Genomic DNA, 111,830 nt, shown 5'->3' with positions numbered 1-111,830 from the left:
AACCGCCGCGACGAGGCCGTCTTCGACGTGTACGTACAGGACCGCGACGCCACCGGTGACGACGCCGAACTGGTGTACGAAGGCGACGGGTGGTTCACCGTCTCCGGGTGGTCGCCGGACGGCCAGCACCTCGCCATCAGCGAGGCACACTCCAGTTTCGACCAGGACGTGTACGTCCTCGACGTCGAGTCGGGCGACCTGACGCACCTGACGCCACACGAGGGGAGCGTCCGGTACACGAGTGTCTCGTGGGGCCCCGAGGGCGACGCACTGTATCTGGTGACAGACGAGCGGTCGGACACCCTCTCGCTGGCCCGGCTCTCGCTGGAGGGGGACCTCGAAATCGTTCGTGACGACGAACAGTGGAACATCGACGGTGTCGCCATCGACCAGGACACCGGCCGCCTCGCGTACTCCCGGAACGTCGAGGGCTACAACGAGATTACGGTCGGCGAGTTCGACGGCCCGACCGACGTCGAGGCGTTCCCGTCACCGGACCTGCCCGGCGGCCTCGCCGGCGGCGTCGCGTGGGGGCCGGAAGCCGAGGAGTTCGCCGTCAGCGTCACCGGCCGCAGCGTCAACACGAACGTCTTCGTCGTCGACACCGAGCGCGGCGAGAGCGAGCGCTGGACGGACGCGTCGACGGCGGGCATCCCACAGGAGACGTTCGTCGAACCCGAGGTGGTCCGCTTCGAGAGCTTCGACGGCCGCGAGATTCCGGCGCTGTTCTCGCTCCCGCCGGCGGCCGAGAACGACGGCACCACCCCCGTCATCGTCGACATCCACGGCGGCCCGGAGAGCCAGCGCCGGCCCTCCTTCGCCGGCCTCACACAGTACTTCCTCTCGCGGGGGTACGCCGTCCTCGAACCGAACGTCCGCGGGTCGACCGGCTACGGGAAGGCCTACACGCACTTAGACGACGTCGAGAAGCGGCTGGACTCGGTGAAGGACATCCGGGCCGGCGTCGACTGGCTCCACGACCACCCGGCGGTCGACCCGAACCGCATCGTCGCGATGGGCGGGTCCTACGGCGGGTTCATGGTGCTTGCGTCGCTGACGGAGTACCCCGACCTGTGGGCCGCGGGCGTCGACGTCGTCGGCATCGCCAACTTCGTCACCTTCCTACAGAACACCGGCGAGTGGCGCCGCGAACTGCGCGAGGCCGAGTACGGGTCGCTGGCCGAGGACCGCGAGTTCCTCGAATCCGTCTCGCCCATCAACAAGGTAGAGCGCATCACCGCACCGCTGTTCGTCCTCCACGGCGCGAACGACCCGCGGGTGCCCGTCGGCGAGGCCGAGCAGATAGCCGACGAGGTGGCCGACCACGGCGTCCCCGTGGAGAAACTGATATTCGACGACGAGGGCCACGGCATCAGCAAGCGGGAGAACCGCATCGAGGCGTACACCCGCGTCGTCGAGTTCCTCGACGAGCACGTCTGACCGGGCGCGTTTAGACCGGCCTCGCGAGCGACCGCCGGACGGCGGCCGGGTGGAGTCGACAGCCCCATCGCTCTCTGTCGGTTCTCCAGCGTATCCGCACCGAGAGCGATTGAGTGGGTTTATACGCGGTCCGTCCCAGCCACGCGGCATGGACGTTTCCGACCGCTCTCGGGCCCGCGTCGAAGAGCGACTGAGCCGGCTCGACGCGGAGTTCGGCTCGCCGGCGGTCACGCAGACGACGTTCGAGGTGGACGAAGAGAGCTACGAGCGAGCGGTCGAGCGGTCCCGCGACGGCCAACTCGACGTCCACGCCATCGTCCGCGACGAGGACGGCGCCGTGATGCTACGAGAGGGCGACGGAGAGTGGATGCTCCCGCGTGGACAGACCCGCCCGGACGAAGACCTAGAGACGGCGGCAAAGCGCATCGTCCGAGACGCCGCCGGCGTCGACTGTACCGTGACGGACGCGGTCAGAGCGACCATCTCCGGCGTGCGAAACGGTGACGACGAGTCGGCCGAGACGGTGTATCGACTGAGCGTCGTGTTCACTGCAGAACTGACCGAAGGAGAAGGCCAGCGGGGCGACGAGGCGGTCCGGTGGGACGCGAACCCCGACGCGGTCGGCGAACTCGTCTAGACGACGCCCGTGACCGTCGCGGCCTCGATGGCGGCTTCTTCGCTCATCCCGTCGCCCAGAATCGTGTACCGGTCGCGAATCTCGTGGGCCGTGGTCAACGCCTCGATGACCGTCTCGTGGTCGATGCCGAGGTCGTCGGCCGTCGTCGGGGCGCCGAGCGCGCCGAGCGCGTCCCGGACGTCGCGCCAGCGCCCCTTCGGCCCGCTGTGGAGGTACTCGGTCATGATGGCGCCGACGCCGACCTGATGGCCGTGGAGCGCGGCGTCGGGCGCGATGCGGTCGAGTTGGTGCGAAAAGAGGTGTTCGGCGCCGCTAGCCGGGCGAGAGGAGTCCGCGATGGACATCGCGACGCCGGAGGAGACGAGCGCTTTGACGACGATCCACGAGGACTCTTCGAGTCCCTTCTTGATGGAACCCGCGCTGTCGACGAGCATCTCGGCGGTCATCTGTGAGAGGGCACCGGCGTACTCCGAGTACGGGACGTTCTTCAGTCGATGTGCGAGTTCCCAGTCGCGGACCGCCGTGTAGTTCGAGATGATGTCGGCACACCCGGCGGTGGTCAAGCGCCACGGGGCCTCGGCGAGGATTTCGGTGTCGGCGACCACCGCAAGCGGCGGTTCCGCGGCGACGCTGTGGCGGGTATCGCCTTCCGGGACCGAGCCTCGCCCGGAGACGATGCCGTCGTGGCTGGCCGCCGTCGGGACGGAGACGAACCCGAGGCCGAGGTCGTCGGCCGCCATCTTCGTGATGTCGATGGCCTTCCCGCCGCCGACGCCGATGGCGAATCCGGCCTCGACCTCCTCGGCGTGGGCGATGACGCGCTGGACGGCGTCGAAACTCGCCTCTTCGATGACGATCTCGGCCGGGTCGTACCCCGCCGCCGCGAACTGCTCGACGACCCGTTCGCCCGCGACAGCGTGTGGCGTCGGGCTGGAGACGACCAGCGGCCGACCCGAGAGGTGGAGTTCCTCCACGGCGGCGAGCGTCTGGTCGAGCACGCCGTGCCCGATGACGACGTTCCGCGGGAGGCGTATCCATGTAGATTTCTCGAACATACCCCAACTCCTCCCCGTGATGGGAAAATTGTTTGTCCTCACACGGTACTGCAGGAGTTTATTCCGAGAGCATGTTTCAGATACAAATGCTTTGACAGTCGTCTCACCAGTAATTACCAGAAACAATTATTAACGTCCGCGGGTGGCTGCGGACGGGATGACACGAAACCCAGACACGGCTGACGACACCGGCGCGGAGACGTCCCGGCGGACGTTCATGAAGGCGACCGGAGCGGCGACGGCAGCGGCGGCGGTAGGCACCGGCGCCAACGGCGCTGTGGCACAGACCGACGGCGACGTAGACGCGATTCTGAACGACCTGACGCTCGAACAGAAGGCGGGACAGATGACGCAGGTGACGATCAGTTCCTTCGAACCCGATCCCGGGGAGTCGAACGTCCCCGACAGTTTCGGCGTCGACACCGTCGGCGAGTACTTCAGCGAACTCGGCGTCGGGTCCGTCCTCTCCGGCGGGGCAGCCCCGCCAAGTTTCGACGGAAGCGAGGTTGTCTCGGGCATCAACGCCTTGCAGGAGTACAACCTCCGGAACGCCGACCACGGCGTCCCGTTCCTCTACGGCGTCGACGCGACGCACGGCAACGGCCTGTTAGCGGGTGCGACCGTCTTTCCCCAGCGACTGAACATGGGGTCGACGCGCGACGTCACACTCGTCGAACGGGCCGAGCGTCACACCAGCGACGCCACGGCGTCGATGGGCGCTCACTGGACGTTCGCGCCGACGACGGACCTCCAGCGTGACCCCCGGTGGGGTCGATTCTTCGAGGGCATCAGCGAGGACCCGAAACTCACAGGCGACATGTCTCGGGCACGCACCCGCGGATTAGAGGACGACGACCGACTCACCGCGTGTGTCAAGCACTTCGGCGCGTACTCCATCCCGAACAACGGCAACGACCGCGCGCCCGCGTCCACCTCGCTCCGAGACCTCCGCACGAACGTCCTCCCGCCGTACCGCGAGGCGTTGCAGGCCGAACCCGGCACGGTGATGGTCAACAGCGGCGCGGTCAACGGCAAACCGGCCCACGCCTCCCACTGGCTACTGACGCGGATGCTCCGGGAGAACTACGGGTTCGAGGGGATGGTCGTCTCGGACTGGGACGACCTCGACCGGATGCTGACGAACCACGATTACGCACCGACCTTCCGGCAGGCGACGAAAGAGGCCATCAACGCCGGCGTCGACATGTACATGATAGGCAACGGCGGGAACGCCCCCGGTCCCGTCGAGTACATCGACACCGTCGTCTCGCTGGTCGAGGACGGCGAGATACCGATGGCACGCATCGACGAAGCGGTACGGCGGATTCTCGAACGCAAAGCCGACCTCGGCCTGTTCGCGGAACCGACCGTCGACGAGTCCCGCATCGACGGCATCGTCGGCGGCGCACAGGAGACGTCCGAGCAGTTGGCACGGGAGTCGCTGGTCCTCTTAGAGAACGACGACGACACGCTCCCGCTCTCGGGCGACGAGAACGTCCTGCTGACCGGCCCCGGCGTCGACGGCGACGGGAACAACACGCGGGCGCTGATGCAACACGGTGGCTGGACGCTCGGGTGGCAGGGGCCGAGTGCCGGCGGCCCGTTCCCGCGACAGCGTCTCCTGACCGAGGAACTCCGCTCCCGGGTCAGCAGTCTCACCCACGTGCCGACGACGTACGAAAACACCACGTGGTGGGCCGGACAGGGCGACGGCGAGAACCAGCAGAGCGACGAGAACGGGGAGTTCGAGTTCACCGACGAGCAGGAGTCGGCCGTCCGGTCGGCCGCACCCGACGCCGACGCCGTCGTCGTCGTCCTCGGCGAAGGGAGTCACAACGAGGGCTTCGGCGACAGAGACGAACTCGTCCTCGACGAGTCACAGCAACGACTCGTCCGGGTCGTCTGCGAGACGACGGACGACTCGACGCCCGTCGTAGGCGTCCTGCTGGCCGGCAGTCCCCGCGGTGGCCCCGAGACGTTCGCGCACCTCGACGCCCTGCTGTTCGCCGGGCAACCCGGGAGCGACGGCGGCGCGGCCATCGCCGACGCCCTCGTGGGCAACTACAACCCGTCGGGCAAGCTCGCGTTCAGTTGGCCGGGCAACGCCGGGACGCCGGTGGGGACGACGCCGGTACAGTACAACCGCTACCCGCCGACGTCGACGGGCGGGACCGACAACGCTCCGCTGTTCGAGTTCGGACACGGGCAGAGCTACACCACCTTCGAGTACGGGACCGTCTCGCTGTCCCGGACCACCGTCGGGAATCCGGCGAACCAGTCCGAGGTGACTGTCAGCGTCGACGTCACCAACACCGGTGAGATGGCGGGCGACCACGTCGTCGAGGTGTTCAACACCGAGTCGTACGGGTCGGTCCTCCAGCCGATGCGTCGACTGCTGGGCTACGAGCGCGTCTCGCTCGACGTCGGCGAGACGAAGACGGTCGACGTGACGGCCGACCTCACCGCGCTGGAAGTCGTTCCCGGCGATATCCTCGGCGTCCAACCGAAAGTCGTCGAGGCCGGCGACTACGAACTCACGGTCGGTCGGGACGGCCCGACGACGACGCTGACGGTACAGAACACGCGGAGCATCACCGACTCCGAGCCCGTCCCCGGACGCTACGACATCGACAACGACGGTGACGCCGACATGGCGGACGTGAAAGCGCTGATGCAGGGCATCAGGACCCGCGACGACGACTGACGAGCGGGGCGGCTCACCCAACAGCGAACTCGCGTCGTCGTACACGGGTCGACCAAAGACTAAAGTACTGGAGAGAGGACGGGACTACCGGTGCAGTGCCCCGCTGGCACCCAGTACGACGGACCACACGATGCCGAACAAACCAGACATAGATGCGGCGACCATACGCGGGAAACTCCAGCAGTACGGCTTCTCGGAGACGGCAGCGGAGACGTACCTCGCCGTCGTAGAGCGCGGATCGGCGACGGCCAGTACCGTCGCAGAGGCCGCCGGGGTCTCGACCAGTTACGTCTACGACGTCTGTGACGACCTCGCGGCCGACGGCTTCGTCACCGTCGAGGACCACCGGACGCCGACGGAGATACGAGCGGTCGACCCCGCCGACGCGTTCGGGCGTCTCAAGAGCGACCTCGACACGCTGGAGTCGGCCGTCACCGCTCGGTACCAACAACACACTGGCGAGGAGGACACGTTCGAAGTCGTCAAGTCTCGGCCGACGATGGACAAGCGACTGGTGAGCCACATCGACGCGGCCGACTCGGAGGTGGTCCTCCAGTTACCGGCCCAGCGGCTCCCGACCGTCGCGGACGCACTCAAGCGGGCGCGGGACCGAGGCGTTCTGGTCCTCCTCTCGCTGAACGGCGACCCGAACCACGGTCCGACAGGTACCCTGAAGACGTCCTCGGAGGGGGACGCCGACGGCATCGCCAGCGTCGTCCGGTCCGGCCTCGCCGGCGGGCCGTCGCTGCTCGCGGCCGACCAACGACGCGGGTTCGTATCGCCGGCGACGCTGTTGAGTTGGGACCACGACGAGACCCGCGCAATCGCGTTCCGGCAACACGACGTCGCCTCCGTGCTGGTCGGGTCCTATCTGGGGAACTACTGGCCCATCGGCGAGGAACTACTCGTGGCCAGACCGCCGTCGCTCCCGGTGACGTACCGGATGTTCCGCCCTCTCGTCTTCGCCGTGACGTTGCAGTTGCGGGCCGGCAACGACGTCGCCGTCGACCTGTACGCCCGACGGGTCGGTACCGACGACTCCTTCGAGACGATCAGCGGCACCGTCGTCGACGTCCGGCAGAACCTCGTCTCGCCGGCCAACAGCGACTTCGGGTTCGAGAACTCGCTGATAGTCGACATCGGGTCCGAACGCATCAGCGTCGGCGGGGTCGACGCCTTCCTCGAAGACTACGAGTGCAAACAGGCGACCGTCAGGCCGACCTAACGCCAGATTACTCCGACACACTGTCCACGGCCACGTCGACCCGCTCCCTGTCCGGTCGTCTGTCACAGATGCGGTAACTGGTGCCAAACTATACTGTCAAGTAGCGATATCTTTCCAGTCGAGGCGGACGTCTGGGTCGCCAGCACCGCCGACGCACCTCAGCAATGATAGCGATACACGTCGAATCGAGCGGTCAGGTACCGACAACGGGTCCGACGAGGCGAGGCGTCCCTGTGACGACGTGGCTGTTCCCGAATGAACACGTGCGGAGCCACCCATGCTAGGGACGCTGTTACAGGTCCCGGTTCTGGGCATCGAGTTCTCGACGCTCGTCATCCTCTTTATCGCCGCGTTCGCCGGGGGCGCCTTCGGTGCGGCACTCGGGGCGCTCCCGGCGTTCTGTTTCACCGGCTTCATGGTCATCGCGGGCGAGGCCGCCGGGTTCGCACAGGCCGAGATGGCTGGGAACGTCACCGGACTAGTCGCGTTCGGCCCAGTGTTTGGCCCCCACATCTCCTTTGCCGGCGGAGCGGCCGCCGCGGCCTACGCCGCCAGAGAGAACGAGATGGGTGCCGGCTTCGACTACCACAACGCGAAAGCGATCACCTTCGCGCTCGGCACCGAACCGAGCCACCTCGTCGTCGGTGGCCTGTTCGGCATCGCGGGGATGCTCATCACGCAGTTCTCCGCGGCGCTGGCGCTCCCGTGGGACCCAATCGCTATGGGCGTCACCCTCAGCGCCCTGCTCCACCGCGTCGTGCTGGGCTACTCCATCATCGGCGTCGTCGCCGGTGACGGCCTCTTCGACATGACGCCGTTCGAGCGCGGCGAGAAACGGGCGGCGGGCGCGGTCGGCGGCGACGCGGACAAACCCGGCAAGGAACGGTTCGCCGTCGAACCGTGGCTCCCCCACCAGTACAAGTGGAGCGGCGTCGCCCTCATCGGACTCGTCACCGGCATCCTCGGCGGCTACATCTGGTTACGGACCGGGAGCTACTTCCTCGGGTTCGGCATCAGCGCGGCCTCGCTGACGTTCCTCAACCTCGGCGTCGAGAAGATCCCCGTCACGCACCACATGACCTTGCCGGCGTCGACGGGCGGCGCCGCCGTCGTCGCCAGCGACCCCACCGCCAGCGGCGTACTGGTCGTGGTCGTCGCCGCGGTGTTTGGCATCTACGGCGCGCTGCTGGGCGAGGTGTGGCAACGGATATTCTACGCCCACGGCGACACGCACTGGGACCCGCCCGCGGCGGCTATCACGCTCGCGACGTTCACTATCGCGGTGCTGTCCATCGTCGGCGTCTTCCCCGGGTCGGCGTGGGTGCCGGCCCTCGGGATCTGACTCGTCGGGTCCCGTCTCGGCTTCCGTCGCGCCTCACTCGGTGAGGTCGTCGAGTAGCGCGATCTCCGTCTCTCGGTCCGGGCCGAACTGACGGCCGGTTCGCTCGTTCTCCCGGTGTTCCGCGACCGTTCGCTGGAGCGCGAGTCGCTGCGGGGTCGACGACCAGCCCAGCGCCCTGAGTTTCGCCGTCTCCAGTACGTGTGGCGAACTCCGGTACATGGGGAAATCCTGTGGTTCGAGGCCGTTGCGCGCCAGGTCGCGCGCGGTGGCCCCGACAGTCTCGACGCCCGCCTCACAGGTCTCTGCCAGCAGGTCTATCCACTGCCCCAGCATGGGTGCGTGTTCGTCACCGACGTTGTAGGCCTCGCCGGCCGCACCGTTCTCGGCGACGATACGGAGCGCACTCGCGACGTCCTCGACGTAGGCCATCTGCCAGAGGCTCAGACCGTCGCCCGGGACGGCGATGCGGTCCGCTACGTCCACCCGGTCCACCCAGTAGGCGAACCGTTCGGTGTAATCGTGGGGGCCGTAGACGACGGTCGGCCGGACGCTCATCGCGCGGACACCCGCCTCGGCGGCCGCGAACACCGCCCTGTCGCCCTCGGCTTTCCGCGGCCCGTAGGTCTCGGCGCTGTCGGTCGTGGCCTGCTCCTCGGAACACGGTTCGAGCGCCGTATCGTCCTCGCGTTTCGGGACTCGCTCCTCGCCGTAAGCCGCTCCGCTGGAGACGTAGACGTACGCGTCGGCGTCGGCGAAGATGTCCGTCGCGGCCCGGACGTCTGCCGGGAAGTAGGCCACGCAGTCGACGACCACGTCTGGGTCCACGGCGTCGGAGGCCGCTTCGAGCGTCGCCCTGTCGCGGCGGTTGCCCTCGAAGTGAGTCACGGACTCGTCGTCGGCGAAGGGGTTCTCCCGCGTCCCCCGGTTGAACATCGTCACGTCGTAGTCGGCGTCGCGGAACTCCGCGACGGTGTGGCGACCGATGAAGCGCGTCCCGCCGATGACGAGTACGTCGTCCATACCGGCGTATGGAGCGGCGGCGTCAAAACGAGTTGGGTGACAGTCGGACGTCCCGCTGCCCCGAACCGAGCGCGACCGCCGTCGGCGACCGACGCGACGAGTCGTGCACATTTTGCTCACCCGTTCACGCGATATGCACGATATCGCTCACGCCCCTCAGCAGTCGCCGCCGAGGTGCCTCGTCACACAAATTGCCAATATATGCGTTTCTGACCCGAATTACGGCATCTTGGGGAGTTTTTGATACGCGTTACGTAATACCTCGTAGTGATTATGTGTGAATAATAACCCACATAATTTATTAACCATGCCCAAATGGTGTTCATTTGCATGCAGCGACAATCCAAGCGAACTCGACGACGGTTCATCAAAGGAGCAGGCGCTATCGGCACGGTCGCACTCGCGGGGTGTGGCGGGAACGGTAGTTCGGACGGCGAGAGCGGGTCCGACGGGTCCGGCGAGACCACGGGGACCGGCACGGAGTCAATGGCCGACAGTATCGTCTTCTACAACGCCGGGAGCCTCAAGTACGACCCCGGGACGGAGGCGAACATCGAGCGATTCGAGGACGAGACGGGCATCTCCGTCGAAGTCAACGAGGTGCCGTGGAACAACCTAAAGACCAGCCTCACCACCATCTGGCGGAACAAGGACGCGACGGTCGACGCCTTCAACGGCCCGACGTGGTGGCTGGCGGACTTCGTCGCCTCCGACTGGCTCGAACCGCTCGAACTGGGCGACAGCCACATGTCGAACTTCCCGAAGAACCTCCAGAACCTCGTCACGCTGGACGGGAAGACGTACATGGCCCCCGAGTTCGGCAAGTGGGGGACGTACCTCTACGACCAGACGCACTTCGAGGAGCAGGGCGTCAGTGAGGCTCCGCAGACGTGGGACGAAGTCGTCTCGAAGGGCCAGCAGTTGAAGACCGAGAACACGTCGCCCTTCGCGTTTACCTGGTCGAACAAGAGCGTGTTCACGTTCAAGCAATTCCTCTACCAGGCGGGTGGCCAGCTGTTCAACGATAGCAACGAGCCCGTCTTCGTCGACGGGGGGATGGACGTCATGGATTTCTTCACGAAACTCCGCACGCAGGACCTGATTCCCGATGGCATCTCCAGTATGGGCGAGGGTGGCGCTGGCGACACGTTCATCGCCGGCCAGCTAGCCTCCGTGGAGTCGTGGACGCCGCTGGGCGCACGTGCACTCGACGCCGACGGGTGGGGCAAGGACCGTCTCGCCAGTGCGAAACCCCCGAAAGGTCCCGACTCCCGTGCGACGTTCCAGGACACGAACGGTATCAGCGTCTCGGCGTTCTCCGAGAAAAAACGGGCTGCCAAGAAGTTCGCTCAGTTCATGACGACGACGAAGTCGTCGAAGACGAACATGAAGGTGGAGGGCAACCCCGCGGTCATCCCGTCGGTGTACGACTCCGAGGAGATCCAGAGCCAGTACCCGTCGTGGCTGCTCGAGGACATGAAGTTCAACCTCGAACACGCAAAGAGCGAGACGTATCTCGCCCAACCACAGGTCGACGACTACCTCGCCGAACAGATCACGCCCGCGCTTCTGGGCGACAAGGACCCACAGAAGGCTCTCGAGACGGCACAGAGCAACATCGAGCGGCTGTATCAGGACATCGGGTTGCTCTGATCGGGACCCGTCACAGAATCGCCAACTAATCACACAGCGACCCTTACCACATGTCGACAGAAAAACAATCACTGCGACGCAAACTCGACCGGCTGTTCGTCCCCTTGACGGTCGGCCCGACGATGCTCTGGATAGCCGGCATCATCGTCTACCCGACCCTGAAGTTACTCTGGAGCAGCGTCTTCTGGACGAATCCGATAACCAGTCAAAAAGAGTTCGTCGGCCTTCGGAACTTCAAACGACTCATCTTCGCCGAGGGGGGCAGCGGGACGTTCCTCGGCCTCGCACCGGACTTCGTTTCGATTACCTGGCACACGTTCGTCTACGTCGGGCTGAGCGTGAGTATCTCGTTCGCGCTGGGACTGGGCATCGCGCTCCTTCTCGACAAAGACCTCAAGGGACGCGGGTGGTTCAGGACCGCCGTCATCGTCCCGTGGATTCTCCCCTACGTGATGAGCGGGCTGATGTGGCGCTGGATGTTCAATTCGGAGTACGGCGCCATCAACGGGATACTCACCCAATCCGGCCTCCTGTCCAGCAAAATCGCGTTCTTCTCGGACGGGACGCTGTCGATGATGGCGCTCGTCATCGCGGACATCTGGGTGTTCACGCCCTTTATCATCATCATCCTGCTCGCGGGGCTCCAGAACGTCCCAGAGCAGTTGTACGACGCCGCCGAAGTCGACGGCGCCGGGAAGATATCGCGCTTCGTGAACGTCACGTATCCGTTCCTGAAGCCGTCTATCCTCGTTGCCCTGACCATCCGAATCATCTTCGACATCCGCGCGCTCGACCTCGTCTGGGTCATGACCCAGGGCGGCCCGGGGAAGTCGACGGAAGTCTGGGCCTCCTGGCTCTACCGCACCGCACAGGTATTCAACCGCCCCGGAGAGGGTGCAGCACTCGGTGTCGTCCTGCTCGCGGTCACGTTCATGATCGTGGCACTGCTGTACAAAGTCTTCGGTGAGTCACCCTACTAACAATGAGCACGAAACAATCCACTCTCGGCCAACTGATAGCGGCACTGGGACTGGACACCGAAAACGAGTGGTCCCACGTCGTCCGCGAGCGCCTCGTCGCGTACGCACTGCTGGGGCTGTACGTCTTCGTCATCTGGTTCCCCATCTACTTCATCTTCATCACGAGCATCAAACCGACGTCGGCGGTGCTGGACATCCCGATATCCTTCGTCCCGACCCAGCCGACGGTCAGCAACTACGTCGAGATATTCCAGAACCGGCCGTTCGAACTGTACACGCTGAACAGCCTCATCGTCGCGAGCACCACCACCATCATCTGTGTCACGCTCGGGACGGTCACCGGCTACTCGTTCTCCCGGTACGACTTCGTGGGCAACAAGACGCTGTTGCTCTCCATCGTCGGCGCACGCATGATTCCGCCCATCGCGCTCATCGTGCCGTTCTTCAGCATCATGTCGAACCCGCCGCTCGTCGGCGGCCTGACCGGGAGTCTGTACGACACGCGCATCGCGCTGATACTCACGTACACGTTCTTCAACCTCCCGTTCGCCGTCTGGATAATGAAGAACTACTTCGACGGCGTCCCCGAGTCGCTGGACGAACAGGCCCGTATCGACGGCTGTTCGCGCTGGGAAGGGTTCGTCAAGATCATCCTGCCGATGGCGAAACCCGGCATCGCCGCGACGGCGATTCTCGCCTTTATCTTCTCGTGGAACGAGTTCGTCTTCGCACTCGTTCTCACGTCTTCGGAACAAGCACAGACCCTGCCCATCGCCGTCTCGCTGTTCGTCGCGGACGACTTCGTCGACTGGGCACACCTCGCCGCAGGCGGGATGATCGCGGCCCTGCCCGGCATCCTGTTCGGCCTGTTCTTCCAGCAGTACATCGTGAGCGGACTGACCCAAGGAGCTGTCAAGGAGTAACCAACAATGGCACACGTAGAACTCAACGACCTCGTAAAGGAATTCGACGACGTCACCGCAGTCGACGGCATCTCGCTGGACATCCCCGACGAGAGCTTCACCGTCTTCGTCGGCCCCTCCGGCTGTGGGAAGACGACGACGCTGCGCCTCATCGCCGGCCTCGAACGCGCCACGGACGGCGAGATTAGCATCGGCGACGAAGTGGTCAACGACCGGCGCGCGTACGAACGTGACATCGCGATGGTGTTCCAGAACTACGCGCTGTACCCCCACAAGACCGTCCGCGAGAACATGCGCTTCGGGCTGGAACAGCACGACACGCCCGAGGACGTCATCACGGAACGGGTCACCGAAGCCGCAGAGCTCCTGCAGATACAGGACTTGCTCGAACGCAAGCCCTCGGAGCTCTCCGGCGGCCAACAACAGCGCGTCGCGCTCGGCCGAGCCATCGTCCGTGACCCCGCAGTGTTCCTGATGGACGAACCGCTGTCGAACTTGGACGCGAAGCTCCGCGTGCAGATGCGCGCGGAACTGAACAAACTCCACGAGGAGCTATCGACGACGACGGTGTACGTCACCCACGACCAAGTGGAAGCGATGACGCTGGCCGACCAGATAGCCGTCATGGACGACGGGCAGATACAGCAGGTGGGCGCGCCCACGCACGTCTATTCGAACCCGCGCAACATGTTCGTCGCCGGGTTCCTCGGGTCCCCCAGCATGAACTTCATCGAGGGGACGCTCGAACGCGACTCCGCAGAGAAGCTACAACTCGACATCGGGACGGACACCCACGATATCCCCGACGAGTTCGCCGACGAACTGGAGGCGTATCTGGACGATCAGGTCGTGCTGGGTATCCGCCCCGAGAACATCTCGCTCAATCAGGACGGCATCGCCGCGAACGTCCACCCCGCCACCGTACAGGTCGTCGAACCGCAGGGCGAGAAGACGGTCCTCGAACTCGACCTCGACACCGGCCAGACCATCAAGGCCGCCGTCGACCCGGACACGACGGTCCAGATGGGCGACAGCGTCAACCTCAGATTCGACCGCGACTCGCTCCAGTACTTCGACCCCCAGACCGGGGAGTCCCTGACCTACGAGTCGAAGTCCGAGCAGAAACTGACCGCCTGACGATGCGACCAGACACCACCCGTAGCCTGTCACGCGTTACACTGGCTGCGTTCGGCATCGCCGGGATACTGGCAGCTATCGCCGTGTACGACTACGCGACTGGTGTCCACGGCGGCGCTATCGTCAGCAGCCTTGGGACGATCGTCGCGACGCTGTTTGGGGTCCTCACCGAGTAATATGAGGAACGCATATTTATGAATACGACACAGACTGTAAATATAACGGCGTGCGGCGGACGAGGGTGTCCGTCGTAGACGTATGCAAGACCGAATATACCGATTCCGTCGGTGGAGCCTCTCGGTGTCGAGAATGTCGATTATAAACAAGGCTATACGCGTCGCTACTATAGCTACGAACCGACAACCGGCGCGTTCGATACGGAATAACTCGTGACTATGTTGCCCGAGGAACGACGAAAAGAGATAGTTCGAAAAGTAAACAGCAGTGACAGGGTCACAGTCGAGGAACTCACGGAGACGTTCGGTGTCTCGGGGGCGACGATTCGACGCGACCTGGCGTCGCTGGCCGAGGACGGTCTCATCGAGCGGTTCCACGGCGGTGCGCTCCCTGCCACGAACGGACGGGAGGACGTCACGGACACCCGAGTGACGAACAGCGTCGAGAACCCAAACGGGAAACGTGCCATCGCCGAACGGGCGGTCGAAGAGTTGAGCGACGGCGACGCCGTCTTTTTCGACACCGGCCAGACGACGATGGAAGTCGCGAGAGAGCTTCCGGAGTCGGTGTCGCTCCTCGTCGCGACGAACTCCCCGGAGAACGCGTTCGAACTCCGGAAAGCCTGCGGTGAGGTGAAAGTCGTCGGTGACTCGCTCCGACCGACATCGGATGCCCTCGTCGGTCCGAGCGGCGAGTCGTATCTGCGCAAGACGAACTTCGACATCGTCTTTCTCGAAACCGACGCCATCCAACAGGACGGGAGCCTCTCGGTGTCGAACGAGGACGAGGCCCGCATCAAGTCCTTGCTGGTCGACGGCGGCCATCGCGTCATCCTCGTCGCTGACGGGAGCAAACTGGGCCAGCAGAGTTTCCGTGAGTTCGCTACCGTCGACGACATCGACGTGTTCATCACCGACGTCGCGTTGGGCGAGGATATGCGGGCCGTCTTCGACCGGGCCGGCGTCGACGTCGTCGACAATCTGGTCGTCGTGAGCTAACAGCCGGGTTTCGAAGCGGCCGTTAGCCGACCTGCGTTCTCGGCCCGGATAGACGAGCGTGGCGCGTCGTCCGCAGCGTGACGGTACGTAGCCGTCCTCGCAGCGGCCGGGAGAACCGTTCTCGTCTGCTGTTTGTCCTGCGGAGAGCGAGCGAGACGTCTCGAAAACCGAGCGAAGCGACGCCGGTCCTCAGTCGTCAGAGGAGGCCGCGAAGTCGGCCTCGCCGGCCTCGGCCGCGGGCGTCGCGGCGGCCGGCGGTTCGTTGCGCACGTCGTCGCGTTCGCGGTCGGAGATGACCTCCGCGTAGGCGTCGGGCATCACCATGGTGAAGTTGTCGAGTTCGGCGTCCCAGTCCGCTAGCAGTTCGTTCGCGCGGTCCGAGTCGGTGTAGGCCGCGTGGTTCTCGACGAGGCGAGTGATCATCTGGCGGTCTTTCGCCTCCAGCGTCTCGCGGATGGAGACCATGCCGGTGTTGGCCTGTTCGGCGAAGGACCCATCGGGGTCGTAGACGTAGGCGACGCCGCCGGACATCCCGGCCGCGAAGTTCTTGCCCGTCTCCCCGAGGACGACGATGGCGCCACCGGTCATGTACTCACAGCCGTGGTCGCCGACGCCCTCGACGACGCCCTTGATGCCGGAGTTGCGGACGCCGAAGCGCTCGCCGGCCATGCCGTTGATGTACACCTCGCCCTGGGTCGCGCCGTAGAGGGCGACGTTGCCGATGACGATGTTGTCGCTGGCCTCGTAGGGCGCTGCCTCGGGCGTGTTGACGATGAGTTTCCCGCCGGAGAGGCCCTTGCCGACGTAGTCGTTGGCCGTGCCGGTCAGTTCCATCGTCACGCCCTGTGCGAGGAACGCGCCGAAGGACTGGCCCGCCGTGCCGTCGAAGTCGACCCGGATAGTGTCGTCGGGCAGGCCGTCGCCGCCGTGTGCCCGGCAGATGCGGTTCGACAGCGTCGCACCGACCGCGCGGTTGACGTTGTCGATGCTCGTGTCGATGGCGACCGGTTCGCCGTTCTCGATGGCGGGTTCGGCCGCCTCCAGCAGGTCCCAGTCGAGTTGCTCGTCGACCTCGTGGTCCTGTTCGCGCTGTTTGTACCGGCCGTCGTTGTCGGCCGGTTCGGCGATGACCGAGGAGAGGTCGAGTTTCTTCGCCTTCGGTTGCGTGACGTCGTCGCGCTGGTCGAGGACGCCCGCGCGGCCGATCATCTCGTCGATCGTCTCGAAGCCGAGTTCGGCCATTATCTCGCGCAGTTCCTGGGCGACGAACGTCATGTAGTTGATGACGTGCTGTGGTTCGCCGGGGAACCGGCTCCGCAGGTTCTCGTTCTGCGTGGCGATGCCGACCGGACAGGTGTTCTCGTGACACTGCCGGGCCATCACACAGCCAGAGGTGACCATCGAGGCGGTCCCGAAGGTGTACCCCTCGGCACCCAGCAGGGCGGCGACGGCCACGTCGCGGCCCGTCTTCATGCCGCCGTCGGTGGTGATCTTGATGCGCGAGCGAAGCCCCGTCGCGCGGAGCATCTGGTTGGCCTCGGCGACGCCGAGTTCCCACGGCAGACCCGCGTTCTTGATGGACGTCTTCGGCGACGCCCCGGTACCGCCGTCGTGTCCCGAGATGTGGACCACGTCGGCGTTGGCCTTCGCGACGCCGGCCGCGATGGTGCCGATGCCGTCCTCGGCGACCAGCTTGACGTTGATGTCGGCCTCGGGGTTCGAAGCCTTCAGGTCGTGGATGAGTTGCTTCAGGTCCTCGATGGAGTAGATGTCGTGCAGCGGCGGCGGCGAGATGAGGCCGACGCCCGGCGTCGCGTAGCGGACGTGGGCGATCATCTCGTTGACCTTCTTGCCGGGGAGGTGGCCGCCTTCACCGGGTTTGGAGCCCTGTGCCATCTTGATCTGGAGTTCGTCGGCCGCAGCGAGGTACTCCGAGGTGACGCCGAAGCGACCGGAGGCGACCTGCTTGGTCGTACACTCCTTCTCGGTGTGGAACCGCTCGGGCGGTTCGCCGCCCTCGCCGGTGTTGGCGTTGGCACCCAGACGGTTCATCGCGATGGCGTTGTTCTCGTGCATCTCCGGCGAGAGCGACCCGAGCGACATCGCCGCCGTCTCGAAGCGCGTGACGATGTCCTCGACGGGTTCGACGTCCTCGATGGGGACGGACTCGCGGTCCGAATCGAGTTCGAGGAGGCCCCGGAGCGTCTGGAGCTGCTCGTTCTGGTCGTTGACGAGTTCGGCGAACTCCTTGTAGGTATCGTAGTCGCCCATCCGCACCGCCTGCTGAATCTTGCCGACCGTGTTGGGGTTCCACTGGTGGTGGATGCCGTTCGAACGGAACTCGTACTCGCCCTGCCGGGGCATCTCGGGTTCCTCCTCACTCCAGGCAACCTCGTGACGCTGGAGCAGGTCCTCCTCTATCTCCTCGATGCCGATACCCTCCGTGCGACAGGTGGTCCCCTCGAAGTACTCGGCGATGAAATCGGAGGAGAGGCCGACGGCTTCGAAGATCTGGGCGCCCTGATAGGACTCCACCGTGGAGATACCCATCTTCGCCATCGTCTTCAGCAGACCGTCCTCGACGGCCGTGATGTAGGCGTCGATGGCGTCCGAGAGGTCGGCGCCGTCCGGGCCGGCGACGAGGTCCTCGATGGTCTCGTAGGCGAGGTAGGGGTTGACCGCGCCCGCGCCGTAGCCGATGAGCGTCGCGAAGTGGTGGACGGCGCGCGGGTCGCCCGATTCGAGGACGAGGCCGACGTGGTTGCGCAGGCCGTTGCGGACGAGGTGGTGGTGGATACCACCGACCGCCAGCAGCGACGGAATCGGGACGCGGTCCTCGCCGGCCGCTTTGTCCGAGAGGACGATGATGTCGTGGTCCTCGGCCGCGGCGTCGGCCTCGGCGCGTGCGTCTTCGACGGCCTCGCGGAGGTCCGTGCCCTTCTCGTAGGTGATGTCGACGACCTTCGTCGACATGCCGTTCTCGTCGATGTCCTTGATGGCCTTCGTCTCGGCGTCGGTGAGAATCGGCGAATCGAGGACGAGTTGCCGGGCGTGCGCCTGCGTCTCGTCGAGCAGGTTGCGCTGGAAGCCCAGACGGGACTCGAGCGAGGTGACCAGTTCCTCGCGGATGTAGTCGAGCGGCGGGTTCGTGACCTGTGCGAAGAGCTGTTTGAAGTAGGTAAAGAGCGGGCGGTTGAACTGCGAGAGGACCGACAGCGGCGTGTCGTCGCCCATCGAGCCGACGGGGTCTTTCCCCTTCTCGGCCATCGGTTCGATGAGGTGGTCGACCTCGTCGTAGGTGTAGCCGTACATCGCCTGATGGCTCCGCAAACCGTCGACTTCGTGGCGCGGCGTGTTGTCAGCGCGGTCGGCGACGTCGTCGATGTCGACCTGCTCTTGTGCGACCCACTCGCCGTACTTCTCGTCGGCGATGTCGTCGAAGACTTCCTCGTCGGGGATGACGCGGCCTTCCTCGGGGTCGGCGAGGAAACACTGTCCGGGCTGGAGCCGGCCGCGTTCTTCGATGTCGCTGGCGTCGTGGTCGAGCGCGCCGGCCTCGGAGGACATGACGAGGGTGTTGTCCGAGAGGATGTCGTAGCGACACGGGCGCAGGCCGTTGCGGTCGAGGACCGCACCGATGCGGTCGCCATCCGTCGCCGCGACGAGTGCGGGTCCGTCCCACGGTTCGACGAGGGAGGCGTGGTAGTCATAGAAGTCACGCCGGTCGCCGGAGACGTTGTTCATCTCGCCGCGCCACGCCTCGGGGATGAGCATCCGGAGCGCGTGCGGGAGGTCACGGCCGCCCTGCAAGAGCAGTTCGAGCGCGTTGTCGACGCTCGCGGTGTCGGACTGGTTCGGGTCGTCGATGATTGGTTTGATGGTCTCGACGTCGTCGCCGAAGCGCTCGCTCTGGATGTCCGTCTCGCGAGCGCGCATCCAGTTGATGTTGCCCTGAATCGTGTTGAACTCGCCGTTGTGGATGATGCGGCGGTACGGGTGGGCGAGGTGCCACGCGCCGAGCGTGTTCGTCGAGAAGCGGGCGTGGACCATCGCGAACGTCGACTCGAAGCGCTCATCGGAGAGGTCCGGGTAGTACTCCGGTAGCTGTTCGGCCTTCAGCAGGCCCTTGTAGACGACGACGTCGGTAGCCAGCGAGACGACGTAGAAGCGTTCGTGGCCCGGCGGCTGTTCGGATTCGACGGTGTTCTCCAGCACGCGGCGGGCGACGTAGAGCTGGTTGTCGAGTTCCTCGCCGGTCTTCCCGTCCGTCGAGGTGACGACGAACTGGACGACGGCCGGTTCGGATTCGAGCGCCGTCGCGCCGATGTCACCGTTGTCGGTGGGGACGGTCCGCCACTCGAGGACGTCCAGCCCTGCACCGGCGAGTTCCGTCTCGACGAGGTCTTTCAGACCCCCGGTGGCCTCGTCGTCGTCCTTCGGCAAAAAGAGCGTCCCGACGGCGTACTCGCCCGGTGCAGGCAGGTCCGCGTCCAGTTCCTCGGCGAAGAACTCGTGTGGAATCTGGAGCATGATGCCCGCGCCGTCGCCGGTGTTTTGCTCGGCACCGGTGGTCCCTCGGTGTTCGAGGTTTTCGAGCAAGTCGAGCCCGTCCGATACCGTCCCGTGGTCGCTGCCGCCGTCGAGGTCCATGACGACCCCGACGCCGCAGTTCGACCGTGCGTCTGTCGGGTCCGCGAGCCCGGCCCCGCTCGCAGACTGATCGCTGTCGTGTCGCTCAACCATGTGTGCGCGCATCTATCGGGGACTCCCATAAGAGGATGTTCCTGAAGGTATTAGTGTTCTTTAGCCCCACATTAGGACATATATATTTGTAACGATAGTTGGCGCTGTATTGCGATTGACAAAGACGCCCACCGTCGTCGATTCGGAATCGTCGCCGAAGAGCCGGCAATTATTGCGCCGTCTGCCGGCCGATTAGCTCGGCGCGCGTGCCGGCGTCGGGTCCTCGATACCCGAGAGGTACGCAGTCAAATCCGTCGTCGTCAGCATCCCGACGACGCCTTCGGTGTCGTCGACGACGGGGACGTGGTGGATGCCGTGTTCGATCAGGAGGTCAGCGACGCTCTCGATGGACTCGTTGGCCGTCGTCGTCACCACGTCGGTAGTCATGTAGTCAGCGACAGAGAGCGTTCCCGTCGACTCGTCGGCCGCGGCGATAGCCACGAAGTCCGTCGAGGTGAGGATACCCGCGAGTTGGTCGTCGTCGTCCACGACGACCACGGAACTGATTCCCTCTTCGAGCATCAGTTCGGCAGCCGTCTCGGCGGGCGTCTCGGCAGAGACGGTCGTTACAGGTGAGGACATCAACCGTCCAACAAAGATGTCGTCCATGCCCATGTTTCACACACACGCAGGGATAAGGGTGTTGTTACCGACAGAGTAAGCCGCGTATACAGCGACACCGCCGCATCGGCCCCGATAGTCGTCGCCGAACCTGTTACCTTTCGGGAGAGTCCAGTCGCTGTCTGCCGTTTGTATGACCCGAGTCTGACGCCGATTTATATATGCCCGTGTAACAGTCCTCTGTGGGGGCACGGAGAAAGTCACACGCTCCCTGAGCCCCATCCTTTCCTGAACGGCCGCGTCGATACTACTGCTGGGTCACTTGTCGTACTCGTCCTTGTGCTGTCCCCGGATATTCACAAGTGCGAGGACGGACTCGCTAATCATCGCGAGCACTGCCGGGACGAACACCGCGATCAGTGCGTGGTGGAGTTCGACGCCGGTGATGAGCGAGGGGTTGATAGCCGCCGACTGGTTCGGACTGACGATGGCGACGGCAAACAGGAAGACCCCCGCGTGGAACGTCGATACCGTGAACGCGTATCCGAAACTCTGGACCCGTTTGCGACCGCCCTCTTGGAGGCGTCCGAACGTTGCCAGACTGGCGAACCGAATGACGAGGTTCAACACGACCGCAGTGAGATATATCGAGAGGATGGTTTCGGCGGTGACTTCCACGTCTTGAACGAGGTAGCCGACGGTCACTGCGACCGAGAGAAACAGCGACGCGATGATCGTGTACTTCGTGACGTGCCAGACTTTGATCCAGAAGGACTCCCCGCATTTCTCTATCTGGATGTCCTCGTCCTTCGTAATCCGATAATACACCCTGTGAAACCACCCGCCGGGATCTGCGAGTTCGTGGTACTGCGTACACTTGAAGTAGATGTGATGTGCCCAGCGAATGGCGAGCAGTGAGACGATCGGGAGCAGGAGTAGAAACTCGACGAACTGCCTGTTCATGTCGCCCGTAGCGCTGACCGCGAGACATCCACCATGTTGGCCCCCACCCAGCGAAGTCAGTTGTTGAGGACGTGTTTCTTGTACTCTTCGTCGACCGTCGCCTCGATATTCCCGCCGAGTAACATACTCATCCCACCGAGTCCGCCGACGGCCGGACCGAGAATGATACCGCCCGCACCGCCGAAGTAGGTCAGCACGAAGGCCATCAGCGTCAGGAATCCGCCGATCTGTAGGCCGAGTGCGATTTTCGCAGTGAGGAGATTGTTAGCGACGATAGAGTAGAGCGTCGGAATCAGCGCCATGGGTAGCTGTGTCGAGTGTCGTATCCCTTTGATAAGAAAGTTGTGTAATCGGCACACGCGTTGCCGGAGCGCGCGGCCTCGACCTCCCTGACGGGCACTCTCTCCGCATCCCGAGGGGTCCATCGGAAGACATATCGGCCGGGTTACACCGAGCCATCGGCCGTCGAAGGCCGGACCCGCTCGAAAGACCGTACGGCCAACAGCGCGTTGAGACGTACGCCGTCCGACCGTTTTCGTCGCTGGGTGCCTCGTTGCACTCGCCACCACTCCTCGAAAAACGTCGATGAAAAACGCTGCCCCTCGCTCCGGTCGGGTCAGTACAGACTCAGTAGCTCTTCGCGAAGTACGCCGTCTCCTCGGCGTCCTCACCGCAGATGGCACACTCGTCGTGGACCGGTTCCTCGTCGCGGTCCAGCGGGACCATCACGATTTCGGCGGCGATGGCCTCCTTGATAGGGTCCTCACAGTCCTCGTCACCACACCAGCCACACTTGACGTAGCCGCCGTGCTGGCCGATGGTGCCGAGAATCTTCTCGCGGGACTCGGCCTTACGAATCTCGCCCTCCAGCGTCTCCTCGGCGCTGGCGTACAGTTTGGCGTGGACGGTGTCGAGGTGGTCCGCGACGGTATCGTCGATGTCTTCGCGGTCGACCGTCTCGCTCTCGCCGTCGGGGCGATGGACCAGCGTCGCCTCCTCGTCGTCGACCTCGTGGGGGCCGACTTCGATTCGGAGCGGGACGCCGTTGAGTTCGTGTTCGTTGTACTTGAAGCCGGGATTGCGGTGGTCCCGGTCGTCGAGTTCGACCCGGATGCCCGCCGCCTCCAGTTCGGCGGCGAGGTCCGCGGAGTACTCCAGCACGTCGTCTTTGGTGTCTTCCTGCCAGATTGGGACGACGACGACCTGCGTGGGGGCGAGCGCGGGCGGGAGCACCAGTCCTTGGTCGTCCGAGTGAGTCATGATGAGCGCGCCCATCGCGCGCCACGAGAGGCCCCACGAGGTGGTGTGAGCCACCTTCTCCTCCTCGCTCTCGTCGGCGTAGGTGATGTCGAACGCTTCGGCGAAGGAGGTGCCCAGATAGTGGGAGGTCGCGGCCTGCACGGACTTTCCGTCGGGCATCAGCGCCTCGACAGTCGTCGTGGTGTGGGCGCCGGGGAACTTGTCGTGTTCGGGCTTGCGGCCCTTCAGTGGCGGCATCGCCATGACCTCCTCGTAGAGTCGCTCGTACTGGTCCAGCCGGGTCATCGTCTCGTCCCACGCGCCCTCCTCGTCGGCGTGGGCCGTGTGGCCCTCCTGCCAGAGGAACTCCTTGGTGCGGAAGAACGGCTTGGTCTCGGTGGCCTCCCACCGGACGACCGAACACCACTGGTTCAGGCGCATCGGGAGGTCGCGGTGCGAGCGGGTCCACTGGGCCATGAACGGCGCGATGATGGACTCGCTCGTTGGTCGGACTGCCAGCCGTTCCTCCAGTTCCTCGTGGCCGCCGTGGGTGACCCACGCGACCTCCGGGTCGAACCCTTCGACGACGTCTTTCTCCCGTTCGAGATAGCTCTCGGGGATGAAAAGCGGGAAGTACGCGTTCTGGACGCCGGTGTCTTTGAACCAACCGTCGAGGTGACTCTGGATGCGTTCCCAGACGGCATAGCCACGCGGGCGCGTGACGATGAACCCGCCCATCGGGGCGTAGTCCGCGAGGCCGGCCTTCTGGACGACCTCGGCGTACCACTCGCCGGGTGAATGCTCTTTGCTCTCCGTGATGCCGAGTTCCTGCTCGCCGCTCATTACCGGAATCGTGGCCCACGCCGCTAATAAACTCCCCGAAGGGTCGGGGCGGTGTGTCACTACGCGCCGAGGGTCGTCAGCGACGCCACCGAGTCGGCGACTCGCCGCCCCATGTCCGTTCCGGCGAACGTCGGGACGGGCGTCGTCCGGAGCGCGTAGAACTCGCCGTCCTCGCCGCGGGTGAAGTCCACGCCGACGGCCCGCGCGCCGAACCGCTCCAGTAGCTCACGGACGCGCGTGGCCAGCATCACGTCGACGTCGGTCTGTGACACCGGTTCGCCCGTACCCGAAAGCGAGGTCCGTATCGCCAGTGCGCGGACGTGCGTCTCCCGTCCGTCGTCGACGGCGTAGTAGCGGTGGTCGACCGGTTCGGTCCGGACCGACTCGACGTAGAACGACGGCCGCTGTCTCCCCGTTGGCCGACGGCGCCACGCGAACGGACTGGCCGCCTCGAACCCCGTTTTCGGGCCGTCAAAGTGGACGTCGGGGACGCGACACCCGATCGCGTCCAGCGCGTCGAGTGCAACGACGCGGGAGGCGAAAGCCGTCGTCGAGAGGAACCCGTTCCACGTCGGGACGTCTCGCTGGTCCGCATAGCGGAGGGCCCCGAACGACTCCGGGTGTAGCACGCCGTTAACGAGGGCTTCGAGGCCGTCGACATCGGCCCGGCAGATCGGGTCGGTCGGCCGGAGGAACTCGATGTCGAACCCCCGCGCGGCCAGTCGTTCGGCGACCGGCCAGAAGGTTGGGTGGTCCGGTTCACACACGAACCCGATACTGACCATACCGTCGACTCTCGCGGACGGCGTAAAAAAGTCAGCCAGAACCGAGGGAGTCAGGTGGCTTCGCCGTCTAGAGGCCACCATGAACTGGCCGGGTCATCTGGGGTTCCATCTGGGCGACGTCCACGTCGGCTTCGGCGCCGTCCTCCTCGTCTCCGGCGTCGCGACGGCGACCCTCTGTGCCCTCGGACTGGCCGCCTACCGTCGGCGCGGGTCGCGGGCGTACCTGCTCGTCGCGCTTGCCCTCAGCGCGCTCGTCGCTCGGCCCCTACTGGCCGGATTATCCATGGTCGGCGTCGTCAGCCCCGACAGCCACCACACGCTCGAACACGCCGCCGACGCACTCCTCGTCGCGCTGGTCTTAGGTGCCGTCTATTATTCCAGACGGATCGAGAAACGACTGGATAACGAGGGATATGAGTAACGAGACGCGGCGGCTGATTCGGGACCGCATCGACCGCGACCCGGGCATCCACTTCCGGGCACTGACCAGAGCGCTGGACCTCGCGACGGGGCAGGTCCAGTACCATCTGCGGCGACTCGACGACGTCACCGCCGAGACGGTCAACGGCCGGACGCACTACTATCCGCCGGAGTACGACGGCTGGGAGCGACGAGTCATCGCCCTGCTCCGCCGCGAGACGGCCCGGGACGTCGTCACGACACTGTTCGAGACGGACGGCGCCCGGCCCGACGCCGTCGCCGACCGCCTCGGCATCGCCCGGAGTACGCTCGAACACCACCTCGACGGTCTGGTCGAACACGACGTCGTCGAGAAGCGCCGCGAGGCCGGCCGCGTCACCCTCGAACTCGTCGACCCTGCGGAGACGGCCAGATTGGTCCGGGAACTGGACCCGAGTCTCCCGGCGCGGCTCACCGACCGGTTCGAGCGGTTGGTCGACAATCTGCTCGAAAGTCCGGAGTGAAGCAGACGGAAGCGGGCCTTCGACGGGTTCGAGCCCGCGAGACGTCGCGTTCGGCTGGTGTACCAGAATCCAGTAATGGGTCGCCACCCTAGGCCGGAGCAATGACAGACCGCGGTATCTCACGACGCGAGTTCGCGAAGAGCGCCGTCGCCATCGGTGGGACGGCCGCGCTCGCCGCCTGTCTCGACCGTGGCACGCCCGACGTACCCGAGGGGACCGACGACATCGCCAGTCTGCCGGCCCGCCAGCACGCGTGGAACGACGCGCTGGCGACCGACGACGCCGGCAACCCGCGGATGGCGCGCCACCACGTCCTCCTGTTGCTCGACTACGAGCGTGACGGGAGGCCGACCGACGGCGACCGGAGGCAGGTGGAAGACGCGCTGTCGACGCTGGAGCAGGCCTACGAGTGGAGCAACGACGGCCTCCTGTTCACGCTCGGCTACGGCCCGACCTACTTCGACCGGTTCGAGGCGAACCCGGCGGGCGTAGACGTACCGGAGCCGAAAGCACTGGCCCCCTTCGAGGACCCCGAACCCGACACGCCCGACGCGCTCCTCCATCTCGCCAGCGACCACGAGAGCGTGGTGCTGGCCGCAGAAGAGGCGCTGAAGGGGACCCGAAAGACGGTCAACGACCACGAGATGTCGACGACGTTCGAGGGCGTGTTGTCCGTGGCCGACCGCCGGACCGGGTTCGTCGGGACCGGCCTGCCCGCCGAGAAGCAGGACGTCGACGGCATCCCCGACTCCGAACCCGTCCCCGAGGAGGCCCCGCTGTTCATGGGGTTCAAGTCCGGGTTCAAGGGGAATCAGGCCACCGAGGACCGCGTGACCGTCGACGCCGGCCCCTTCGCCGGCGGCGCGACCCAGCATCTCTCGTTCATCCGCCTGCACCTCCAGCAGTGGTACGAACAGGACTCCCGCGAGCAACGGGTCTCGAAGATGTTCTGTCCCGCCCACGCGGACGAGGGGAAAGTAGAGGGCGTCGGCGAGAACCTCGGCACCGACAGCGCCATCGAGGAGTGTCCCGAGGACGCCGTCGAGAGCGGCCGCCGAGAGGGCGTCGTCGGCCACTCACAGAAGCTCTCGCGCGCTCGCGAGGACGACAGCCCCACCATCCTCCGCCGGGACTTCGACTCGACGGACGGCGGCGAGGCGGGCCTGCACTTCCTCTCGCTCCAGCAGTCCATCGAGGACTTCGTGGCGACCAGAGAGGCGATGAACGGCACCGACGTGGCCGAGAACTCCGCGGTCGGGCAGCGTACCAACAACGGCATCCTCCAGTACATGACCGTCGAGCGCAGGGGGAACTACCTCCTGCCGCCGCGGAATCTCCGGGCGCTCCCCCCGGCCGACCCTGCCTGATTCGCCCACCGTACCAGAATCGTCTTTGAAAGCAGGCGGCTACCCGACTGTATGAACCGACGACGGTTTCTCGCCAGCACCGGTCTCGCCGGTGCGTCGCTCGTCGCTGGCTGTGGGTCCTTCCAGAGCCAGTCGACACGCTCGCCGCCACTCGTGGAGAATCGCCCCGACGCCACCTACCGCCCGACCCACGTCGAAGGGATGGGGATGGCCGGGATGGCACAAGCGGGCGACTACATGGTCGGCCTCGGCTACTCGTTTCCCCACCGCTTCTGGACCGTCACGGGCACCGACACCGAACGCGTCGACATCCGCGACGCCGACAGCATCCACCTGATGGCGACGGTGTGGGACCCGGAGACGGAGATGGTCCTGCCCATCTCGGCCGGCGTCGCTATCACCATCGAACGGGACGGCGAGACGGTCGACGAGAAATCGCCGTGGCCGATGATCTCCCAGAGTATGGGCTTTCACTACGGCGACAACTACGAACTCGACGGCGACGGTCTCTACACCGTCCGCGTCCGGGTCAACGCCGTCTCGGACCGCCGTCTGGGCGCCTTCGCCGGGCGGTTCGACGACGCCGCCGAGACGAGCGTCGAGTTCGACTTCGCACAGTCGGCGCTCGACGAACTCTCCTACGAGGCGTTCTCGGAGACACAGGGCGAACGCGGTGCCGTCGACCTGATGGAGATGTCGATGCGTCCCGTCTCCCAGACGCCGGTCGCGGACGAACTGCCCGGGACGCTACTCGGGACGAAGAAGGGCAGCGACGGGGTGTACGCCGCGACGTGGCTCTCCGAGGCCGACTTCCTCGCCGACGGCGAGTCGTATCTGGCCGTCTCTGTCCGCACGCCGTACAACCGCGTTCCCCTGCCGATGATGTCCCTCGATGGAACCGTCGAGACGGGCGGCGAGACGGTGTTCGACGACGCGCTTGGCGCGGCGCTCCACCCCGACCTCGGCTACCACTACGGCGCCGTCGTCGAGACGGCCGAGTCGGACCCCTCGGTCGGCGTCGACGTCGTCGCCCCCTCGCAGACCTCCCGTCACGAGGGGTACGAGACGGCCTTCCTAGCGACGCCGTCCTTCTCGTTCTAAGCCGAACGGACTCTCGTCCGCCTGCCACGGCCACCCCGGCAATCGCGTCTGGACGCCCGCGGCCAGCGCCGCGTCGAGGTCGTCCGCCCCAGCGGCGTCGCCCGCGGCCCCGTGGGTCCGCACGTCGGCGACGTGGAACGTGGCCTCCGCGAGCAATCGGAGCGGCTGGTCGCCCGCGAGCATCCCCGCGAGTTCGCGCCCGAGCAGTTCGTCGACGACGAACCCCGGGTAGTCGCCCTCGACGTCGAGGTCCCGGAGCAGACGGACGAGCGCCGCGACGTTGACCGCCCGGTCGCCGTCGGCGAACACCGCCTCGACGGCCTCGCGGTACGCTCGCTCGTCGATGGCGTCGACGTCGACGCCGAACAGGTCCCCGAGGTGGTCCCGGGTGTCGTTGACCAGCGGCACGACCACGTCGGCCCGTTCGAGGGTCCACTCGTACTCCTCGGCGACGACGGCAGGTGTGACGTGCATGAGGGTATCCTCGCGGCCCGACGCCTTCGGTGTGGCGGCGCGGACGACTCGGGCCGGTCCAGTGCCGAGGCCAGCGCGTATCGGGAACACGAGACTTATTCCGTGGGCGTTCGTCGCTCCGCCGACGATGGTCCCTCCAACACGCCGCCGCGTCCTCCACGGAGCCGCAGGCCTCGCGAGTGCGCTCGCAGGGTGCGGTGGGTTGCTCGACGGTACCGGCGAATCGAGTCGAACGTCGCCGACCGCCACCGCCGGCGAAAGCGACTTCGCCGGGTCCGAGTCCGACCCCGAGAACCTCGCCATCCGGGCCGACACCGACCGGCCGCCAGTCTGGCTCGCAGACCCCGACCAGGCGGACGGCGGGCGACCCACCGAGTCGGAACACTCGTACCTCCGGACGAACGCCCTCGTCGACAGCCGCGAACGCGCCGACCGCGTCGCCGTCGCCGACGTCCCCGGTGCGGACCGCGTCGGGGCGTTCCTCGACGCCACCGCGTTCGACAGCGAGACGGTGTACGTCGAGACGCATCAGGTCGGCGAGTGCTTCCGCCTCGAACTCTGCAGTGTCTCGTGGCGGCCGGACGAGGTCCAGACAGACTACGCGCGCGTCACCCGTCCCTACGACGAAGCCTGCCGGGCCGACCGGAAGGTGTTCGCGGTTCGACTCGTCAGGATTCCGGCCGCCCTCGACGCGGATTCGGTGAACGGATTCGGCTCCTCGATCGGGTCCGGAAGCTGTGACCGCGGCCCGATGGCCGACTCGGAGATGGCTGCCGCGAGTAGCGACGACGCAACGGCGACTGAACCCTCCGAGCAGTCGACGGAGACGACGGAGGGGTCACAGTGACGGACCCGGCTGCGGGGCAGACCCGACGGGGGTTCCTCGCCGTCGTCGGCGCGAGCGCACTCGCCGGCTGTGGTGCCGTCGAACGCTTCGCCGACGGCGACGAGCCGACCATTCGGAGTCACGAGCTACCGGACGTCGACACCGGCGACGACGAGCGCCCGCACCACCTGCTGTTTCCGGCCGTCCCGGTCCCTATCGAGGACGCGTATCTCGGGGCCGGACGCGACCGGACCACGGAACTCCTGTCCGGCCTGCCGACGCCGCTGGGCCCCGACGAGATACCCAACGGGCACATCCGCGAACACGTACTCGACGCAGCCGACCACGCGACCGAGGACATCGACGACGCCCGGCGGGCCGAGACGGGGCTGATGGCGTTGCGGGCGATCCGTGAGAGTCGACAGAACGCCCGCTACGCGGCGGAAGGCTGGCGGTTCGTGAGCGAGGGGCGGCGGGCCGCTCCCCTGCGCGAGGAGTACCGGAACGCGGTCGCCGAGGCGCGGTCGTTCGACTCCGAGTACACCTACCTCGGCGACGACCCGGTGCGTGCAGCGCTCGTCCACGCCCGCATCGAGACGGCGCTCCGACGCGCGACCGACGACGAGGGACCCTCGGTCAACCACGACGGATCGGCGCTACTGACCGTCGCGGAGTGGGGCGAGGCCGCCGAGTCCGCCCACGTGTACCTCGACGACGCCCGCCACCTCGACGCGCAGTTCCGGGCCTCGCTCCCGGCCGATGCGGGCACGGTCGAAGCACGGCTACGCGGCGCGGCCGAGGCGCTGTTGGCCGACCTCCGCTCCCGGGCTGTCCCACCGGAACCGACCAGCGGGGACTGGGAGGCCCCCGAGCGTGTACGGTGGGAGGTCAGAGACGAGGCCGTCGACGGGACCACTCGGGTTTCGGAGGCCGCCGGACCAGCGAGCGCGCTGCTGGACGCGACCGGCCGCCTCGCCGGGTTCGGCGCGCTGGAGCGGGTCCGACAGCGAATCGAGGAGGGCGAACAGTTCCGCGTCGAGAGCGCCGCCGACGTTCGTCGGTTCAGGCAGACCGCCGTCGACGCACTGCAGAGCACGCTCGGGACGGGGCCGACACCGGGGCTGGTCCGGACCGTGCTCACGAACGCCGCCGACCGGGTCTGGAGCGCCGACTGGGAACTGAGTCGCGCCCAAGGGGACGTCCGCCCCGCGCAACTGGCCGACCCAGTCTCGGAGTACGTCGTCGCGACCGCACTGGCACGGGCAGCACCGGATGCGGCCGAACGGACCGTCGACGCCCTCGAATCAGCCTGACCACACAGACAGCGTCGGCCTCCGACCGCTCCGGAGTGCGAAGTCTTTAATAATTCGAGCGGGGTACTGACGTGTACAATCGGTTTTCCGGGCAGTTCTCCGCCTGGAGGTCGTTCACCGAACAACGGACAACTGTATGACCGTACCAGACACTCGGTCCAGACCGACCCGCGACGGAGTACACGCCACCAGCAGGCCGCCCGCCCGTTCTACACTATGAGCACGGTAGACAAGCAACTCGAAGACGTACGCGCAACGATCGACGAAGAGGTTCCGAACCACATCTCCATCTCCGACGTCACCTACGAGGGACCGGAACTGGTCATCTACACGCGTGACCCAAAGGAGTTCGCCGCCGACGGTGACCTCGTCCGCCGACTGGCGTCGAAGCTCCGCAAGCGCATCACCGTCCGACCCGATCCGGACGTGCTGACGCGACCGGAGACCGCAGAGGAGCGGATTCGTGAGATCATCCCCGAGGACGCCGGCGTCAGCGGCCTCCAGTTCCTCGCCGACACCGGGGAAGTCCTCATCGAGGCCGAGAAACCGGGCCGGGTCATCGGCCGGCGCGGCGAGACGCTGCGGGAGATAACCAAGGCGGTCGGCTGGACGCCGGACGTGGTTCGCACGCCACCCATCGAGTCGCCCACCGTCTCGAACGTCAGGGACTTCCTCACGCAGGAACGCGACGACCGGCGGGACATCCTCGAACGCGTCGGCCGCCAGATTCACCGCGACCCCATGTCCAGCGAGGAGTGGGTCCGCGTCACGACCCTCGGCGGATGCCGGGAGGTCGGCCGTGCGGCGTACATCATCTCGACGGCCGACACGCGCATTCTCGTCGACTGCGGTGACAAACCCGGCGAGCGAACCGAACAGCCGTATCTCGACGTTCCCGAAGCCATCGGATCCGGTGCGTCCTCGCTGGACGCCGTGGTCCTCACTCACGCCCACCTCGACCACGCGGCGCTGGTTCCCCTCCTGTTCGAACACGGCTACGACGGCCCAATCTACTGTACGGAACCCACGCGGGACCTGCTCGGCCTGATGACGCTCGACTACATCGGCCGCGCCGACGCCGCCGGCCGCAAGCGCCCCTACGAGACCGAGATGGTCCGCGAGGCGGTCAAACACTGCATCCCGCTCGAGTACGGCGACGTCACCGACATCGCGCCGGACGTGAAACTCACGCTCCACAACGCCGGCCACGTACTCGGTAGCTCTGTGGTCCACTTCCACATCGGCGACGGCCTCTACAACGTCGCGTTCTCCGGGGACATCCACTACGACAACACCCGCCTGTTCGACGGCGCCGTAAACGAGTTCCCCCGCGTCGAGACGCTCGTCCTCGAATCGACCTACGGCGGCCGCAACGACTACCAGACCGACCAGGACGACTCCGAGCGAAAGCTCAAGCGACTCGTCTCAGAGGCCGCCGACCGCGAGGGGACCGTGTTCGTCCCCGTCCACGCCGTCGGCCGCGCACAGGAACTGATGGTCGTCTTAGAAGAGGCGATGCGCGAGGGCGACGTCCCCGAGATGCCCGTCTACCTCGACGGGATGATCTGGGAGGCCACGGCGGTCCACACGACCTACCCCGACTACCTCCGCGACGACGTCAAAGACCGCATCCACGACGCCGACCGCAACCCCTTCCTCGCCGACGAGTTCACGCCCGTCGAGGACGGCGACGACCGCGCGGCCATCGCCGAACGCGAGGAGGCCAGCGTCGTCCTCGCGCCGCCGAGCATGCTCACCGACGGCCCCGCCCGGACGTGGCTCGGACACCTCGCACCCGACCCGGACTCGACGCTCGCTTTCGTCGACTATCAGGCCAAGGGGACGCTGGGCAAGCGCATCCAGCGGGGTGCCGACGAGGTACGCATCGACGGCGACAGTCTATCGGTAGAGATGCGCGTCGAGACGATAGACGGGTTCTCCGGCCACGCCGACCGGCAGGGCCTAGAGAACTTCGTGAAGACGATGCATCCCCGCCCGGAGAAGGTGCTCTGTGTCGACGGCGACGAGTCCGCCACGCAGGACCTCTCCTCGGGGCTGTACCACGACTACAACGTCCGTACCTTCACCCCGGAGAACTTAGAGACGTTCCGGTTCGTCTAGGGAACCCACTTTTTACAGTCGTTCGAGAGTGTGACGCTCTGACGGTGAAACCGCTCGCCGACGGCGAGCGGTATGCTCCCCACACCACGCTCGTCACTGCCTGCCCTCCCCCGTTCGCCAGCGACGGAGCGCTGGCGAGGCCATCGCCGACCGGTCCCACTGACCGCACCCGCCACCGCACGTAACGCTTTTTCCGGCGGCGCGCACTCTCACTGTCGTGAACAGCCGGAACGGTGGCACTGGGGTCTCGCTCGACGCTCGGTCGCTCCTCGCGTTCGGAACGCTGGTCGCGCTGGTCGCTACCGCTGGGAGTCTCTATCTCTCGTTGGGGCTCGGGCTGACGCCGTGTCGGCTCTGCTGGTACCAGCGCATCCTCATGTACCCGCAGGTGGTCGTCCTCGGCGTCGCCGCCGTCGAGCGGCGTCCCGCGGTCGCACGGACGGCCCTGCCGCTCGTCGGTCTCGGCGGCGGCCTCGCGGCCTATCACTCGTGGTTGCAGGTGACCCAGACCACCTGTGGCATCGGCGCGATAAGTTGCGCACAGATTCAGTACCGCGTCCTCGGGCTGACGATTCCGAACCTCTCCCTGCTCGCGTTCCTCATCGTGGGTATCGCCGTCGCGGTGGCGTGGCGACGCGGGTGACCCGCTCGGGTTGCCGGGCGCCCCAGCGTTTTTATCGTCGGCCCCGTTGGAGCGGCTATGGAGTACACCAGACTCGGTTCGACAGGCACGACGGTCTCACAGCTCTGTTTCGGGACGTGGCGCTTCGGTCGCGAGACCGGTGGCGTCGTCGAGACAGACCGCGAGGAGGCTCACGAACTGCTCGATGCGGCGTGGGATCGGGGCATCAACTTCATCGACACCGCGAACGTCTACGGGAATCCCAACGGAACCAGCGAGGAGTTCATCGGCGACTGGCTAGCGGACTACGACCGCGAGGACGTCGTGCTGGCCTCGAAGGTGTACTTTCCCTTCGACGGTCGGGGTGAACCCGGCCCGAACGACTCCGGCCTCGGCCGCAAGCACATCCGCGCCCAGATAGAGGGGACCCTCGACCGGCTCGATACGGACTATCTGGACCTCTACTACATCCACCGCTGGGACGAGGACAGCGACATCGAGGAGACGCTACGGACGCTGAACGACCTCGTCCGCGAGGGCAAGGTCCACTACCTCGGCGCGTCGACGATGGCCGCGTGGCAACTGACGAAGGCCCTCTGGAAGTCAGACGTGGCGGGCCTCGAACGGTTCGAGGTGACCCAACCGCTGTTCCACGCGGGCTACCGCGACGACGTGAAAGACTACCTCGACGTCTGTGCGGATCAGGACATGGCCGTGTGTCCGTACTCCCCGCTCGCGGGCGGGTTCCTCACCGGGAAGTACGAGCGCACCGACGACGACGACCCGACGGCCTTCGAGGGACCGGAGGGCGCCCGTGGCTCGCTCGACGACCGGTTCGACGACTACTACCTCTCGGAACGCGGCTGGCACGTCTTGGACGAGATTCGTGCCGTCGCCGACGAACTCGACGCGACGCCGGCACAGGTGGCGCTCCGCTGGAACATCGAACAGCCAGACTTCACCTGCGTCCCCATCGTCGGCGCCCGCACCGTCGACCAATTAGACGAGAACGTCGGCGCGACGGACATCTCGCTGTCGGACGAGCAGTTCAACCGCATCGTCGACGCCCGCTACGCCGAGAGCGGCGAGCGGTGGGGTCACCGGGCCGAGTAGGTCGGCGACCACCGAGGAGTTCCCAGCCCATTCTTTTTCGTGTTGGGCGATAGATAGCCGAGGATGGCAACCGTCGCAGAGTTCACGATGCCGCCGGAGACGTTCCTGCTGGGAGCGGTCTTCGAGTCGTACCCGGACGCCGTCGTCGAGATAGAGCGCGTCGTCCCGACTGGATCGACCGTGATGCCGTACGTCTGGATAGCGGGCGTCGACGGCGAGACGGTTCGTGCGTTCCTCTCGACCGTCGAGGAGTTCGAGACAGTTACGCTGGTCGACAGCGTCTGCGGACGGTCGCTCCTCCGATGTACGTGCGTGGGGACCCACGAGGGACTCCTGGGAGCAATCGTCGACAGCGACGTGACGATGCTGTCGGTGGTCGGCACCGAATCGGGGTGGCGCGTCGACGTGCGTGGCGACGAACAGCGCGCGATTACGGCGTTCGACCGGGCCTGTCGAGACGCCGGTATCGTCCCGACGCTGTCGGAGTTGACCGACGCGAGGTCGGCGGCCATCGAGGGGGCCCCCGAACTGACCGACAGACAGCGCGAGGCGCTGACGCTCGCCCACGAACGCGGGTACTTCAGCGAACCCCGGACCACCACGCTAGAGGAGATGGCGACCGAACTCGGCATCTCTCGACAGGCGCTGTCGAACCGGCTCCGCCGAGGCTACCGGACGCTCGTCGAATCGCACGTCCTCGAGACGTGACTCGCCACGGGCGGTATCAAGAGATTACATAGTCAACCCGCTCTGCTTTACTGCTGTCGGGACTGTTTCGACTCGATGACCGACCGGACGCCATCGACTGTCCGCGGGCAGTCGGGGTACGACGCCGTCGCAGACGGCACGGCGTGTGACTTCACGGACGTATCGACCCACACACAGACACACGAGACCCGTGCGGAGTTCGACGCGACCACGGACCTCGCGAGCCTCGCGGTCCCCGAACTCGTGGGCCGCATCGAGGGAACAGACCCCTGTTCGTTGCCGTCGCTGTACGAGAGCGTCAACCCCGAGGCGCTGGACGAGTTGTTCGCCGACGACCGGGGAGCGAACTGCAACCTCTCGGTGACCTTCGACTACGTCGGGTACAGCGTGACGGTTCGCGACGGCGCGGTGTCCGTGTCACCGGCCGAGTAGTCCGTTACTCCGGCGCTTCGGCGGGGTCTACCACGTCTCCCGTCGCCGGATAGACGCCGACCTGCGCACACTGGTCCGCGAGCGGACAGGCTTCCGGGTCGTCCAGACACGCCGGCTTGCGTGCCGTGCAGTACTCCCGGCCGAACTGTATCATCGCCGTGTGACCGAAGCCGCACTTCTCTGGGGGGACGTCGCGTTCGATGTACTCCCGGACCGTCTCGTGGTCGGCGTCGGCGGGTGCCAGTCCCATCCGCCGGGCGATGCGGTGGACGTGCGTGTCGACGGGGAAGACGCCGCCGCGCCCGCCCGCGAACAGGAGGACGCAGTCGGCCGTCTTCGGCCCGACGCCGTTCATCTCCAGCAGGCGGTCCCGAACCTCGTCCGGGTCCGCCTCGCGGACGAACTCGTCGAAGTCGTCGGCGCCGCCGTACGCCTCGCAGACCAACTGGGCGATGGCGATTATCCGTTCGGATTTCTGGTTGTACAGGCCCGCCGACGAGATGGTCTCGGCCAGCGTCTGCTGGTCGGCCTCGGCGAGCGTCGCCGCGAGGTCACCGTCGTCCGCTCGCGGGTCGGTCCCCTCCCCGGCCGGACTGTCGGAGGCGCTTCGCGCCTCGCTCCCCCCATATCGCTCCATCAACGAGTCGTGTGCGGGTTGGCTGGCCTTGTCCGACGTGTTCTGGCTGAGAATCGTGCGCACCAGACACTCGAAGGCCGGCCGGCCGCCGTAGGTCTTCGTCCAGTACATCTCGCCGAGGCGGTCGACGACGGCTTCGGCCCGCGTCGCTGCCGTCGACGGGTCGAACGTGGCCGCCCGACCGCCGCCCGACTCGCCCCCGCTGATGTTCTCCTCCGGTTCCGGGTCTGCCATGTCTGTCCGGTGGGTCCCGAGCGGCAAAACCCCTTCACCAAACACGGTCGGTGTGTGGATCGATGGTGCGCGAAAACGCAGTCAGACCGGGTCGACGGTCAGCGTCAGCGTCAGGGCCGCGCCGTCGGCGAGCGCCGCGACTACGTCACGGTCGACGTCGCCGGCGGCCGCGTCGGCGCCGACCATCACGGTCCGGTCGTCGACGTAGTCGCTCGTCCGCAGGACGTGGCTCCGGTCGCTCTCGAAGGTGAGGTCGGGGTGGCCCGACCCCTCGACGGTGGCCGTGTGGCCGTCGACCTCGATGGTCGCGGTGATGGTCGCGTCGGCGTCCCGACACGCCTCGACGAACGCGTCGTCGAAGTCAGCCGGGACGGTGTCGGCCTCGATTCCGAGGATGCAGTCGCCCGCTGGCGTGAGGAAATCGTCGCTCGTGACCTCCAGCGTACTCGCGTGCTCACCGCTGACGTGTTCGTGGCCGTGTGCGGTGACGACGGCTTCGAGTGGCATACGCCGCCGTAGCCGACGGGCGTATTTCAACGGGACGACTCGGACCGGGCGACGGTGACCGTCACCGCGCCACAGGCACACTCGTATGCCTCGCGGCGACCCCACGCCGTCTCGAACACCAGCGCCGGCTCCCCCAGCGGTCGGTCGCAGTCACTGGCGTCACACGTCGGGGCCGTGCCATCGCGCAGGTCGTGAATCATACCCTATCGGAGCGGCCGAAGCCACCTTAATCCGATCCGTCCCCGGAGTGAAAGTGAAAGTAATAGCCGGCGTCGGGGTGGGCCGACGGCCCGTCAGACGGGCGTCAGCAACCAGCGCCGCCACCGAGGGGATAAAGGATATGCCCCCAGCGGACGGGTCACAAGGTATGTCGCTGGAGTGGCGCGGCGCGGCGGTAGCGCCGGACGACGAGATGCCGACGCCGGAGACTTGGGACCCGGTGAGCGTGCCGGGCCGGCCGACGGCGTTCGCCGGAGCAGACGCCGTGGCCTACGAGACGACGTTCTCGGACCCGCGGAACGAGGACGAAGCTCACGCGGTGCTGGTCCTCCGGGGGACGTACGCACAGACCCGCGTCTGGTGTAACGACGAACAGGTCGCGACACACGACGCGTACTTCACACCGCTTCGGGTCCGACTGCCCGACGCCGAGGAGTACCGGGTCGTCGTCGAGTGCCGGGTCCCCGAGGACCGTTTCGGTGGCCTCCACGCCACCGAGGCCCTCCCGGACGAGCGGTGTGTCCCTGGCATCTGGTGGGGTGCACGGCTCGAGACCTACCCTGACCCGTACGTGAGCGCCGTACGGGCGCGACCGCGGCTGACCGACGAGGGGGCGGCCGTCGACGTGACGGCCGACGTCGTGGCGAACGAGGCCATCGACGACCGCATCACGTTCTCGATTCGCCCGGAGGGGAACGTCCGCGGCGGCGGGATGATGGACCGCTCGCGGGTCGCAACCGGGTCGGGCCACACGACGGTCCAACACACCATCGACGTGCGCGACCCGTCGCTGTGGTGGCCACACGACCGGGGCGACCAGCCGCGCTACGTCGTCCGGGCGAAACTCGACGACGCCGCGAACGAGATCACGACGGGGCTGCGGACGGTCAGCTACGACGACGAGGAACTCCGGGTGAACGGGGAGCGCGTCCCCGCGCGTGGCGTGACGCTGTTGGACCCGACGCCGGAGGACGTGGCCCGGGCCGCAGACGCGAACGCGAACCTCGTTCGGGTGCGGGCACAGGCGACCCCGCCCGCCGTCGCCGAGGCCTGTGACGAACACGGCCTCCTCCTCTGGCAGGACCTCCCACTGACAGGCCCCGGCGGGTTCGACGTGGACCGCGGGAAGTCGTTGGCCCGCGAGCTAGAACGGGAGTACGGACATCATCCGAGCCTCACAGCTCTCGGCGTCCACGACGACCCCGTCAGCCCCTATGCCGACGGCCTCGGGTCCGGGTTCCTCGACCGCCTGCGCTTTCGCTTTCGGGCGTGGCGGGCCGACTACGACGCTGGCCCGGCCGACACCGTCGCCGACGTCGTCGACGCGGTCCCGGCGTTCCCCGTGATCGGCCCGCCCGGTATCGACCCCGATGCCGTCACGCTGTACCCCGGCTGGCAGTACGGCACCGTCAGTGACCTCTCGTGGCTCTGTGACCACTACGGCGTCGGCGACGTCGTCGGTGGCTTCGGTGCGGGGTCGCTGGGTACCGACGACCCGGCGGACGAGACGGGGTTCGACCGCGCGACCCACGACGCTCGCGTCGACGGCGGCGTCACCGACTCACAGACCTATCAGGCACGCGTCGTCCAGACAGTGACCGAACACCTCCGCCGACAGGCCAGCGAGGTGGCGATTCTCGATAGCCTCCGAGACGTCGGGGACGCCGGGATGGGCGTGCTCGAAGAGGACGGCACGGCGAAACCCGCGTACGCCGTCCTCACCGACGGGTACGAACCGACGCAGGTCGTCCTCTCGGAACCGACGCCGGGCGAGAGCGACGTCGTCGTCTGCCACGACCGGCCCGACACGGCGACGGTGACCGTCGAGTGGGACCACAACGGCGACCGAGAGCAGGAAGAGCACACCGTCGGTCCGTTCGGCCGCGTCACCGTCGGGTCGCTGACGCTCGCCGCGGGCGACGAACTGACGCTCGCCGTCGCCGTCGGCGACGGTGTGGTGACGAACGAGTACGAGATAGGCGGCAGTATATAACCTATTTCGAAACCGTGTGAATGCTTCACTCCTCCGTATTCGGGTGTGTGAGGCGTCGCCACGGTATCGTATGCACCGGAATATTTAAACAATATCCCCCGGTACTAGCAGACACCAGAACGCTCACGCGTTCAGGCAGTATCGCGTCGCGCCCAACATGAGAGGGAACCCTTGTTATTGGTGCCAGCCCCTCAATAGCGGAGCGCCTGTCTGTGCGAGAGCGGTGATGGCATAGAGGTTTCAACAATGGCAGACTCGATAGACGAATCAAAGAACGTTACAGTAACAGAAGAGGATCTCGAAAACAAATCGAAGGGCGAGCTCATCAAACTCGCCGGCCAGCTCCGTGACCGACGGAACGAGCTGAACCAGATGGCCTCCGAGCGGGCCTCTGACCGCGACGACCTGAACGCGAAGACGCGCGAGAAGGTCGACGAGGCCCAGGAACACCGCGAGAAGCGCGACGAGCTCAACGAGCAGGTCCAAGAGCACAAGGACAAGCGCAACGAGCTCAACGCCGAGGCCAACGAGCTGTTCGACAAGGTCGACAACGTCAAGAACGACCTCGAACTCGACGAGGGCAAGTCCGTCGACGAACTCAAAGACGAGATCGAAGACCTCGAGTTCAAACAGCAGACCGAGGTCCTCTCCTCGGAAGACGAGAAAGAGCTCATCGAGAAGATCGAGGACAAGCGCGAGAAGCTCCAGAGCAAGAAGGAGAAGCTCGACCAGAGCGGTGACCTCGAGGGGCTGAAAGAGGAGGCCGAAGAGGTCCGGTCAGAAGCCTCGAAGCACCACCAGAAGGTGACGGAACTCGCCGACGAGGCCCAGAAACATCACAACCAGATGATCGAGGCCTACCGCGAGGCCGACGAGATCCGTGACGAGGCCGACGAGAAGCACGAGGAGTTCGTCGAGGCGCAGGAAGCCGCCGACCAGCACCACGAGGACTTCGTCCGCGTCCAGAAGCGCCTGCGCGAACTGGACAAGAAAGAGGAGAAACAGGAACGGTCCCAGCGCGAGGAGAAGCAGGAGGCCGCTCGCGAAGAGGCCGAGGAGATCTACCAGAAGTTCAAGGAAGGCGAGACCCTCGACACCGAGGACCTGATGAAGCTGCAGAAGGCCGGCAAGCTCTAGACGGTTCGGTATTTTCTCTCTGTTCTCCAGTACTGTAGATGCATCACTGGCTCTCGGCACTGTTGCAGTCGCCCGGCCCGCTCGCACTCCTTCCGACGGCAGTCGGTGGCGTCGTCTTCGGCCTCGCGCTCGCGGCACCGCCGGGGCCGATGAACGCCGTCATCGCCGAGGAGAGCGCGCTGCGTGGCTGGCGGGCCGGACTGCTGGCAGGACTCGGTGCGATGACCGCCGACGCCTGCTTTTTCGTCCTCTCGCTGGTCGGTGCCGCGGCCGTGGTGACCGAGACGCCGGGCCTCCGGGACGCGATGGTCGCCGCCGGTGGGCTCCTCATGCTGTGGTTCGCCTACGGGGCCGTACAGGACGCGAACGCGCTCTCGTCGGTGGAGACCGAGGCGAGCGACGCCGGGGAGAGTCGTGGCTTCCGGAAGGCGCTGGTGCTGGCGCTCACGAACCCGTATCAGGTCGTCTTCTGGCTCACCGTCGGCGTCGGCCTCCTCCAACCCGGGACGCTCGACGTCCTGTCGTATCTCCCCGCTATCGGGGCCGATGCGACGGGGCTACTCGTCGTCCAGACCGGACATCCGGTGTTGCTTGCGGGACTGTTTGGCGGTATCGTCCTCTGGATAACGGGGTTCCCGGCGGCAATCGTCGCCGCCCGCAAGCGCGTCGAACGGCTGGCACCGGTGGTCGCGTGGGTCAGCGCCGCGATTCTCGCGGGGTCTGGCCTCCTCTTTCTCGCACAGGTGGCGGAGCCGGTGCTCAGTCGACTCCAGTCGTCCCTCGTCGACGTGGGCGGGGCGCTCCTGTAGCGCTACGAGTCGCCCATCCCGGTCGCGACGTCGTCGAGTCGATCCTCGGTATCCATCTCGGCGACTTCCGCCTCCAGCCACTCCTGGAACCAGCGCGTGCGCTTGAGTCGCTGGTGGACGATGGACTCCGCCGTGTCGCTCTCGACGCGTTCCTTGGCGTCTTCGCCGCGTTCGATGACGCGGTCGACCATCTCGGCGGCGTCCATGTGGGTCCGAGACTCGTAGCCCATCCGCAGGAGCATGAGTGCCGTCCCGTTGGCACCGATTTTGTCGAGGATGTCCGCCTCGATGAGACACCGGGTCTCGAGCGAGAGGTTCGAGAGGTCACCCTGATAGGAGTGGTCCTCGACGGCGCGACACACCTGTTCGACGAACGACTCGGGGTAGTCACCGTGCGCGGTGAGGTACTCGCGCGCGATGCGGGCACCGGCCTCAGCGTGGACGTCCTGTTCGGCTTCCAGTTTCGCGATGTCGTGAAAGAGGGCCGCCACACGAGTCACATCGACGTTCGCGCCCTCTTTCCGGGCGATATCCGTCGCGATGTCGACCACGTTGAGGATGTGATTGAAGCGGTACTCCGCGGAGTGCCACGGGTACCACCGCATCCGGCCACCTTCGTCCTCGTTCTCGACGCTGGCGGCGAGGTAATCGTGGACGAACTCCTGCATCGCTTCGAACTCCTCGTCCGAGACTGGTGACTCCCTAATCTCGACGCCCACACCACCACCTCCGGCGACAGGTTCCGATATTCATCTTACAGACAAGAAGGTACGTTCGACTCTTTAGCGTTACGACAGGGCGAACGCGGTCTCTCGTCTGGATACGCCAGAGAAATCACGGGATGACGACACAATATCGAGTTTCCGAGGGGAAGTCCCGATGGGTGAGCGAGCGCGGGACGACAGCGCGGGCGAGACGAGTTCCCGTCGAGGCGTCGTGCGCTTGCAGGACATCCTAGCAGCTAGTCGGCACGGACAGTGCGGCCGGCCGATGGTACACATCAGGCAGTTGTTCACCGGAATCACCCCCTATTACCCACTACTGCCCCAACACACGACACAGGAACCCACAAATAGAAGCTTATTCTCGGCGCCCTCCCCGTAGTTCCGAGGCCCAGTAGGGAACGCGAGGTCATCGCGAATGGGCTGTACGTTTATGCCAGTTCCCGACCAGACAGGAGATATGGAGCTTCGACCAGCAGAACCAGCCGACAGGCCGGCAATCAGGGACGTTGCACGCCGGTCGCTGCAGGCGTCCTACTCGCTCGGTCCGCAGGCCATAAACAGCGCCATCGAAGAGTGGTACGACGAGGGGCGACTCGAAGAGACGCTCGAAGACGAGGAACGACTCCTGTTGCTCGCCGAGAAAGAGGGACAGGTCGTCGGGTTCTCCGAGAGCGTCACTGCAGCGGACAACACCGGGACGCTGCTCTGGCTACACGTCGACCCGGCCCACCGCGGCGAAGGCATCGCGTCGTCGCTGTTCGAGGCGACCCGCGACCACTTAGCGGACCTCGGTGCGCCGCATCTACTCGGCCGGGTACTGGCGGACAACGTCGAGGGGAACACCTTCTACGAGGACCGTGGCTTCGAGAAGGTCGGCACCGAACAGGTGGAGATCGACGGGCGCACCTACGTCGAGAACCTCTACAGCGAGACCGAACAGTGGGGCCGAGAACCCGTCGAGACGGCTGAGGGACGGACCGTCTACGTCGACCACGACAACCACGAGCGGGGCTCTATCGCGCCGTTCCACGTCGTCCACGTCGACGAAGACGGCGACGAGCGCTATGGCTACTTCTGTAGCAACTGCAACACGCTCGCCAACGCGATGGACTCGATGGGACGCATCGAGTGTGATTCCTGCGGGAACGTCCGGAAGCCACTCCGCTGGGACGCCGCCTACCTCTAGTTCCCGGTGTCGTTCCGGGGCGGCGAATCGTCCGCTTCCCTGCGAGGCGGGGGCCGCCGTGCCGGCCTGAGTATCAACACGTAGTACAGCACGAACAACACGACAGCGATGCTGACCCCGACGAGGATATCACGGACGACCGACCCAGTCGCGAGGAGTACGAGGCCCATACCACTGCCGAAGAGTGGGTGGAGTGCCGCGACCATATCTGAAATGTCGTTCGGTACTGATAAAACAGCGTACGAGTGTTCTCTCTGCGTGGGAACGGTGTTCGACCCGACCGGCCACACAGGACTCGATACCGCACAAACCGAGTCGACCGCGGCGTTTCCCACGTCACCACCCGACCGTACCGACGTGTAGCACCGTGCTATCGGCCGTTCCTTTGGAGTCGTGTGAGCAAATCCCAGAATACCGAGAACCGCCGATAGAGCGCGAACCGGGGTTCGTCCCGCTCGCCAGTCTCGAACTGGCGACCGACGCCGGCCACGTCGCGGTCGGTGGCCGGGACGCGACGCCGAAGACGTCGCGGCTCACGGCATCGAGATATCCAGCGCGGCGGAAGGAGTCGTCTCGTCACGTCCGTTCCTCGCAGAATAGTCCCGGGCGGATTCGAACCGCGAAGACTCGAATCCTCTCGCCTTCTGGGCCCGAATCCGCTGGACGTATTTGCCGCTCGCGGTATTGCTCGCGGCAAAAGTAGTCCCGGGCGGATTCGAACCGCCGTCAAGGGCTCCAAAGGCCCTTATGATTGGCCACTACACCACGGGACTTCACGTCGTTCGTCCCGTGTACCTCGCAATCTCTCCGAGATTGCTCACCACCACGGGACGTCGCTTCGGTCGTTTCGCTGACCTCACGCGAACGCCGACTGGCCGTTCGCGGAGGGCTGTATCAGAACGAATCGCCGGAACCCACTTGAACGCTTCGAGAGTCAGTCGCTCGAAACCTCGGCCTCGACCTCCAGTAATCCACAGACGTCGTCCTCCGCGTTGAAGCAGTCCGGACACTGCGGTTCCCGGTCGATGATCGTGTCGAGTCGCTCTGCGACCGTCTCGTCGATGACGCCTTCGAGTTGTTTGGCCTCGGTCCGGAAGTCCTCGACTTCGAGCACCTCGACGAGGAAGCGTTCGATGATACAGTAGTTCTGGAGCGCGTCCCGTGCCTGCTGGATACCCTCGTCCGTGAGGTCGACGCCCTTGTACTTCTCGTGGTCGAGCAAACCTCGCTCTTCGAGTTTGCCGATCATCTCGTTGGCGCTGGCGGGACTGACGTCGAGCAATTCGGCGATGTCGCCGGTCGAGGCCGGGCCGTCTACCTGTTCCTGCGTGAGATAGATGGCCTTCAGGTACTGTGCCTGCGTGTTCATTGTCGTTCCTCCATGAGATCGGTCACTTCCTCGACGCCGTCGGCCTCCTCCTCGCGAATCGTCCGGAGGACGTCCAGCAACCGCTCCCGGTCGACGCTGAACGCCGTGTCGGAGGCTTCGATAGACGCGATGAGGTCGTCGTAGAACTTGTAGGCGGTCTCCTCGTTACACAGTTGGTCGTAGAGGACGCCGTCGAAGTCTTCGTCTGCCTCGTACTGTGCCTCGACGAGCATCTGTATCTCTTCGAAGGGGACCGTCTCGGCTTCGAGGTCGTCGACGAGAGTCTCGAGCCGACTTCGGTGGTCGGCGGACTCCGAAGCGGCGTGGTCCAGGAGGTCCCGCAGCGCCGGGTCCAGCGACGCGTCGGTCTCCTCGGCGTGTTTCGCCGCCCGTGCCTCGACGACTTCTTCGAGAACGATGCCGATCTGGAGGAGCCGGGCGAGCTGGTGGTCCGACCCGACGGGCTGTGTCAGGCTCATGCCGACACCCCCAGACGTGGCGAGGGAATCATGCACGAACGTCGGGGAGGGCGTAACTTAAGCCGTTCCCTGTCACAGCGCACCGCCGATAGCTTTAGTCACGTGGGGAGTGCAGATGCCACCTGAGACCAGCCATGACTGACCACCCCGAATGGTACCGCGATGCGGTCGTCTACTCGCTCGACGTCAAAACCTTCGCCGACGGGAACGGGGACGGCATCGGTGACTTCGTGGGCTTGCGCGACCGACTCGACTATCTCGAAGACCTCGGGGTGACCTGCCTGTGGCTGTTGCCGTTCTACCCCAGTCCGTGGCGGGACAACGGCTACGACGTCGCGGACTACTACGGCATCGACGAGCGACTGGGGACGATGGGCGACTTCCAGCGGTTCGTAGCGGACGCTCACGACCGGGGGATGTACGTCCTCGCCGACGTCGTGTTCAACCACACGTCGACCGAACACCAGTGGTTCCAGCGCGCCCGTGAGGGCGACGAGGAGTACCGAGACTACTACCTCTGGACGGACGACCCCGCAGACGCGCCCGAAGAGGAGACCATCTTCCCGGGCGAGGAAGAGGACGTCTGGACCTACGACGAGGCCGCCGACGCCTACTACTACCACCAGTTCTACCACTTCCAGCCGGACCTGAACGTCTCGAACCCCGCGGTACAGGAGGAGATGGAGCGGGTCCTCCAGTTCTGGACCGAGCGGGGCATCGACGGCTTCCGTGTCGACGCCGCGACGCCGATGATAAGCGCGAAAGGCACAGACCCCGTCTCTATCGACGAACCGCACGCCCTGTTCAAGCGGATGAAGGCCGCGGTCAGTGCCGTCGACGAAGACACCGTCTTGCTCGCGGAGGCCGACGACGAACCGAAACGGCTCAAGCAGTACTTCGGGGACGGCGACGAATTCGACCTCCTGCTGTCGTTCGTCGCCAACGCACACCTCGTCTGGGCGCTCGTAGACGAGAACGCAGACCACCTCGCCGAGGCCTTCGACCGGCTCCCGGCCTACGCGGACATCGTCGAGGCCGGGCAGTGGGCGAACTTCCTTCGGAACTTCGACGAGTTGAACCTCGGGCCGCTCCCCTTCGAGGAGTTCCAGCGCGCCTTCGAGGCCATCGGTGCCGATCCCGACACGCGCATCTACGGTCGCGGCGTCCGCCGTCGCCTCGCCCCGATTCTGGAGGGCGACACCGACCGCATCGCCTGTGCGACGAGCCTCTGTTTCGCGCTGCCGGGTACGCCTATCGTCGTCGCCGGCGACGAGATCGGGATGGGCGACGAACTGTCGCTGCCGGGCCGAGACGCCGTTCGCACGCCCATCCAATGGACCGACGAGCCGAGCGGCGGGTTCTCGTCCGCCGACGCCGAGGAGTTCGTCAGACCGCTCGTCGAGGGCGAATACGGCCCCGAGGTCGTCAACGTCGCCGACCAGCGTGCCGACCCCGACTCGCTGCTGGCTCGTGTCCGGGAGCTTATCGCCACCCGCAAGGCCTGCCCAGAACTCTCTCGGGGCGAGCAGTCGGTCGTCGACACCGACGACTCGACCGTCTTCGTCCACCGAAGCGACTGGGACGGAACGACGCTTCTGACTGCCCACAACGTCGGTCCAGACGCCGTGACGGTTCCGCTCGATACGCCGGACGACGTGGCGACGCACCTGCTCGGACCCGGCGGTTACTCACTCGACAGCGACACGCTCACCGTCGAACTCGGCGGTTACGACTACTGCTGGCTTCGGTTCGGCCGGCCGAAGACGCGGTCGACGTAGGCCGGGCGGCCGCCCGAATCAACAGAGGAGAAAGCGGAGCGTCCGGAAGCCGACGACGCCACGCGGCTTCGTGGTGCCGCGCGTCGGGGTCCTCGCGGTAGCGGAGGGTCGACACACCGCAGTCACGGAGGAGTGCCACCATCCGTTCGGCGTCGGCCACGTACGTCCGCGACCGTTTCGGGTCGTCGGGGCGCTCTCCCGCCGAAGTTGTGGACTGTAGACCGGCGTCGATACGCTGACGTCGCCGACGACGGTCCGCGCCGGGTCGTCGCCGTAGGCCTGCCAGTCGACGGAATCGACCATACCGATAGCCCGCTATCGGCCCGCTTACCGCTACGGGTATTCCCGCAAATCGTGTGCCGTCGCTCGACGGCGTCGTGTCCGACCGCAAAGGCGGTGGCGTCGTTCGCGCCGTCCGTCGGCGACAGCAGAGCGAAGCTCCCGCGAGCCCCCGCTCCTGTGAGTCGCGTCGCCGCCGAAAGAACGGGGTCTTTCGAGCCGTCGGTCGTGAAACCGAGGTCGCTGCGCGACCTCGCTACTCCCGAAGCCGCTCGTAGATCAGGGTCTCGAGGTCGTCGCGGAGTTCGTCGACCGCGACCTCTTCGAGGACGGGGACGAAGAAGCCCTCGACGAGCATGTTCTTCGCTCGTTCGGGGTTGACACCGCGGGAGGTCATGTAGAACATGTCCTCCGCGTCGACCTGCCCGACCGTCGCGGAGTGGGAGGCCTCGGTGTCGTGGTTGTTGATGATGAGCTTCGGCGACGCGTCGGCTTCGGACTCGTCGCTGAGCATCAGCGTGTTCTCGCGCTGGTAGGAACTGGTGTCCCACGCCTCTTTGCCGACGTCCTGGACACCCTCGTACACCGAGCGAGCCTCGTCGTCTAAGACGCCGCGGGTGACGAGGTCGGCGACCGTGTGTTCGGCCTCGTGCCAGACGCGGGCCGCGATGTCGAAGTGCTGGTCGTCGTGGCCGAAGAACGCGCCGACGATCTGTGACTCGGAGGAGTCACCGAGCAGGCGCGTCTCGACGTTGCTCTTGGTCAGCCGCGAGCCGATGTTGCCCTCTATCCAGTCGATGGTGCCGTAGGTGTCGGCGTGGCCGCGCTTGACCTGGTAGTTGTAGCTCTCTTCCGAGAGGTTCTGGAGCGTGCCGTACTGGACGTAGGCGTTCTCGCCCGCGACGGCCTCGACGACGCCGGAGTAGTACCGCGACCCCTCGACGTCGTCGCCGGTCGTCTGGCGTTCGAGGATGGTGACCGAGGCGGACTCCTCGGCGACGACGAGCGTGTAGTTGAACAGCGACTGGCTGTTCATCGTCGTCCGAATCTTCACGTCCTCGGCGTCGACGCCCTCGGGGACGTAGACGACCGTTCCGGCCGAGAACAGCGCCGTCGACAGCGCCGTCAGGTAGTCCCGCTGGGGGTCGACGACCGAGCCGAAGTGCTCCTCTATGAGGTCGCCGTGTTCGGCGAGCGCGTCGCTCCAGGAGAGGACGTCGACGCCCTCGGCGTCGATTCGGTCCTTGTCCTGTGCGTAGTCGAGGGGGTCGACCAGCGTCTCGTAGTCGAGCGCGTCGAGGTTGGTCCACTTGCGACCCGGCGTCTGGATGACATCGGGCATCTCGAGGTCGGAAAGCGCCGCGAGCGCCTCTTTCCGGGTTTCGAGGAGCCACTCGGGTTCGTCTAAGTCCTCGGAGATCTGTTCGACCTGGTCTTCGGAGAGTGTGGCGTGTACCTGCGTGCTCATGGTTATCCGAGCGAGCCCTCCATCTCGAGTTCGATGAGGCGGTTGAGTTCGACCGCGTACTCGATGGGCAGCTCTTCCGTGATGGGTTCGATGAACCCGGCGACGATCATCTGCTTTGCGTCGTCGTCGTCCAGTCCGCGCGACTGGAGGTAGAAGACGTCCTCGTCGCCGATCTTACCGACGGTCGCCTCGTGGGCGACGTCGACTTTCGACTCCTGAATCTCCATGTACGGCATCGTGTCCGACGTGGAGTCGTTGTCGAACATCAGCGCGTCACACTCGACGGACGTCGAGGAGTTCTCGGCGCCGTCGGCGATGTGGACGAGGCCGCGGTAGTTCGTGCGGCCGCCGTCTTTCGCGATGGACTTAGACTCGATGGTGGACTTCGTATCGGGCGCGTTGTGGTAGACCTTCGCACCGGTGTCGATGTCTTGGCCCTCGCCGGCCATGGCGATGGTGATGTGGTTGTCCGTCGCGCCGGGGCCCTTGAGGACGGTCGAGGGGTACAGCATCGTGGCTTTCGAGCCCATGCTGCCGGAGACCCACTCCATCGTGCCCTCGGCCTCACAGATAGCGCGCTTGGTGTTTAGGTTGTACGTGTTCTTCGACCAGTTCTGCACCGTGGAGTACTGGACGTGGGCGTTCTCGCCGACGAACACTTCGACGCCGCCGGAGTGGAGGTTAAAGGCCGAGTACTTCGGGGCGGAACAGCCCTCGATGTAGTGGACCTCGGAGTTCTCCTCGGCGATGATGAGCGTGTGCTCGAACTGGCCCATCCCTTCCGAGTTCATGCGGAAGTACGCCTGTACCGGCATCTCGACGGTGGTGTCCTCGGGGATGTAGACGAACGACCCGCCGGACCAGACGGCACCGTGGAGTGCGGCGAACTTGTTGTCGCTCGGGGGGACACACTTCGTCATGAAGTGCTCTTTGACGAGGTCTTCGTGCTCCTGGACAGCCTTGTCCATGTCACAGAAGATGACGCCTTTCTCCTCCCAGCGCTCCTGCATGTTCTGGTAGACGATCTCGGACTCGTACTGGGCGCCGACGCCCGAGAGGGCGTTCTTCTCGGCTTCCGGGATGCCCAGTTTGTCGAACGTGTCCTGGATCTCCTCGGGGAGGTCTTCCCAGGACTCGGCGCCGCCGCGCGTCTCGATGTCGGGGCGGATGTACGGGACGATGTCCTCGATGTCGACTTCCGAGAGGTCGGGCGCGCCCGGCCAGCCCTCGGGCATCGGCATCTGCTGGAACTGCTCCAGTGCGCGCAGACGGCGCTGAAGCATCCACTCGGGTTCGTCCTTGTCTTCCGAGATGACCCGGACGGTCTCCTCGGTGAGGCCCTTCTCGGTCTCGAAGGCGGAGTTCTCCTCCTTCTTGAATTCGAAGCGAGCCTCGGTGTCGGTCTCTTTGAGGTGGTCTTGATCTGAGCTCATTGTTGTGTAGGTGTTGTGACTCTGAAGGGAAGGGTGTTACGCGGCCTCGTAGGCTTCCTCGCGGACCCAGTCGTACCCCTCGTCCTCTAGCTTCTCGGCCAGTTCCGGGCCGCCGCTCTGGGCGATCTGGCCGTCGAGCATCACGTGGACGTGGTCGGGTTCGACGTAGTCGAGGATGCGCTGGTAGTGGGTGATCTGGAGGATACCGGCACCCTGCTCGTCGCGCAGCGCGTTGATGCCGTTGGAGACGTCCTGTAGTCGGTCGATGTCGAGCCCCGAGTCGATCTCGTCCAGCACGGCGATGGAGGGTTCGAGGATGGCGGCCTGCAGGACCTCGTTTTGCTTCTTCTCACCGCCGGAGAACCCGGCGTTGAGATAGCGGGAGGCGAACTTCTCGTCCATGTCCAGTTGCTCCATCTTCTCCTGGAGGATCTGCTGGAACTCGGCGACGCCGACCTCGCCTTCCTCGACGTTGCCCTCCATCGGGGAGGTATCGTAGCCGGCGGCGTCCTCGTTGGTGTCCTCGCCGTCGGCCTCGGCCTCTTCTTCGTCCTCTTCGAAGAGTTCCTCGCGCTCTTCGAGTTTGGCGTTGAGCGCCGTGCGAAGGAAGTTCACCATAGTGACCCCTTCGATTTCGGCGGGGTACTGGAAGCCGAGGAAGATGCCGAGCGCGGCGCGCTCGTTCGGTTCGAGGTCCAGGAGGTTCCAGGTGCGCATGTCCTCCGGAATCTCGAAGTCCGCCCCGAACTCGTCGTCCTCGAGGTGGATGAGGACCTCGCCGTCGGTGACTTCGTAGGCCGGGTGCCCGGCGATGATCTTCGCTGTCGTGGACTTGCCAGACCCGTTGGGACCCATCAGCGCGTGGATCTCACCGGCGTTGACTTCGAGGTCGACACCGCGAAGAATCGTCTCACCGTCCTCTTCTGCGACTTCGGCGTGGAGATTGTTGATTTCGAGTACTGCCATAGTGGTCTCTTAGGTCAACCGAAAAGAGGTACGTTTCACCCATCAAGCTTTCGCATTGCAGCGTACTCGACTTTCGTATATAGAAACAATATTTCTTAGACTCGAAAAGGCGCGGGCCGGCGACTACATGTACTGACCGAGTCCGGTCTGTTCCTGCCCGGATTTGACCTCGTTCCACGAGATGTCCAGCGCCTCCAAGATTCTGGCGATAGGGCCCTTCAGCGTCTTGTCGAGCATCTTGTCCCAGTCTATCTCGAACTCGGGGGGGATCTGATCGGCGTACTCGAAGCAGATGACGTCTGGGTTCCGTCGGAACTCCCCGTACAGGGGGTCCCGCTTGGGGTCCAGACCGAGTTCGTCCTCGACGCGTTCGAAGAAGTCCGCGTGGACTCGGTCGAGATAGAGACGTTTGGGTTTCGACCCGCTCTTGAAGTTCGTGCCGAGGAGGAGGTTCGCGTACTTCGCGCCCCGTACCTGTGCGGTGTCGGTGTCGTAATTGTCCAGTTTCTTCCCGATGCCGCCGGGGATGCCCACGTCGTCGTAGTCGACGTTGCCGGCCTGGTAGTCCTCGATGACCTCGCCGACGTAGTCTTTGATGTTCTCGGCGTCCTCGCCGTGGACGATGCGGTCGATGACGTCCTTCTGGACGCGTTTAGTGATGGGCGCGATGTCCGAGCGCTGGTACTCGAAGCCGGTGATGTCGATGTCGTCGACGTGCTTGCCCTCCTTCCAGACGATGTGGCCGGCGTAGCGTTTCTTCTTGCCCGCCTGGAAGAACCGCCGGTACAGTTTCTCGAACTCGATCTCGAAGCGGTGGAATTGCGCGTTCAGCCGTTCGAGCGCGAAGTCGTCGTAGGAGGCGTTGATGGTCTCTTCGAGTTCGAACCCCTTCTGGATGGTCGCCGCGATCGTCGTGAGTTCGTCGTCGTCCATCTCGGGGTGTTTCGCCCGCATCTCGTCGGTGACTTCGACGGCGCCGTCGACGTCCTCCGGGCCGACGTCGCCGACCTGTAGCATCACCGAGTCCGTATCGCCGTAGACGACCTCGTACCCCTCCTCGGCGACGACTTCGTCGGTGTAGTCGATGACCTCCCGGCCCGTTGCCGTGACGGCGGCGCCCATCTCCTTGTCGTAGAGACGGAAGCGGTCCCACCCGAGAACCCCGTACAGGGACTGGCCGACGAACTGGAACGTGCCGTTGCGCCCGGCCATGAGCGTGTGGTTGTCCGCGACGGTGACACAGTAGACGCCGTCGGTCGCGGTGCTGGTACCGCCCGAGCGGTGCATGCGGAGGGTGTTCTTGCCGTCTTCGGTGACGTAGATGCGGTACGTGCCGCTGTCTTCGGTGTAGCTGGCGGTGAGTCCGAGATGGGCACAGAGCCGCAAGACGTCGTCCCGGAGCCGCTCACTCGCGGTGCTGTAGCGCCAACTGTTGGTCTGCCAGTCCCCGTCGCCGGCGATAAGCGTATCGAGGAAGGCCCGTTTCTGTGCCTGCGTCGTGTCGAACACGAACTCGGGAATCCGCTTCTCGAAGCTGTTGCCGCCACAGAGCCGTTCGAGGAGGTCACCCAGCAGTTTCGAGGTGAACTGGTACCCTTTCTCGTCGACGTACGCGTCGAACCCCATGCTGTCGAGGAGGGTGCCGATCCGCGCGCGGTCGTCACCGGACCCGCCGTCCGGGACCGCGTCCTGTGCGATGTTCACCGCCGTCGAACTGCCCCGGAACTGGTCACCGAACTGCTTGTCCTCGGACGTGTAGACGCTCCCTTCGGTGATGTACCACGCCAACAGTTCGAGGAAGTCGTCGCCGTCGTAAAACCGCGGCACCCACTTGCGACCGCGCTCGGCGTGGACGTAGAACCCCGAACAGTTCCCGTCGAGATACGCACGGTGCTCCCGGAACGATTCGGCGTCGAACACGTAGCCGGTCCCGTCTTCGCCCTGCTTTTGCATCTTATCCGGACGGTACCCCACCTCCGCGGCGAGAGTGTGTCCGTGGTCGTCGTTGTCACACCACACCTCGAACGAACCGTCGAGCATGTCGACGAGGTCCACCTCGTCTAGCCGTTCGCCGTCCGGGCCGTCCCAGTCGTGTGGGAGTTCGTAGTTCGTGGCGTCGTCGAGGTCGCCCGCTTCGACGAACGAATAGCCGTCTTCGGTGATGCCGTTCGTCTCGTTTTTCCGGACGAGCATCCGGTGGTTCGGCGTCACGCGGAAGTCGATTTTGCTCGTCTCGATGTCGACGAGTTCGCCGCGGTACTCCGGGTAGGCCTGCGTTTCGACGACCGGTTTGACCTCCATCTCCAGCGTCTCGGGATCCAGCGAGTACACGTGGTCGCCGACTTCGAGGTCCCGGATGTTTCTGATCCCGTCGGGGGTCAGCACGTCGGTGTCCGGCGTGAAGCAGTTCATGATGACCTTCACCGCGGCCTGCTGACGGTCGTAGCGTTCGTACTCGGGGTCGTCCGGGTCGTGGTTGTTTCGCAGGCCCTTCTTCTCCTCGCGTTCGGTCAGCAGTTCGTCGACCATCTCCCGGATGACGCCGTCGGGTTCCTTCCGGAAGTGGGTCCCGTTGGGCGCGCGGTAGGTGTCGCCGTCGTAGGTCTCGGGGTCGACCTTCGTCTCGGGACTCGCGTTGGTCGTCACCATGCACATCGGGTACAGCGACTTCAGGTCCAGCACCGTGACGTTCTCTCGAACCCCGGTGATGGGGTCGAAGACGGCGCCGCCCTCGTAGTCCTCGCTCTCCTGTTGGCCCTTCGAGGGGAGCGCGAACTCGCCGTACAGTTTGTGCAGGACGTACATGTCGACGGCGTCGCCGGGCGTCGTCGCGTCTTCGAGTTTACACCCGACGAATGTGCGGACCTCGTCCCAGAAGTCGATGATGTCCTGTTCCCTGTCGAGTTCGACGCAGAGTTCCACGTCCCGGAGGTTGTACTCCAGCAAGCGCTCGGGGTCGTCCTCCCAGAGGTCGCCGATGTCGCCGGTGTACCGCTCTTTCCCGACGCCGAGTTCCTGTTCGCCGACGGCGTCCAGACGGTAGGATTCGAGTTCCGTGAACTGCGTGCGCTTGTAGGCGTACAGGAGGTCGAAGACGACTCGGCCCTTGATGTCCGGCCCCTGCCAGTCGCTGCGCCACACCTCGTCGACCCGCGAGAGGCGGTCGACGTTCAGGTCGTAGTCGTGGTCGTAGCGCTGGAGTTCTTCGATGCGGTCCAGCAGATAGGGGGCGTCGAAGTCGTCGAAGTTCCACCCCGTCAACACGTCCGGGTCGGTGTCTTCGATGTAGGAGATGAAGGCGTCGAGCATCGCTTCCTCCTCCTCGAAGACGCGCACGTCGGCCTCGAAGTCGGCGTCCTCGCGGATGGGGTCGTACTCCGCGAGGGCTTCGGGCCCCTCGATGCCGTCCGGGGATTCGTACAGCCAGACGACGTACTCGTCGTCGTAGGAGTCGTGGGAGGTGAGACAGACGATGGTCTGCTCGCCGTCCTCGGGGAACCCGTGGCGGTCGTCGACCTCGATGTCGAAGGTGTTCACACGCGGTTCGGCGCTGGCTTCGACCGGCCGGACCTCCTCGTGGTGGACCTTGTAGCTCCCGTCGTCGAGTTCGCGGGCCGGCACCCGGACCCCGCTGGTGATGTCCTTGTCGATGAGCAGGCGGTTCGGGAAGAGGATGTCCGCCTCGTAGTGGTCGAAGTCGTCCCGCATTTGCCCGACGTCCCGGGGCGTCTGCCCGATAATCTTCAGGAGTCGTTCACCCCGAATCGACTCGAAGGGGTCCCCGTTCTCGTCCTCGTAGCGCCAGTCGACGATACGGTCGTACTGTCGCAGTCGGTCCTCGGTGACGCTGTCCGCCGGCACGTAGAAGTACGGTTCGAACTCGTAGACGCGTGCGTGGACCGGGTCCTCGTCGTCGGTTCGGCCGAAGACGTGGACGACGGGGTACTCGTCGTCGCCCTGTCCCTCCACCGTGTAGTCGACCTGTGTGACCACGAACTCGACAGTCTCGGAAACGTCGGGGAACTGGCGTTCGTCGATGTCGACGACAGTCGTCCCGCTCCCCCCGTTGCCGGCGACGGCCGCTGCCTCCTCGGCCGGCCGAGCGTCACCGCCCCCGTCTACCTCGAAATCCCCGAAGGTGCGCTGGCCTTCGTCACTCATGCTTGCCGACCCTTCGAGACGCCCCATAAAAACGTCGGTGGTCGGCGGTGTTTGACACGGACAGAAGATATATGGTAGGCAATGACATACCATCGCACGACGTCCCCATGTCGCACCACGCATCTCCCGACGGTCAGTCGGACAGGGCGGACGATATTCGGTCGGAACCCGCACTCCCCGACGCAGTGCAGACCACCGAGACCTACGAGACCGACGAGGGGACAGTGTTTTACGACGCCCAGCAGCCGCTGGCGTGGATTCAGACGGACACGACGCTCGAACTGCAGGACGCGGCCTGACTGAGAAGTCCTTTTAGTGGTCGCGGTCCCAACTAGGGTCGTGCTAGACGGTCCCGACGAGACGGACCCCGACAGTAACCCCGGCGTCCTCTCAGAGAAGAGTCCCTTCGAACCGGACGAGTTCGACCCAGAGAGTCTGGGCCCGGACGTCCCGAAAGCGCCCAGTCCTCCCGACGGGAGCGCAAACAGCGAGGTAGCCGGCCTGTTCTGGAAACTCGTCCTCGTGTTCAACGTCGCGTTACTGGGGCTCTCGGTCGGCCCGATGCTCGTCTACTTCGAGGGCCGCGTGGACCTCGGCATTCGGGTGTTCCTCGTCGGCCTCCTCGCCTTTGCCTACGGGACCGCACGCTACGTCAAGTTCGAGCGAGAGCGGACGGCAGACGACGAGGCGGGAGAAGACGAGGTTCGGAGCGAAGACCGACCGGCCGACGACCCGGACGACGCCGACCACAACGGCTAACCACGCGCGCCGGCTACCGCCGATATGCGCACCGTTCGCGACGCGTCGGGGACCCACTACATCCTGCTGAAAGAGTCCAGCGACGCGAGCCTCGTCCGCGACCCGGAGACCGGTGCCGAGCGACACGTCCCCAACGAGGACCTCGAACCCGTCGAGGGGGAGTCACCGCTCGTGACCGCCGCAGACGCGGTGCCGGAAGCCGTTCGGACGGTCGTCTCGGCCGCTCACGACGACCAGTCGCTGGGCCTCCTCGTGGAACTCGACGCCCGCGGCCCCCTCTCGGTCCATCACCTGCTGGACAGCTACGACCTCTGTGAGAGCGACCTGCACGGCCTGCTCGGGGAGTTTCGCGCCGCGGGACTGCTCGAAGAGACCGAGATGATGGGCCAGCGAGGCTACGACGTGACCGAGACGGCCAGCGCGGCCGTCGAAGCGCTCACCGACCGCTAGGCCAGTTCCGCGACCGACTCCTCGATACGCTCGACCCGGTCGACGTGCGAGCGGTTCGAGGTGGCGTCCTTCTCGACCCGCACGAGGTCGTCGGCCGCCCCGACGAGTTCCTCGTCGTGGCTGACGACCAGAATCTGCTCGACGCCGACTTCGTCCCGCATGTACTCGACGAGGTCCAGCAGTTGGGTGACGTGACCCGCATCGAGGAAGACCGTGGGTTCGTCGAGGATGAGCGGGGGCATCGGGGCCGACCCCTCGATGCCCTCCGCGAGCAGTCGGTAGATGGCACAGCGCAGGCTGAGGTTGAACAGCGCGCGCTCACCGCCCGACAACTGCTCGGGTTCCAGCGGTTCGCCGTCCTTCTGGAACACCGTCAACTGGTACTCACCGTCGAGTTCGATGTGGGAGTACGAGTCGTTCTGGTAGATCAGCGAGAACGTCTGGTTGAGCATCCGTTCGAGCGTCTCGACGTTGCGCTGACGCAGTTCGGCCCGGAGCGTGCCGTACATCCCCTGTAGCTGTTCTGCCTCGTCGTAGAGGCCCGCCAGTTTCGAGAGGTCGTCGGCCAGTTCCTCGCGCCGCTCCCGGAGCGAGGCGAGTTCGTCGAGTTCGTTCTCGACGGCACCGATAGCGCTCTGGTACTCGTCTCGCTGCTCGCGCAACTCGTCGAGTTTCGCGTCGGCCTTCTCGATGTAGTTCTCGGCGCGCTGTTTCTCGTTCCGGGCCTCCGCGACGCGCGACTCGTTGACCTTCTCCGCCAGTTCCTGCTTGCGCTCGCGCTTCTCGGCGAGGCGGTCCCGGCGCTGGTCGTTCACCTCTGCCTGCTGGGACCGCTGCTGCCGTAGCTGTTCGATTTCGGTCTCGCACTCCTCGACGTCGTCCAGCAGGTCCGACACGCGCTCCAGTCGCTGGATGGCCTGTTTGACGGTCTGGTGTTCCTGATTGCACTCGCCGATGACCGACCGGCACTCGGCGGCCTGCCGTTCGGCTTCTTCGGCGGCCTCGCGCTTCGCGTCGGCCTCGGCTTCGAGTTCCGCGGCGGCCTCGCGGAGTTCCTCGACGCGCTCTTCGTCGGCTTCGAGACCCGATTCCTTCTCCTCGATGAGTTGCACCACGTTCGAGCGGTTGGCTTCGAGCGTCGACAGTCGGTCGGCGGCCTCGGCCAGCGACTCGGCGCGTTCGCGGTCGGCTTCGAGCGTCTCGACCGTCTCGCGGGCGTCCGCCAGCGTCGACTCCAGTTCTGCCACGCGCTCTCGGTCGTCCTCGATGGACTCGACGTGTGGCGAGTCTTCGACGTCCTGCCCGCACTCGGGACACTTGCCAGCGTCGAGCAGTTCCTCGGCCTCGGCCAGCGCCTCGCGTTCGCTCTGGAGCTTCGTCTCCAGTTCCGTCACGCGCTGGCGGGCCTCGTCGAGTTCCTCGGCGACGACGTCTCGGTGGCTCTCCGCCTCGTCACGGCCCACGTCGGCGTCGTCGAACCGCGCCTCCAACGTCGCGATGTCGTCGTCGATATCGTCGAGTTGCTCGCGCCGGTCGGCGACTGTCTCGCGGGCACTCGCGAGGTCGGCTTCGAGGTCGTCGGCCGCCTCGCGCTTCTCGTCGGCGCGGGACTGGAGGTCGTCGGCCTGCGATTCGAGCGAGTCGGCCTCGCCGCTGTGCTTCTGGGCCTCGACTCGCTGTTCCTCGATGCGCGAGCGGAGGTCGTCCGCCCGGTCTTCTAACTCGCCGAGACGCGACTCGACGGCGTCGGGGTCGGCTTCGTCGACCTCCGTCGACGCGAGCGTCTCCGAGAGGTCCGATTCGAGCGACTCGCGTTCCTCCTTCAGGTCCGCGATGCGCTGTTTGAGGCGCTCGCGTTCGGTCTCGGTCTCGGTGATCTCGGCCTCCAAGTCCCCGATGTCGGCGGTCAGTTCCGAAAGCGTCTCGCGGCGGTCCTCGTACTCGTCGAGGACTGACTGGGCCTGCTCCAGCGTCCCCGCGGCCGTCTCTCGCTGGTCCTCGATGCGCTCGATTTCGTCTTGGGTCTCCGAGAGGTCAGATTCGAGCGCGTTCAACCGCTCGTGGAGGTTTCGGTCCTCCTTGGACTCGATTTGCTCGTCGAGTTGCGAGAGTCGGCTCTGTTTGTCGTCACGCACCCGCTTGACGCCGACGCGGGCGTCGCTTGCCCGCTCGCGGTACTCCTCCAGTTTGCCCAGTTGCAGGAGGTCGTCCAGCATGTCCTGCCGGTCGCCGGGCGAGGCGTTGATGAGTTTGTTCACCTCGCCCTGCCGGACGTAGGCGCAGTTGACGAACGCCTCGCTGTCCATCCGCAGGAGTTCGGTGACGCGGCGGCGGACGGCCCGCGCGCCCTCGAACGTGTCGTCGGGCGTCTCCAGCACGCACTTCGCCGTCGTCGCTCGCTCGCCCGTGTTCCGCACGCGGCGGGTGAGGTGGTAGTCGCCGCCGGCGTGGGAGAACCACAGTTCGACGGTGCAGTCGTCGGCCCCGATGGTGACCACCTCCTCTAAGTTCTCGTCGATGGCCTTCGAGCCATAGAGCGCGAAGAAACACGCCTCCAACAGCGAGGACTTCCCGCTCCCGTTGAGGCCGTGGATGACGGTGACGCCGGGGTCCAGCGTGAGGGCGGCGTCGTCGTAGCACTTGAAGTTCTCCAGACGGACGCGCTGGAACCGCATCAGTAGTCCCCCCTCACAGGAACTCCTCCACGTTGGATTGGCCACCATCGTCGTCCGGCGGTGCGTCCTCGCTGCCGGATTCGGGCGTCGAGTCCGCGGCGTCCGTCTCGCCACCGTCGGGTTCGGCCGCCGCCGCTTCGGGCGCGTCGTCGGCGCCGACTGCCTCGTCGGGACTGCCCGTCAGCGAGTCCGGGTCCTCCGCTACCAGTTCGCGAACGCGGCTCTCGACGGCGTCGGCGACGTTGGCGTCGGCCACTTTCGAGGCCCGGACCGTCTCGTCGATGTCGCGAGCGGCGCCGCTCAGACCTAGTTCCCGGACGCGTTCGGTGACTGCCTCGTCGGGGTCGGCGAAACTCACACTCGTCTCGCGTTCGTCGGCCGCGAGTTCCCGGTGATCGGTGACCCGCGCGACGAGTGCGCCCTCGTCCAGTGCGAACTCCTCGACGCTTGCCGGGGCGATGGGGTCGCCGTCGCCGTCGATACTGACGATGACGACGGCGTCGTCGAGGTCGTGTTGGCCGACGCGACTCCGGACCCGTTCGACGCCCTCCTCGGGCCCCAGTTCCACGTCGACGAAGACGAACTCGCGGGTGTCGAGGCCGCGCCGGGTGATGCGCGTCTCGCCGTCGAAGGTGACGATGTTGTACCCGCGGTCCTCGCGTTCGCTGGCGCTCGCACGCTCGGTCGACCCGCAGTAGGTGACCCACGCGCCCTCGACCTCCCGTTTGCCGGGCTTGTGGTTGTCCCCCAGTAGCAGGGCGTCGAAGTCGACCGAAGATTCGGCGAGTACTTCGGCGGCGTCCCAGTCGCCGTAGTCGAACGGCTGGAACAGGCCGTGGGTCACGAGCGCCGCGTGGTCGGCGTCGTGGGGTTCGAAGTCGTATTCCAGCGCGTCACGCTTCGAGCGCGGCACGAAGTCGAGGCCGTAGAAGGCCGTATCGCCGACGGCGGTCGGCTCGCCGTCCAGCCGCGTCGCAAGCCCCAGCGACGCATAGAGGTCGAGCCACTGCGCGTCTCGCTTCGCCTCGTGGTTGCCCACGACGGCGAGGAACGGGATGTCGGCCTCGGCGAGGTCCTCTAGTACGTCGAGCGTCCCCATGATGTCCGAAAGCGTCGGCCGCCGGTCGTGGAACAGGTCCCCCGCGTGGACGACGGCCGCCACGTCGTCCTCGATGGCGTCGTGGACGACGCGGCGGAAGGCGTCGAGGAAGTCCTGCCGGCGCTCGGGCACGTGGTACTGCTGGTACCCGATGTGTGTGTCGCCGGTGTGTATCACCCGTGTCATCTGTCAGGTCGTATGCCAGCGCCTCCTAAAGAGGTGTCGCGACCGCGGTGAAAGTGGTCACCGACGCGTGAGTGAGGAGCGGTCGGGAGTGTCACTCACCGCGACTGTCACCGTCTGCGGCCGCCCGGAACCGCTCGAAGGCCGCGAGCGCCGTACGCCCCTCCTCGGCGAGCCCACTCACCTCGTGTTCGGCCCGTTCGACGGCGCGTTCGAGCGTGTCGACGCCGACCGTCTCGACGAACGAGGCCGCCGCGTCGACGTCGTCGGTGGCCCGACTTGCTCGCTCGATGACCGTCCGATAGTCCGCTCGGCCCCACCGCTCTGGGGACGTCTCTGTCGGCAGTTCCGGGTCCGCAGACCCGTCGGTCATGCGAGATGCATCGCGAGCCTCACCGTCGGCGAGCGCTGCGAGCGCCGCCTTCACCTGATCGCTCTCGGTCACAGGGCGTCTGGCTTCGCCTTCGGTCAAAAAGGTTCGTCCCGCGAGGCTCCACACGAGAGTTCAAGTACGGTGCCGAGACCACGGCCGGCCATGACCGACGTGGAGACACTCGAAGAGCGGGTTCGGGCCGTCGAGCGTGCAGTCACCGACGGCGATCACGGGTTGCCGGCGGTCGAGGACCGCGCGGAACTAGACGCCCGACTGACGGCGGTCGAGGACCGAGTCGACCGACTGGACGAACGCACTGCGGACCTCGAAGCGGCCACGCAGGCACTCCGGGGATACGTCGGCAACGTCCGGTCGGTCAACGAGGACGTCGAACAGCGTGCCGACACCGCACTGGCCGCGACGGACCGCCTCGAACGCCGTCTCGACGACGCGCTGGACGACCGCCAGCCGTCGTCGCCGGCCACAGAGCAACAGCGAACGGCGACGGATGCTCTCTCTCGCGGGCGGCGGCAGGCGCCCGAGGCGACACCGAACGAGGGAGACAGCGAGCGGCCCCATCCGGCGACCGAGGGCCCGACGACTCCCGTCGCAAACGGGGACGAGACCGACCAGTCGGCGACGCCGGACAGCGGCGTCCTCGAACGGATACGGGCCCTCCTGTGATACTCCGGGTGGTCCTCGGTGCGGCGCTCACCGCGGCGTTGCTCGCGGTGACGGCGCCCGCACTCTCGACGGCACAGGCCGACGCCGCCGACGCCACCGTCGAGCGGCAACTGTCGGCCCTCTCGGAGCGACTGGAGACGATGGTCGCCACCGACGACGCCACGCTTGGCCGAGGTGCGCGCCGAGTCACAGCGATTCGGCTTCCGGAACGAACCCAGACGAGTGCCGGCGTCAGTTCGCTCCGGTTCCACAGTCGCGAGGGCGTAGGGGTCGCCAGCTGGCGGGTCGGCGACGCGAGCGGCCACAGCGAACGCCTCGTCGGCGTGCCGATACGCCCCGCCGGCGGCTCACTCAAGCTCCGCGAATCCGGGGTTCACCGTCTCGCGTTCGGGTTACGGGTTCGAGACGGTCAGACGGTCGTGACGGTTCGGCGGCTGGCTGGCACCGCCGACAGGTCGGGGAGGGACGGATAGATGCGTCGATGGTTCACGGACGACGCCACAGACGACGAGGCCTGTCGATGTCACCCGTCGTTCGACGGCGAGACGCTCAGGGTCGCAGCCGACGAGTGTCCCGAGCGCGGGCGACTGGGCGGCTCGCCGGACTGTCGAGCGACGGTAATCGACGCGCTGGGAGGGACAGACGTCGACGCCGTCGTCACGCGAAGCGACGGGCGAGAGCGAGCCTACCTCGACGGCGCGGCCGCGCTGCTCGTCGCGGCGGGGCGTTTCGCCACGCGGGTCGCACCGCTCGACCAGCGACTGGCCGACCGCGCGCGTCGTGAGCCACTGGCGGCCGCGACGGAGGCCACCGGCCGTGCGGGGCAGGTCGCCGACGTCGCCGCGGCGACTGGGTTCGCGCTGGCCGCCGAGCGAGCGAACGCCGACGCCGCGCTCGAACCGTACGTCGGTCCGGCAGTCAGCGACGCCCGTATCGCCACGAGTCCGCCAGACGACGCGACGCTTCGGGACCGTCGGACCGTCGAGACCGACGCGGTCGTCCGGCGGTACGACACGCCGGCGTCCTCGCTCGACTGCTACCACGTGCGCCCCCGAGAACACGAGTTCGACGCGGCGACGACGGCCACCCTCGCGTCGGCCGTCGAGCGACTGGCGACCGCACCGCTCGACGACCAGCCGACACCGTATCAGGCCGCATCGGCGGTTACCGACGACGGCACCACAGCGGCCGCACTCGGGGCCGTCCTCCGGAAACACACGCGGGGGCTGGGCGTCCTCGAAGACCTGTTTGCCGACCCCCGTGTCTCCGACGTGTTCGCGACGGCACCGGTCGGCGAGACGCGGCTGCGCGTCCGCGTCGACGGCGAGACGATGCGGACGAACGTTCGACTAACCGCTGAGGGCGCACGAACGCTCGCGTCTACGTTCCGCCGTGCGAGCGGACGGGCCTTCTCGCGGGCGAGTCCGACGCTCGACGCGACGACTACTGTCGCGGACCGACAGGTCCGGGTCGCTGGCGTCATGGAACCGATGAGCGACGGCCTCGCCTTTGCCTTTCGGGCCCACGACGAGACACGCTGGCGGCTGGCCGACCTCGTCGCAAACGGGACCGTCTCACCGCGAGTCGCCGGGTTGCTCTCGGTCGCGGTAGAGCGCGGTGCCGCCTGTCTCGTCGCCGGCCCCCGCGGCGCCGGGAAGACCACCACACTGGGCTCGCTTCTCTGGGAACTCCCGCGGTCGGTCCGAACCGTCGTCATCGAGGACACGCCGGAACTCCCCGTCACGGACCTGCAGTCCGACGGCCGGGACGTCCAGCCGTTGCGAACCGCGAGCGGCGACGGGCCGTCGGTCGACGCGAGAGAGGCATTACGGACCGCGCTTCGACTCGGAGAAGGCGCCCTCGTCGTCGGCGAGGTCCGCGGCGAGGAGGCCAGCGTTCTCTACGAGGCGATGCGGGTCGGCGACGGCGACAGCGCAGTGCTGGGCACGATACACGGCTCGGGCGGGGAGAGCGTGCGCGAACGGCTCGTCTCGGACCTCGGCGTCCCGGAGAGCGCGTTCGCGGCGACGGACCTCCTCGTGACGCTCGCCCCACCGACGGCCGAGGCCGGCCGTGGCGTAGCCGCCGTCGAGGAGGTGCGAGACCACGGCGAGGGCGTGGGGTTCGCGTCGCTGTTCGAACGCGACGGCGAGCGTGCGACAGCCACCGGTCGGCTCGGTCGGGGGAACAGTCACCTGCTCGAATCCCTGTCGCACGCCGGCGAGTCCTACGCGAGCGTGCTCGACACGGTCGAGACGCGAAGCGCTAGCTTCACAGAGCAGGCCAGTCAGTCGCCGAGGACGGAACCCGGGACGACCGAGCGATGACCGAGCGACTGGACTCGGGCGAACTCGCCGAACGGCTGACCGACGCCATCAGCGTCCCGGAGCGCTACCGGAGGGCGACCCACGTACTGGGTGTCGGGTATCGCCCGGAGCGGCTACTCGCCGCGAGCTACGCCGTCGCCGTCGCCTGTTGGCTCCTCGGTCTCACGCTCCTCACGGTCGAGTCCGGGACGCCCGCCGTCGTCGGTGGCACCGCGTGCCTCCTCGTCGCAGTCGGGACGGGGCTGGCCGGTCGCTACGGTATCCCGCTGGCCGCACAGGCCCGGCGGATACGCGCACTGGGGGCCGCCCCGTCGCTCGTCGTGACGCTGAGTCTGGGGATGACACTGTGGCCGAGTTCCGAACGAGCGACGGCGTTCGCGGCGGCGGCCGCCGACGGCCTCCTGGCCGACCGACTCGACGCACACAGGCGACAGGCGAGCGGCACACCACGAGACGGCCTCCGGCGGTTCGCCGAGCGGTGGAGCGACGAATTTCCCGCACTGGAAGCGGCGATACACCACGTCCAGCGAGCGGCCGTCGCACCGCCCGGCGAGCGGGCGGCCGTACTCGCGACCGCACGGCGGCGGATTCTCGACGGGACCCGCGACGAGATGGCGACGTTCGCCGCCGACCTGCGCGCTCCCGCGACCGGACTGTACGCCTTTGGCGTCTTGCTCCCGCTTGCGATGGTGTCTCTCCTGCCAGCAGCGGCCGCCGCGGGCGTCCCGGTGACCGCGCCGCTACTCGTCGTCGCCTACGGGATGGTCCTCCCGGCGGCCCTCGTCGTCGCGAGTGCGTGGCTCCTCGCGCAGCGACCGATCGCGTTCCCGCCGGCAGTGGTACCGCGGAGTCACCCCGACGTGCCGTCGACGCCGGTCCCGGCCCTCACCGCTGGCATGGTGGCCGCCGTCACCGGCTGGCTTGTCGGGGCCCTCGTCGTACCCGGATGGGGGCCGCCAATCGCGGCGCTCGGGGCCGGGACCGGCGCAGCGCTGGTGGTCCACTATCGCCCGGTTCGCGAGGTCCGGGACCACGTCACCGACATCGAGGACGGGCTGCCAGACGCGCTGACGGCTATCGGGCGGCGCGTCGACCGCGGGAAGTCGGTCGAGGCGGCACTAGAGGAGGCGGTCGACGTGACGCCGGCGCCGTTCTGTAACCGTCTCGGCGCGACGCTCCACCGCCAGCGGACGCTCGGCGTCGGCATCGAAGCGGCGTTCTGTGGCGAGTACGGCGCGCTCAGAACAGTCCCGAGTCCGCGTCTCCGGCGCGCGGCGGTGCTACTGGACGCTGCCGCCGATATCGGCCCGCCGGCCGGCGAGACCATCACGACGATGGGGGAGCATCTGGCGGACCTCTCGGCGGTCGAACGGGAGACGCGCCGTGACCTCGCACAGGTCACCGGGACGCTCTCGAACACCGCCGCGCTGTTCGGACCGCTCGTCGGCGGCGCCACCGTGGCGCTCGCGGGGACGATGCAGAGCGGCGGCCCCATCGAAGCCGTCTCGGCGGCCACGCTCGGCCCGGTGGTCGGTTGGTACTGTCTCGTCCTCGCAGCGGTGTTGACCGCGCTCTCGACGGGCCTGCACCGCGGGCTGGACCGAGCGCGCGTCGGGTACCGGGTGGGACTGGCGCTCTGTTCGGCGACGGCGACGTACCTCGCGGCCGTCGTGGCGACGGGACTGCTGGTCTGACGCCAGCGTTTAAATCGGAAGGCGGGGGCAGGCCATCCATGTTCGATACGCACGTCGACACGCTGTACGTCTGGGTGGCGCTCGGTACCGTGAGCGTCGCCGTCTTCGGCGTCGTCGTCTCGCTGCCCGCGTCGGCACCGCCGGACGCGACGGCCACCGCCGCGACGGTCGACGAGGTCGCGACCAGTCCAGCGGGGTCGGTCGCCACCCGCGAACTGGACGCTGTGGAGTGGTCCCTGTCGGATCGAGAAATCGGTCTGCGCTCCGATGGAGGCGTCGCTCACGCGACGGTCCTCGAACCGTTCGTCCCCGCGCTCGACGGGCGCCTCGCCGCCGTACTCGAGGGCGGACGGCCGAGTCGGTACTTCGGGTCGCCCACCGGTCTCCGACGGGCGGCCGAGCGAGCACGCACCGCCGACACCGGGTGGCGTCCGGCACCCGAGAGACTGACCGTCAGGCACGTCGCCTGGGGAGGAGTCGATGTCACGCTCGTCGGATAGGGGCGCGACGGAACCGCTCGCGGCCCTCGTGGCCGTCTTCGCCGTCTCGACCGGACTGGCGCTGTACGCCGGCGTCCTCGACGGCGCGCTGGTGTCCGCGACCGGCGACCGGAACGTCGCGGCGCCGACCGCCGATTCCGTGGAGCAGCGACTGAGTACCGCCGGTGTTGTCGCGCCCGACCGGGTGGCCGACGCTCTCGCTGTGATTCCGACTGGCTACGAGGGAAACGTGACGGTCCGTGCCGGACAGCGCTGGAGCGTGGGACCGTCGCCACCGGTGGACACGGCACGGGCCCGACGGACGGTCAGCGTCCGAGTCGCCCCGGCAGCGGTCCGGCGTGGGACACTACGGGTGAGCGTGTGGTGACGGGTCGTGCCACCAGTACCGTCGTCGACGTGACGGTGTTCCTGTTGCTGGTCGGCGCCGCCGCGACGGCCGTCGTCGGCGCCGTCACCGTGGACCCGCCGGAGGCGGCGAACCCAGCCGCCGACTCGGCCGAACTGCTCGCGACGAGTACCGCGAGTGTCGAGTACGCGCTCGATTCGCCGGGTCGGCCGCCCGAGTGGACGGCCAACGCCACCGCCCGCCACCGGCGGACGGCCCACGGGACTATCGCCGAACTGCTCGCAGAATCGGCGATGAGCGGCGTCACCGTACACGGCGAGCGACTGTCGACGGCGGGCAGGGGGTTCGAACGAGCGGTCGCGAACACGACGCGGGAGCGACTGTCAGAATCGGGTCGGCAGACCTCGGTTCGCGTTCGCTGGGAACCGTACCCCGGCGCGCCGGTCCGTGCGACGACCCGAGTCGGTGAACAGCCGCCTCCCTCGGCCGACGTGCGGACGGCGACGGTCAGCGTCGCGAGTCCGATGGCGAACGCGACCAGCCGAGCGCGACGGGGGGCGCACGAGGCCGGTTACCTCGGCGTCGCGGTCGTGGTCGCGTCGACTGTCGTCGAGGGGCTTTTTCCCCCGTCACAAGCCCGCTTGGCCCTCCGCGGGGATTATCCCGGCGACCGGCTGATGGCGGCGCGATACCGGCAGATGGCACGCCTCACCGACGCGGACGGCTTGCCACTCGACTCGGAGTCGGCGGCGGACCTGAACGCTCGACTGACGGTGCATCTCGCCGGCGATTTGGCGGCCGATATGCGACAGCGCTTCGACACGCCGGCCGCCGCGGCCCGGGCAGTACACACCGAGCGCGTCCGCGTCACAGTCAGGACGTGGTCGGCGTGATTGACGACACGCGCGGCCGGGTGCCGTTCGCGCTGCTGGGCGTCCTGTTGCTGGTGAGTAGCCTGACGCTCGCACCGACGCTTCGGCCGGCGCCCGCACCGCGCGATACGGCCGTCGAGCGCACGCTCGACCGCGCGACGGCGGAGACACAGACGGCGATGCGCGACGCCGTGTCGAGGGCCGGACAGCGGGCGTCGACGGATCCGGTGCTCGAACCGGCGAACACCTCCGTCGGGCGAGCCCTGAACGACTCTCGGCCGTTCCGGGACGCCCTCCGCCTGCGGATCTATCTGCAGGTCCGTGACCGTCTCCGCCGCGTCGGGGCGACGAGCGAAGGCGTCGAGGCGACGGCGAGCGTGCCGGCAGTCGAGACGACCGCGGAGTACCGGGAGGCGATAGAACGCGTCTCCATCGCACGGGCCGGCCCGAACGGCACCGCGCTCAGAGCGACCGTCGAGAACGTGACGCTGACGGTTCGGCGCGGCGACCGAGTGGTCACCCGTCGTACCGTCTCGCCGACCGTCGTCGTCGCGACGCCAGTCCTCACACTCCACGAGCAGGTCCAGACCTACGAGCGGCGCGTGAACAACGGGTTGGACAAGCCGGGGCTGAGCCAGCGGTTGACGGCCAGACTCTACCCCATCGTGTGGGCACGTGGCTACGCCCAGTACGGCGGCGTGCCGATAGAGAACGTTCTCGCGAACAGACACGTCAGTCTCGCGACCAACGGCGCGCTACTGGGCGTTCAGCGGTCGACGTTCGGGCGCAGCGACCCGGACGGCCGACGGTCGCTCACGGAGGCGACGGCGATGGTCGGCGTCGAGGACGTCATCACGGGCAGCAACAACACCGCCCTCGCACAGGAAGTCCTCAAGCGGACGGCGTATCGCCCCGCGAGCGAGGACATCAGTACGGGCGGGGCCTCCGGCGACCATCCGCGTGCGAACGAGACGATGCGTATCGGGGTCAACGAGACGGCCGACGACGCCTTCCACTCGGTCGCAGCACCCGAAGCGCTCGGGCGGACGACGGCCACAGCGTACACCGTCGACGTGCGACTGGTCACGGACAGTCGGCGGGTGAGCGGCGGTCGACCGCCGCGACCACCCTCGCCGGGTGAGAACTGGACGCTCGTCCGCGAACAGACGACCGACAGCACCGACGCGGTCGGCGCGGTCGACCCGCGGCCGAGCGTGCCGGACGGGTGGCACGAACTCGATAGCTTCGGCCGGACCGTGGAGGTGGAGTACACGCGGGTGGCCCTCTGGGAGAACGGAAGCGAGCGGCGGTCGACGGCGTCGAGTCGGACCGAGCGCCGTCGGGTGACCGTCACACTCGTCGGGCGTCACGAGAGCGACTCCGGCGCGCCGGACGAGCGAATCCGGACGGCCCACGACCGCGAGGGAAGCCCGGTGGGTGGGCCGAATCTGGCCGACGTCGAACCGCGGGCCGAGCGGGGACTGGTCGGCCGTGCTGGCGGTCGGGATGCGGTCGCGGAACGCGCCGCGGAGGGTCGTCTTCGGACGCCGACTGTGAGTGTAACGGGGAAGCGACCGGACTCGCTCAGACCGTGGGTGTACCGCGACCTCAGACGGTTGCGAGAGCGCGTCCGGGCGACGAACGTGACCGTCGAGCGCGGGGCCGTCGGCACGTTCGAGACGAACCCGGCTCGCGAACTCCGACGGAAACTCGCCGACCGGCGGGCGGCCCTCGTCGACGCGCCCGACACCTACGACAGCGCCGCACAGAAGGCCCGCGTCGCGGCCCGTATCGCCTACCTCGACGCGGTGGACGACCGACTCGCTGTCCGGGCACAGCGGCGCGGTTCGGCCCGGGAAGGCGTCGACAGACAGTTACGGAACCGGACCGGGGGATCGCTCGTCGACCTCCGGAAGAGCCTGACCGCCCGCGACACACAGATACCGCGCTCGCGCCCGGTGCCGACCGGCCCGGCCGGTCCGCTTCGGACGCGGGTCGACGCGCGGCCACAGTATCTCACGCTGGCCTCGGTGTCGGAGGAGTCCCACCCCGCAATCGAGGGCAGCGAACACCCGCTCGTCGCCCGGAACGTCAACGTGTTCACCGCCCCCTACGGCGACGCGGCCGCCGTGGTGACCGACAGTGCAATGGCGTCGGGGGACAGAACGCGTCTCGCGACGGCGGCGACGACGCTGGCCGCGGCGAACGCGACGGCCAACAGAACGTCGAACGCGACGCTCGACAGCCACCGGCGCCGATTACGGTATCGTGTCGAACAGGCAAACAGTCACGTCGCCGCCGAACTCGCGGGGACAGTCAGCGAGGAGACCGACGCCGACAGCGCGGCGAGTCGGACGATCGTCGAGGCTGCGCTTCGGCGCTGGGACACGCCCGCCGCGCGTGGGCAGGCACTGGCAGACGGGTCGGCAGCGAGGCGCATCGCCACAGTCGCCGCCGACCGACGGGGCCTCTCGGCAGTCGAACGCGACTGGCTCTGGATGCGACTGCGGAGCACCACCGACGACGCCCTCGCTCGACCGATAGCCCGACCGAAGACGCCCGTCGTCAACCAGACGGCCTCGACGGTTCGAACCGTGGCGCGCGACCAGTTGCGCCAGCGAATCGAAAGCGCCGGGCGGCGCCGGGCAGAGCAGCTGGCAAAACGCCGTCTCGGGACGAAGACGCTGCCGGCGGGTCTCCCGCTTGTGCCGCCGTGGCAGTGGGTCGCGACGACGAACATCTGGTGGGTGACCGTCGAGGGCGAGTACGCCCGCTTTGCGGTGACCGCGAGCCACGGCCCGCCGACGACACCGGGGGCAACGACGACGTACGCTCGCGACGGCGAGCGGGTCTATCTCGACGTGGACGAAGACGGGGACGCGGAACTGCTCGGGCAGAGTACGCGGCTCTCCTTTCGAGCGCATACGGGCGTCGTAATCGTCGTCCCGCCACGGCCGCGCGGTGTCGGGGACAAGGACGGCGTCGCCGTCGAGGAATCGGCGGGGTGGCCCACCGCCGGGGCGTCCGGAGAGTGACAGCGACTAATACCCCCCGTGCGTACCGGTGTCCATGCTCAGAGCGGAGTTCCCCGACGCAGGAACGCAGTCACCCGAGTCGCTGTTGGCCGCCTACGAGTCGGTCCTGGCCGAGACGGTCGAGACAGTCGGCGTCGACGCCGTCGTCGAGGCGACCGGCCTCGACCGAGAGACGGTCGAAGCGGTGGCGGCCGGCGAGGCGGCCGACCTCACGCTCTCGGACGCGGCGGCCGTCCTCGCGACGGACCCGGATCGGCCCGACGCCGACGCGATTCAGGCGGAGGCACAGGACATCCTCCTGATGGGGATGACGACGGCCGTGATGGACGTCGAGGCGCTGGCTTCGGGCATCGGCGACGAGATGGAGCCAAAGGAGATACAGCAGAAAATAGAGGGGCGCTATCCGATGACGATGGCCGAGTACGCCGTCCTCCACAGCTACATCGAGAGTCAGCAGCGATGACCGCACGCGTCGCGATACTCGGGTGTGGCTACGTCGGCCTCGAACTCGGGCGACAGCTACGGGCCGACCACGACGTCGTGGGCGTCCGTCGCTCCGATCCGGGCGTGGCGGCCATCGAAGACGCGGGATTCGAGGCCGTACAGGCCGACGTTACCGACGCCGACGCGCTCTCGGCCGTCCCGGACGTCGACTGGGTCGTGTTCGCGGCCAGTTCCGGCGGCCGCGGAGCCGAGGCGGCCCGCGAGGTGTACGTCGACGGTCTTCGGACGGCCATCGACCACTTCTGGGACCGCGGCGACGCGCCGGAGCGGTTGGTTTACACGTCGAGCACCGGCGTCTACGGCGACCACGACGGCGGCTGGGTGGACGAGACGACGACGTTGGACCCGCAGACGGAGAAGACGAGAGTGCTGGCCGAAGCCGAGCACATCGCCCGCGAGCGGCCGGTCGAGTACGGCGGCCACGGCACCGTCGCTCGCTTTGCCGGCCTCTATGGCCCGGACCGTTATCGGCTCGAACGGTATCTAGAGGGCCCGGTAACGGCGGGCTACCTCAACATGGTCCACCGCGACGACGCGGCGGGGGCCGTTCGGTTCCTGCTTGAGGAGGACCACCGCGAGGACGTCGTCCTCGTCGTCGACGACGAACCAGTCGAGAAGTGGGCGTTCGCTGATTGGCTGGCCGAACAGTGCGACGTCCCGTTCCCGCCAAAACAGACCAAGGCCGAGCGATTGGCGGACTCCGACCTCTCGTCGACGGCGACGCGACGCATCCAGACGAGCAAGCGGTGTTCGAACGACCTGCTTCGGTCGCTGGGGTACGAGTTCGTGTATCCGACGTTTCGGGAGGGGTATCGGGACGCTATACGGGAGTTTACGGCACCTTAATCGCGGGGGGAACCTTCTTATCGTATCCGGCAGCATCTACGCCTATGTCACAGGTGGCTGCCGGGGACCTCGCGACACAGGCCGAACGGGTCACCGCCTACGCCATCGAGAACCCGACGATAGTCGTCGCGGCTCTGCTCGCCCTGCTCGTCGTCTCGGGCCTCGCCGTCGCCGTCTACCGCTATCTCACGCGGACGCCGGCCGACCGACTCATGTCGGTGCTCGGCCGGTACGACGAGGTCGCGGTGCTGATGCATCCGAACCCCGACCCCGACGCGATGTCCTCGGCGCTCGCCGTCTCCCAACTGGCGTCGGCGGTGGACACCGAGACGACGCTCTGTTATCCGGGTGAGATTCGCCGGCCGGAGAACCGAGCCTTCGAGACGGTGCTCGACCTCGACTTCGAGCGCATCGAGACCGCCGGCGACATCGCCGCCGACCACGTCGTGTTGGTCGATCACAACGAGGCGCGGGGGTTTCCGGGGGCGAGCGATATCGACCCCGTCGCCGTCGTCGACCACCATCCTGGCGGCGGCACGGGGCGGCAGTTCACCGACGTCAGAACCCATACCGGGGCGTGTGCGACCATCTTCGCCGAGTACTTTCAGGCGCGTGACTGGGGGTTCTACGACGTCGACACGGCGCTGACAGACGGCGGCGTCGAGACGGCCGAGGTCCCGGAAGACGCGCTCCCGAGTCACGTCGCGACCGGCCTCATCTACGGCATCCAATCGGACACGCGGTCGCTGACCAACGGGTGTTCCTCGGACGACTTCGCCGCGGCGGCGTACCTCTACGAGGGCATCGACCCCGACCTGCTCAACCGCATCGCCAATCCGCAGATCGACGCCGAGGTACTGGACGTGAAGGCCCGCGCCATCACCGAGCGCGTCGTGGACCCGCCGTTCGCGTACAGCGACGTCGGCGAGGTGTCGAACACGGACGCCATCCCGCAGGCCGCCGACGAACTGGAGACCCTAGAGGGCATCTCGGCCGTCGTCGTCGTGGGCGAGAGCGACGGGACGCTCCGCATCGCCGGTCGGTCCCGCGACGACCGGGTCCACATCGGCCGAGCCATCGAGTCCGTCGTCGAGTCGATTCCGATGGGAGAGGGCGGCGGCCACGCGCGGATGGGCGGTGGGCAGATCCCCGTCGAGTACATGGCCGGCATCGGCCCCAGCGACGGTATCACGCGCGATGACCTGCGAGAGCACGTGTTCGACGCGATGGCCGGCGAGCGCTGAATCTCGGTCCTTTTGTCCGGTCGGGACGAAGCGTGGGTATGGCAACACGGGAGGCGACATGGGCGTACCGGGACGACCACGACGACTTCGCGCGCACCTTCTACCGCCGGTTCGGCGACGGCGTCGTCTCCAGCATCGGCGTCGGTACGTATCTGGGCGACCCGACCGACGAACGCGACGACGCCTACCACGACGCCATCGTCACCGCGCTGGACGGGGGCGTCAACGTCCTCGATACGGCCATCAACTATCGCCACCAGCGCTCCGAACGCGTCGTCGGGCGGGCGCTTGCCGACGCGGACGTCGACCGCGAGGCCGTCGTCGTCGCGACGAAGGGCGGGTTCGTCCCATTCGACGGGGAGCGACCCGAGAACCCGGGTGCGTACGTCCAGTCGGAGTACGTCGACACGGGCATCGTCGACGCCGACGCCCTCGTCAGCGGCCAGCACTGCATCGCGCCGGAGTTCCTCGACGACCAGTTGGACCGGTCGCTCGACAACCTCGGACTGGACACCGTCGACCTCTACTACGTCCACAACCCCGAGACGCAACTGGCCGAGCACAGCCGCGCAGAAGTGTACGACCAACTAGAGGCCGCCTTCGAGCGACTGGAGGAACGAGCGGCGGCCGGCGACCTGAAACACTACGGGGTGGCGACGTGGGAGGCGTTTCGCGTCCCCGAGAGTCACGACAGCTATCTCTCGCTACCGGAAGTCGTCGAGCGGGCACGGTCGGCCGCGAAGTCGGTCGGAAACACGGCGACGCACTTCCGGGCCATCCAGCTACCGTTCAACGTGTTCATGGCCGACGCGTTCAGCGTCGCGGCCCACGACGGCGCGGACGGCCCGCAGTCGGCGCTGTGGTTCGCTCACGAGGCCGGTCTCGACGTGTTCACGAGCGCGTCTATCATGCAGGGACGACTGGCAGAAGAGATGCCCGAGAGCGTCGAGGGGAAACTCGACGGCGAGACCCGCGCCCAGCGAGCGCTCAACTTCGCGCGGAGCGCCCCCGGCGTGACCTGTTCGCTCGTCGGGACGGGGTCCGCAGAACACGCCGAGGAGAACGTCGACGCCGGGCGGTACGAGCCGCTGGGTGCGGAAGCGTTCGACGCAGTGTTCGAGTAAGTGCGAGACGAGTCCGGCCCGGCAGCCCGCCGCTTGGGTGTCAGCCGAGTTCTTTCCACTCTGTCCCACAGTCGGGACAGACCCGAACCTTGCCGACCTGGTCCGGGTCGTTGTCCGTCGACAGTGGCTCGTCACATGCCGTACACGAGAGTCGACCGTAGCCGTCTTTCTCGACGTCACCCGCACGCAGGGCCTTCCTGACCGAGTCCATACGACTAGCTCTGACAGCCGTGGATAAAAAGACCGTGGCGATTCGGAACAATCTTCGGGGCGAGCGACGACTGTCCGGTGTGTCTCGACGGTCAGTGTTCGGCTCGTTGCTCGGGTTGGTCTTTCTCATCAACCTCTCGCGCGTGGTGTTCGCGCCGTTGCTCGAACCCATCCGGGTCGCGACGGGTGCGAGTAGTGCGACGCTGGGGCTACTGGCGACGCTCGTCTGGGCCGGGAGTGCGGTGACGCGGCTCCCGACCGGCTTCCTGTTGACCCGAGTGAGCCGGGCACAGGCCGTCTTCGGCTCCGGCGTCGTCTTGACGGTGGGGGCGGCCTTTACCGCGCTGACCACGGACCCGACGCTGTTACTCGTCGGGGCGTTCACGATGGGACTCGCAAGCGGCGTCTACATCATCGCCGCGAACACGCTCATCAGCGAACTGTACCCCGACGCGCCGGGCCGCGTCCTCGGCCAGCACGGCGTCGCCAGCCAACTCGCCGCCGTCGCCGCACCGGCGCTCGTCTCCGCGGCGCTCGTCGTCGGGAACTGGCGCGTGACGCTACAGGCGATAGCCGTCGCCGCGGCGGTGATGACGGTCGTGTTCACGCTGATCGCCCGCCAGACGGCGTTCCCCGAGGCCGGCAGCGAGGACAGGGACGTGCTGGGGGCGGTACTGGCACAGTGGCCGATCGTCCTCACCGCGGTAGCGACGCTGGGCTTTACGACGATGGTGTGGAACGGACTGTTCAACTTCTACGTCACGTACCTCGACAGTATCGGCCTCACGAAGGCGACTGGACGGACGCTCCTGCAGGTCACGTTCGGTGCGGGCGTGCCGGCGTTCTACGTCAGCGGACGGCTGGCCGACCGGTTGCCGACGCTCCCGTACATCCTCGTCATCGTCGCAGCCTTCACTGGCTGTATCCTCGTCCTTCCGATAGTTCGGGGGTTCTGGCCGCTGGTGGCCTTCAGCGCCGTCACGGGCTACGTCATCCACAGTAGCTTCCCCGCCGTCGATACGTACCTGCTCGGGTCGCTCCCGGACCGCCACCGCGCCAGCGCGTACGCGGCCTACGGCGCGGGCATGATGATGATACAGGCCCCCGGGAGCGTCATCTTCGGGTTCCTGCTGGACGCTGGCGTCGCCTTCCCGACCATCTTCGAGTGGATGGGCGCCGGACTGGTCGTCCTCTTGCTCGCGCTCCTGACGCTGCACTTCAGCGGCCGGTTGCCGAGGACGGCCGCCGCCTGAGCCCGGAAACGCTGAAGCCGCTGGGGGCCGCGCACCCGATATGGACCTGACTGCCGACGACCTCGCTGGCGTCGTCGACCTCTTCGGTGCGCTCACTCGGACGGAACTCGGACGGGCGTGTTCTGAACTCGCGTTCAAAGCGGGCGAGGACGTCGAAGCCGACGCGTTCGCCGGGGACATCGAGGAAGCGCTCACGTCGTACCACCTGCTTTCGGTCGCCGACCACGACGAGCGTCCCGCCGACGAACTCCTCGTCGTCGGTCCCGCGGCGTTCCCGTCGTTGCCAGAAGGGGCCGGGGACCTCCCACACATCATGGACGTCCCCGACCGAACACTCGCCGACGAGACCGTGGCTCGTGCCGCAGAATCGCAGTTCCGCGAGGACGCCGTACAGGCGGTACAGGCCGGTGACGAGGACCGCATCGCGTCCCTGCTGGACGCGAGCTACGACCTCGAAGCGTGGGGGGCGGTCGAACTAGACGCGGCCCGAGACCGACTCGACGACGCCTGACTGGGAGGACCCGACCGAGTTAAGGACGTACACACCTTCGGTTCGGTATGGACTTCGACCGGCTAAGGGCACACGACGCTGTCGTCGTCGACGACGAGGAGCGCGAGGCAGCCGTGGTCGTGCCGGTCGTTACTCGCCCCGAAGGGGAGGGCATCCTGTTCACGAAACGGGCCGATCACCTGCCAGACCACCCCGGGCAGATGTCGTTCCCCGGCGGGGGGTACGAACCCGAAGACGACGACCTGCTCCGGACGGCACTCCGGGAGGCCAACGAGGAAATCGGTCTCGACCCGCAGGCCGCTCACGTGGTCGGGCGTCTCGACGACATCCGGACCGTCTCGCACTACTCCGTGCGCCCGTTCGTGGCGCGCATCCCCGACCGGGAGTACACCCCCAGCGACGAGGAGGTCGCCGAGGTGGTCGTCCTCCCCGTCTCCGAACTCACCGACCTCGACAACTACGAGTCCGAACACCGCGACCATCCATACTACGGCGAGATACGCCTGCACTTCTTTTACGTCGACGGCTACACCGTCTGGGGGGCCACGGCGCGGATGCTCGTCCAGTTGCTCGAACTGGCGACTGACTGGGAGATGCCACCCGAACCCGACCGGTACGCGGGCCCGGACGACGAGTTCCCCGAGTCGGTGCGGGACCAGATTCGCTGAGAACGACAGGGCTTTCCTCACCGAGACGAATCCACTGACGAATGACGACACTCGCGACCGGGACGCTGGCCGACGTTGGCATCGACGCAGTAGCGCTCAAGCCGGCCGAAGTCGACCCGGCGCGGGCCGTCGACCTCGACGTCGAGACCCTCGCCGTCGACTACGAGGGCCGCGAGCACGTCCCCGACTGCGAGACGCTGGCGACGCTGACCGACCACGCCGAGGTCCGACTGACGACGCCGGTGCGGGCCGACGGGTACGACCCGCTGGGCGACGACTCGGCGCTGGATGCCGTCCCCGAGGCCGTCGACCGCGTCCTCGTGGCCGGCCACGGTGCCTACCTCACGGCGACGGAGGCCGAGCGAGCGGTCGCACCGCGGCTCCGGGCGGCTGCGGCCGACGCCACGGACCCATGGGTGGGAACCGAAGGCATCGAACGCCTCGCGATGGCCGTTGGCGGGACGCAGTACGAACTGCTCTCGCGCTCGACCGACAGAGACCTCCGGGCGCTCAGGGCCGCCGGGTTCGACGGCGAGGTGGCGGTGTACGCACCGCTGGTCCTCACCGGCGACGACGACGCGGTACTGGACGCCGTGGGCGACTACGCCGCCCGACGACGACCGGTTCGGGAGGCCCTCCCGGACGACGCGCGAACCGACAGCGCGGCGACTGGCCGGGCCCGCGACGTGCTCCGACAGGCCGTTGGGGACTACGCGCTCGTCGGCCGCCCGGAGACGGTAGCCGACCGGACCGACCAGTTGCGGGACGCTGGCGCCGACACCGTCGTCGGGTACCCGGCCCGCGGTCTCGGCCCGCTCCTCGGATAGATGCGGGTCGCCGTCGTCGGCGGTGGCTGTGTCGGACTCACCGTCGCCGGTGACCTCGCCGACCGTGGCGCGGCGGTGGCGCTCTACGAACGCGACGAACTGGGTAGCGGCGCGACGGGTCGCGCGGCGGGCATCTGCTACGACGCCTTCGCCGGGTCGGTGGACGCCGCCGTCGCCGCCCGGGCACTCGACCGCTACCGCGAGTGGGACCTACTGACCCCGTGTCCGTACGTCTGGGCTGCCCGCGAGGACGGCGACGCGACGGCGATTCGCCAGCAGGTCCGCGAGATGCAGGCCCACGGACGAGACGTGACCGAACTGTCGCCCGAAGCGCTCGCAGAACGGTATCCGCATCTCGATACGTCTACGGTCACCGCCGCCGGCGTCGCGAACGCCGCCGGGACGCTCGACCCCGATGCGGTCGTGACCGAACTGGCGGCACGCGCCCGGTCGGCCGGCGTGACCATCCTGACCGAGACGCCCGCTACCCTCGCCGACCCGAAGACTGTCGAAACGAGCGACGGGCGCGAACGGTTCGACGCCGTGGTCGTCGCCGGCGGGTCAGCGGCAAAACCGCTGGTTGCCGACGTGGGCGTCTCGCTCGCTCTGAAGACTTACCGGGCACAGGCGCTCGTCACGACCCCGGTCGACGCCGGCCTCCCGTCGTTCTACGACGCGACCGAGGAGTTCTACTGGCGCCCGAAGGGCGAGCGAATCATCGTCGGGAACGGCGCCCACGCCGCCGACCCGGACGACTGGACCGCCGACGCCGACCCCGAGTTCGTCGAGTCGGCGCTGGCGAAGTTCGACGAAGCGACCACGCTCTCACCGGCCGTCGCTCGCTCGTGGGCCGGTCTCTGTACGGCGACGCCCGACCGGGACCCACTGGTCGGGCACGTCGCAGACGGCCTCTACGTCGCCGCTGGGTGGCAGGGTCACGGCCTGATGCGAGCGCCGGCGCTGGGCGAGTTCCTCGCCGAACGGGTGCTCGATGCGGACCCGACCCTGTCCGTCCCGCTCGGCCCTCGCGTCGACCCGACGCGGTTCGACGGCGACGAGTCGTTCGACCCGCTGGGCGACCCGACCGCCGACTGGTGACGTATGCGTCGTAAAACGGCGAAAACAGCGCGCGGTGTCGGTTACTCTTCGATCTCGTCGTCGGCCGCTGTCTCCGCGTCGTCGACCGTCTCGGACTTCGGGATGCGGACCTGCAGGGTCCCGTCGTGTTTCAGCGTCGCCGTCGCGGCCTCGGCGTCGACGACGGCGTCCTCGGGGAGCGTCACCGACCCGTCGAGCGCCAGTCCGCGGCCGGGATAGCGCATCTCGAAGCCGTCGTGGAAGTCCCGGAAGCGGTCGATGCGGACCTCGACGCGGTCGTCGACGTACCGGACCTGCACGTCACTCGCGGTTGCACCGGGGGCGTCGAAGACGACCAGATAGGCGTCCTCGGACTCAAGCAAGTCCGCCGGCAGCGGCTTGTTCTCCTGAACCCGACCGGCGGCCCGACCGATGTTCTCGAAGATAGCGTTGCCGATAGACTCCCCGATGCCGCGAATCATAGCTCCACGGCCTCCAGCGTGTCGGCCTCGCCACAGTACGGACAGGTGAAGTCCCCGACGCCGGTGTCGTCGGGCATATCGTAGGTGTAGTGCAGCTCGAACATATCGAGCGTGCAGTCGTCGTCGGTACAGACGACCTCCAGAGTGGCTGGCATGGTCGTTGGTTGGTTCGTGAGGCTCAAACCGCTTTCGGAGGCGGAACCGGCGCTGTACCCGTCCGAACATTGATTATCTCCCGTGGAGAGGGGACAGGCATGGGTTCCGGTGTTCTGGGCGTGGACTTCAGCGGAGCGAGCGCGGCCGGGGACGCGTTGTGGGTGACTGAAGCCACACAGACTGCAGCAGGGATGTGCATCGACGCGTGCTATCGTGCGACAGCCGAGTGGGGGCGTGACCGCGAGAGCGCACACGCCGGCCTCGTCGAACGAATCCGGGACGACGACGTCGGGACGGTCGGACTGGACTTTCCCTTTAGCCTCCCGCAATCCCTGCTCGACGCCCAGTGTGGCGGCCACTGGCGCGGTTTCCTCGAGTGGGTCTGTAGTGACAGTGGGCCGGCGAGTCCCGACGGCTTCTCGGAAGCGTGTCGCCACACCGCCGAGATGACCGCCGGGAAACGCGATATTCGACGGGAGACGGACGCCCGGCGCGCGGCGCTCTGTCCGTACACGAACCGGGTCCGGAGCATGACCTACCACGGCGCCCGGAACGTCCTCGGCCGCCTCGCCGACGACCCCGCCACCGCCGTCGCGCCGATGCAGGGCCACGACGCCGAGACGGTGGTCTGTGAGGTGTACCCCGCGGCTACCTTCGGGTGGCTTGGCTGTTACCGCGAGGGGTACAAGACCACCGACGGGGCCCGGGCCCGACGTGAGACCAACGTCGAGGCCGTCGCGGCCTGTAGCGTCGACCTCGGCGACCACCGGGAGACGTACCACCGGAACCACGACGCGCTCGACTCGCTGGCCGCCGCCGTCTCCGCCGGCCGGGTCGCCGACGGCGCTCGGCCGACGCCGGTCGGCACCGTCGAGGAAGGCACCATCTACGTGTAGCCCAAGGGCCATATTTCTGTGCGGATCCGGTACGCCGTCTATGACCGACGAACACGGGGGGTTCGAGGGGATCCGCGAGAACGTCGACGGGCACCCGACGGTGGGCCTCGTCGCCTACGCGACACCGTACTGGGCCGACGACTGAGTGATATCGGCGAACGACGTATCAGCCCAGCGCCCGAGTCGGGGCTATGGACGGCGAACCGTCGTCGCTGGGTCGGCTTCGGACGCTCGCACACCTGCTCGACGAGAGCGTCCGCGTTCCGGGCGTCGGCGTCCACGTCGGCCTCGACCCGTTGTTGGGCCTGCTTCCGGTGGCGGGCGACGTCGTGACCGGACTCTGCTCGCTGTACATCGTCCTCGAAGCAGGCAGACTCGGCGTCTCCCGACGAGCGCTGGCCCGGATGCTCCTGAACGTCGCGCTGGACGTGGGCATCGGTGCGGTTCCGGTCGTGGGCGACCTCTTCGACGCCATCTGGAAGGCGAACGTCAGGAACGTCGACCTCGCTGTGGCCGACCTCGAACGGCAGGGATAGCGGCCCGAAACCGTCGGCCGACGAGCGTTCGACTACTGGGCCAGCGCCTCGTTGACGGTGTACAGCAACGCGCCGTACTTGTCGCCGTGGAAGTCCCACATCGTCATGCCGCCGAAGTCGTTGTCGAGGACGTACTCGGCTTTCAGCGCCACCGAACGCATGTTGTCGTAGCTGACGAACTCGCGGTCGTTCTCGGAGTAGAGGTACGGCGCGGCCGCGTCGTCGTGCCAGTAGTACTCGTAGTCGTTGTCGGCGTTGACGTTGTACTCGATGTCCCAGAAGTCGTAGGTCCCCTGCTCCTCGGCGGGGAAGGTGCCGTCCGGAACGCCGTCGAAGGGCTGGTCGAACCCGCGGTTCGCGGGGTCGACGCCGGTGTAGCCGCGGCCGAACGTCGCGAAGGTCAGGTTCAGTTTGGCCGGGTCGATAGGGCGGGCCTTCCACGCGTCCATCGCGTTCGCGGTGTAGTACTGGAAGTCCGGCACGCTGTCCGGGAACGGGTTGTACAGCGGCGCTCCGAACCCGGTGTACTCGTCCCACGGCCCGGCGAAATCGTAGCAGACGACGTTGACCCGGTCGACGGCGTCGGCCAACTCCGCGACGACCAGTTCCTCGGCGAAGTTCGGGTTGATGGCGGCCGAGAGGCTGAGTTCGTAGGACTTGCCGTCCTCCTCGCCAGCGGCGTCGAGTTGTCGCCGGACCTCCTGAACGAGCAGGGTGAACTGGCGGATGTCACCGTCGCGGGTGTACTGGTCGGCGTCCTCGCCACTGGGGTAACGCCAGTCGAGGTCGAGACCGTCGAAGTCGTACTCGCGCAGGATCTCGATGGCGGTGCGAGCAAAGCGGGCGCGGCGAGCGCTGTCGACCGTCACCTTCGAGTAGTACTGCGAGGCGAAGAACCCGCCGATGGAGAGGACCAGCTTCGTGTCGGGGTGGTCCTTCTTGCGGGCCTGGAACGCCGCGAGGTTGCGCGTGTCGGCGAACCGGTCGGCGTAGCCCACGCTCCCGTCCTCTTCGACGGCGAGGTAGGCGTACTGGAGATGCGTGATCTGGTCCAGCGGAACCGCACCCGGCATGTAGTCACGTTCGTAGCGGGACCACGCCGGGTAGATGCCGACGACGGACTTCCCTGGCGGTGGCGTGTTCTTGACACCGCGTACCGCGTGAATCGAGCCACTACGTGCGCCGCGTGCGCCCCCGGACAGACCGATGGCGGCCGTCGCACCGAGCGCCCCCAAGAAGCCTCTGCGTGATAACGTGGATTTCATAATCGTACCAATATATACGCAAATCCAATATATATTTGTTGTGACTGGTTATATTCCTGTAATCATATCAACTTTCGCCGACACGACGTGGCCGACCAGACACCGTTTTAGGCGTCGAGCGTCAATCCGCGCCCATGACTGTAGACCCCGAGACGCTCGACGTGACCATCGTCGACGGCTACGTCGACGAACCCGCACACTTCGGGGTGCCGCCCTACATCTCGACGTACCCGCGGTACGCCGCCGGTGCGATGGTCGACGCCGGCGTCCCCCGCGAGCAGATCACCTACCACACCATCGACGAACTCCGCGAGGACCGCCACCTGTGGCGCGACGTCGAGGAGGCCGACCTCATGGTGTACGTCGGCGGGATGACCGTCCCCGGGAAGTACGTCGGCGGGACCCCCGCCGAACCGGACGAGGTGCGGAAACTGGCGTGGACGGCCGACGGTACCTCCGTCATCGGCGGCCCCGTCCGCTTTGGCGTGGGCGAGGCAAACGAAGGCGCCAGCGAAACGGCGCGCGACGACTTAGACTTCGACTTCCTCGCGATGGCCGACGTCGAGGCGGCCGTCTACGACCTCGTCGACTCCGGCCTCGAAGGGTTCGAGAACCGCTACCGCTCCGTCGAGGAGGAGACTCGATGGGCCCGGTCGGGCGCGTTCGTCGTCGAACAGCACCCCAACCACCCGGCGTACCTCATCTGCGAGATGGAGACCTCTCGGGGCTGTCCGTACCGCTGTTCGTTCTGCACGGAACCGATGTACGGCAATCCGGACTTCCGGCCGCCCGAGAGCGTCGTCGACGAGGTGGACGCGCTCTCGGACCGCGGAGTGAAGCACTTCCGTCTCGGTCGGCAGGCCGACATCCTCGCCTACGGCGGCGACGGCGAGGCGCCGAACCCCGACGCGCTCCGTCGCCTCTACGGCGGCATCCGCGAGGTGGCGCCGGACTTAGAGACGCTCCACCTCGACAACATGAACCCCATCACCATCGTCAAGTGGCCCGAGAAGGCACGCGAGGGGATACGCATCATCGCCGAGCACAACACGCCCGGCGACACCGCCGCGTTCGGCCTCGAGTCGGCCGACCCCGCCGTCCAGAGCGACAACAACCTCAACGTCACCGCCGACGAGTGCTTCGAGGCAGTGAAGATAGTCAACGAAGTGGGCGGATTCCGTCCCGGTGGCGACAGGGGCTCCGCGCCGAACTTCGGCGACGACGCCGCGCGACGCCTGCCGAAACTCCTACCGGGCATCAACCTCGTCCACGGCCTGAAAGGCGAAACGCGGGAGACGTTCGAACACAACAAGCGGTTCCTCCAGCGCGTCTACGACGAGGGCCTGCTGCTCCGCCGCGTGAACATCCGGCAGGTGATGGCCTTCGAGGGGACGGACATGGCCGACACCGGCGCAGAGATAGCGAAAGACCACAAACAACTGTTCAAACAGTACAAGCGGGAGGTCCGCGAGGAGATTGACAACCCGATGCTCCAGCGCGTCGCGCCGCCGGGGACGGTGCTGCCGGACGTCCATCTGGAGTACCATCAGGACGGCAAGACGTTCGGCCGGCAACTCGGCACCTACCCGTTGCTGGTCGGACTGCCGGGCGAGCGAGAACTCGGACAGACGATTGACGTCGCCATCACCGACCACGGCTACCGGTCGGTGACCGGCGTCCCCTACCCACTCGACGTCAACAGCGCCTCGATGGACGAACTGTCGACGATCCCGGGCGTCGGGCAGAGTCGTGCCGGGGACATCCTCGTAGGCCGACCTTACGAATCCGAGACGGAGGTCGGTGAGGACCTCTCGCCGTTCGTCACGGCCCAATCCCACGGCGGAGCCGACTGACAGCCCGTCGAACACACATTAGCACCTCTCTAGGGACTTAACACGGTGTTGGTGGGTCAGCGTGCGTTCGAACGAACAGAAGGTACTTTTGGCTCCCTCGCTCAGTGGACACCAATGACCGACGTCGAGGTGAGCGTCGTCCTCCCCGCCTACAACGAGGAGGACACCATCGAGCGGACCGTCTCAGTCACGCTGGAGACGCTCGCCGCCTTTCTCCCCGAAGATGCGTTCGAAGTCATCGTCGCCGAAGACGGCTGTGCGGACCGGACGCCGGAGATAGCGACCCGACTCGCCGACGAAGACGACCGTGTCCGACACATCCACTCCGACAGACGCCTCGGTCGCGGGGGCGCACTGGAGTACGCCTTCGACCGGGCCGATGGCCAGACGCTGGTGTACTTCGACACCGACCTCGCGACGGACATGCGCCACCTCGAAGAACTCGTCGAGAGCGTCCGCTCTGGCGAGTACGACGTGGCCACGGGGTCACGCTGGATGCCCGAGAACCGGGCGGACCGCCCGGCGAAACGTGGCATCCCGAGCATCGGCTACAACACGCTGGTCCGAGGAGTGTTGCGCTCGGACCTCAAGGACCACCAGTGCGGCTTCAAGGCGTTCGACCGACAGGCCTTCGAAGCGCTCGCACCGTCCGTCCAGGACGAACACTGGTTCTGGGACACGGAGATGCTCGTCAAGGCCCAGCGGCGCGGGTTCAGCGTCAAGGAGTTCGCCGTCGACTGGGAACCGAAGGGCGACTCGAAGGTCGACATCGTCCGGGACGTCTTCGGGATGGGGAGCCAGATTCTCCGGACCGGCTGGGAGCTGTCGGTTCGTCCGCGAATCACCCGCCGCGTGTCGCTCGGCGCCGGGACGGCGCTGGTCGTGGTGGCGCTCCTCCTGATGACCCAGTACCTGAACCCCCATACGGTCCTGAACGAGATGGCCGGTGCGGACCCCGCCCTCGTCGGAGCCAGTGCCGTCGTCTACGCGCTCTCGTGGCCGCTGCGTGGCGCACGCTATCGAGACATCCTGCAGTCGATGGGCTTTCGCGAGCGCTGGGACTTCCTCACGGGCGCGGTGTTCATCAGCCAGACCGGGAACCTCGTGTTCCCGGCGCGGGCGGGCGACGCCGTTCGCGCCTACGTCGTGAAGGCCCGGCGCTCTATCCCGTACCCCTCCGGGTTCGCGTCGCTGGCCGTCGAGCGCGTCTTCGACCTGCTGACCATCACGCTACTGGCCGGCGTCGTGCTGATGGGACTCGCGGCGACGGGGTCGGCCGACACGCTGGTCGGCGCGGTCACCGGCGACGTGGCGGGCGGTGACGCCGCCGCGAGCGGACAGACAGCTATCGCCGTCGCCGCGTTCGTCGGTGTGGCTGCTATCGGCTCCGTCGTCGCCATCGTCGCCAGCGCCCACTCCGACCGGAACCTCGTCCGCCGGACGGTCGGCCGCCTGAGCGACGACTCCTACGCCGACTACGTCGCGGGCGTCGTCGAGCGGTTCGTCGGCGACGTACAGACGGTGGCCGGCGACGGCCGCTCGTTCGCCCGCGTCGGCCTCGCGAGTCTCGCCATCTGGGCGCTGGACGTGGTGACGGCACTGCTCGTCTTCGCCGCGTTCGGCTACCCGCTGACTCCCTCGCTGGTCGCCGTCGGCTTCTTCGCCGTCAGCGTCGGGAACCTCGCGAAGGTGCTCCCGCTCACGCCCGGCGGCGTCGGCCTCTACGAAGGCGCGTTCACCGTCATCGTCGTGCCGCTGACACCCGCGGGCATCGGCGTCGCGACGGCGCTCTCGGTCGCCATCGTCGACCACGCCGTGAAGAACGCCGTCACCATCGTCGGCGGCGTCACCTCGATGGCGTGGCTCAACGTCTCGCTGACCAAAGCCGTCGAGGAGTCCCGGACCGCCGCCGACGTCGAACCCGAGGCGACCGACTGACCGCCGACGCGCCGCCGTGACGCTGTTCGACCGCACGTCTCCAATGAAGCGTCGTGACAGTTCGAGTCGTATTTCGTATCAACGTATGTCGAACCGGTGCCGAAACCGTGGAACGAAACGTCGGCGGGTACGACCGCATCGGTCGCCTCCTGTTCGGCCCGGTCTCGCTGGTCGTCGGAGCCGCGATACTCCGGGGCGTCGTCAGTCTCGACGCCGGGCGATTGGCCATCGTTGCGGGATCATCGCCGCCGCTGTCGGGGCCCGTCTTCCTCCCCACAGCGGGACTACGCTGGCGTCCGATAAACGCCCTCGCGGGGTTCGACACCGACGAGGGCCGGAAGACGACTGGCCGCTCGGGCGACGAGTTGGGGACCGAAACCCGGTCGAACTGGTGTCCGGGCGGGTAATGTGAACTATCCAACCTCTTTATCCTCACTGGCGGCGTACTACCGCACGGTGAACACCACTATGGAAAAGAACGTCGGTGGATTCGACCGCACCGCACGGTTCGTCGTTGGACCGATCCTGTTCCTCGTCGGCATCGCAGCGCTGGGCGGCGTGTTGACACTGGCAGCGGGGACGATTGGATTGGTTCTCGGGGGACTCGCACTGCTCGTGGGCCTCGTCCTCACGGTCACTGCGGTCACGCAGAAGTGCCCGTTGAACTCCGTGATCGGACTGGATACTTACCGTGGCGGGTCGTCCCCGGACGCCGGTGACGAGGTAGACCGCGGGACGAGTGGGAACTGAGTTCGGCGTCTGTATCGACGAGGCTGGATCAGCGGCTATCGTACCGGTCGGTCAGGAACAGTCCGAACGCGCCGGCGACGGCGTCGGCCAGCGCGTCCGTCCGCGTGACCCGCCCGTCGGTGTAGACGCCGACGGCGCCCTCCCGTTTGGCGACGGCCTCGCGGCCGAGTCTGTCGTCCAGTACCGGGCCGAGTTCTTCGCCGTCCCGAACGCGACCAGCGACAGCCGCCGGGAGTCGAATGGACGGCCCGTCACCGAACGCCGTCGTCTCGCCGTCGGTGACCGCCGCCCACATGACGAGCCACAGGCCCTCGGGTTCCGTTCGGTCGGCGACGCCGCCCTCGATACCGACACCGAAGTCGGCGTCGGTGTCCGACAGCGCCGCAGTCGCTCGGTTCCGTGCGCCCGTGGCCGTCTCCTCGCGACCCCACGGCTGTTCGGCCACTCCGGAGTCGACGCCGACCGACACTACGGTGGCGTCGGGCAGAATTCGTTCGACAGCGGTCCGCTTGACCGGGTTCTCGCTCCCGACGGCGACGTCCATATCTCCGGAAACTGCTGAATGATTCATGAGTGTTGTTATTTGAATGGTCGTGGGTGTCGTACACAAACGACTGTTTCGTGGCGTGAGTCGCCCGTCCTCGTTCCGATACCACAATTTTTAAATCTCTTTCGGACAGACGCAGTATTACCGATTGCCTCCGGGTTCTACGGCGAGTCCCACCCGGTGAGCACCCGCCTTCGCAACCAATGAGCGAACACACGCGAACACGACAACGAACGGACGAGCAGACAGAGGAATCGAGTTCGACATCGACCGCCTGCCCGGAGTGTAGCGGCTCTCTCGTGATGGACGACGAACACGGCGAAACGGTCTGTGAGGACTGTGGGCTCGTCGTCGAATCCGACGAGATAGACCGCGGGCCGGAGTGGCGCGCGTTCGACTCCAGCGAGAAAGACGAGAAGTCCCGCGTCGGCGCGCCGACGACGAACATGATGCACGACAAGGGCCTGTCGACCAACATCGACTGGCGCGATAAGGACGCCTACGGCAACTCCCTGTCGGGCAAGCAGCGCCAGAAGATGCAGCGCCTCCGCAAGTGGAACGAGCGGTTCCGTACCCGTGACTCCAAAGAGCGCAACCTCAAGCAGGCGCTGGGCGAAATCGACCGGATGGCCTCCGCGCTCGGTCTGCCCGAGAACGTCCGCGAGACGGCTTCTGTCATCTACCGCCGCGCGCTCGACGAGGACCTGCTCCCCGGCCGCTCCATCGAGGGCGTCTCGACGGCCTCGGTGTACGCCGCCGCACGGCAGGCCGGCGTCCCGCGGTCGCTCGACGAAATCACGGACGTCTCCCGCGTCGAGAAGAGCGAAATCGCCCGCACCTACCGCTACGTCGTCCGCGAACTCGGCCTCGAAGTGAAACCCGCCGACCCCGAGAGCTACGTCCCCCGCTTTGCCTCCTCGCTGGAGCTCTCCGACGAAGCCGAACACCGCGCCCGACAACTCCTCCAGAACGCGAAAGAGCAGGGCGTCCACTCCGGGAAGTCTCCGGTAGGCCTCGCCGCCGCTGCCGTCTACGCTGCCGCACTGCTGACCAACGAGAAGACGACGCAGGCCGCCGTCAGCGAAGTCGCCGACATCTCCGAGGTCACCATCCGTAACCGCTATCACGAACTCCTCGAAGCCGAGCAGGACCTCCCCGTCGCCTGAGCGGGTCAACCGTCGGATAGTCTCGGGCGTCGTCCGGTACGGGCGCCGGTGGAGAATCACGGCTGATAACCACGGAGATATGTTTAATCTGCTGGACCGTCGCGGTGGGAACATGGCTTCAGATTCGGGCAACGTTGCCCAGAGTGTGGCCGGGTCCAGCGACCGGGAACTCGGCACCGCTATCGACGAGTTGTTGCGCACCTCAGAGAGCGTCTCCGCCAGTTCGCAGGAGATCAGCGACCTCGCGAACGAGCAGTCCGAGAACATGCGCGAGGTGGCAGGCGAGGTATCGAACCTCTCGGCGACCGTCGAGGAAGTCGCATCGAGCGCGAGTCAGGTCCGGCAAGTGAGCGACCGCGCGCGCGACCTCGCAGACGAAGGGCGTGAGGTGGCCGACGACGCCATCGACGCGATGGAGTCTGTCGACGAGGCCAACGAAAACGTCTCCGACGACGTCGAGAAACTGCGCGACCGTATCGACGAGATAGACGAGATAGTGGAGGTCATCAACGACATCGCCGACCAGACCAATATGCTGGCGCTGAACGCCTCCATCGAGGCGGCCCGGGCCGGCGAGGCCGGCGAAGGGTTCGCCGTCGTCGCCAACGAGGTCAAGAGCCTGGCCGAGGAGTCCCAGGAGAACGCCACCGAGATAGAGCAACTCGTCTCGAACATCAAGGCCGACACGGAGGACACTGTCGAGAGCATCGACGACGCCAACGAACAGGTCGAAGCGGGTATCGAGCAGGTGAGTCGAACCGTCGAGATTCTGCGCGACATCGACGAGGCCGTCGAGGAGGCCGCCCGCGGCGCCGAGGAAGTCGCCTCCGCCACCGACGAACAGGCTGCCTCGACCGAAGAGGTCGCCAGCATGGTCGACCTGACCGCCGAGAACGCCGAGGAGGTCGCCGACGAAATCGAACAGATAGCCGCGGCCAACGAACAGCAGACCGCGAAGATAACCGAGATTCAGAACCTGCTCGACGACCGATAACCGCAAGACACGAGTCCCGTCGACTTCAGAGGTCGCTATGGAGACGAGCCACCGGGTCGTCACGGGCGACGCCCGAGAGTTGCCACTGGCAGACGACAGCGTCGAACTCGTCGTCACCTCGCCGCCGTACCCGATGATAGAGATGTGGGACGACATCTTCGCCGCGTTGGACCCCGACGTCGGGGTGGCACTCGACGAGGGCGACGGCGACAGGGCCTTCGAGTTGATGCACGACGTGCTCGATTCGGTGTGGGCCGAAATCGAGCGCGTCCTCGTGCCGGGCGGCATCGCCTGTATCAACGTCGGCGACGCCACGCGGTCGCTGGACGACGGGTTCCGGTCGTACCCCAACCACGCGGAGATAACCGACCGGTTCACCGACCGTGACATGCGAGCGCTCCCGGACATCCTCTGGCGGAAACCGACCAACAGCGGCGCGAAGTTCATGGGGTCGGGAATGGTCCCGCCCAACGCCTATCCGACGCTGGAACACGAACACATCCTCGTGTTCCGCAACGGGGAGCGACGCCGCCTCGAACCCGGCGCCGACCGACGTTACGAGAGCGCGTACTTCTGGGAGGAGCGCAACGAGTGGTTCTCGGACCTCTGGGAACTGCCCGGCGAAGCACAGGACATCGACGACGGCCTGCGCGACCGGTCGGGGGCGTTCCCGCTCGCGATTCCGTACCGCCTCGTCTCGATGTTCTCCGTCTACGACGACACCGTGCTGGACCCGTTCCTCGGCACCGGCACCACGACGCTGGCGGCGATGGCCGGCGCCCGCAACTCCGTCGGCGTCGAGCGCGACCCCGACCTGGTGCGAGCGCTCGCCGAACGAGTGGAGCGTCTCCCGGACCGTTCGGAACGGTTGGCCCGCGAGCGACTGGCCGACCACCGCGAGTGGGTCGAACAGTACCGGGACGCCGGGAAGGAACCGGGCTACGAGGCCGAACACTACGACTTCGCGGTCAACACCAAACAGGAGCGTCGCATCCGTCTGTACGCCGTCGACGGCGTCGAGCGAACGGACGAGGGGTATCGCGTGACCCACACGCCCGTCGAGTGACCGGATGAGCGGGGGCGGCGTGGAAGACGCCGGTCGTCGGCACGACGAGTATCGCGCTAATTGTTAACACGCCGAGGTGAGAACAGGACAGTGGGGATACCTGCGATGACCCTGACAACCGTACCCAGATACGACCGCGACGCGGTCGACACCGTCGGAGACCACGCGGTAGTCGTCGGTGCGAGCATGGCGGGGTTGCTGGCGGGGCGCGTGCTGGCGGACGGCTTCGAGTCGGTGACGGTCGTCGAGCATGATTCGCTCCCGGACGAACCGACTACTCGCCGCGGCGTGCCGCAAGGCGACCACGTCCACGCGCTCCAGGAGGCCGGCCGGGCCACCCTCGAGGACCTGTTCCCGGGCTACAGCAAGGAACTCCTGTCGGCCGGCGGCCTGCTCGTCGACACCATGAGCGACTTTCAACACTACGAGAAGGGCGGCTTCCTCGCGGACGGAGAGACGCGCATGCCGATGTACTCCGCGACCCGCCCGCTGCTCGAACAGGTGGTCCGTCGACGTCTCGCCGCCGTCGACAGCGTCACGCTCAGGACCGAGTGCCGGCAGGTCGACTACCTGACGAACAGGGACGGCACGGCGGTCACCGGCGTCGAACTGCGAGACGACGGCGGCCGCGACGAGGTGGCGGCCGACCTCGTGGTCGACGCGACCGGCAGGACGAGTCAGACGGCGGCGTGGCTCGGTGACAACGGCTACGAGTCACCCCCCGTCGACGAGGTCCACATCGACATCGCCTACAGCACCATCAGCGCCGAGCGACCGATCGGCGACCACCGGGCCTTCTTCGTGCCGCCGGACCCGCCACGCACCCGCGGGGCCGGCGTCTTCCCGGTCGAGGACGGCCACTGGGTGGCGACGTTCGCGGGCGTCCACGGCGACCACCCGCCGACCGACCCGGCCGAACTGCGTGCGTTCGCCGCCACCCTCCCGGTGCCCGAACTGGCCGAGATAGTCGACGAACAGGAGCTGACCGAGGCCGACGTCGCCCACTACCCGTTCCCCTCTAACCGACGCCGCCGCTTCGAGGCCCTCGACCGGTTCCCGGACGGCCTCGTCGTCACCGGCGACGCGCTGTGCAGTTTCAACCCCATCTACGGGCAGGGGATGTCGGTCGCGGCCCTCGAGGCGCTCGTGCTCCACCACACGCTGGCGTCGGCCGAGGACACCGGGTTCGGACTGCGGTTCTTCGAGGCGGTCGAACCGATCGTCGACGTGCCGTGGTCGATCGCAGTCGGCGGGGACTTCGAGTTCCCGGCGACGACCGGTCCGAAACCCCGCGGCACCGACCTGTTCAACCGATACATCGCGCGCCTGATGCGGCAGGCCCACTCGGACTGGCGCCTGCGCGAGGCGCTGGTGCGCGTGTTCATGATGGAGACGCCGCCGAGCACGCTGCTGCGGCCGACGACGGCGTGGCGCGTCCTCAAGCCGACCCGGTCGGACGTCGAGACGCTCTCGACGCGGCCGTTCGCGAGCGGGCACTGGGGACGCCCGTAGCCGCCTGCGGGACCGCCACGGAGGCGTCGTCTTTTTACTCCGTCTCCGCCGAACACCGGGTATGGACTTCACCTCGTTCACGCTACTGGCGGCCGGGTCGGACCTCTCGATGGAACCGGCGGCCCGCGAAGACGCCGACGGCGTCGAACTCCGCATGGACTTCGCCGAGGACCCGCTGGGCCAGCTCGACGCCTACGACGGCGACCTGCCGGTCCTCGTGACCAACCGCGTCGGGTGGGAGGGCGGCGAAGCGCCCGACGACGCCGCCCGACTCGACGCGCTGGAACGCGCCGTCGAGTACGACTCGGTGACGGCGGTTGACCTCGAACTCGCGGCGCTCGACGGTGCTGGCGACCACGACGCCGGCCGGGTGGCCGACCACGCCCGCGACCACGGCGCGTCCGTCGTCGTCTCGACGCACGACTTCGAGGCGACGCCGGACCGGGCGGCCATCGAAGACCGACTTGCGCGGGCCTGTGAGTACGGGGACGTGGGGAAGATGGCGTCGACAGCCCACTCGCCCGACGACGTCCTCGCGATGCTCGGCGCGACCCGTGCGCTATCGGCTGCCGACGAACGGGTGGCGACGATGTGTATGGGCGAGGCCGGCCGACATTCGCGGGCCGTCGCGCCGCTCTATGGCTCTCTCATCGGCTACGCGCCGGTCGACCCGGACGAAGCGACGGCCCCCGGGCAGTACGACCTCGCGACCCTGCGTTCGCTCGTCGAGCAGTTACAGAGCAAGAAGTGACCGACGTTCGAACGCTGGCGGTGTCGCTCAGTGGACCGGGCCGCTGGTCTCTCGCCGGTCGAAGGCGTCGGCGGTGACTGGAAAGCAGGATGCTACCGGCCGTAGGTCAGCCGCGTCGCCACGTCGTCGAGGCGGCGCTTGACGCCCGACAGCCACGCGGCGGGTGAGACGGCCCGAGCCTCGTCGTCGGACACCTCGATGCGCTCGCTGCCGAACGCACTGGACCCGTCGCCGTCCGAGACGTCTACGACGGTGGTCATGCTACACCGACCGCAGGTCTCTGTCTCTTTGCCCATGATATACCGTGATAATTGCCGGGAGAGACGAATAAAGGTTGCCGCTGTGCGTGGCTCGCGGGGACCCGTCAGCGAGCGGTCGGTGTGTCAACTGCCTCGGTTCGGCCTCGGAACTCGTCTGCGTGGGTAGCGCCGACCACTGCGTTCAGTGGTGACGCCAACCGGTCGTCGTCGGGTTCTGTGCGAACGTCGACACGGCGGGCCGCGTCGTCTCCGGGCAGACGTTTTAGGTGGATCGCCGACGAGTGTGCGGTATGGGGTATCATCACATTATGCCCGGCGACGTGAGCGCCACGCCAGACCGGCCATGCGTCAAGCGGGCCCTAGGCGACGTCGCAGGGCTAGAACAGATGGCTGCGAACGTCTACGAAGTGGCACCCGGCGAGCAGATTCCGCTGGCTTATCACTACCACGACGACCAGGAAGAGGTGTTCTACGTACTCTCGGGCACCCTCCACGTCGAGACGCCGGACGAGACGTTCGAAGTGGGGGCCGACGAGGTGTTCGTCGTCGAACCCGACAGCCCACAGCGAGCGTACAATCCGGACGCCGCCACTGAACCAGCCCGGGCGTTCGTCGTCGGTGCGCCGTCCGTCGACGACGTCCATCCGTACGACCCAGACGGATGAGCGAATCTGACGACACTCACCGGCCGGCGGACGCGCCCGAGACGGTGGCCGAGGCGGAGGCGGAGTTGCCCTCGTGGGACGACGAGTATCTCCAGCGCGTCGCCGACCGCCTGAAGTTCAACTACGACCTCCAGCGGGACTACGCGGCAGGCGGGGAGCGCTTCGAGATGTACGGCCGCCTGTACGTCGAGAGCCAAAAGCAGTTCCTCCACCAGTCCATCAACTGGGCCAACTACGAGACGGTCGAACACCTGTTCGTCCGGCGGGCCGACGGCGTCTCGGAAGCCGACCTCGACGCACTCGTCGAGTTGGGGCACGACCTCGCCGAGGAGTGGATAGAACCGAGTGAGGAGCATCAGGGGACGGACTTCACGTTCGTCCTCGTCGTCCCGGACGTCCCCGAGAACGTGCGGTCGTACGTCGACGGGTTCCGCGACCGGACGCTGCTGAAGTACGGCTACTACGGTGCCTACGAAGTGAACCTCGCCGTCGTCGCCCCCGATCGCGAGGACGCCGTCGGGAGTACGGAGGCTGACGTGACCGCCGCCTTCGAACTCTGGCGTGACCTCGAAGCGGGACCGAGCGGGCTGCTGGGTCGGCTTCGGGCCTGGCTGGGATGACTCGACCGGTCGTCGCCCTCGCTCTCGTCGCCGTCGTCGCACTGGCAGGGTGTTCCGGCGGCCCGTCGCGCGTGGTCGCCGCTGGGTCACCGGCGGCGGTAGACACAAATGCCCTCGACGGCACCGGGTACGAGTACGTCGGGACGACCAACAGGACGCTCAACACGACGGTCCAGTCCGTCATCAGCGGTGACGTGCAACTCGACGCCGAGCGACCGGTGACGGCGACGACGCCCATCGCGACCTACCGGCGCGGGACCGACAGCGGCCCCGCACTCCTCCTCGTCGCCACGGCGCCGGCCGTCCGACCGGTCGAGAACCAGCCCACCGTTCGGAACCCGCTGGACACGCTCTCGACGGCCGACCTCGTGGGCTACCTCCAGTCGACCTACGCCGTCGAGTCGCTGACACGGGGCGAGAACGCGACGGTTCGATTGCTCGGCAACGAGACGGTGGCCCGGACCGACACCGGCGTCGCGACCTACGACGGCAAGTCGACCCGGGTGGTCGTCACGGTCGCGTCGGTGCGCGACGGCGACGAGTTCGTCACCGTCGTCGCCGTCGCCCCGCGCTCGGTGGCCGACCACGAGCGAGTCAAGCGGGTCGTCGCTGGCGTCACGCACTGAAAAAGTACTGCGAGGCGTCGTCTCCGAACGGCGGTCGGCGCGTCGCCGACGCCGCTGGAGCGGGCTTCAGTCGTCTGCCGGGGCGGCACCGGGCCGTTCGCGCACGGTCCGGATGTTCTTGTAGCCGATCCAGACCAGCGAGAGCGCGAGGCCGACCAACACCAGTGCCAGCACGATTTGGACGGCCACCGAGATGCGTGCGAAGATACCCGCACCCTCGGCGAAGCCGCCCTGGATGAACTGGAGGTACAGGTTCTGGTACAGCGAGAGGTACAACAGCGCACAGACGGTGATGACGGTCATCAGCGCCATCGGCACGCCGGTGCTGATGAGCTGTTTGTCGTCGTCCCAGTTGGCCAGCCACACCGTCGCGGTCAGCAGTGCCAGCGCGGCAAGCAACTGGTTCGCGCCGCCGAACAGGGGCCAGAGGCTCGCCCACGACCCGCTGGCGACCAGCGCGTAGGCGACGAGACACTGGATAGCGGCGTTACTGTAGCGGTTGATGCCGACCTCCTGTGCCTGTCGCACGACGGTCGACTCGGCGTCGGGCGTACCGACGATTTCCTCGGCCATGTAGCGCCCGAGTCGGACCGCCGTGTCGGTCGAGGTCAGCAGGAAACTAACGAGCACGAGCGCCATGAACACGGCACCGACCTGCTGTGGAATGCCGAAACTCGTCAGCATGACGGCGCCGCCCGACGCGAAGTTCGGCAGGGCACGGCCGATGCCACCACCAGCCGTGACGCCGGCGACGGCGACGGTGCCGAGTGCGACTGTCGCGAGGAGCCCCTCACCGAGCATGCCGCCGTAGCCGATGGGGCGGGCGTCTGATTCCTTGTTCAGTTGCTTCGCAGTGGTCCCCGAAGAGACCAGCGAGTGGAAGCCGCTGATGGTCCCACACGCGATCGTCACGAACAGCAGCGGGAACAGCGGCAGGCCCGCCGTCCCCATGAAGCCGTAGTACGCTTCGAGTTCGATGACCAGCGGTTCCGCGGACGTCCCGAGCAACGTCCCGACGATGACCGCCAGCAGCGCCCCGCCGACCCCCGCATACAGCAGGAACGACGAGAGGAAGTCACGCGGTTGGAGCAACATCCACACCGGGAGCACCGACGCGATGGCCGCATACAGCAGGATGACCGGAATCCAACCGGCGGTGTTGGCACCGAGCGTGCCCGCCGCGGGCACTATCGACGCCAGTCCCGACCCGAACAGAACAGTCGTTCCAGCCACGTACGAGGAGCCCTCGGCGGCCGGGAACAGTGCGATGGGGAAGTTGAGGCCGACCCACACGCCGCCGAAGACTGCGGCGACGAAGACGGCGGTCCCCGGGATGAACGGGAGGTCTAGCTGGTAGAGGTAGACCCCGAACACCAGCGCCAGCGCGATGTACACGAAACTCGCCGTCGCGGCCTGCGGATAGGCGTTGAACACGATGGCGACGACGAGTGCGAACACCGCCACCACGAGAATGATCGTGAGGAACGCGAACCACAGCAACATCTTCTTGCCCCGTTCGCCGACGTATTCGCCGATGATGTAGCCGATGGACTTCCCCTCGTGTCGGAGACTCCCCGACAGCGAGACGAAGTCGTGAACGCTACCCATCAGCGGGTTGCCGATGGCGATCCACAGCAGCGCCGGGGCCCACCCCCAGACGACGCCGGCCGTGATGGGCCCGACGATGGGCGCACCCCCGGCGATGCTGGAGTAGTGATGTCCCAGCAACACCGGTTTCTTCGAGGGGACGTACTCCTGTCCGTCCTCGTACTTGTGTGCCGGTGTCGTGTTTTCGTCGCTCAGTTCGACGAACTGTGCGAGATACCGCGAATACCCGAGGTATCCTACGCTGAACGTGAGGAGCGTCGCGACGACGAGCCACAGTACTTGTACCATGTTGTCTACCCTCATCCGTATCTGTGGGCAAAAAGTATTTAATAATTGTGGACAATTGGGGTCGGAATCGCCAGAGAGAAACCGAGCAGTGGCTACGCCGGCCCCGTCGGACCGCCCGGAATGGTCATGCCTGTGGCGGGGACGCGGCCGTCTCGATGCCGAGTTCCTCGGTGACCTCCGCGAGGAGGTCGCCCTTGATTTCGGAGACGCGCTGTTCGATGACGGCGACGACCGGTTGGTCGAACTCCGAGTGGATCCGTTCGAGTCGGTCCTGTTCGGTCCGGTGCCGTTCCCGCAGATACGTCGCGCCTTTGCCGGTCTCGTCGTCGTCCGGTGCCGGTGCGACCTTGTTGACGACGAGGCCGCCGACCGTCAGGTTCGCGTCGGTCAAGTCGTCGATGGCACGGCGGGACTCCTCGATAGAGAGTTCGTCCGGGTTCAACACGAGGTAGAACGCCGACTCCTCGCGTAGCGTCTCGCCGGCGAACTCGAACATCTCCTTGCGTTCCGTGAGTCGGCGGATGATGGGGTCCTCTTTCAGTTTCTGTCGGGCCTCCTTGTCCCCGATAGCGGCCTTCTCGAAGAGGTCGACGCTCTCCTTGCGCTTGGCCGTGAGTCGCTCTATCCACGATTCGAGGAACTCCGGGAGTGCGAGCAGTCGGAGCGTCCCGCCGGTCGGCGAGGTGTCGAAGACGACCCTGTCGTACTCGTCGCTGTTTCGCATCACGTCGATGAACCGGTCGAACAGCGCCGCCTCGTAGGCCCCGGGCGTCCGGTGGGCCAACTCTATCTGGCGGTCGATCTCGTTGACGATGGCCGGACTCACCTGATCCGACATCGTCGACTTTATCTCCCGCATGTGGCGCTGGACCTCCTCGTCGGGGTCCAGTTCCATCGCGAAGAGGTCCTCGTGGCCCTCGACGGGTTTCGGGTCGTCGTCGAACTGCTGGTCGAAGACGTCCGAAGTGCTGTGGGCCGGGTCCGTCGAGACCAGCAAGGTCCGAAGACCGTCGCGAGCGCACTTCAGTCCGTAGGCGCTGGAGACGGTCGTCTTGCCGACGCCGCCTTTCCCGCCGAAGAAGACGAACTTGTTCATGTTAGAAGTGATACTGCTGGCCCTTGCGTTCGATGTACGACTGACGGTCCCACATCCGCCGTTCCCACTGGACGAACTCGTCGGTCAGGTACGGGAGGAGTTCGGCCGTGTAGTAGGAGACGGGACTCGGGATACCGAAGGCGTCGGCGAAACAGGCGAACATGAACACGTCCGCCGTGTCCTCGGCTTCCTTCTCTATCTTCTCGAAGGACGGGTGCTCTATCATCCCGTGATAGAGGCCGTGCAACCACTCCTCTACAGTATCGAGGTAGGCCCGAATTCGTTCATCTACGTTCATGGGTATTGGTAGCAGGCGCGTCCCAGATACGTGTTCCGCCGGTCAGCACGCACACCCAGTCGACCCCTGTGACCGCTCGAACCGCATCTCGTCTCCGCAGGTCGGGCAGTTCGGAGTCCCCGCTCCCTCGACGTCGACGTCTCGAATCCGTTCGTTACAGTCGTCACACCAGTAGGCACCCTGCGACATCTCCTCGGTGACGTCGCCGCGGTTCGCCGACTGCGTCGACGCCCGTAGCACCTCCTTGACCGTCGTCAGGATACTCATGGGTCGACGTACCCACGTGATGGACATAAACGTTCGTGTAGGATTGTGGCCCCGACGCACAACCGCCGCGCGGCCGGCCGTCAGGCGACGCTGTCGGCCAGTCCGTCCAGCATCCGGTCGAGTTCGCCGCGCCGCTTCCAGGCGGCGATGCGGTCGGTCAGCGAGGCGAGGGGCAGTCCGAGACCGACCGACGACCGGACCGTCACGTCGCTGCCGTGGTCCCGCGCTACGTACGTCAGCGTCGTCTCCATCGCCTCGAACGGCCCCTGTTCGCCGACCTGTCGGTAGTGGAGTCCGTCAGCGCGGTCCTCGAACTCGAACACCGCCTCCATCCCACCGCCGCGGGCCGTGACTCGCTGTCCCTCGTCGGTGTCCGCTGTCGCCACGACTGTGAAGGTCCCCTCGGCTTCGAGGACGGTCGACGGCGAGAGCACGCGTTCGAGTTCGGCCGGCGTCGCGTCTACGAACCGCGTCTGGACGACCTCGCGCATGGCAGTGCTGTCGCCGCCGCCTGCCATAGTTCCACGGGCTACTGGGCAACGAGGGGCAAGGCGAGCGCCGCGACGGCCAGAAAGCCCCCGACGACGCCGTAGAGGAGTCGCCTGAACCGCGCCTCGGCGGGTATCTCTCCCCTGAGGGACGGCCGCTCTGTCCAGACGTAGCGGTGGTAGGCGACGGCGGACGTCAGGCCGGTCACCGCGGCCGCGACGGCGAGGGCTACCGGGAACGAGGCCCCCAGTTCCATGGCGTAGATGGGGCCAAAGGAGAAACTCACGGCGAACCCGAGCCCGCTCACGACGAGGAACGGGACCGGGTCGACTGGAGTGCCCTCGCGGTTGTGGAGCATCACCGCATCCTTCGGACAGGCGGAATATGAACCCATCTATCTAGACAGATCGTCAACAACTAATCCACACAAATAAGACCGCCCCAGCCCCCACAGAGGGGTATGGCATCCGACGGAGACATCCGTGTGCTGCTGGTGTTGGATCTCCTCCTCTCGCTCGCGTTCAGTACCGTCGTCGTCTGGGGGCTGAGCTTCTTCGACCTCGCGTCGTTCACACTTCGAAGCGTCGCCACGACGGCGCTTGCGCTGGCGGTACTGACGTATCTCCTCGTGCTTCGCTGATACTGGTGGCTGTAAGTTCGTAAAGATATTCGCCACCCCGAGGTGGCGAATTACTTCAGTTTGTTACAGCCACCAGTATGAGTCACGCCAGCCAGTCGGCCAGCGACGAGACACCACGTATCGGCGCGGCGGGTACCCGCTGGTGCGACGGCGCGCTGGCAACACAAACCGATACACTGCTCGCTGACACCTCAGTAGTTCGGAAGATATAGGGGAGTGTGCCACCGACGTTCGGAATATGACTGATACTGGGCGAAAGCGGCCGTGGCTCGCCGCGACGCTCGCCCTGCTCTATCCCGGGTTGGGACACGTCTACCTGCGGGAGTGGCTCCGTGCGGTTCTCTGGTTCGGCCTCGTCGTCAGCACGTCGACGTTGCTCATCGGTGACGAGGTGGTGGCACCGCTTCAGGACGGGTTCACCGTCGACAACGTACTCGCCGTCTCTGAGGCCCTCCCGGTCGAAGTGGCCGTGGCGCTGCTGGCTATCAGGGCGCTCTCGATGGCCGACGCGTACCTGATGGCCACCCGGGAGAACGAGGCCACGGAAATCGTAGCGGGCGCGAAGTGCCCAAACTGCGGGAAGGAACTGGACGAGGACATCGACTTCTGTCACTGGTGTACGACAGAACTCGACCGGCCGCAGGCGGGCGCAGAACAGTAGGACGGGTGCCGTGCCGACGGTGAGCGGTCGGCCGTTTACTTCTCGATGATGCTCTCTTCTATCTTCTCGCCGAAGTGCGTCGCCGTGTCCTCGTAGTGGACGAGAATCTCGTCGCCCGGTTCGAGGTCGGTGACGGCGGTGCGACCGTCGCGGGTGTGGACCTTGATGGTCTCTGCGTTCTGCAGCAACGTTTCGATGCGGTCGCCGTCCTCGGTTTCGGCCTGTATCCGGAACATCGGGCGCTTCTCTATCTTCGCGCGGCCGACGATGGCTTCGCGCGTGTGGCCCTCGGCGTCGACTATCTGGACCTCGTCGCCGGACTGCAGTTCCGAGAGGTACTTCGTCCCGCCGTCGGGCGTGCGGACGTAGGCGTGGACCGCTCCAGCGTTGACTCTAAACGGCCGCGAGGCGACGTACGGCGACTCCGCGGTTTCGGCGTGGACGAAGAAGAGACCGCGCGCCATCGACCCGACGAGCATCCCCTCGTCGTGTTCCATCAGGTTGCCCGTATCGATACAGACCCTGTCGGCAGAGCCGGTCTGTTCGATGGCAGTGACCTCGGCGTACTCCAGTTCGAGCCGTTCGCGACCCACCTCGTCGCGGACCTCGACGGTCTTGCGGATCTCGTCGACGTCGTCGGTGTCGAGTAACACGCCGTCCGCCCCCCGTTCGAGCGTCTCGTAGGCGGTGCGGGCGTCCTCGGCGGAGGTGACCCCGGCGATGAGGTCCGTCTCCTCGCCGACCCGAGCGATGAGGTTCTCGAGTGGAATTATCTGCCAGTTCTCGCTGACGACGATTGTGTAGTCGGCCTCGGTGGCTACCGCTTCGGCGAAGGCCTCGTAGTCCTCGTCGAAGATGCGGACGTATCCGCCCTCGGGACCGGCACCGTTCTGACGGAGCGCCGAGAGGTCGGCAGATCCAGAGAAATCAGAGGGGAGGTCGACGGTCCCGTCGCCTTCGCCGTCCTTGCCGACGATAGTCGCGTCGGCGTCGGAGTCGTCGCCCTCGGCGTCCATGACGTGGACGTCGCCGTTCGAGAAGGCGGCGACGTTGACGGCTCCGAGGTCCTGCACCCGTTCTACGTCGGCTTCGTCTACCAGTACCCAGTCGACGCCGGCTTCGAGGCCGGCGGTGATACGCCGCTTTCGCGTCTCCCAGTCACCGACTTCGTCGTCGGCTTTGAGCCACACGCTTCGTGTCATACCGCCACGTCCGCAACGGTGGGGCTTGAACGTGGCGGAACCTGCAGGCGACGCGCCGGTGACCGCTCGAAGCGACACGACCGGCGTCCGCTACCCGAGGGGCCGGCCGCTACGAATATCGCACGTGACAATGTGACCGATAGAATTATACATCTGATTGATAGATTGTATACGCAACACTATCTCGTTATGTGGTAGCATGATCGACAACCGCGTCTACACGGTCGCTGGGGCAAAGGGTGGAGTGGGGAAAACCACGACGAGCATCAACCTCGGGGCGGCACTGGCCCAGACCGGCTACTCGACAGTCACGGTCGAACTGGACCTCGCGATGGCGAACCTCGTGGACTTTCTCGAGATCGACATCGACGTGAGCGAGGCGACGACGCTCCACGACGTCCTCGCCGGCGAGGCCGACGCGAAAGCAGCCATCTACGAGACAGACACCGACCTCTCAGTGGTTCCGAGCGGGACTGACCTCGCGGGGTACGCCGGAACGGACCTCGACCGACTGCCCGAGGTCGTCGAGACGCTCCGGTGGCACCACGACGTGGTCCTCCTCGACACCCCCGCAGGCCTGAGCGAAGAGACGATGCGACCGATACAGGTGGCCGACGACGTGGTACTCGTCTCGACGCCGCGTGTGGCCTCGATACGCAACGTCAGGAACACGCTGGAGCTGGCAGACCGTGTGGACACCGACGTCCGTGGCCTCGTCTTGACGAAGTCGGGGACGGGCGCCTCACCCGGCGCCGACCGGATCGCCGACTTCCTCGACGTCGAGTTGCTCGGCCACGTCCCCGAAGACGACGCCGTGCCCCACTCCCAGGACAAGGGGTTCCCCGTGATCTCGAACGCCCCGAAAAGCGGCGCAGCCATCGCCTACCGGAAGATAGCGGGGCAACTGGTCGAAGGTCCACCGTCGCCCGACTCGACGGCCAGCAGTGTCGACGCCGCCGGGACAGACTCGGCCCGAGACGCCGGGCAGACCGACGACGCCACCGCCGGGCGGACGGTCGCACCCGAAGCGTACGGTCGGGAGACGACCGTCGGCCCCGCCGAGGCGGGACCGGACGAAGAACCGCGCCGACAGCACACGCCCGCCGACGAGACGAGTACCGACGAAGGCACTCGACCACGGGCATCGGTAACCGAGGAACCGGGGAGAGAAGGGGCGACGACCGATAGCGGCGTGGCCGACGACGACCACGCAGGCGGGCCAGCCCCCGTCGGCGGGACGAGTACCGACGAGGTGACGAAGACGGCGACTGCCGAGTCGGACGAGGCCGGCCGCTCGGCGCGAGCGCAGACGGGGGACGCCCCCGAAAGAGAGAGCGTGATGAACGACGATGACGAGGAGTCGACGGCGAACGAGAGATCGCTCGGCGCCCAGATACGGTCGCTGTTCGGGTTCTAGGCTTCGACGGCGAGGCCGGCCTCACGGAGGGCGTCGTCGGCCTCCGCGTCGTCGTGGACGACGCTGGCGACGGCCCGCGTGATCTTCTCGGGGTCCTCGTGCTGGAAGATAGACCGACCCATCGAGACGCCGGCGGCCCCGGCGTCCACCGCGCCGCGAACCATATCGAGCGTTTCCTTGTCGGTGCCCTTCGCGCCGCCGGCGATGACCACCGGGAGCGACGTGGACTCGACGACGTGCTGGAAGCTCTCGGCGTCGCCGGTGTAGCCCGTCTTCACGACGTCGGACCCGAGTTCCTCCGCGAGGCGGACGGCGTGGCCGACGTACTGGTTGTAGTCGTCGGCCTCGGGGTCGATGTCCGGGCCGCGGGCGTAGGCCATCGCCAGCACCGGCAAGCCGTACTTCGACGCCTCGGTTGTCAGGTCCGAGAGTGCGCTGATCTGCTCGCGCTCGTACTTGCTCCCGACGTTGATGTGGAAGGAGACGGCGTCGGCGCCGGCGCGGATGGCGTCCTCGACGGTCCCGGTCCGGCGCTTGTCGTTCTCGTCCGGACCGATAGTCGTCGACCCGTTGAGGTGGACGATGTAGCCCGCGTCGTTCTTGTTCGGGTGGACGCGGTCGGCGATGCCACGCTGGGTGAGGACGGCGTCGGCCCCGCCGCGCGTGATGGCGTCGATGGTCGATTCGATGTCTTTGAGCCCCGTTACGGCGCCCATGGTGATACCGTGGTCCATCGGGACGACGACGTACTGCCCGTCTGTCCCGATGCGTTCGAGTCGTGCGCGTGTCCCTGCGTTCATGATATGCGAGAGTGTGGCAAGAGCGATTATGTGCGTTCCGGTTGCGGCCGGTTCTGTGCCCCGCGAAGTGCGCCCTGCTTGAGTTCGCGGGCCAACTGTTCCAGTTCGTCGGCTATCTCCCCGGTCGGGTCGCCGCGCTCGTAGCCCTCGGCGACGATGTCGACGAGCGCGGACCCGACGATGACGCCGTCGGCGCCCGAAGCGACGATTTCCTCGGCGTGGTCGCCGGTCTTGATGCCGAACCCGACGGCTTTGGGCACGTCCCAGTCGGAGAGGCGGGCAAGCGAGTCCTCCGTGGCGTCGTCGACGTCGTCGCGCGCGCCGGTGACACCCAGTCGGGCCTGCACGTAGACGTAACCGGAGACCTGTTCCATCATCCGTTCCAGCCGTTCGCCCCGCGTCGTCGGCGCGACGATGAACACGAGGTCCAGTCCGAACTCGTCACAGGCCTCACGGAGCGGGCCGGCCTCCTCGGCGGGCAGGTCCGGGACGACGAACCCCTCGATGCCAACGTCGGCGGCCTTCTCGACGAAGGGACGGGGACCCTCCTCGCTGCCATATTGATAGATGAGGTTGTAGTAGGTCATACAGACCAGCGGCACGTCCACGTCGAGGTCTTCGACGAACTCGAAGAAGCGGTCGGGGGTCATCCCCGACTCCAGCGAGCGGACGATGGCGTCCTGAATCGTCTTCCCCTCGGCGATGGGTTCCGAGAACGGCAGGCCGAGTTCGATGACGTCGGCGCCGCCCTCGGCGAGCGCTTCGACGTACGCCAGCGAGTCCTCGTAGTTCGGGTCACCGGCGGCGAGGTACGGGACGAAGGCGGGTTCGTCCGCGAAGGCGCGTTCCAGCCCCATCAGATCCCACCTCCACCGACGCGGTTCAGGATAGACATGTCCGGCGCAATCGAGAGGTCACGCTTGCTCGTCTCCTCGATGACGGTTTCGAGGTCCTTGTCGCCGCGACCCGAGACGTTGACGACGACGGTGTCGCCCAGTTCGTCGTGGTGCTCGTCTCGCGGCTCCGCCGCTCGACCGTCCGTGGCGGTCCCCGCCACGCGCTCCAGGTAGCCGAAGGCGTGCGCTGTCTCCAACGCCGGGATGACGCCCTCGTCCTGCGAGAGGCGGTGGAAGGCTTCGAGCGCCGCCTCGTCGTCGACGTTGGCCGGCGTCACGCGGCCCTCGTCGACGAGGTGGGCCAGTTCCGGGCCGACGCCGGCGTAGTCCAGTCCCGCGGAGACGGAGTGGGACTCCATAATCTGGCCGTCCGAGTCCTGCAAGAGTTTCGTCCGCGCGCCGTGGAGGACGCCCTCGTCGCCCGTCGAGAGCGTCGCGGAGTTGGGCGCGACGCCCTTCGCTTCGTCGACGGTGAGCGAGGAGCCGCCGGCCTCGACGGCCACGAGGTCGACCGACGAATCGCCGACGAACTCGGCGAACGCGCCCATCGTGTTCGACCCGCCGCCGGCACAGGCGACGACCGAATCGGGGAGGCCGCCGGTCTCCTCGATGGCCTGTTCGCGGGCCTCCTCGGAGATGACCGCTTGAAAGTCCCGGACCATCTTCGGGAACGGGTGCGGGCCGACGATGCTGCCGATGACGTAGTGCGTGTTCTCGACGGTGGTCGCCCAGTCGCGCATCGTCTCCGAGATGGCTTCCTTGAGGGTTCCGCGCCCGACCGTGACGGGGTTGACCTCGGCGCCGTTGATCTTCATGCGGAAGACGTTGGGTCGCTGGCGGGCGATGTCCGTCTCGCCCATGTATATCTCACAGGGCATGTCCAGATGCGCGGCGGCCATCGCCGTCGCGGTGCCGTGCTGTCCGGCGCCCGTCTCGGCGATGATGCGCTCTTTGCCCATGTACTTCGCCAGCAGGACCTGCCCGAGCGCGTTGTTGAGTTTGTGCGCGCCGCCGTGGAGCAGGTCCTCCCGTTTGAGATAGACGTCCGTGTCGTAGCGGGCCGAGAGTTGCTCGGCGTACTGGAGCGGGGTCGGCCGACCGCCGAAGTCCGCCAGTCGCTCCCGGAACTCGTCCATGAAGCCGTCTTCGTTCTCCAGTACGTATCGTCCGTAGGCGTCGGCTAACTCCTCGATAGCCGGCATCAGCGCCTCGGGGACGTACTGTCCGCCGTACTCGCCGAACTTGGGGTCGTGTGCGTCGTCAGTACTCATGTCTGTGTCTCCGCGTCTGTCAGTCGCCGCGTGTTCTCGGCCACGTCCGAATCGCCGCCGTGGTCCATGATGGCCGACCCGACGAGCAGTGCGTCGGCGCCGGCCGCGCGCATCTGTGCGACGTCTTCTGGTGTCCCTATGCCGCTTTCCGCAATGAGGGTGACGCTATCGGGGGCCGCCGTCGCCGCCCGTGGGAACGTCTCGAGGTCGACTTCCAACTTCGCCAGGTCGCGGTTGTTCACGCCGACGACGTCCGCCCCGGCGTCGACGGCCCGTTCGACCTCCTCAGCGGTGTGGGCCTCGACGAGTACCTGAAAGCCCCGTTCGCGGGCCGCCGAGAGGAGGTCTTCGAGGTCGTCGGTCCCGTCCTCGTCCAGAAATCGAACGATGAGCAGGAGGACGTCGGCCTCGACGACGTCCAGTTGTTCCTCGTAGAGGACGAAGTCCTTCCGGAGGACGGGAACGTCGACGGCCTCGCGGACCCGTTCTAACGTCTTCGCGGACCCGCCGAAGTGGTCGGGTTCGGTCAACACCGACAGGGCCGCCGCGCCGCCGGCGACCATCTGCTCGGCCAGTTCGACCGGGTCGTCGGTTCGCTCGCCGTCGGCGGTCGGACTCGTCGGCTTGACCTCCGCGATAATCGGGACGCGCCCGTCCGCCTCGGCCGCCGCGAAAGCGTCGGTGAGCGAGCGCGCGTCGACAGCGACTCGCTCGCCCCCACCGCCTCGCTCGCGTGCCGCCGCGAGTATCGACTCGACTTCCTGTGCCAGTCCCGCATCGGATTCCATTACTGAACATTAACGTACAGAAGTGTACATAAGTGTTGCCGTCGTCGCCGGGTGCCAATCTTGAAGACCCGACCGGCCCTCGACTCGGCCATGGAGACTCCGACGAGTGATGCAGGTATCTACGCCCGAGAATCTGCATATCTCGACCGGTTCGTCCAGTTCGGCGAGGCGGGCGAACGAGTCATCTCGCTCTCGTTTCCGAAGACGCCCGAAGCGGACAGTCAGGACGACCACCCGCTGTTGGACCGCATCGAGGACTACCTCAACGGCGCCGAGGACGACTTCGCGGACGTGACCGTCGGCCTGACGGTCCCGACCGACCAGCGAACGGTGCTCGAAGCCGTACGTGAGATTCCCTACGGCGAGGACGCCACCGTCGAGCAGATCGCCCGGATGACGCCCGGCCTGAGCGCCAGCGAGCAGGAGGACCTGACACAAGTTCGGGAGGCGCTGGCGGCGAATCCCGTTCCCCTCTTGATTCCCGACCACCGCGTGCGTGACGGCCCCAGCGCCGCCCCGCCGCCGGTCGAGCAGAAGTTGCGGGCCGTCGAGGGGCGCTGACGCCGCGAATCGAAGTACTGTAGTCCGGCCCACGAGCAGCGTCGCCCGATGGCCGGTATCACGACCGTCCTTTTCGACCTCGACGAGACGCTGTGTGACCAGCGCCGCCATGGCCGGGCCGTTCTCTCCGAGGCCTTCTCGTGGTGCGGACTCGACCCGTTCTTCACCTGGGACGAGTACGTCTCAGCAGTCCACACTGTCGGCGGGACTGAGAGCGATGTCCGCCGGCGAGAGCAGTGTTTCGAGCGCCTGGCCGAAGCGGACGGCCGCGACCGGGCCGTGGGTCGCCGGCTGGCGTACGTCTACGAGGGGCTCCGGGATTACAGCGACGTGGCGTACATCAACGGCGCGGAAGACGCGCTTGACTCGCTCGCCGACGAGTACCGTCTGGGACTCGTGACCAACGGCGGACCGGACACGCAGTCGCCGAAGATAGACGCACTGGGCCTCCGAACGCTGATGGAGACGGTCGTGCTGGCGGGGTGGGAGACGCCGGCCAAGCCCGACCCGGAGCCGCTCGACGTCGCGATGGCCGACCTCGGAGTCGGCCCCGACGAGACCGTCTACGTCGGAAACTCGGCGCGAAGCGACGTCGCGGCGGCCGAGGCCGCCGGCGTGACGAGCGTGTTGGTGCCCGACGGAGCGCGGCCGGAGGAGTCCGCCGCCGACCACGTTCTCGATTCGATTACGGCGCTGCGGTCGGCGCCGTGGCGGGCCTGACGGTCACTCAGGAAACCGACAGCCGGTCGACGCCCAGCCCCTCGTGGACGACCAGTTCCAGCGCGTTCACGAGGTAGTGGGCGACGACGACCGCGAGCAGGCTGTCCGTGAGGACGAACAGCACCGCCAGCGCCGAGCCGAGGGCGCCCGTGACGACGATGCCCGCGCGTCCCTGTGCGCCGTGGCCGAGGGCGAACGCCACCGACGAGACGAGAACCATGGCCCACGCGGGCGCGCCCAGACCGGCGACGGGGACGCCGATGGCCGCCGCGCGGAAGAGGAGTTCCTCCACGACGGCTATCGTCGGTAAGATCAGTCCGAGCAGGACCACCCACCCGCCGAGCGAATCGGGCGCGAGCAGTTCCCGGAGCGACTCGTCGAAGGCGATACCGAACCCGTCGGCTATCACCGCCGCGAGTTCGTTGCCGACCCAGAACCCGACGCCGGCGGCGACGCCGAGGCCGAGCGCCGGCAGCCCCGTCGAAAGTGCGGCGTCCGTGACGCCGAACGCCGAGAGCGGGATTTGGAAGTAGAACGCCCCGCCCACGAGGAGCGCGCCGAACAGCCCCTGTGTGAGCGCGACGTTGGCAAGCAACGCGCCGGCCGAGACCTCGTCGGGTGAGAGTTGCGTTTCGAGATGCGCGCGTCGGCGTGCGACCTCCGGCGTCTCGAAGCGCGGAATCGTCGGGTCCCGCGGCCCGTCCGACTCGGTGCCGCCGAAGCCGTCGATGCGGGCGGTTGCGCCGTCGTTACCGGGGAGCGCGCGCTGTGAGAGTCGTGCGAGCGCGAGCAGCGCGGTTAAAAGGAGTCCCGTCAGGCCGACGAAGGCGGCCCACTGGGGCATCTACTGCGGGCTGGGACTGCCGCTACCCTGTCGCCCGACGTCGTGTTCGAGCGCCTTGCCCGTGATAGACTTGAGGCGGTCGACCAGCGAGTCCTTCTCGGGTTCGCCGGCGAGGGCGACCTCCAGCACTTCGGAGATGTGCGAGACCGGAACGATCTCGACCATGTCCTCGTACTCCTCTTCGATCATCACGTCCTGCGTGTTGGCCTCGGGGATGATGATCGTCTCCAGACCGGCCTTCGCGGCGGCCTCTATCTTGTGCGTGACGCCGCCGACCGGGAGGACGTCACCGCGTACGGAGAGAGACCCCGTCATGGCGATGTCCTGCTCGACCGGGACGTCCTCTAGCGCGGAGATGACCGCGGTGGCGACGGTGATGGAGGCGGAGTCGCCGTCGACGCCGCCCTCACCGGCCTGCACGAACTGGATGTGGACGTCCTTCTCGGAGATGTCCTCGTCGCTGAACTTCTTGATGATGGCCGAGACGTTTTGCACTGCTTCCTCGGCCATCTCCTGCAGTTGGCCGGTCGCGATGACCTGTCCGGGGCCCTGCGAGGGCGTCACTTCTGCCATCACGGGGAGGACGATACCGCTGTCCTCGCCCATGACCGCGAGGCCGTTGACGCGGCCGACGACGTCGCCCTCGTTGACGGTGAGTTCGTAGTCCTTGCGGCGCTCGATGTAGTTGTCCGCGAGCTGTTGCTCGATGGACCGGGAGCGACGCTTGGCCTGTAAGACGTCCTCGCGCGTGGTGAAGTCCTTGTCCTCGGCGCGGGCGATGTCGCCGGCGACGCGGACGAGGCCACCGAGGTCACGGAACTTCAGGGTGAGATGGCCCTTCCGGCCCGCGCGGCGGCGGGCTTCGAGGATGATCTCTTGGACAGCCTCCTCGGTGAAGTGGGGCAGGCGGCCGTCGTTCTCGACTTCCTGTGCGACGAACCGGGTGTACTTCCGGCGCATCTCCGGGTCGTCCTCGATGGTGTCGTCCATGTACACCTCGTAGCCGTACCCCTTGATACGGGAGCGCAGCGCGGGGTGCATGTTCTCCATCGCGTCGAGGTTCCCCGCGGCGATCATGATGAAGTCACACGGGACCGGTTCGGTCTGGACCATCGCACCGGAGGAGCGCTCGGACTGGCCGGTGATGCCGAACTCGCCCTCCTGGATGGCCGTCATCAGCTTCTGCTGGCTGCGGATGTCCAGCGTGTTGATCTCGTCGACGAACAGCACGCCCTTGTTGGCCTTGTGGATGGCGCCGGGTTCGACGCGGTCGTGGCTCGGCGTCTCCATCCCGCCGGACTGGAACGGGTCGTGCCGGACGTCGCCCAGCAGCGCGCCGGCGTGGGCGCCGGTCGCGTCCTCGAACGGGGCGGTCTTCTGGCTGGCGTTGTTGACCAGCAGGTTCGGAATCATGGCGTCGCTGCCGCGGGAACCGTAGCGGAAGGCGAGATAGATGACCCCGGCCGCGAGGATGCCCAGCAACAACTGCTGGACGATGATCAGCGAGTACCCCATCACGATGGCGATGATGATCCACATCAGGAAGGTCCGCATCTGGTTGCGCTTGCGGGCCTCCTCTTTGTGGGCCTCGACTATCTGTTCACCCTTGCCGCCGGGCACGGTGCGGACTTTCGGCTCGTTGCCGTCGTCTGGATTGTGGTAGACGAGCACGTCCTGCAGTTCCTCGCGCGGGAGTAACTGGCTCATCGCCTTCGCGAGCATCGATTTGCCCGTCCCGGGCGAGCCGATCATCATCACGTGGCGGCGCTGCTTTGCCGCTTTCTTGATGACGTCGCGTGCGTGGTCCTGCCCGATGACCTGGTCTACGAGACGCTCTGGCACCTCTATCTCCGCGGTCGAGTCGATATCGAGACCGCCGAGTAGGTTCTCCTCGTCGTCCTGGAGGCCGGATTCTCCCTCCACCTCGACGTCGCTGCCGAGAGTCGTATCCGACGTTGCTCCGTCCCCGTTCGTGGGCTCGTCGACCGATGGCTCGGACGGCTGCTCGTCGGTCGTCTCGTGACCGTCGCCCGTCGTGGCCTCGTCGGCGTCCTCGCTCTCCCGGTCGGGGTCGGGAGCCGCGTCAGTGTCGGTGTTGTCGCTCATACAAACGTTGCTAACACTCGGTTGGAAGGACTGTCGACTGATATACTTTCTCCCCGCGACCGACCTTGCCACACCCCCATAACCGCCAGAAGGCGTCGGGGTAAGCGGTTCCGAACCCGTGGCCCGTGGACCGTCGTCGGGTTTATCAAACCACCCACCACACACTCGGGTATGCGAGGGTTCTACATCGGTCGCTTCCAGCCGTACCACGACGGCCACCACGCGATGGTCGGTCGCATCGCCGACGAGGTGGACGAACTCGTCTTGGGCATCGGCAGCGCCGACGACTCACACACGACCCACGACCCGTTCACGGCCGGCGAGCGCATCATGATGATAACGAAGGCGGTGAAAGACTTCGATCTCACTACCTACGTCGTCCCGTTGGAGGACATCAACCGCAACGCCGTCTGGGTGAGCCACGTCGAGAGCATGTGCCCGGACTTCGACGTGGCGTACTCGAACAACCCGCTGGTGGTTCGCCTGTTCGAGGAAAGCGGCATCGAGGTGCGCCAATCGCCCATGTTCGACCGGGACCGATTGGAGGGTTCGGAGATACGCGAGCGGATGATAGCCGACGAGTCGTGGCGGGACCGCGTCCCCGACCCCGTCGTCGACACCATCGAGGAGATAAACGGCATCAAACGGCTCCAGCACGTCTCCGATTCGGACTCGCTGGACCGCTATACGGCCGAGGACGAGGCCGTCGACGAACCGGCCATCGGCGACGAGGGATGATCACGCTCAGTTCCGACTTCGGATCGCCCTACCCGGCGGCGATGAAGGGCGTCATCTGCCGGGAGAGCGACGCCCGAATCGAAGACATCGCACACGACTTTCCCCGGCAGAACGTTCGGACGGCGGCGTTCTGGCTGACGCAGACGCTCCCGTACTTCCCGCCGGCCGTCCACTGCGTGGTCGTCGACCCCGGCGTCGGTACGGACCGGGACGCTATCGTCGTCCGCGCGGGCGGGCACGCGCTCGTGGGCCCGGACAACGGCGTCCTCCTCCCGGTGGCCCGCGAACTGGCCGACGAGGAGTTCGAGGCGTTCACGTGGGCCTACGACGACCCGCCGAGCACGACGTTCCACGGCCGTGACGTGTTCGCACCCGCGGCGGCACGGGTCCACGACGCCGGTGTCGACGCGCTCGAAACGCTCGAGGAGACCACGCCGACGAACGAGTACGTGGACCTGCAGTTCCCCGACCCTGCCGTCTCGGACGGCGGCGCGACGGGCGAGGTGCTGGTCGTCGACGACTTCGGGAACGCCATCACGAACGTCCCGGGCGCGGTCCTCGAAGCACAGTTCGGCGGGACCGTCACCGTCGACGGCGCGTCCGTCCCGGTAAGGCGATCCTACGCCGCCGTCGAGGCCGGTACTCGTCTCGTCACGGTCGGAAGCCACGGAAACGTCGAACTCGCGGTCAACCGTGGCCGGGGCGACGACGGCTTCGGTGTGGGGGTCGGCGAGAGCGTCGAACTCGGCTGGTGAGGCGAACTCGTTCGGTCTGTCATGGTTTAGGCTAGCCGAAAAACCGACGGGTTCAAGTGTTTTAGGCCGGCCTAATCAGTCGTATGCCGGAACGACGAGACCTGTTGAAGACTGTAGGGGTGGCCGCGAGCGGTCTGCTCGCCGGGTGTCCCGGAACGAACTCGACGCCGAAACAGCGATCGACGGACGACAAGGAGAGTGGGGGCGGTCAGCAGGCCGCCGTCGGTCCGACGACC

Annotated in this window: 112 protein-coding genes and 1 tRNA gene (2 of these 113 cut by a window edge); 69 read left to right on the top strand and 44 right to left on the bottom strand. The window is 66.7% G+C overall.

Annotation, left to right across the window (positions count from 1 at the left end; genetic code table 11):
• A protein-coding gene (locus IEY28_RS01160) for a S9 family peptidase (protein WP_188993773.1) crosses the window boundary here: on the top strand, positions 1 to 1,440 show its 3' portion. It extends 360 nt beyond the left edge of the window; 1,440 of the gene's 1,800 nt are visible here — the last part of the coding sequence; the start codon falls outside the window, past its left edge; it ends in the stop codon at positions 1,438 to 1,440.
• Positions 1,441 to 1,588: 148 nt separating this feature from the next.
• A complete protein-coding gene (locus tag IEY28_RS01155; protein ID WP_188993771.1) occupies positions 1,589 to 2,077 on the top strand; it encodes an NUDIX hydrolase in 489 nt (162 codons plus the stop codon).
• Here IEY28_RS01155 and IEY28_RS01150 read toward each other — a convergent pair.
• Positions 2,074 to 3,132 (bottom strand): NAD(P)-dependent glycerol-1-phosphate dehydrogenase, encoded by a 1,059-nt coding sequence (locus IEY28_RS01150; protein ID WP_188993769.1) that lies wholly within the window; start codon positions 3,130 to 3,132, stop codon positions 2,074 to 2,076. The two genes, IEY28_RS01155 and IEY28_RS01150, sit on opposite strands and share 4 nt — an antisense overlap.
• Before the next feature lie 157 nt (positions 3,133 to 3,289).
• Between IEY28_RS01150 and IEY28_RS01145 the strand changes: the two genes are divergently transcribed.
• From IEY28_RS01145 to IEY28_RS01135, 3 genes are all read left to right on the top strand, one after another.
• Positions 3,290 to 5,836, top strand: a complete 2,547-nt coding sequence (locus tag IEY28_RS01145) for a glycoside hydrolase family 3 protein (protein WP_188993766.1) — start codon at positions 3,290 to 3,292, stop codon at positions 5,834 to 5,836.
• Between the two features lie 130 nt (positions 5,837 to 5,966).
• Complete coding sequence (locus IEY28_RS01140) at positions 5,967 to 7,061, top strand: TrmB family transcriptional regulator (protein WP_188993764.1); 1,095 nt, start codon at positions 5,967 to 5,969, stop codon at positions 7,059 to 7,061.
• Between the two features lie 277 nt (positions 7,062 to 7,338).
• Complete coding sequence (locus IEY28_RS01135; RefSeq protein ID WP_188993762.1) at positions 7,339 to 8,403, top strand: DUF7973 family transport facilitator; 1,065 nt, start codon at positions 7,339 to 7,341, stop codon at positions 8,401 to 8,403.
• A 33-nt stretch (positions 8,404 to 8,436) separates the two neighbouring features.
• Here IEY28_RS01135 and IEY28_RS01130 read toward each other — a convergent pair whose 3' ends face one another.
• Entirely contained in the window at positions 8,437 to 9,423 is a 987-nt protein-coding gene (locus IEY28_RS01130) for an NAD-dependent epimerase/dehydratase family protein (protein ID WP_188993760.1), read from the bottom strand.
• Positions 9,424 to 9,753: 330 nt separating this feature from the next.
• On the opposite strand from IEY28_RS01130, the gene IEY28_RS01125 reads away from it, so the two are divergent.
• The 6 genes from IEY28_RS01125 (at position 9,754) to glpR (ending at position 15,291) form a co-directional block, all read left to right on the top strand.
• Entirely contained in the window at positions 9,754 to 11,076 is a 1,323-nt protein-coding gene (locus IEY28_RS01125) for a sugar ABC transporter substrate-binding protein (protein ID WP_188993757.1), read from the top strand.
• A gap of 50 nt (positions 11,077 to 11,126) precedes the next feature.
• Complete coding sequence (locus tag IEY28_RS01120) at positions 11,127 to 12,056, top strand: carbohydrate ABC transporter permease (RefSeq protein WP_188993755.1); 930 nt, start codon at positions 11,127 to 11,129, stop codon at positions 12,054 to 12,056.
• Positions 12,057 to 12,058: 2 nt separating this feature from the next.
• On the top strand, positions 12,059 to 12,979 hold the full coding sequence (locus IEY28_RS01115; RefSeq protein WP_188993753.1) for a carbohydrate ABC transporter permease: 921 nt from the start codon (positions 12,059 to 12,061) through the stop codon (positions 12,977 to 12,979).
• A 6-nt stretch (positions 12,980 to 12,985) separates the two neighbouring features.
• Positions 12,986 to 14,116: an ABC transporter ATP-binding protein gene (locus tag IEY28_RS01110; RefSeq protein ID WP_188993751.1), complete on the top strand. Its 1,131-nt coding sequence runs from the start codon at positions 12,986 to 12,988 to the stop codon at positions 14,114 to 14,116.
• A 2-nt stretch (positions 14,117 to 14,118) separates the two neighbouring features.
• The gene (locus tag IEY28_RS01105) at positions 14,119 to 14,292 is read left to right on the top strand and encodes a hypothetical protein (RefSeq protein WP_166968734.1); all 174 of its coding nucleotides are present in this window, start codon (positions 14,119 to 14,121) and stop codon (positions 14,290 to 14,292) included.
• 219 nt (positions 14,293 to 14,511) lie between these two features.
• Positions 14,512 to 15,291 (top strand): HTH-type transcriptional regulator GlpR, encoded by a 780-nt coding sequence (gene glpR, locus IEY28_RS01100; protein ID WP_188995660.1) that lies wholly within the window; start codon positions 14,512 to 14,514, stop codon positions 15,289 to 15,291.
• A 189-nt stretch (positions 15,292 to 15,480) separates the two neighbouring features.
• Here the strand turns inward: glpR and gltB are convergent, their stop codons facing one another.
• From gltB to IEY28_RS01070, 6 genes are all read right to left on the bottom strand, one after another.
• Positions 15,481 to 20,034 carry a glutamate synthase large subunit gene (gene gltB / locus IEY28_RS01095; RefSeq protein WP_188993750.1) on the bottom strand — a complete coding sequence of 1,518 codons (4,554 nt, stop codon included), beginning with the start codon at positions 20,032 to 20,034 and terminating at the stop codon, positions 15,481 to 15,483.
• 192 nt (positions 20,035 to 20,226) lie between these two features.
• The gene (locus IEY28_RS01090) at positions 20,227 to 20,643 is read right to left on the bottom strand and encodes a CBS domain-containing protein (protein WP_188993749.1); all 417 of its coding nucleotides are present in this window, start codon (positions 20,641 to 20,643) and stop codon (positions 20,227 to 20,229) included.
• Between the two features lie 270 nt (positions 20,644 to 20,913).
• Entirely contained in the window at positions 20,914 to 21,558 is a 645-nt protein-coding gene (locus IEY28_RS01085) for a hypothetical protein (RefSeq protein WP_188993748.1), read from the bottom strand.
• A 56-nt stretch (positions 21,559 to 21,614) separates the two neighbouring features.
• Positions 21,615 to 21,860 carry a hypothetical protein gene (locus IEY28_RS01080; RefSeq protein WP_188993747.1) on the bottom strand — a complete coding sequence of 82 codons (246 nt, stop codon included), beginning with the start codon at positions 21,858 to 21,860 and terminating at the stop codon, positions 21,615 to 21,617.
• Positions 21,861 to 22,185: 325 nt separating this feature from the next.
• On the bottom strand, positions 22,186 to 23,640 hold the full coding sequence (proS, locus tag IEY28_RS01075; protein WP_188993746.1) for a proline--tRNA ligase: 1,455 nt from the start codon (positions 23,638 to 23,640) through the stop codon (positions 22,186 to 22,188).
• A gap of 59 nt (positions 23,641 to 23,699) precedes the next feature.
• Positions 23,700 to 24,425: a hypothetical protein gene (locus IEY28_RS01070; protein WP_188993745.1), complete on the bottom strand. Its 726-nt coding sequence runs from the start codon at positions 24,423 to 24,425 to the stop codon at positions 23,700 to 23,702.
• Positions 24,426 to 24,504: 79 nt separating this feature from the next.
• Here IEY28_RS01070 and IEY28_RS01065 point away from each other — a divergent pair, with 79 nt between their 5' ends.
• The 4 genes from IEY28_RS01065 (at position 24,505) to IEY28_RS01050 (ending at position 27,816) form a co-directional block, all read left to right on the top strand.
• On the top strand, positions 24,505 to 24,846 hold the full coding sequence (locus tag IEY28_RS01065) for a DUF7471 family protein (protein ID WP_188993744.1): 342 nt from the start codon (positions 24,505 to 24,507) through the stop codon (positions 24,844 to 24,846).
• Positions 24,839 to 25,348 carry a winged helix-turn-helix transcriptional regulator gene (locus tag IEY28_RS01060; protein WP_188993742.1) on the top strand — a complete coding sequence of 170 codons (510 nt, stop codon included), beginning with the start codon at positions 24,839 to 24,841 and terminating at the stop codon, positions 25,346 to 25,348. Before IEY28_RS01065 ends, IEY28_RS01060 begins: the two co-directional genes overlap by 8 nt.
• Positions 25,349 to 25,449: 101 nt before the next feature.
• Positions 25,450 to 26,715, top strand: a complete 1,266-nt coding sequence (locus IEY28_RS01055) for a DUF7405 family protein (protein WP_188993740.1) — start codon at positions 25,450 to 25,452, stop codon at positions 26,713 to 26,715.
• 51 nt (positions 26,716 to 26,766) lie between these two features.
• Positions 26,767 to 27,816 (top strand): iron transporter, encoded by a 1,050-nt coding sequence (locus IEY28_RS01050; protein ID WP_188993738.1) that lies wholly within the window; start codon positions 26,767 to 26,769, stop codon positions 27,814 to 27,816.
• Here IEY28_RS01050 and IEY28_RS01045 read toward each other — a convergent pair.
• The gene (locus IEY28_RS01045) at positions 27,790 to 28,290 is read right to left on the bottom strand and encodes a DUF7984 family protein (RefSeq protein ID WP_188993735.1); all 501 of its coding nucleotides are present in this window, start codon (positions 28,288 to 28,290) and stop codon (positions 27,790 to 27,792) included. The genes IEY28_RS01050 and IEY28_RS01045 overlap by 27 nt on opposite strands.
• Positions 28,291 to 28,417: 127 nt before the next feature.
• On the opposite strand from IEY28_RS01045, the gene IEY28_RS01040 reads away from it, so the two are divergent.
• From IEY28_RS01040 to IEY28_RS01010, 7 genes are all read left to right on the top strand, one after another.
• Positions 28,418 to 29,137 carry a hypothetical protein gene (locus IEY28_RS01040; protein ID WP_188993733.1) on the top strand — a complete coding sequence of 240 codons (720 nt, stop codon included), beginning with the start codon at positions 28,418 to 28,420 and terminating at the stop codon, positions 29,135 to 29,137.
• Positions 29,134 to 30,429 carry a hypothetical protein gene (locus IEY28_RS01035; RefSeq protein ID WP_188993731.1) on the top strand — a complete coding sequence of 432 codons (1,296 nt, stop codon included), beginning with the start codon at positions 29,134 to 29,136 and terminating at the stop codon, positions 30,427 to 30,429. The genes IEY28_RS01040 and IEY28_RS01035 overlap by 4 nt, the downstream gene beginning before the upstream one ends.
• A 216-nt stretch (positions 30,430 to 30,645) precedes the next feature.
• On the top strand, positions 30,646 to 32,550 hold the full coding sequence (locus IEY28_RS01030) for a beta-CASP ribonuclease aCPSF1 (RefSeq protein ID WP_188993729.1): 1,905 nt from the start codon (positions 30,646 to 30,648) through the stop codon (positions 32,548 to 32,550).
• A gap of 217 nt (positions 32,551 to 32,767) precedes the next feature.
• Positions 32,768 to 33,193: a disulfide bond formation protein B gene (locus IEY28_RS01025; protein ID WP_188993726.1), complete on the top strand. Its 426-nt coding sequence runs from the start codon at positions 32,768 to 32,770 to the stop codon at positions 33,191 to 33,193.
• 57 nt (positions 33,194 to 33,250) lie between these two features.
• Positions 33,251 to 34,285, top strand: coding sequence for an aldo/keto reductase (locus IEY28_RS01020; RefSeq protein WP_188993724.1), 1,035 nt, complete (start codon positions 33,251 to 33,253; stop codon positions 34,283 to 34,285).
• Between the two features lie 63 nt (positions 34,286 to 34,348).
• On the top strand, positions 34,349 to 34,993 hold the full coding sequence (locus IEY28_RS01015; RefSeq protein ID WP_188993722.1) for a helix-turn-helix domain-containing protein: 645 nt from the start codon (positions 34,349 to 34,351) through the stop codon (positions 34,991 to 34,993).
• A 75-nt stretch (positions 34,994 to 35,068) separates the two neighbouring features.
• Positions 35,069 to 35,425: a HalOD1 output domain-containing protein gene (locus IEY28_RS01010; RefSeq protein ID WP_188993720.1), complete on the top strand. Its 357-nt coding sequence runs from the start codon at positions 35,069 to 35,071 to the stop codon at positions 35,423 to 35,425.
• A 4-nt stretch (positions 35,426 to 35,429) separates the two neighbouring features.
• Here IEY28_RS01010 and IEY28_RS01005 read toward each other — a convergent pair whose 3' ends face one another.
• From IEY28_RS01005 to IEY28_RS00995, 3 genes are all read right to left on the bottom strand, one after another.
• Positions 35,430 to 36,296: an endonuclease III domain-containing protein gene (locus IEY28_RS01005; RefSeq protein WP_188993718.1), complete on the bottom strand. Its 867-nt coding sequence runs from the start codon at positions 36,294 to 36,296 to the stop codon at positions 35,430 to 35,432.
• Positions 36,297 to 36,377: 81 nt separating this feature from the next.
• Positions 36,378 to 36,803 carry a DUF371 domain-containing protein gene (locus IEY28_RS01000; RefSeq protein WP_188993716.1) on the bottom strand — a complete coding sequence of 142 codons (426 nt, stop codon included), beginning with the start codon at positions 36,801 to 36,803 and terminating at the stop codon, positions 36,378 to 36,380.
• 26 nt (positions 36,804 to 36,829) lie between these two features.
• The gene (locus IEY28_RS00995; RefSeq protein ID WP_166968701.1) at positions 36,830 to 37,003 is read right to left on the bottom strand and encodes a hypothetical protein; all 174 of its coding nucleotides are present in this window, start codon (positions 37,001 to 37,003) and stop codon (positions 36,830 to 36,832) included.
• 167 nt (positions 37,004 to 37,170) lie between these two features.
• Between IEY28_RS00995 and IEY28_RS00990 the strand changes: the two genes are divergently transcribed.
• The 3 genes from IEY28_RS00990 (at position 37,171) to IEY28_RS00980 (ending at position 40,961) form a co-directional block, all read left to right on the top strand.
• On the top strand, positions 37,171 to 39,015 hold the full coding sequence (locus IEY28_RS00990; RefSeq protein WP_188993713.1) for a glycoside hydrolase family 2 protein: 1,845 nt from the start codon (positions 37,171 to 37,173) through the stop codon (positions 39,013 to 39,015).
• A 246-nt stretch (positions 39,016 to 39,261) separates the two neighbouring features.
• Positions 39,262 to 40,152: a coiled-coil protein gene (locus IEY28_RS00985; protein WP_188993711.1), complete on the top strand. Its 891-nt coding sequence runs from the start codon at positions 39,262 to 39,264 to the stop codon at positions 40,150 to 40,152.
• Positions 40,153 to 40,190: 38 nt separating this feature from the next.
• Entirely contained in the window at positions 40,191 to 40,961 is a 771-nt protein-coding gene (locus IEY28_RS00980) for a LysE family translocator (RefSeq protein WP_188993709.1), read from the top strand.
• Between the two features lie 2 nt (positions 40,962 to 40,963).
• Here the strand turns inward: IEY28_RS00980 and IEY28_RS00975 are convergent, their stop codons facing one another.
• On the bottom strand, positions 40,964 to 41,680 hold the full coding sequence (locus IEY28_RS00975) for an HD domain-containing protein (protein WP_188993707.1): 717 nt from the start codon (positions 41,678 to 41,680) through the stop codon (positions 40,964 to 40,966).
• Between the two features lie 463 nt (positions 41,681 to 42,143).
• On the opposite strand from IEY28_RS00975, the gene IEY28_RS00970 reads away from it, so the two are divergent.
• Positions 42,144 to 42,872 (top strand): GNAT family N-acetyltransferase, encoded by a 729-nt coding sequence (locus tag IEY28_RS00970; RefSeq protein WP_188993705.1) that lies wholly within the window; start codon positions 42,144 to 42,146, stop codon positions 42,870 to 42,872.
• Here the strand turns inward: IEY28_RS00970 and IEY28_RS00965 are convergent.
• From IEY28_RS00965 to IEY28_RS00950, 4 genes are all read right to left on the bottom strand, one after another.
• Positions 42,869 to 43,078, bottom strand: a complete 210-nt coding sequence (locus IEY28_RS00965; RefSeq protein ID WP_166966291.1) for a hypothetical protein — start codon at positions 43,076 to 43,078, stop codon at positions 42,869 to 42,871. The genes IEY28_RS00970 and IEY28_RS00965 overlap by 4 nt on opposite strands.
• Positions 43,079 to 43,572: 494 nt before the next feature.
• A tRNA-Gln gene (locus tag IEY28_RS00960) sits at positions 43,573 to 43,645 on the bottom strand.
• A 161-nt stretch (positions 43,646 to 43,806) separates the two neighbouring features.
• On the bottom strand, positions 43,807 to 44,241 hold the full coding sequence (locus IEY28_RS00955; protein WP_166968691.1) for a metal-dependent transcriptional regulator: 435 nt from the start codon (positions 44,239 to 44,241) through the stop codon (positions 43,807 to 43,809).
• Complete coding sequence (locus IEY28_RS00950) at positions 44,238 to 44,720, bottom strand: ferritin-like domain-containing protein (RefSeq protein ID WP_188993702.1); 483 nt, start codon at positions 44,718 to 44,720, stop codon at positions 44,238 to 44,240. Before IEY28_RS00950 ends, IEY28_RS00955 begins: the two co-directional genes overlap by 4 nt.
• Positions 44,721 to 44,854: 134 nt before the next feature.
• Here IEY28_RS00950 and IEY28_RS00945 point away from each other — a divergent pair, with 134 nt between their 5' ends.
• Positions 44,855 to 46,498 carry an alpha-amylase family protein gene (locus IEY28_RS00945; RefSeq protein ID WP_188993700.1) on the top strand — a complete coding sequence of 548 codons (1,644 nt, stop codon included), beginning with the start codon at positions 44,855 to 44,857 and terminating at the stop codon, positions 46,496 to 46,498.
• Between the two features lie 18 nt (positions 46,499 to 46,516).
• On the opposite strand, the gene IEY28_RS00940 is transcribed toward IEY28_RS00945, so the two are convergent.
• From IEY28_RS00940 to IEY28_RS00920, 5 genes are all read right to left on the bottom strand, one after another.
• A complete protein-coding gene (locus IEY28_RS00940; protein ID WP_188993698.1) occupies positions 46,517 to 46,801 on the bottom strand; it encodes a hypothetical protein in 285 nt (94 codons plus the stop codon).
• 232 nt (positions 46,802 to 47,033) lie between these two features.
• A complete protein-coding gene (gene sufD / locus IEY28_RS00935) occupies positions 47,034 to 48,245 on the bottom strand; it encodes a Fe-S cluster assembly protein SufD (RefSeq protein ID WP_188993696.1) in 1,212 nt (403 codons plus the stop codon).
• A gap of 2 nt (positions 48,246 to 48,247) precedes the next feature.
• The gene (gene sufB, locus IEY28_RS00930; RefSeq protein ID WP_188993694.1) at positions 48,248 to 49,678 is read right to left on the bottom strand and encodes a Fe-S cluster assembly protein SufB; all 1,431 of its coding nucleotides are present in this window, start codon (positions 49,676 to 49,678) and stop codon (positions 48,248 to 48,250) included.
• A 36-nt stretch (positions 49,679 to 49,714) separates the two neighbouring features.
• Positions 49,715 to 50,644, bottom strand: coding sequence for an ABC transporter ATP-binding protein (locus IEY28_RS00925; RefSeq protein ID WP_188993691.1), 930 nt, complete (start codon positions 50,642 to 50,644; stop codon positions 49,715 to 49,717).
• Positions 50,645 to 50,767: 123 nt separating this feature from the next.
• On the bottom strand, positions 50,768 to 54,805 hold the full coding sequence (locus IEY28_RS00920; protein ID WP_188993689.1) for a DNA polymerase domain-containing protein: 4,038 nt from the start codon (positions 54,803 to 54,805) through the stop codon (positions 50,768 to 50,770).
• Positions 54,806 to 54,912: 107 nt separating this feature from the next.
• On the opposite strand from IEY28_RS00920, the gene IEY28_RS00915 reads away from it, so the two are divergent.
• The 3 genes from IEY28_RS00915 to IEY28_RS00905 are packed head-to-tail and all read left to right on the top strand — an operon-like array spanning position 54,913 to position 56,014.
• Entirely contained in the window at positions 54,913 to 55,104 is a 192-nt protein-coding gene (locus tag IEY28_RS00915) for a DUF7331 family protein (RefSeq protein ID WP_166968677.1), read from the top strand.
• A 40-nt stretch (positions 55,105 to 55,144) separates the two neighbouring features.
• Positions 55,145 to 55,564: a DUF7322 domain-containing protein gene (locus IEY28_RS00910; protein WP_188993687.1), complete on the top strand. Its 420-nt coding sequence runs from the start codon at positions 55,145 to 55,147 to the stop codon at positions 55,562 to 55,564.
• Positions 55,565 to 55,588: 24 nt separating this feature from the next.
• A complete protein-coding gene (locus tag IEY28_RS00905; RefSeq protein WP_188993685.1) occupies positions 55,589 to 56,014 on the top strand; it encodes a DUF7346 family protein in 426 nt (141 codons plus the stop codon).
• Here IEY28_RS00905 and rad50 read toward each other — a convergent pair.
• The 3 genes from rad50 to IEY28_RS00890 form a co-directional block, all read right to left on the bottom strand.
• A complete protein-coding gene (gene rad50, locus IEY28_RS00900; RefSeq protein WP_188993683.1) occupies positions 56,011 to 58,689 on the bottom strand; it encodes a DNA double-strand break repair ATPase Rad50 in 2,679 nt (892 codons plus the stop codon). The genes IEY28_RS00905 and rad50 overlap by 4 nt on opposite strands.
• Before the next feature lie 13 nt (positions 58,690 to 58,702).
• A complete protein-coding gene (mre11, locus tag IEY28_RS00895) occupies positions 58,703 to 59,974 on the bottom strand; it encodes a DNA double-strand break repair protein Mre11 (protein ID WP_188993681.1) in 1,272 nt (423 codons plus the stop codon).
• A gap of 91 nt (positions 59,975 to 60,065) precedes the next feature.
• Positions 60,066 to 60,416, bottom strand: a complete 351-nt coding sequence (locus IEY28_RS00890) for a DUF7966 family protein (RefSeq protein ID WP_188993679.1) — start codon at positions 60,414 to 60,416, stop codon at positions 60,066 to 60,068.
• Positions 60,417 to 60,506: 90 nt separating this feature from the next.
• On the opposite strand from IEY28_RS00890, the gene IEY28_RS00885 reads away from it, so the two are divergent.
• The 12 genes from IEY28_RS00885 to IEY28_RS00830 are packed head-to-tail and all read left to right on the top strand — an operon-like array spanning position 60,507 to position 73,520.
• The gene (locus IEY28_RS00885; protein WP_188993677.1) at positions 60,507 to 61,028 is read left to right on the top strand and encodes a DUF7310 family coiled-coil domain-containing protein; all 522 of its coding nucleotides are present in this window, start codon (positions 60,507 to 60,509) and stop codon (positions 61,026 to 61,028) included.
• Positions 61,025 to 61,501 (top strand): DUF7311 family protein, encoded by a 477-nt coding sequence (locus tag IEY28_RS00880; RefSeq protein WP_188993676.1) that lies wholly within the window; start codon positions 61,025 to 61,027, stop codon positions 61,499 to 61,501. The genes IEY28_RS00885 and IEY28_RS00880 overlap by 4 nt, the downstream gene beginning before the upstream one ends.
• Complete coding sequence (locus IEY28_RS00875; protein ID WP_188993674.1) at positions 61,502 to 63,355, top strand: ATPase, T2SS/T4P/T4SS family; 1,854 nt, start codon at positions 61,502 to 61,504, stop codon at positions 63,353 to 63,355.
• Positions 63,352 to 65,049 carry a type II secretion system protein gene (locus IEY28_RS00870; RefSeq protein WP_188993672.1) on the top strand — a complete coding sequence of 566 codons (1,698 nt, stop codon included), beginning with the start codon at positions 63,352 to 63,354 and terminating at the stop codon, positions 65,047 to 65,049. Before IEY28_RS00875 ends, IEY28_RS00870 begins: the two co-directional genes overlap by 4 nt.
• A gap of 38 nt (positions 65,050 to 65,087) precedes the next feature.
• Positions 65,088 to 65,549 carry a DUF7283 family protein gene (locus tag IEY28_RS00865; RefSeq protein WP_188993670.1) on the top strand — a complete coding sequence of 154 codons (462 nt, stop codon included), beginning with the start codon at positions 65,088 to 65,090 and terminating at the stop codon, positions 65,547 to 65,549.
• Entirely contained in the window at positions 65,530 to 65,916 is a 387-nt protein-coding gene (locus IEY28_RS00860) for a DUF7285 family protein (protein WP_188993668.1), read from the top strand. The genes IEY28_RS00865 and IEY28_RS00860 overlap by 20 nt, the downstream gene beginning before the upstream one ends.
• Positions 65,913 to 66,788, top strand: a complete 876-nt coding sequence (locus IEY28_RS00855; RefSeq protein ID WP_338071838.1) for a DUF7284 family protein — start codon at positions 65,913 to 65,915, stop codon at positions 66,786 to 66,788. The genes IEY28_RS00860 and IEY28_RS00855 overlap by 4 nt, the downstream gene beginning before the upstream one ends.
• On the top strand, positions 66,785 to 69,802 hold the full coding sequence (locus tag IEY28_RS00850; protein WP_229783059.1) for a DUF7286 family protein: 3,018 nt from the start codon (positions 66,785 to 66,787) through the stop codon (positions 69,800 to 69,802). Before IEY28_RS00855 ends, IEY28_RS00850 begins: the two co-directional genes overlap by 4 nt.
• Before the next feature lie 34 nt (positions 69,803 to 69,836).
• Positions 69,837 to 70,265 (top strand): DUF5791 family protein, encoded by a 429-nt coding sequence (locus IEY28_RS00845; protein ID WP_188993662.1) that lies wholly within the window; start codon positions 69,837 to 69,839, stop codon positions 70,263 to 70,265.
• Positions 70,262 to 71,152 carry an SDR family oxidoreductase gene (locus IEY28_RS00840; RefSeq protein ID WP_188993660.1) on the top strand — a complete coding sequence of 297 codons (891 nt, stop codon included), beginning with the start codon at positions 70,262 to 70,264 and terminating at the stop codon, positions 71,150 to 71,152. Before IEY28_RS00845 ends, IEY28_RS00840 begins: the two co-directional genes overlap by 4 nt.
• A 44-nt stretch (positions 71,153 to 71,196) precedes the next feature.
• Positions 71,197 to 72,396 (top strand): DHH family phosphoesterase, encoded by a 1,200-nt coding sequence (locus tag IEY28_RS00835; RefSeq protein ID WP_188993658.1) that lies wholly within the window; start codon positions 71,197 to 71,199, stop codon positions 72,394 to 72,396.
• Positions 72,397 to 72,434: 38 nt separating this feature from the next.
• On the top strand, positions 72,435 to 73,520 hold the full coding sequence (locus IEY28_RS00830; RefSeq protein WP_188993656.1) for an aldo/keto reductase: 1,086 nt from the start codon (positions 72,435 to 72,437) through the stop codon (positions 73,518 to 73,520).
• Positions 73,521 to 73,560: 40 nt separating this feature from the next.
• On the opposite strand, the gene IEY28_RS00825 is transcribed toward IEY28_RS00830, so the two are convergent.
• Positions 73,561 to 73,731, bottom strand: coding sequence for an HVO_0758 family zinc finger protein (locus tag IEY28_RS00825; RefSeq protein ID WP_188993654.1), 171 nt, complete (start codon positions 73,729 to 73,731; stop codon positions 73,561 to 73,563).
• Between the two features lie 115 nt (positions 73,732 to 73,846).
• On the opposite strand from IEY28_RS00825, the gene IEY28_RS00820 reads away from it, so the two are divergent.
• From IEY28_RS00820 to IEY28_RS00800, 5 genes are read left to right on the top strand one after another with little or no spacing between them, the layout of a single operon-like run.
• Positions 73,847 to 74,983: an MFS transporter gene (locus IEY28_RS00820; RefSeq protein ID WP_188995658.1), complete on the top strand. Its 1,137-nt coding sequence runs from the start codon at positions 73,847 to 73,849 to the stop codon at positions 74,981 to 74,983.
• Positions 74,984 to 75,023: 40 nt separating this feature from the next.
• Positions 75,024 to 75,494: a DUF7109 family protein gene (locus IEY28_RS00815; RefSeq protein WP_188993652.1), complete on the top strand. Its 471-nt coding sequence runs from the start codon at positions 75,024 to 75,026 to the stop codon at positions 75,492 to 75,494.
• 47 nt (positions 75,495 to 75,541) lie between these two features.
• A complete protein-coding gene (locus tag IEY28_RS00810; RefSeq protein ID WP_166968641.1) occupies positions 75,542 to 76,162 on the top strand; it encodes an NUDIX hydrolase in 621 nt (206 codons plus the stop codon).
• Between the two features lie 41 nt (positions 76,163 to 76,203).
• Entirely contained in the window at positions 76,204 to 76,989 is a 786-nt protein-coding gene (locus tag IEY28_RS00805; protein ID WP_188993650.1) for a DUF7388 family protein, read from the top strand.
• Positions 76,990 to 78,087: an NAD(P)/FAD-dependent oxidoreductase gene (locus IEY28_RS00800; protein ID WP_188993648.1), complete on the top strand. Its 1,098-nt coding sequence runs from the start codon at positions 76,990 to 76,992 to the stop codon at positions 78,085 to 78,087.
• A 41-nt stretch (positions 78,088 to 78,128) separates the two neighbouring features.
• Here the strand turns inward: IEY28_RS00800 and IEY28_RS00795 are convergent, their stop codons facing one another.
• Positions 78,129 to 78,548, bottom strand: a complete 420-nt coding sequence (locus IEY28_RS00795) for an Hsp20/alpha crystallin family protein (RefSeq protein ID WP_188993646.1) — start codon at positions 78,546 to 78,548, stop codon at positions 78,129 to 78,131.
• Positions 78,545 to 78,703 carry a DUF7559 family protein gene (locus tag IEY28_RS00790; RefSeq protein ID WP_166968633.1) on the bottom strand — a complete coding sequence of 53 codons (159 nt, stop codon included), beginning with the start codon at positions 78,701 to 78,703 and terminating at the stop codon, positions 78,545 to 78,547. The genes IEY28_RS00795 and IEY28_RS00790 overlap by 4 nt, the downstream gene beginning before the upstream one ends.
• Before the next feature lie 99 nt (positions 78,704 to 78,802).
• Between IEY28_RS00790 and IEY28_RS00785 the strand changes: the two genes are divergently transcribed.
• Together IEY28_RS00785 and IEY28_RS00780 are read left to right on the top strand one after the other, a co-directional pair.
• A complete protein-coding gene (locus IEY28_RS00785) occupies positions 78,803 to 79,600 on the top strand; it encodes a DUF429 domain-containing protein (protein WP_188993644.1) in 798 nt (265 codons plus the stop codon).
• Positions 79,601 to 79,791: 191 nt separating this feature from the next.
• On the top strand, positions 79,792 to 80,136 hold the full coding sequence (locus IEY28_RS00780) for a DUF4112 domain-containing protein (RefSeq protein ID WP_188993642.1): 345 nt from the start codon (positions 79,792 to 79,794) through the stop codon (positions 80,134 to 80,136).
• Between the two features lie 32 nt (positions 80,137 to 80,168).
• Here the strand turns inward: IEY28_RS00780 and IEY28_RS00775 are convergent, their stop codons facing one another.
• Entirely contained in the window at positions 80,169 to 81,401 is a 1,233-nt protein-coding gene (locus IEY28_RS00775; protein ID WP_188993640.1) for a glycoside hydrolase family 18 protein, read from the bottom strand.
• Positions 81,402 to 81,535: 134 nt separating this feature from the next.
• Between IEY28_RS00775 and IEY28_RS00770 the strand changes: the two genes are divergently transcribed.
• The 4 genes from IEY28_RS00770 to IEY28_RS00755 all read left to right on the top strand — a co-directional run bounded on the left by IEY28_RS00770 (position 81,536) and on the right by IEY28_RS00755 (position 85,942).
• On the top strand, positions 81,536 to 83,254 hold the full coding sequence (locus tag IEY28_RS00770) for a radical SAM protein (protein WP_188993637.1): 1,719 nt from the start codon (positions 81,536 to 81,538) through the stop codon (positions 83,252 to 83,254).
• Positions 83,255 to 83,368: 114 nt separating this feature from the next.
• On the top strand, positions 83,369 to 85,192 hold the full coding sequence (locus IEY28_RS00765; protein ID WP_188993635.1) for a flippase-like domain-containing protein: 1,824 nt from the start codon (positions 83,369 to 83,371) through the stop codon (positions 85,190 to 85,192).
• 107 nt (positions 85,193 to 85,299) lie between these two features.
• Positions 85,300 to 85,599, top strand: coding sequence for a YgaP family membrane protein (locus IEY28_RS00760; protein ID WP_188993633.1), 300 nt, complete (start codon positions 85,300 to 85,302; stop codon positions 85,597 to 85,599).
• A 61-nt stretch (positions 85,600 to 85,660) separates the two neighbouring features.
• Positions 85,661 to 85,942 (top strand): YgaP family membrane protein, encoded by a 282-nt coding sequence (locus IEY28_RS00755; protein WP_188993631.1) that lies wholly within the window; start codon positions 85,661 to 85,663, stop codon positions 85,940 to 85,942.
• Between the two features lie 28 nt (positions 85,943 to 85,970).
• Here the strand turns inward: IEY28_RS00755 and yjjX are convergent, their stop codons facing one another.
• Positions 85,971 to 86,486 carry an inosine/xanthosine triphosphatase gene (gene yjjX / locus IEY28_RS00750; RefSeq protein WP_188993629.1) on the bottom strand — a complete coding sequence of 172 codons (516 nt, stop codon included), beginning with the start codon at positions 86,484 to 86,486 and terminating at the stop codon, positions 85,971 to 85,973.
• Positions 86,487 to 86,692: 206 nt separating this feature from the next.
• Here yjjX and IEY28_RS00745 point away from each other — a divergent pair, with 206 nt between their 5' ends.
• The 5 genes from IEY28_RS00745 to IEY28_RS00725 all read left to right on the top strand — a co-directional run bounded on the left by IEY28_RS00745 (position 86,693) and on the right by IEY28_RS00725 (position 91,978).
• A complete protein-coding gene (locus tag IEY28_RS00745) occupies positions 86,693 to 87,655 on the top strand; it encodes a transcription initiation factor IIB (protein ID WP_166968619.1) in 963 nt (320 codons plus the stop codon).
• A gap of 112 nt (positions 87,656 to 87,767) precedes the next feature.
• A complete protein-coding gene (locus tag IEY28_RS00740; RefSeq protein ID WP_188993627.1) occupies positions 87,768 to 88,649 on the top strand; it encodes a methyl-accepting chemotaxis protein in 882 nt (293 codons plus the stop codon).
• Positions 88,650 to 88,686: 37 nt separating this feature from the next.
• Positions 88,687 to 89,715, top strand: a complete 1,029-nt coding sequence (locus IEY28_RS00735) for a DNA-methyltransferase (RefSeq protein ID WP_188993625.1) — start codon at positions 88,687 to 88,689, stop codon at positions 89,713 to 89,715.
• A gap of 105 nt (positions 89,716 to 89,820) precedes the next feature.
• A complete protein-coding gene (locus tag IEY28_RS00730; RefSeq protein ID WP_188993623.1) occupies positions 89,821 to 91,227 on the top strand; it encodes an FAD-dependent oxidoreductase in 1,407 nt (468 codons plus the stop codon).
• Between the two features lie 61 nt (positions 91,228 to 91,288).
• The gene (locus IEY28_RS00725) at positions 91,289 to 91,978 is read left to right on the top strand and encodes a type I 3-dehydroquinate dehydratase (RefSeq protein ID WP_188993621.1); all 690 of its coding nucleotides are present in this window, start codon (positions 91,289 to 91,291) and stop codon (positions 91,976 to 91,978) included.
• A gap of 92 nt (positions 91,979 to 92,070) precedes the next feature.
• On the opposite strand, the gene IEY28_RS00720 is transcribed toward IEY28_RS00725, so the two are convergent.
• Complete coding sequence (locus tag IEY28_RS00720; RefSeq protein WP_166968609.1) at positions 92,071 to 92,274, bottom strand: DUF8007 family protein; 204 nt, start codon at positions 92,272 to 92,274, stop codon at positions 92,071 to 92,073.
• 254 nt (positions 92,275 to 92,528) lie between these two features.
• Between IEY28_RS00720 and IEY28_RS00715 the strand changes: the two genes are divergently transcribed.
• Genes IEY28_RS00715 through IEY28_RS00705 form a run of 3 tightly spaced genes read left to right on the top strand, consistent with a single transcriptional unit; the run spans position 92,529 to position 94,149 of the window.
• Positions 92,529 to 92,903, top strand: coding sequence for a cupin domain-containing protein (locus tag IEY28_RS00715; protein ID WP_188993619.1), 375 nt, complete (start codon positions 92,529 to 92,531; stop codon positions 92,901 to 92,903).
• A complete protein-coding gene (locus tag IEY28_RS00710) occupies positions 92,900 to 93,523 on the top strand; it encodes a DUF8052 family protein (protein ID WP_229783058.1) in 624 nt (207 codons plus the stop codon). The genes IEY28_RS00715 and IEY28_RS00710 overlap by 4 nt, the downstream gene beginning before the upstream one ends.
• The gene (locus tag IEY28_RS00705; RefSeq protein WP_188993617.1) at positions 93,520 to 94,149 is read left to right on the top strand and encodes a DUF6517 family protein; all 630 of its coding nucleotides are present in this window, start codon (positions 93,520 to 93,522) and stop codon (positions 94,147 to 94,149) included. Before IEY28_RS00710 ends, IEY28_RS00705 begins: the two co-directional genes overlap by 4 nt.
• Before the next feature lie 66 nt (positions 94,150 to 94,215).
• Here IEY28_RS00705 and IEY28_RS00700 read toward each other — a convergent pair whose 3' ends face one another.
• From IEY28_RS00700 to IEY28_RS00675, 6 genes are all read right to left on the bottom strand, one after another.
• Positions 94,216 to 96,045 (bottom strand): carbon starvation CstA family protein, encoded by a 1,830-nt coding sequence (locus IEY28_RS00700; RefSeq protein ID WP_188993615.1) that lies wholly within the window; start codon positions 96,043 to 96,045, stop codon positions 94,216 to 94,218.
• Between the two features lie 124 nt (positions 96,046 to 96,169).
• Positions 96,170 to 97,141 carry an ArsA family ATPase gene (locus tag IEY28_RS00695; RefSeq protein WP_188993612.1) on the bottom strand — a complete coding sequence of 324 codons (972 nt, stop codon included), beginning with the start codon at positions 97,139 to 97,141 and terminating at the stop codon, positions 96,170 to 96,172.
• A gap of 1 nt (position 97,142) precedes the next feature.
• Positions 97,143 to 97,439 (bottom strand): DUF7990 family protein, encoded by a 297-nt coding sequence (locus tag IEY28_RS00690; RefSeq protein ID WP_188993610.1) that lies wholly within the window; start codon positions 97,437 to 97,439, stop codon positions 97,143 to 97,145.
• 42 nt (positions 97,440 to 97,481) lie between these two features.
• Complete coding sequence (locus IEY28_RS00685; protein WP_188993608.1) at positions 97,482 to 97,706, bottom strand: hypothetical protein; 225 nt, start codon at positions 97,704 to 97,706, stop codon at positions 97,482 to 97,484.
• An 80-nt stretch (positions 97,707 to 97,786) separates the two neighbouring features.
• On the bottom strand, positions 97,787 to 98,224 hold the full coding sequence (locus tag IEY28_RS00680) for an SRPBCC family protein (RefSeq protein ID WP_310915298.1): 438 nt from the start codon (positions 98,222 to 98,224) through the stop codon (positions 97,787 to 97,789).
• 11 nt (positions 98,225 to 98,235) lie between these two features.
• Positions 98,236 to 98,589: a hypothetical protein gene (locus IEY28_RS00675; protein ID WP_229783057.1), complete on the bottom strand. Its 354-nt coding sequence runs from the start codon at positions 98,587 to 98,589 to the stop codon at positions 98,236 to 98,238.
• A 66-nt stretch (positions 98,590 to 98,655) separates the two neighbouring features.
• On the opposite strand from IEY28_RS00675, the gene IEY28_RS00670 reads away from it, so the two are divergent.
• Both IEY28_RS00670 and IEY28_RS00665 read left to right on the top strand, forming a co-directional pair.
• Positions 98,656 to 98,835, top strand: a complete 180-nt coding sequence (locus IEY28_RS00670) for a DUF8107 family protein (RefSeq protein WP_188993606.1) — start codon at positions 98,656 to 98,658, stop codon at positions 98,833 to 98,835.
• 238 nt (positions 98,836 to 99,073) lie between these two features.
• Entirely contained in the window at positions 99,074 to 99,496 is a 423-nt protein-coding gene (locus tag IEY28_RS00665) for a zinc ribbon domain-containing protein (RefSeq protein ID WP_188993604.1), read from the top strand.
• Positions 99,497 to 99,531: 35 nt separating this feature from the next.
• Here the strand turns inward: IEY28_RS00665 and IEY28_RS00660 are convergent, their stop codons facing one another.
• The gene (locus IEY28_RS00660) at positions 99,532 to 100,698 is read right to left on the bottom strand and encodes a 3-dehydroquinate synthase II (RefSeq protein ID WP_188993602.1); all 1,167 of its coding nucleotides are present in this window, start codon (positions 100,696 to 100,698) and stop codon (positions 99,532 to 99,534) included.
• A gap of 199 nt (positions 100,699 to 100,897) precedes the next feature.
• Here IEY28_RS00660 and IEY28_RS00655 point away from each other — a divergent pair, with 199 nt between their 5' ends.
• A complete protein-coding gene (locus tag IEY28_RS00655) occupies positions 100,898 to 102,115 on the top strand; it encodes a P-loop NTPase (protein WP_188993600.1) in 1,218 nt (405 codons plus the stop codon).
• Here IEY28_RS00655 and IEY28_RS00650 read toward each other — a convergent pair.
• Genes IEY28_RS00650 through trpC form a run of 4 tightly spaced genes read right to left on the bottom strand, consistent with a single transcriptional unit; the run spans position 102,112 to position 105,870 of the window.
• Positions 102,112 to 102,915, bottom strand: a complete 804-nt coding sequence (locus tag IEY28_RS00650) for a 2-amino-3,7-dideoxy-D-threo-hept-6-ulosonate synthase (protein ID WP_166968585.1) — start codon at positions 102,913 to 102,915, stop codon at positions 102,112 to 102,114. The two genes, IEY28_RS00655 and IEY28_RS00650, sit on opposite strands and share 4 nt — an antisense overlap.
• A gap of 26 nt (positions 102,916 to 102,941) precedes the next feature.
• On the bottom strand, positions 102,942 to 103,772 hold the full coding sequence (trpA, locus tag IEY28_RS00645) for a tryptophan synthase subunit alpha (protein ID WP_188993598.1): 831 nt from the start codon (positions 103,770 to 103,772) through the stop codon (positions 102,942 to 102,944).
• Positions 103,772 to 105,082: a tryptophan synthase subunit beta gene (gene trpB, locus IEY28_RS00640; RefSeq protein WP_188993596.1), complete on the bottom strand. Its 1,311-nt coding sequence runs from the start codon at positions 105,080 to 105,082 to the stop codon at positions 103,772 to 103,774. Before trpB ends, trpA begins: the two co-directional genes overlap by 1 nt.
• A complete protein-coding gene (gene trpC, locus IEY28_RS00635; protein ID WP_188993594.1) occupies positions 105,079 to 105,870 on the bottom strand; it encodes an indole-3-glycerol phosphate synthase in 792 nt (263 codons plus the stop codon). Before trpC ends, trpB begins: the two co-directional genes overlap by 4 nt.
• 90 nt (positions 105,871 to 105,960) lie before the next feature.
• On the opposite strand from trpC, the gene IEY28_RS00630 reads away from it, so the two are divergent.
• Both IEY28_RS00630 and IEY28_RS00625 read left to right on the top strand, forming a co-directional pair.
• Positions 105,961 to 106,431, top strand: coding sequence for a methylated-DNA--[protein]-cysteine S-methyltransferase (locus IEY28_RS00630; RefSeq protein WP_166968577.1), 471 nt, complete (start codon positions 105,961 to 105,963; stop codon positions 106,429 to 106,431).
• A 48-nt stretch (positions 106,432 to 106,479) separates the two neighbouring features.
• Positions 106,480 to 107,151 (top strand): HAD family hydrolase, encoded by a 672-nt coding sequence (locus IEY28_RS00625; RefSeq protein ID WP_188993592.1) that lies wholly within the window; start codon positions 106,480 to 106,482, stop codon positions 107,149 to 107,151.
• Positions 107,152 to 107,158: 7 nt separating this feature from the next.
• On the opposite strand, the gene IEY28_RS00620 is transcribed toward IEY28_RS00625, so the two are convergent.
• Both IEY28_RS00620 and lonB read right to left on the bottom strand, forming a co-directional pair.
• A complete protein-coding gene (locus tag IEY28_RS00620) occupies positions 107,159 to 107,995 on the bottom strand; it encodes a CPBP family intramembrane glutamic endopeptidase (protein ID WP_188993590.1) in 837 nt (278 codons plus the stop codon).
• The gene (lonB, locus tag IEY28_RS00615; protein ID WP_188993588.1) at positions 107,996 to 110,101 is read right to left on the bottom strand and encodes an ATP-dependent protease LonB; all 2,106 of its coding nucleotides are present in this window, start codon (positions 110,099 to 110,101) and stop codon (positions 107,996 to 107,998) included.
• Between the two features lie 171 nt (positions 110,102 to 110,272).
• Here lonB and IEY28_RS00610 point away from each other — a divergent pair, with 171 nt between their 5' ends.
• The 3 genes from IEY28_RS00610 to IEY28_RS00600 all read left to right on the top strand — a co-directional run.
• Entirely contained in the window at positions 110,273 to 110,839 is a 567-nt protein-coding gene (locus tag IEY28_RS00610) for a nicotinamide-nucleotide adenylyltransferase (RefSeq protein ID WP_166968569.1), read from the top strand.
• A complete protein-coding gene (locus IEY28_RS00605) occupies positions 110,836 to 111,594 on the top strand; it encodes an SAM hydrolase/SAM-dependent halogenase family protein (RefSeq protein ID WP_188993586.1) in 759 nt (252 codons plus the stop codon). The genes IEY28_RS00610 and IEY28_RS00605 overlap by 4 nt, the downstream gene beginning before the upstream one ends.
• An 83-nt stretch (positions 111,595 to 111,677) precedes the next feature.
• A protein-coding gene (locus IEY28_RS00600; RefSeq protein WP_188993584.1) for a DUF5059 domain-containing protein crosses the window boundary here: on the top strand, positions 111,678 to 111,830 show its 5' end (the start). It continues 2,277 nt past the right edge of the window; 153 of the gene's 2,430 nt are visible here — the first part of the coding sequence; the start codon lies at positions 111,678 to 111,680; its stop codon lies beyond the right edge, outside the window.

The sequence above is a fragment of the Haloarcula pellucida genome, from assembly GCF_014647235.1.
Lineage (GTDB): Archaea > Halobacteriota > Halobacteria > Halobacteriales > Haloarculaceae > Haloarcula > Haloarcula pellucida.
Note: the sequence above shows the minus strand (reverse complement) of the source record. Positions and strands in the feature narration are given on the sequence as shown.

Bases quoted from the DNA above. Each gene is read 5' to 3' on its own strand.
- IEY28_RS01155 (WP_188993771.1), top strand. From the start codon at position 1,589: ATGGACGTTTCCGACCGCTCTCGGGCCCGCGTCGAAGAGCGACTGAGC.
- IEY28_RS01150 (WP_188993769.1), bottom strand. From the start codon at position 3,132: ATGTTCGAGAAATCTACATGGATACGCCTCCCGCGGAACGTCGTCATC.
- IEY28_RS01145 (WP_188993766.1), top strand. From the start codon at position 3,290: ATGACACGAAACCCAGACACGGCTGACGACACCGGCGCGGAGACGTCC.
- IEY28_RS01140 (WP_188993764.1), top strand. From the start codon at position 5,967: ATGCCGAACAAACCAGACATAGATGCGGCGACCATACGCGGGAAACTC.
- IEY28_RS01135 (WP_188993762.1), top strand. From the start codon at position 7,339: ATGCTAGGGACGCTGTTACAGGTCCCGGTTCTGGGCATCGAGTTCTCG.
- IEY28_RS01130 (WP_188993760.1), bottom strand. From the start codon at position 9,423: ATGGACGACGTACTCGTCATCGGCGGGACGCGCTTCATCGGTCGCCAC.
- IEY28_RS01125 (WP_188993757.1), top strand. From the start codon at position 9,754: ATGCAGCGACAATCCAAGCGAACTCGACGACGGTTCATCAAAGGAGCA.
- IEY28_RS01120 (WP_188993755.1), top strand. From the start codon at position 11,127: ATGTCGACAGAAAAACAATCACTGCGACGCAAACTCGACCGGCTGTTC.
- IEY28_RS01115 (WP_188993753.1), top strand. From the start codon at position 12,059: ATGAGCACGAAACAATCCACTCTCGGCCAACTGATAGCGGCACTGGGA.
- IEY28_RS01110 (WP_188993751.1), top strand. From the start codon at position 12,986: ATGGCACACGTAGAACTCAACGACCTCGTAAAGGAATTCGACGACGTC.
- IEY28_RS01105 (WP_166968734.1), top strand. From the start codon at position 14,119: ATGCGACCAGACACCACCCGTAGCCTGTCACGCGTTACACTGGCTGCG.
- glpR (WP_188995660.1), top strand. From the start codon at position 14,512: ATGTTGCCCGAGGAACGACGAAAAGAGATAGTTCGAAAAGTAAACAGC.
- gltB (WP_188993750.1), bottom strand. From the start codon at position 20,034: ATGGTTGAGCGACACGACAGCGATCAGTCTGCGAGCGGGGCCGGGCTC.
- IEY28_RS01090 (WP_188993749.1), bottom strand. From the start codon at position 20,643: ATGGACGACATCTTTGTTGGACGGTTGATGTCCTCACCTGTAACGACC.
- IEY28_RS01085 (WP_188993748.1), bottom strand. From the start codon at position 21,558: ATGAACAGGCAGTTCGTCGAGTTTCTACTCCTGCTCCCGATCGTCTCA.
- IEY28_RS01080 (WP_188993747.1), bottom strand. From the start codon at position 21,860: ATGGCGCTGATTCCGACGCTCTACTCTATCGTCGCTAACAATCTCCTC.
- proS (WP_188993746.1), bottom strand. From the start codon at position 23,640: ATGAGCGGCGAGCAGGAACTCGGCATCACGGAGAGCAAAGAGCATTCA.
- IEY28_RS01070 (WP_188993745.1), bottom strand. From the start codon at position 24,425: ATGGTCAGTATCGGGTTCGTGTGTGAACCGGACCACCCAACCTTCTGG.
- IEY28_RS01065 (WP_188993744.1), top strand. From the start codon at position 24,505: ATGAACTGGCCGGGTCATCTGGGGTTCCATCTGGGCGACGTCCACGTC.
- IEY28_RS01060 (WP_188993742.1), top strand. From the start codon at position 24,839: ATGAGTAACGAGACGCGGCGGCTGATTCGGGACCGCATCGACCGCGAC.
- IEY28_RS01055 (WP_188993740.1), top strand. From the start codon at position 25,450: ATGACAGACCGCGGTATCTCACGACGCGAGTTCGCGAAGAGCGCCGTC.
- IEY28_RS01050 (WP_188993738.1), top strand. From the start codon at position 26,767: ATGAACCGACGACGGTTTCTCGCCAGCACCGGTCTCGCCGGTGCGTCG.
- IEY28_RS01045 (WP_188993735.1), bottom strand. From the start codon at position 28,290: ATGCACGTCACACCTGCCGTCGTCGCCGAGGAGTACGAGTGGACCCTC.
- IEY28_RS01040 (WP_188993733.1), top strand. From the start codon at position 28,418: ATGGTCCCTCCAACACGCCGCCGCGTCCTCCACGGAGCCGCAGGCCTC.
- IEY28_RS01030 (WP_188993729.1), top strand. From the start codon at position 30,646: ATGAGCACGGTAGACAAGCAACTCGAAGACGTACGCGCAACGATCGAC.
- IEY28_RS01020 (WP_188993724.1), top strand. From the start codon at position 33,251: ATGGAGTACACCAGACTCGGTTCGACAGGCACGACGGTCTCACAGCTC.
- IEY28_RS01015 (WP_188993722.1), top strand. From the start codon at position 34,349: ATGGCAACCGTCGCAGAGTTCACGATGCCGCCGGAGACGTTCCTGCTG.
- IEY28_RS01010 (WP_188993720.1), top strand. From the start codon at position 35,069: ATGACCGACCGGACGCCATCGACTGTCCGCGGGCAGTCGGGGTACGAC.
- IEY28_RS01005 (WP_188993718.1), bottom strand. From the start codon at position 36,296: ATGGCAGACCCGGAACCGGAGGAGAACATCAGCGGGGGCGAGTCGGGC.
- IEY28_RS01000 (WP_188993716.1), bottom strand. From the start codon at position 36,803: ATGCCACTCGAAGCCGTCGTCACCGCACACGGCCACGAACACGTCAGC.
- IEY28_RS00995 (WP_166968701.1), bottom strand. From the start codon at position 37,003: ATGATTCACGACCTGCGCGATGGCACGGCCCCGACGTGTGACGCCAGT.
- IEY28_RS00990 (WP_188993713.1), top strand. From the start codon at position 37,171: ATGTCGCTGGAGTGGCGCGGCGCGGCGGTAGCGCCGGACGACGAGATG.
- IEY28_RS00985 (WP_188993711.1), top strand. From the start codon at position 39,262: ATGGCAGACTCGATAGACGAATCAAAGAACGTTACAGTAACAGAAGAG.
- IEY28_RS00980 (WP_188993709.1), top strand. From the start codon at position 40,191: ATGCATCACTGGCTCTCGGCACTGTTGCAGTCGCCCGGCCCGCTCGCA.
- IEY28_RS00970 (WP_188993705.1), top strand. From the start codon at position 42,144: ATGGAGCTTCGACCAGCAGAACCAGCCGACAGGCCGGCAATCAGGGAC.
- IEY28_RS00965 (WP_166966291.1), bottom strand. From the start codon at position 43,078: ATGGTCGCGGCACTCCACCCACTCTTCGGCAGTGGTATGGGCCTCGTA.
- IEY28_RS00955 (WP_166968691.1), bottom strand. From the start codon at position 44,241: ATGAACACGCAGGCACAGTACCTGAAGGCCATCTATCTCACGCAGGAA.
- IEY28_RS00950 (WP_188993702.1), bottom strand. From the start codon at position 44,720: ATGAGCCTGACACAGCCCGTCGGGTCGGACCACCAGCTCGCCCGGCTC.
- IEY28_RS00945 (WP_188993700.1), top strand. From the start codon at position 44,855: ATGACTGACCACCCCGAATGGTACCGCGATGCGGTCGTCTACTCGCTC.
- IEY28_RS00940 (WP_188993698.1), bottom strand. From the start codon at position 46,801: ATGGTCGATTCCGTCGACTGGCAGGCCTACGGCGACGACCCGGCGCGG.
- sufD (WP_188993696.1), bottom strand. From the start codon at position 48,245: ATGAGCACGCAGGTACACGCCACACTCTCCGAAGACCAGGTCGAACAG.
- sufB (WP_188993694.1), bottom strand. From the start codon at position 49,678: ATGAGCTCAGATCAAGACCACCTCAAAGAGACCGACACCGAGGCTCGC.
- IEY28_RS00925 (WP_188993691.1), bottom strand. From the start codon at position 50,644: ATGGCAGTACTCGAAATCAACAATCTCCACGCCGAAGTCGCAGAAGAG.
- IEY28_RS00920 (WP_188993689.1), bottom strand. From the start codon at position 54,805: ATGAGTGACGAAGGCCAGCGCACCTTCGGGGATTTCGAGGTAGACGGG.
- IEY28_RS00915 (WP_166968677.1), top strand. From the start codon at position 54,913: ATGTCGCACCACGCATCTCCCGACGGTCAGTCGGACAGGGCGGACGAT.
- IEY28_RS00905 (WP_188993685.1), top strand. From the start codon at position 55,589: ATGCGCACCGTTCGCGACGCGTCGGGGACCCACTACATCCTGCTGAAA.
- rad50 (WP_188993683.1), bottom strand. From the start codon at position 58,689: ATGCGGTTCCAGCGCGTCCGTCTGGAGAACTTCAAGTGCTACGACGAC.
- mre11 (WP_188993681.1), bottom strand. From the start codon at position 59,974: ATGACACGGGTGATACACACCGGCGACACACACATCGGGTACCAGCAG.
- IEY28_RS00885 (WP_188993677.1), top strand. From the start codon at position 60,507: ATGACCGACGTGGAGACACTCGAAGAGCGGGTTCGGGCCGTCGAGCGT.
- IEY28_RS00875 (WP_188993674.1), top strand. From the start codon at position 61,502: ATGCGTCGATGGTTCACGGACGACGCCACAGACGACGAGGCCTGTCGA.
- IEY28_RS00870 (WP_188993672.1), top strand. From the start codon at position 63,352: ATGACCGAGCGACTGGACTCGGGCGAACTCGCCGAACGGCTGACCGAC.
- IEY28_RS00865 (WP_188993670.1), top strand. From the start codon at position 65,088: ATGTTCGATACGCACGTCGACACGCTGTACGTCTGGGTGGCGCTCGGT.
- IEY28_RS00860 (WP_188993668.1), top strand. From the start codon at position 65,530: ATGTCACGCTCGTCGGATAGGGGCGCGACGGAACCGCTCGCGGCCCTC.
- IEY28_RS00845 (WP_188993662.1), top strand. From the start codon at position 69,837: ATGCTCAGAGCGGAGTTCCCCGACGCAGGAACGCAGTCACCCGAGTCG.
- IEY28_RS00840 (WP_188993660.1), top strand. From the start codon at position 70,262: ATGACCGCACGCGTCGCGATACTCGGGTGTGGCTACGTCGGCCTCGAA.
- IEY28_RS00835 (WP_188993658.1), top strand. From the start codon at position 71,197: ATGTCACAGGTGGCTGCCGGGGACCTCGCGACACAGGCCGAACGGGTC.
- IEY28_RS00830 (WP_188993656.1), top strand. From the start codon at position 72,435: ATGGCAACACGGGAGGCGACATGGGCGTACCGGGACGACCACGACGAC.
- IEY28_RS00825 (WP_188993654.1), bottom strand. From the start codon at position 73,731: ATGGACTCGGTCAGGAAGGCCCTGCGTGCGGGTGACGTCGAGAAAGAC.
- IEY28_RS00815 (WP_188993652.1), top strand. From the start codon at position 75,024: ATGGACCTGACTGCCGACGACCTCGCTGGCGTCGTCGACCTCTTCGGT.
- IEY28_RS00810 (WP_166968641.1), top strand. From the start codon at position 75,542: ATGGACTTCGACCGGCTAAGGGCACACGACGCTGTCGTCGTCGACGAC.
- IEY28_RS00805 (WP_188993650.1), top strand. From the start codon at position 76,204: ATGACGACACTCGCGACCGGGACGCTGGCCGACGTTGGCATCGACGCA.
- IEY28_RS00800 (WP_188993648.1), top strand. From the start codon at position 76,990: ATGCGGGTCGCCGTCGTCGGCGGTGGCTGTGTCGGACTCACCGTCGCC.
- IEY28_RS00795 (WP_188993646.1), bottom strand. From the start codon at position 78,548: ATGATTCGCGGCATCGGGGAGTCTATCGGCAACGCTATCTTCGAGAAC.
- IEY28_RS00790 (WP_166968633.1), bottom strand. From the start codon at position 78,703: ATGCCAGCCACTCTGGAGGTCGTCTGTACCGACGACGACTGCACGCTC.
- IEY28_RS00785 (WP_188993644.1), top strand. From the start codon at position 78,803: ATGGGTTCCGGTGTTCTGGGCGTGGACTTCAGCGGAGCGAGCGCGGCC.
- IEY28_RS00780 (WP_188993642.1), top strand. From the start codon at position 79,792: ATGGACGGCGAACCGTCGTCGCTGGGTCGGCTTCGGACGCTCGCACAC.
- IEY28_RS00775 (WP_188993640.1), bottom strand. From the start codon at position 81,401: ATGAAATCCACGTTATCACGCAGAGGCTTCTTGGGGGCGCTCGGTGCG.
- IEY28_RS00770 (WP_188993637.1), top strand. From the start codon at position 81,536: ATGACTGTAGACCCCGAGACGCTCGACGTGACCATCGTCGACGGCTAC.
- IEY28_RS00765 (WP_188993635.1), top strand. From the start codon at position 83,369: ATGACCGACGTCGAGGTGAGCGTCGTCCTCCCCGCCTACAACGAGGAG.
- IEY28_RS00755 (WP_188993631.1), top strand. From the start codon at position 85,661: ATGGAAAAGAACGTCGGTGGATTCGACCGCACCGCACGGTTCGTCGTT.
- yjjX (WP_188993629.1), bottom strand. From the start codon at position 86,486: ATGGACGTCGCCGTCGGGAGCGAGAACCCGGTCAAGCGGACCGCTGTC.
- IEY28_RS00745 (WP_166968619.1), top strand. From the start codon at position 86,693: ATGAGCGAACACACGCGAACACGACAACGAACGGACGAGCAGACAGAG.
- IEY28_RS00740 (WP_188993627.1), top strand. From the start codon at position 87,768: ATGGCTTCAGATTCGGGCAACGTTGCCCAGAGTGTGGCCGGGTCCAGC.
- IEY28_RS00735 (WP_188993625.1), top strand. From the start codon at position 88,687: ATGGAGACGAGCCACCGGGTCGTCACGGGCGACGCCCGAGAGTTGCCA.
- IEY28_RS00730 (WP_188993623.1), top strand. From the start codon at position 89,821: ATGACCCTGACAACCGTACCCAGATACGACCGCGACGCGGTCGACACC.
- IEY28_RS00725 (WP_188993621.1), top strand. From the start codon at position 91,289: ATGGACTTCACCTCGTTCACGCTACTGGCGGCCGGGTCGGACCTCTCG.
- IEY28_RS00720 (WP_166968609.1), bottom strand. From the start codon at position 92,274: ATGGGCAAAGAGACAGAGACCTGCGGTCGGTGTAGCATGACCACCGTC.
- IEY28_RS00715 (WP_188993619.1), top strand. From the start codon at position 92,529: ATGGGGTATCATCACATTATGCCCGGCGACGTGAGCGCCACGCCAGAC.
- IEY28_RS00710 (WP_229783058.1), top strand. From the start codon at position 92,900: ATGAGCGAATCTGACGACACTCACCGGCCGGCGGACGCGCCCGAGACG.
- IEY28_RS00705 (WP_188993617.1), top strand. From the start codon at position 93,520: ATGACTCGACCGGTCGTCGCCCTCGCTCTCGTCGCCGTCGTCGCACTG.
- IEY28_RS00700 (WP_188993615.1), bottom strand. From the start codon at position 96,045: ATGGTACAAGTACTGTGGCTCGTCGTCGCGACGCTCCTCACGTTCAGC.
- IEY28_RS00695 (WP_188993612.1), bottom strand. From the start codon at position 97,141: ATGAACAAGTTCGTCTTCTTCGGCGGGAAAGGCGGCGTCGGCAAGACG.
- IEY28_RS00690 (WP_188993610.1), bottom strand. From the start codon at position 97,439: ATGAACGTAGATGAACGAATTCGGGCCTACCTCGATACTGTAGAGGAG.
- IEY28_RS00685 (WP_188993608.1), bottom strand. From the start codon at position 97,706: ATGAGTATCCTGACGACGGTCAAGGAGGTGCTACGGGCGTCGACGCAG.
- IEY28_RS00680 (WP_310915298.1), bottom strand. From the start codon at position 98,224: ATGGCAGGCGGCGGCGACAGCACTGCCATGCGCGAGGTCGTCCAGACG.
- IEY28_RS00675 (WP_229783057.1), bottom strand. From the start codon at position 98,589: ATGGGTTCATATTCCGCCTGTCCGAAGGATGCGGTGATGCTCCACAAC.
- IEY28_RS00670 (WP_188993606.1), top strand. From the start codon at position 98,656: ATGGCATCCGACGGAGACATCCGTGTGCTGCTGGTGTTGGATCTCCTC.
- IEY28_RS00665 (WP_188993604.1), top strand. From the start codon at position 99,074: ATGACTGATACTGGGCGAAAGCGGCCGTGGCTCGCCGCGACGCTCGCC.
- IEY28_RS00660 (WP_188993602.1), bottom strand. From the start codon at position 100,698: ATGACACGAAGCGTGTGGCTCAAAGCCGACGACGAAGTCGGTGACTGG.
- IEY28_RS00655 (WP_188993600.1), top strand. From the start codon at position 100,898: ATGATCGACAACCGCGTCTACACGGTCGCTGGGGCAAAGGGTGGAGTG.
- IEY28_RS00650 (WP_166968585.1), bottom strand. From the start codon at position 102,915: ATGAACGCAGGGACACGCGCACGACTCGAACGCATCGGGACAGACGGG.
- trpA (WP_188993598.1), bottom strand. From the start codon at position 103,772: ATGGGGCTGGAACGCGCCTTCGCGGACGAACCCGCCTTCGTCCCGTAC.
- trpB (WP_188993596.1), bottom strand. From the start codon at position 105,082: ATGAGTACTGACGACGCACACGACCCCAAGTTCGGCGAGTACGGCGGA.
- trpC (WP_188993594.1), bottom strand. From the start codon at position 105,870: ATGGAATCCGATGCGGGACTGGCACAGGAAGTCGAGTCGATACTCGCG.
- IEY28_RS00630 (WP_166968577.1), top strand. From the start codon at position 105,961: ATGGAGACTCCGACGAGTGATGCAGGTATCTACGCCCGAGAATCTGCA.
- IEY28_RS00625 (WP_188993592.1), top strand. From the start codon at position 106,480: ATGGCCGGTATCACGACCGTCCTTTTCGACCTCGACGAGACGCTGTGT.
- IEY28_RS00620 (WP_188993590.1), bottom strand. From the start codon at position 107,995: ATGCCCCAGTGGGCCGCCTTCGTCGGCCTGACGGGACTCCTTTTAACC.
- lonB (WP_188993588.1), bottom strand. From the start codon at position 110,101: ATGAGCGACAACACCGACACTGACGCGGCTCCCGACCCCGACCGGGAG.
- IEY28_RS00610 (WP_166968569.1), top strand. From the start codon at position 110,273: ATGCGAGGGTTCTACATCGGTCGCTTCCAGCCGTACCACGACGGCCAC.
- IEY28_RS00605 (WP_188993586.1), top strand. From the start codon at position 110,836: ATGATCACGCTCAGTTCCGACTTCGGATCGCCCTACCCGGCGGCGATG.